Below are 112,276 nucleotides of genomic sequence, written 5' to 3'. Positions count from 1 at the left end.
GCCAGGACGAAACGGCCGTTCCAGCCAAATGCGATGCGCCATGGTGACAACTGCGCATGGCGCGCCAGCAGAAGCGCCGACGGCCCATAGGGCGACAGCAGCATCGCCAGTGAGAAGCCAAACAGCAGCGCGACGGCAGGCTGAATGATTGCGATGCCTTGGCTCGCGAGCTGGGCCAAGAGCGCCGCGCACAGGTTGAGGGAAATGATCGGGGCGACGCCGACTAGAGCCAGCACCATGACCCCGATCGCACCGAGTGCGCCGAGCCCGAACAGGGCCAAGGGTGCTGACCCGATGTGATCGGCCAGGTGATGCACTGGCAACACGGCGGCCACCAGCCCGGCAAGCAGGGCCGAACTGGCGAAGATGAAGGTCTCGTTGCGCATGCCGAGCAGCGTGTCCCGGATTTCGAGTGCCACCGGGCGTGCTGCCGTGCCTTGCCAGAGCAGGATCACCACGACTGCCAGGGGCACCAGCAGCATCGCTGCCTGGGTCGCTGACAACCAGGTCGTGGCGGCCAGCGCCGCGATCGCCAGGATGCCAGCCAGGCTGCCTATGATCAGCCCGCTGAACCTTGCCGGCGCCAGCTGGCCTGCAGGCGCAACCGCCGTCTGCTCGGCGATCTGGCGCAAGCGGCGATTCTCTGCAGGCCAGCCGACCAGCAATAGGCACAAGCCGCCGAGCAGGCCGAACGGCAGCAACATGCTCCAGCTCAGGCCGGGCAATTCACGGGTGAGAATGGCGACTGCGACACTGGTCGGCGCCAGCAGCGGGACCAGGGCGAAACCCCGTAGCGCCGCCACCATCACCCCGCGCTGACCTTCACGACGTTGCGCCTCGGTGTAGCCCCCCTGCCTGAGGTGTGAATCCAGCGAACCGCAGACGAGATTGAGCATGCCGAAGCTCAGGATCGAGCTGATCGCGAAGGTGCTGGCAAGGTATGACGGGTATAGCCAGGCTCGCGGCCCGGACAGCAAGAGCCGGTGCAGCGCCCCGAGCTGATGCAGGCGCCTGACAAGGCAGTGCATCAAGCCAAGTGCGCCGATGAACGCCGCGTAATAGGCCGCGGATGCCAGCATCCGCGCCGCCTGCTCAAGATTCGCGGCCCCACTGGCGAGCCAGTAGCCCAGCAACGCCAGCGTGACCAGACCAAGCCGACGTGGATACGGCATCAATGAGCGCCAATGCCAGAGGAAAAAAACGGCCAGCAACACACCGCTGGCCACGCTCAGCGGTTGCCAGCGGGTTAGCAGACCCAGCAATTCCAGCACGAGGGCCAAGGGCAGCAGTCCGGTCATGTCGGAAGTTCAGGTCCGAGCATGGTGGACTGACAGATGGGCAAGCGCAGCAACTGGGCAGCTTGCAGCGAGGCGGGAAGGTCGATCGGTGCGGGCATCGAGGGACGTCGCGGATGGGTTGCGGATTAGACTGGCAGTCTTTAGTCTCTCGGTCAAATCAAGTGGAACGTTGTTTCGCTAAGCGAAACACAAGGCGGCCGGAGGTGGACATGGATCATTGCATAGGCATCATCGGTGCCGGCGCGATGGGGCGGGGCATCGCGCAGCTGTTCGCGAGCGCCGGCCATCGGGTGTTGCTTCACGACAGCCGCGCCGAGGCGATCGATCAGGCGCTGCAATTCAATCGCGAGCTTCTCGAACGTAGCGTGGCGAAAGGCCGGCTGACCGTCGATGCGTTGAATGCCGCGATGGAGCGCATGCAGCCGGCGTATCGCCTGGCCGACCTCTCCGGCTGCGACGTGTTGATCGAGGCGATCGTCGAGAGGCTCGAGGTCAAGCAGCAGTTGTTCGCCGAGCTGGAAGGCTTGGTGGCACAGGATGCAATTCTCGCGACCAATACCTCGTCGCTCTCGGTGACCCGGATCGCCAGTGCCTGTCAGCACCCGGGGCGCGTCGCCGGGTATCATTTCTTCAATCCGGTACCCCTGATGAAGCTGGTCGAGGTCGTCCGCGGCGAGCGTACCGACGCCGCCGTGATCGATCGCCTGGCGCGATTGGCCGAGCAAGCCGGCCACTTTCCCGCCGTGACGCCAGACACCCCCGGCTTTCTCGTCAACCACGCAGGGCGCGCTTATGGGACCGAGGCCCAGCGTATCCTCGCCGAGGGCATCGCAACGCCCGAGCAGACCGACCGTATCCTGCGCGACGGGCCGGGCTTTCGCATGGGGCCTTTCGAGCTATTCGACCTGACCGGACTGGACATTTCGCACGCGGTGATGGAGTCGGTGCACGACCAGTTCTACCAGGACCCGCGCTATACGCCCTCGTATCTCGCGGCACAGCGCGTCGCCGCCGGGCTGCTCGGGCGAAAGACGGGGCAAGGCTTCTATCGCTACGAGAACGGCCAGCAGATCCGCAGCCCTGAGCCTCAGCATGAACCGGTCGTGCTTGATCGCCCTTTTTGGCTCGACAGCTCCGACCCGGTACTACGCGGTCGAATCGGCGACCTGCTGCGGCAGGCTGGGGTCGCGCTGGAAAACGGCCGCGACCCGTCCAGCGATGCGATTTGCTTGATCACTCCGCTCGGTGAAGACGCGAGCCAGTGCGTGGCCCGGCTCGGTCTGCCGGGCGAGCGAACCTTGGCGCTGGACAGTTTCAGTGACCTGGACAAGCGCCGTGTCCTGATGCGCCAACCAGCACTCGAGCCGCGGTTCGAAGCGCAGGCGCGCCAGGCGCTGGGCGTCGACGGTGTGCCGGTGGAGGTGATCAACGATTCGCCCGGCTTCGTCAGCCAGCGGATCATCGCCAGCATCGTCAACTTGGGTTGCGAGATTGCCCAAAAGGGCATCGCCGACATGCAGACGCTTGATCGCGCCGTGCAGATCGCTTTGGGTTATCCGCTGGGGCCGCTCGGGTTCGCCGAACGCTTCGAGCCGGCGCGCATACTGGCCGTTCTCGAAGGCATGCAGCGCTGCTACGGGTACGAACCGCGCTACCGTCCTAGCCCCTGGCTGCGCCGCCGCGTACAGCTCGGGCTGCCGTTGGATATGCCGGACCGGCCCGGATAGTCGCGCACGGCTAAAGGTCCGCTTCCCGCAGCCGCTAAGCTGGTGAACCTGTCTGGCTGCCCTGCGACCAATGGACGGCTGCTGCCGTCGGGAAGTGGTGCTACAAGACGACCTTCACCGACGACAACAAGAGGCCATCCATGCGCCCTTCCTTTCGCCGTCATCCAGGCGCTTGCCTGTTGCATGCAAGCGCCCTGTTCATGCTCATGCTGGCCCATGCCTGGCTGGAGATGCCCCTCTACTTGACCGCGTGCCTGCTTCTGCTGGCAGCGCTCGTGCCGTGGCTTGGGCCCTGGCGGGCGTTGCCGCAGGCGTCGGCCGAGGCTGGCGCGCCGGAGAGTTTCGCCGACCTGAGCCGTAGCCTGTCGCGCCACACCTGTCACAACGCCCTGTCTGCTGCGCAGGTCTCCTTTAGTGCCGAGCAACTGGCGGCACGGTTGAAGTCACAGTTGACGGCGATCAGTGAGATTGCCGGTGGCGCGCAAGCCATGACCGAGACGGAACAGCACAGCGCAGACCGTGCGCGGCATGCCCTCGACGCCGCCCAGGCCGTGCGTGCCAGCAGCGACACCGGCCGCGCCGAGCTGCTGCGCGCCATCGAGCGGATGCAGCAGCTGAGTGCGCAGACGCAGTCCAGCCGGGCGTTGCTGGATGGGCTGTCGGCCCGCACCGAAGAGATCCGCCAGATCACCGATGTGATCCAGTCCATCGCCAGCCAGACCAACCTGCTCGCCCTCAACGCCGCCATCGAGGCGGCGCGGGCGGGCGAGGCGGGGCGCGGCTTTGCCGTTGTGGCCGATGAGGTCCGCAACCTCGCCGGGCGCACGAGCAGCGCGACGGAAGAAGTAGGGCGGATGGTCAGCGACATTCGCGAGCAGAGCCAGGCGGTGGTCAGCTACATCCATCGCCAGGCAGAGGCGCTCGACGAGGCGGCGCAACAGATTGCAGCCACCGGCAGCCAGCTGACCGGCATCGCCGAACTCGCTGGTGACGTCGAGTCGCAGGTCGCCGATATCACCGCCGGGACCGCCAGCAACCACGAACGGCTGGCGCAGCAGTTCGTGGCGATCGAGCAACTGCGCAGCGACGCATTGGACAGCGAGGCGCAGACTCGCCAACTCGAGCAGGCGGCGGAAACCCTTGTCGGCCAGGCCGAGGCCGTCAGCGAGCAGCTCGCAGAGGTGCAGCTCGACGATTATCACCAGCGTGTCTTCGACCTGGCGCGTGACGGCGCGGCAGCCATCGCGGCGCGCTTCGAGGCGGACCTGGACGCCGGCCGGCTGACCGTCGAGGACCTGTTCGACCGCAACTACCAGGCTCAGCCTGGCACCGACCCGGTGCGCTACCACACCCGCTTCGACCGTTATGCCGATCAGGTGCTGCCGGACATTCAGGAACCGCTGCTCGGGCGAAACGAGGCGCTGGTCTATGCCATCGCCACCACCCCGGACGGCTATGTGCCGACGCACAACCGCGCCTTCAGTCAGCCCCCAACGGGCGATCCGGCGGTCGATCGGGTCCGCAGCCGCAGCAAACGCCTATTCAACGACCGCACCGGCCGGCGCTGCGGCAGCCATGAGCGCAAGGTGCTGCTGCAGACCTACAGCCGCGACACCGGCGAGCTGATGCACGACATCTCTGTGCCCATCATTGTGCGCGGGCGGCATTGGGGCGGGTTGCGCCTGGGCTACCGCCCCGAGCCCTGACATGGCGCAAGCGCCCTGTCATTTGGCCGGGCGCGGCGATGGCCAGCTGGGTGCGGCTGGCTACACTCGATGGCAGGCCAACCGGAGTGCGCCCCCATGAAGACTCTTACCGACCACCTTGCGCAGTACGCCGCCTACCATCGGGATCCGCGCAATCTATTCAGCCATTTCATCGGCATTCCGATGATCGTGCTCGCGGTGGCGATTTTGCTGTCCAGACCTGGCGCCGATCTGCTCGGCTTCTGGTTCAGCCCGGCAGTAATGGTGTCGGGGCTGGCGGTTCTCTTCTATCTGCGGCTGGATCTGCGCTATGCCGTGCTCATGGCGCTCGTGCTGGCGCTGTTTGTCTGGGTGGGTGCCGGGTTGGCGCAGAAGCCGACAGCTGTCTGGTTCGGGGCGGGACTGGGACTGTTCCTGGTCGGCTGGGCGATCCAGTTCGTCGGGCATTACTACGAGGGCCGCAAGCCGGCATTCGTAGACGACCTGACCGGGCTGATCATCGGACCGCTGTTCGTCGCTGCCGAATTAGGATTCATGCTGGGCCTGAGGGAGCCGTTGCGCCACGCCATCGAAGCACGGGTCGGGCCGGCGCGGATGCGCCAGCGCCCGCTTGGACCCGACCCTCAGCGATGATCAACGAGCCAGCGCCATCCACTGTTCACTGAGGCCCCGCGCGTGGCGGTCGACCATGATCGGGGCGAAAGGGCGGCCGGATGCGGTGTTGAAGCTGTTGTTGCCGCTGTTCATGTCTTCCAGGGCGACCTTGAGAAAGCCCCAGCGGGCCTTGAGTTTGGCGACCGCAGGATCGGCTTTTCCGTCGAGCTCGGCCAATTGCGCATCGATGGCCGGCACCAGGCGCCGCTCGTCCTGGCCCAGATAGGTTTCGGGCTGCTCCCGCGCGGTTTCGAACGAGCCGACATAGGCTCGGCTGAGGTATTGCACAGTCAGGTACTCGACCTTGGCCGGCAGCTCAGCATGTGCATCGGCACCTTGTTGGCTGCGCACGGCTGTCAGGAAGTCGCGCAGCGCCTTGCTCATCTGCAGCGTCCAGCCCCAGGGCACGTCATCTTCTTCGCGGCCGAAGCCGGCGCCTTCGCGCAGGATGGCCTGTAGCGCCTGGTGACGTTCGACGAGTTCGCCATTGGCGCCAGGGAAGGCCACGATAGCGGCGGACAAGGCTTGCAGGTCCTGCTCCATGCGCGCCAGGTGCGCCTTCTGGAAACCTTCACCGCGGTATAGCAACAAGCTGCTGGTAGCGCGATTGGCGTGAATCTGCATGCTTTCGAGTGCGGTGAACGATTGGGCCTGTGCCGGGTTGATCAGCGCGGGAATGCAGCCAATCAGCAGCGTCACCATCCATATCCATTTGCGATGATGCATGTCGTGCTCCTTTTTATTCTTATAGAGCCGGTGCCGGTGGCCGGCATCACCGCTCCAGCCTAGTCAGTCGCGGTGGGCGAGCTATCACACCAAAGAATGAAATCAGGCGAAACGGCGGTTCACCGGCCTATCTTGGCCAAAGCGTCACGAAACCAAGGCTGGCGTTGGCGGTCGCTCAGAGCATTCGCTCAAGGCCGATTACCCGGCTGATCCACGCATTGAACCGGCGCCAGGCGCCACCCGGCTCACGGGTCAGCACGTGCTGCCGGCCTTCATCCTCGGCGATCCAGATCAGCTGTCGGTTACCCTCGTCGCCGGCCAGGCGTACCTCGTAGCTGACGGCCGGCGAGGTGCCTTCGAAGGTGAGCCGCTGGACCTCGCGGGCCAATTCCGGGCTGTCGACGAGGATGCCCACCTCGGTGTTCCAGAGAATCGAGCGTGGATCGAAGTTCAGCGAGCCGAGAAAGACCTGCTGCTGATCGAACACAGCGGCCTTGCTGTGCAGGCTCGATTCGGAACTACCGCTCAGGTTGTAGGAGGTTTCCTGGTCCGGCTGTCGGCGCAGTTCGAACAGCCGGACCCCGGCCTCGAGCAACGGTTTGCGGTAGGGCGCGTACCCGCCATGCACGACGGGCACGTCGGTGGCCTCCAGTGAGTTGGTCAGCACGCGGACGGCGACACCCTTTTCCGCGTGCCCAGCGAGATAGGCAACGCCCGTTTCAGTTGGAACGAAATAGGCCGAGATCAGTGTCATCTCGTGCTCGACCGCATCCATGTGCGGCTGCAGGCGGGTGGTCAGTAGGAGCTTTTCATCCGGCACACCCGGGGAGATGACCTTGTCGGGGTGATCCCAGAGGGCCTCGGCAGGCGCCCAGGTCAGATCGTCGAACCAGTCGTCCAGATTCAGGTGCTGCGGTTCAGCCATCAATTGGCGGTAACGCGCCGTGTCGCGTTGGCGCTGGTCGTCGAGATAGGCGGTTAGCCCTCGGCGCACTTCGTCCAGGTCTTGCGCTGTGGGCGGCCGGCTGAGGAAGTGCTGAATCGGCACGCTGAGCCTGTGGTTCCAGTACTCGTCGAAGCTGGTGCCCAGTTGCCGGGCGACCGGGCCGGCGGCCATCAGGTCGATATCGGTGAAGTTGAGCCCTGGCTTGGCATCGAAGTATTCGTCGCCAAGATTGCGCCCGCCGACGATCGCCAGGCTTGTGTCGGCAAGCATCAGCTTGTTGTGCATGCGCCGATGCTGCAGCGAAAGATGCAGCAGGCGACCGAGCGAACGGGTGACGATGTTGCTGCGCCCGACGCGCAATGGATTGAACACCCGGACGTGGATGTTCGGGTGCGCGGCGAGTGTGGCGATCTGGTAGTCGTTACCGTCGCTGGTGGTGTCATCGAGCAGCAGCCTGACCCTGACGCCACGGTCCGCGGCGCGGATCATCTCGTCCACCAGCGCCCGGGTGCTTAGCCCGTCATGGACGATGTAGTACTGCACATCCAAGCTCGTCTGGGCGCGGCGGATCATCTTTATTCGCGCAGCGAAGGCATCGGCGCTCGAGGGCAGCAGCCGAAAGCCCGACTGGCCCTTGGGCTGCTGCGCGGCGAGGTCATCGAGGTGGTCAGCGAGAGTGGAAGCAGTCGCCGGCAGCGCGTAGGACAGCGGTGCCGGTGGGAGCTGCCCGGCGCAGCCCGACAGCAACAGTACTGCGATCAGCAGCAGGCGCATGTGCACGTTGACTCCGTTTCTGCCCAGGTTCCTGGCAATTGGACGTCAACGCAGCGGCGGAATTCAGAACAGGTCCTTGAGCCGATACCAGAGCATGCCCAGCGCCAGCAGCGGTGAGCGCAGCCGTTGGCCACCGGGGAACGTGGGGTGTGGCACCTTGGCGAAGAGGTCGAAACGGCCCTGCGCCTGGCCGCTGATGGCTTCGGCCAGGAGCCGCCCGGCCAGGTGCGTGGCGTTCAGTCCGTGGCCCGAATACGCCTGGCCGTAGTAAACGTTCGGTTGATCGGCGAGGCGCCCGATCTGTGGCAGACGGTTGGCGCCGATGCCGATCATTCCGCCCCATTGGTACTCGATGCGGGTGCCCTGCAGTTGCGGGAAAACACTGAGCATCTTCGGCTGCATGTAGGCGCCGATGTCCTTTGGGTCTCGCCCTGAATAATGGCAGGCGCCGCCGAACAGGAGCCGGCCATCGGCGGACAGGCGGAAGTAGTCCAACGCCACGCGCTGGTCGCAGACCGCGGCGTTGGCGGGCAGCAAGTCGCGTTGCAGCGACTCGGACAGCGGCTCGGTGGCGATGATGTAGCTACCGGCCGGCAGCACCTTGCCCGCCAGCGATGGGTTGAGGTCGCCCAGATAGGCGTTGCATGCCAGCACCAGATGCCGTGCGCGCACGGCCCCGTGGCTTGAGTGCACCCGGACCTCATCTCCGTACTCGATGCGCATTGCCGGTGACTGCTCGAACACTTGCACGCCAAGGGATCGAGCGGCTGCCGCCTCGCCGAGAGCGAGGTTGAGCGGATGCAGATGGCCGGACCCCATGTCCAGCAGGCCGCCGAGGTAACGGTCGGAGCGGATGATCTCGTGTAGGCCAGCGCGGTCGATGCGGCGCAGCGGGTGACGGTAGCCCAGACGCTGCAGATCGGCATGATCTTCGTCGAACGCGACAAGATGGCGGGGCTTGGTTGCGAGGTCGCAGTAGCCCCAGGTCAGGTCGCAGTCGATGCCGTAGCGCTCGATCCGCTCGCGGACGATCTCTACCGCCTCGAAGCCCATGCGCTTGAGTTCGTCGACCCCAGCCTCGCCGATCACCGGGGCGAACTGTTCGACATCATGGCCAACGCCACGGATCAATTGCCCGCCATTGCGCCCGCTGGCGCCCCAGCCGATTCGCCGGGCTTCGAGCAGCGCCACGGTTAATCCGCGTTCGGCCAGTTCGATCGCCGTATTCAAGCCCGTAAAGCCGCCTCCGACGATGCAGACATCGACCTGCAACTCGCCTTCAAGGCGCGGCAGGTCCAGCGAACGATTCGGCGTGGCGGCGTAATAAGAGGGCGCGTGGGCGTCGCGAGCGGTGGCGGATTGCCGGGTCATGAGCGGGCCTTCGGATGCAGTCGATCCCGCAAGAGTAGTGCGAGCAGGCCGGGCGACGCAAAACGGATCCCGCTCAGTCGGGCACGGGAAGCTCGAGTGATTCCTTCACTTCTTCCATGACGATGTAGCTCTTCGATTCGCGCACGTGCGGCAGCTTGAGCAGGATGTCGCCAAGCAGTTTTCGGTACGAGGCCATCTCGGAAATGCGCGCCTTGATCAGGTAGTCGAAGTCTCCGGAAACCAGGTGGCACTCCAGCACATGCGGCAGCTTGAGCACGGCGCGGCGGAATTCTTCGAAGATGTCGCCGGATTTGTAGGCGAGGCTGATCTCCACGAAAACCAATAGGCCTCCTTTCAAATGCTGCGGATTGAGCCGCGCGGTATAGCCCATGATGATGCCCTCGCGCTCCAGCCGCCGGACGCGCTCGGTGCACGGCGTGGTCGACAGGCCAATGCGTTCGCCGAGTTCGGTGAAAGGCATGCGTCCCTCGGCTTGCAGTAGGCGAAGGATCTGCCGGTCTATCTTGTCCAGTTCGCGTCGGCTCTGATGCTTGGTTCTCATAGGCGTATCGACTCCACGAAAGCCGTTTCCAGCGTGAATAATTCGCAAATATAGCGCGCTATATAGCGAAATCCACTGCTGGCCTCTTTCTATACTCCGCTCAACAGTGACTTCAAGAAGCCCGGCAGCGAACGGGTGGGAGGCGGCGATGCGTGTTCTGGTGATGGGAAGCGGTGTGATCGGCACGACGAGTGCCTACTACCTGGCTCGGGCTGGTTTTGACGTTGTGGTGGTGGACCGTCAGCCAGCCGTAGCGATGGAGACCAGCTTCGCCAACGCCGGGCAGGTCTCGCCGGGCTACGCCTCGCCCTGGGCCGCACCGGGCGTGCCGCTCAAAGCCATGAAGTGGTTGATGCAGCGCCACGCGCCGCTGGCCATCAAGCTGACCGGTGACGCGCAACAGTATCTGTGGATGGCGCAGATGCTGCGCAATTGCACGGCGGCGCGTTATGCCGTGAATAAGGAGCGAATGGTGCGCCTGTCCGAATACAGCCGCGATTGCCTTGATGAGCTGCGTGCCGAAACGGGCATCCACTACGAAGGCCGGCAGCGCGGCACCACACAGCTGTTCCGCACCCAGGCGCAACTGGACAGCGCCGCCAAGGACATCGCCGTGCTGGAAGCCTCCGGCGTACCTTATGAATTGCTCGACCGTGCCGGCGTCGCTCGGGCCGAGCCGGCATTGGCGCAGGTCGCCGACAAGCTCAGCGGTGCCTTGCGTCTGCCCAACGACCAGACCGGCGATTGTCAGATGTTCACCACTCGGCTGGCGGATATGGCGCGTGAGCTGGGTGTGGAGTTCCGCTTCAACCAGAACATCCAGCACCTCGAATTCAGCGGTGACCGGCTCGATGGCGTGTGGATCGATGGCAAGCTGGAGCAGGCCGACCGCTACGTGCTGGCGCTGGGCAGCTACAGCTCGTCCATGCTCAAGCCGCTCGGCATCCGCGTCCCGGTGTACCCGCTGAAAGGCTACTCGCTCACCGTGCCGATCACTGATTCGGCGCTGGCTCCGGTGTCCACCGTGCTCGACGAAACCTACAAGGTCGCGATTACTCGCTTCGACGAGCGCATCCGTGTCGGCGGTATGGCTGAGATCGCCGGGCATGACCTGTCGCTTAACCCGCGCCGCCGGGAAACCCTTGAGATGGTCGTTGGCGATCTCTTTCCTCGGGGCGGTGATCCTCGCCAGGCGGAATTCTGGACGGGCCTGCGTCCTGCCACGCCGGACGGCACGCCGATCGTCGGCGCCACTGCCTACCGAAACCTGTTCTTGAACACCGGACACGGTACGCTTGGCTGGACCATGGCCTGCGGTTCGGGCCGCCTGCTCGCCGACCTGCTGGCGAAAAAGCGCACCCAGATCAGCACCGACGGCCTGGATATTTCCCGCTACGGCAAAACCAAGGAGCCCCATAAGCATGCCCATACAGCGCCTGCACACTAACGAACGGATGAGTCAGATCGTCATTCACGGCGACACCGTGTACCTGGCTGGCCAGGTAGGCGAGGACATGAGTGCCGGAATCGAACAGCAGACCCGCGAGACGCTGGTGAACATCGAGCGGCTGCTGGGCGAGGCTGGCACCGACAAGCAGCACATTCTTTCTGTGACTATCTATCTGAAGGACATCGACGCCGACTTCGCCGGCATGAACGCCGTTTGGGACAGCTGGTTGCCGGAGGGCGTCGCGCCGGCGCGGGCGACCGTCGAAGCCAAGCTATGCGAGCCGGAAATCCTCGTCGAGCTTTCAGTCGTCGCCGCACTGCCCACGTAATCCACGCACGCCGGGGCATTTCGTTCCGGCGTGTTGAAAATACTGAACGCCCTCGCCATCATAGCGGCCTCCATCATCCGCTCTTCATCGGGGGCTCCCGTATTGGACGTCGGCGTTCGACTGCAAACCATCCGCAAGCTCAAGGGCCTGTCCCAGCGTGAACTCGCCAAACGTGCAGGCGTTACCAACAGCACGATTTCCATGATTGAAAAGAACAGCGTCAGCCCCTCCATCAGTTCGCTGAAAAAGGTGCTGAGCGGTATCCCCATGTCCCTCGTGGAGTTCTTTTCGCCCGACTTCGATCAGGACAGCGATACCCAGGTCGTCTACAAGGCCGGCGAACTGATCGATATTTCCGACGGGGCGGTCAGCATGAAGCTGGTCGGCAAAGCCCATCCGGGGCGGGCCATTGCGTTTCTCGCCGAGACCTATCCGCCGGGCGCCGACACGGGCACCGACATGCTCTCGCACCAGGGCGAGGAGGCCGGCATGCTCGTCGAAGGGCGCCTGGAACTGACCGTTAGCGGCCAGACCTACGTGCTCGAAAGCGGCGACAGCTATTACTTCGAGAGCAGCAAGCCGCATCGTTTTCGCAATCCGTTCGACGCGCCTGCGCGGCTGATCAGCGCGACCACCCCTGCCAATTTCTAAGCCAGGGCACGGCGCTGCGACAAAGCGTCGCCTTGGCGGACGCCAGGGCATGGGTTGTTTTCGGCGGGGGCGGCTGCCGCTATACTGACCGCCGCTCGCGATACCGTGGCCGCGGGCGTGTCTAGCCACATGAGGGTGTAAGGTGAACCTGATTAAGAAGATCCTGGTAGCACAGACTGCCGTAGTGGCCCTGTGGGCAATGAGCGCTCAGGCTGCGACCAACGAAGACGCCATCGCCGAGCGACTCAAGCCGGTCGGTGAAGTCTGTATCCAAGGTGAAGAGTGTGCAGCCGCAGGCGCCGCGACCGCTTCCGCTGGCGGCGGTGCCCGCAGCGGTGAAGAAGTGGTCGGCAAGTTCTGCAACGCCTGCCACGGCACTGGCCTGCTGGACTCGCCGAAAGTCGGTGACACTGCCGCTTGGCAGGCTCGCGCCGACAAGGAAGGCGGCCTCGACGGCCTGCTAGCCAAAGCCATCTCCGGTATCAACGCCATGCCGCCGAAAGGCACTTGCGGTGACTGCACCGATGACGAGCTGCTTGGCGCCATCAAGCACATGTCTGGCCTGTAATCTGGCTGGGTTGACAGAGCCGCCTTCGGGCGGCTTTGTCGTTTCTGGGGGAGCAAAGCCCGCCGAATCCCGGTCGAAGGTGCATGATCATTGCCGAGGCCCGACCCGGTTGGCCTACGGCACAGCTACGAGGTGCTCATGCCCAGTTCCGCTCCACAGCCCGAGCAGCTGCACTTTTCCAGTGACGGCCGCACGCCCAATAGTCCACATCCCGTGCTCGTCTATCGCCAGTTACCGCTGGCCGACGCCGATTACGCCAGCGCGCTCGAAAACCTGTTCAACAGTCACCTGTGGCCAGCCCAGTGGCGAGCGGGTGTCTATGACTACCACCATTACCACTCGACTGCGCATGAAGTGCTCGGCGTGTCCCGCGGCTCGGCGCGCCTGATGCTTGGCGGTGAGCAAGGTCAGGAGGTAGAAGTGAAGGCGGGTGATGCGCTGGTTCTGCCTGCCGGGACGGGACATTGCCAGCTGAGCGCCAGCGAGGACTTCGAGGTGGTCGGCGGCTATCCGGTGGATCAGCAGTACGACTTGCTGCGGCCCGATGAAGGCAGCCATGCCGAAGCGCGTGCAAGGGTCGAGCGGGTTGGCGTGCCAGTGAGTGACCCGGTCGCCGGTACCCAAGGCGCGCTGGTAAGCCTGTGGCGCCGGGAGTGACCCGGCGTCGCCAGGTTATTCGACGAAAACGACCTTGCCATCGCTGAGCGCGGCGACGCGGGCCAGCGACTCAACGCGAAAGCCGGCTTCTTCAAGCTCACGGCGCCCGGCCTGAAAGGATTTCTCGATGACGATGCCGAGCCCGGCGATGCTCGCGCCCGCCTGCTCGATGATCGAGATCAGCCCCTTGGCTGCCTTGCCATTGGCGAGAAAATCGTCGATGACCAGCACCCGGTCGCTGGGCGACAGGTGGTGAGTGGAGATGGCGATGGTGCTCTCGACCTGCTTGGTAAAGGAATAAACCGAGGCGGTCAGCAAGTGGTCGGTGAGGGTGAGCGACTGGTGCTTGCGGGCGAAAATCACCGGCACGCCCAGCTCTAGCCCGGCCATGATTGCCGGAGCGATGCCCGAGGCTTCGATGGTGACGATCTTGGTGATGCCCTCATCACGGAACCGGCGGGCGAACTCCTGGCCGATCTGCTGCATCAGCACGGGATCGATCTGGTGGTTCAGAAAGGCGTCGACCTTGAGCACGCGGTCGGACAGTACGATGCCTTCATTGCGAATCTTCTGTTTCAGCTGTTCCACAAACGCGCTTCCTCAAGCGTGGGTGGCCCGGATTGCCTGACGAATCGGGGTGCTGAAAACCAGTTGGGCGCTGCGCCAATACGGCGAGCGCCCAGCTCGTTTCTATTCTGCTTCCGCTCGTCACTGCTTACCGCAGCCTGGAAAGCCGCGCATTCTCGCTCAATTCCATGCGCGGGTCCAAGTGGACCGTTCAGTCCGGTGTTTCTATCGACAGGCGGCGAAAGCTCGCCGCTTCGCCGTGGTGTTGGATCACTACGTGCCCTTCCTCAGCCTGGGCAAAGCGTGGATAGCCGCTGAATTTGCTGTTGGCGATGCGCTCGCGCAATGCAGGGTCATCGAGGCGATAGCGCAACACGCAGCGTCCGCCGAGCCAGTGCTCGACTTCGCCGTCACGCACGCTCAATGCGGCTTCGATGAACTGCCCTGCGGTGATCGGCGTCTCCAGCTCAGGCCGTAGCAGCCCGTACAGCGCACCGTTGCGCGTCGTCGGCTCGCGGCCGTCGGGATGGCCTTCGTCATCGAGCAGTTGCATCTCCGGCCCGCTGTGCCAGCTCAGCTTGGCGTCTTCTTCGACGCGACAGAACAACCCGGAATTGCCCGCGACTGGCAAGGCGAATTCCAGGCGCAGCACGAAGTCGCGGTAACGCTCGCGGGATATCAGATCGATCCGCCGCGTGCCGGCGATGGCATGGAGTTCGTCACCTGCCACGCGCCAGCAGTCATGGGGAAAATCGTCGCCGTGCCAGCCGCGCCACTGAGACGCATCGAGTTGCGTAATCATCCCATTCATCCAAACAGTTGCTGTTTACGCCGCAGCCAGCGGTAGCCGTACGGCCCTAGTCGGATCTTCAGCGGCGCGCCTTCAGGTTGGTCGTAATCGCAGTCGGCGAGCACATCGACCATGTCCTGCAGGTCGTCCGCTGTGATTTCAACCGTGGTTTCTTTGTCCGCCAGGTTGACCAGCATAAGCACCGTCGAACCGTTGTCGTGGCGAATGGCAAAGACGGCTGGGTCGTCGACCTCGACGGTAGAACGCTTTCCAATGCCGATCTCGCGCAGCCCGATCCGTGTGCGAATCATGTTGCCGGTGCGCGCCATCAGCGAGTCGCTGCGCAGGGTTTGGGCGAACACATTGATCTTGTCGAAGGCGAAAGGGCCTTCATCGATCAAGGGGGCGGCGAGCTCGCCGGTGGTGCAGGAGAATCCAGCGTTGGGCTCGTTTGACCATTGCATCGGCGTACGCACGGCCTGGCGCTCGGGGCGCTCCATGTCGTCGCCCATGCCGATCTCTTCGCCGTAACGGATGATCGGCGTGCCAGGTAACGAGAAGAGCAGGGCGTGGGTGGCGGCGATCCGGCGCTCATCACCGTCGAGCATGGGCGCGAGCCTTCGGCGGATGCCGCGGTTGTAAGCGCGCATCTTCGGGTCGGGTGCGAAGGTATCCATCACTTCATTGCGCTCGCTCTCGTCCAGCCGGTCGAGGCTCAGTTCGTCATGGTTGCGAATCCATAACGCATATTGCGAATGGCTGGGCGGCAGCGGCTGAGCGTTGAGCGCGCGAGTCAGGGGTTCGGCCTGTTGCCGTGCCAGTGCCAGGAACAGGTGGTTGTTGGTCCAGAAGTCCAGCAGCAGGGTGACGCGGTCGGCCTCGTCGCCGAAGTATTCGACGTACTTCTCCGGATCGGTGTCGATCTCGCCAAGCAGGACCGTTTCCGGCCGGCGCATGGTAACGAAGTCGCGCATGTGCTCAAGCAGCCAGTAGCCTTTCTTCAGGTCGCCGCCCCCGGCCTGGCGAACCATATGCACGGCCGCGTCGATGCGGAATCCCGAGACGCCCAGGCGCAGCCAGAACGACATGATCCGTTCGATCTCGTGAATCACGCGTGGGTTGGTCAGGTTCAGGTCGGGCTCGTGCTTGTAGAACAGGTGGCGGTAGTACTGCCCGGCTTCTTCGTCCCAGGTCCAGACGCTGTCCTCGACCGTCGGGAAGATCGGCTTCATGGCGTCATCTGGCTCGTCGGCCCAGATGTAATAGTCGCGGTAGGGCGAGTTGCGGTCGCGGCGCGCTTCCTGAAACCACTTGTGTTCAATGGATGTGTGCTGCACCAAGAGCTCGACGATGACGTGAAGACCCAGCTCCTCGGCCTTCTCCAGCAGCGCGACCATGTCGGCGAGATCGCCGAAGCGCGGCGCGATCTGCAGGTGATCGGTGACGTCGTAGCCCGCATCGAGAAACGGCGAGTCGTAGCAGGGCATGATCCACACCGCCGTCGCGCCCAGGCCACGGATGTAGTCCAGGCGTTCGGCAATGCCGCGTAGATCGCCGCAGCCGTCGCCATTGCTGTCGCGGAACAGGGCGGGATCGACCTGATAGATCACCGCGTTGCGGTACCAGAGTGGGCGCATGCTCAGTTCTCCGTTGGACGCAGGACGACGGCTTGCCCCGGGTTCAGGGTTCCGCCATAGGGCGCGCCTTCGCCGACCCCGTCGCTGGCGACTTCCACGCGCCAGTTGCCGGTGTGTGGGTAGGCGTGGGGTTGTTCGGCGAAGTTGATGCAGACCAGGCGGCAGTCGTCGCCAAGCCGTCGGCGATAAACCAGCACTTCGGGATGTGAAGGCAGCTCTTCGAAGTCACCGTGATGGAGCGCCGGGCTGGCTTTACGTGCTGCCAGCAGCCGTTGGTAAAGCGCAAACATGGAGTTCGCTGCACCGGTCTGTCGCTCCGCCGCCAGTTCGTCGGCTTCGGGTGGGAAAGGTAGCCAGGGCTCCGCGCCAGTCCATCCGTGAGGGGGCTCGGCTTGCCACGGGATAGGGGCGCGACAACCGTCGCGGCCACCCGGATCGACACGGGTTTCGGCAGTGATCAGCGCATCCTCCAGCCCCAACTCTTCACCCTGATAGATGAACGGTGTGCCGCGCAGCGTCAGCAGCAGCACCGCCGCGGCGCGGGCAGCCTGTTCGGAACCCTTGTACCGACTGCGCTGGCGCACGTTGTCGTGGTTGGACAGCACCCAGGTCGGCCAGGCTCCGGCCGGTTGCAGCCAGTGCTCGACCTCGCGGATGCAGGTGCGAAACAGCACCGGGTCCCAGGGCGCGTCGAGCGGGTTGAAGTTGAAGGCCAGATGCAGCTCGTCGCCGGCGCCGTAGTACTGCAGCACGCGCTCGGTGGAACGGATGTTCACCTCGCCGACCAGCATGCGGTCGCCGGGATAGCTGTCTACCAGGCGGCGCAGACCGCGGAGCACTTCATGACTGTAGGGTTGATCGTTGAAATCCGAGAGCGGTTGACCGGCCTGGCAGCGCGGGTCATCGGCGAAGCTCGGATCCTTACCGGTGCAGTGGATGACGTCGATACGAAAGCCGTCGACGCCGCGGTCGAGCCAGAAGCGCAGTACGTTGTGCATCGCCTCGATCACTTCGGGGTTGCGCCAGTTGAGGTCCGGCTGCTTGGGGAGGAAGAGGTGCAGGTAGTACTGCTGGGTGTGCTCGTCCCAGGTCCAGGCGCTGCCGGCACCCAGCGCGGCACGCCAGTTGTTCGGCTGATCGCGCCAGATATACCAGTCGCGCTTGGGGTTGTCCCGCGAACTGCGCGACTCGACGAACCAGGGGTGCTCGTCTGAGGTGTGATTGGGCACGAAGTCCAGCAGCACGCGAATGTTGCGGGCATGGGCTTCGGCGATCAGCCGATCGATGTCGGCCAGCGAGCCGAACAACGGGTCGATGTCGCAGTAGTCGCTGATGTCGTAGCCGGCATCGGCCATCGGCGAGCGGAAGATCGGCGATAACCACAGGGCATCGACGCCCAGCTGTTGCAGGTAATCGAGATGGCGCAGCACGCCGTTGAGGTCGCCGATGCCGTCGCCGTTGCTGTCGGCGAAGGAACGCGGGTAGATCTGATAGATGGTGGCGCCTTTCCACCAGGGTTGCCGGTTCGAATCGCTCATGCGCCTCCCCTTTCGGTTCGAGGGGCCGCGTTAGACGGCCCGTGAGGTTACGACTGACGAGCGGTGCGCGGGTTTCGCCGATCCGTTGATCTCCGTCGGGCGGTACTGAACGCGACCCCGGATACTCCGCCTAACCTTGCAACAGCCCACAACGTCACCAGGAGACCGCCATGTTGCGTATTGCCATCAATGGTTATGGCCGTATCGGCCGCGCCGTACTGCGTGCACTGTTCGAACGGAACCTCGAAAGCCAGATCCAGATCGTCGCCATCAACGACCTCAGCGAGCGGTCGGCGATGGTTCACCTGACGCGCTTCGACACAACCTTTGGCCGCTTCGGCGAACAGGTCGAATTGGACGGCGAGACGATGCGCATCCGTGAGCAGTCGATTCGCCTGCTTGCCGAGCGCGACGCCACTCAGCTCCCCTGGAAAGCGCTGGGCGTGGACGTGGTGCTGGAGTGCACCGGCAAATTCAAGAAGCGCGACATGATCGAGCAACACCTGCAGGCCGGAGCCGGTCGGGTGTTCGCCTCGCATCCGCTCGATGGTGCGGACCTGACGGTGGTCTATGGCGTCAACCATGAGCTGCTCGGCAGCCAGCGGGTGATCTCCAACGCATCCTGCACCACCAACTGCCTGGCGCCCCTGGCCAAGGTGTTGCACGAGGCGGTAGGGATTCGTCAGGGCCTGCTCAACACGGTGCATTCCTACACCAATGACCAGAGCTTGCTGGACAAGGCGCACAAGGATCTCTACCGCGCCCGCGCCGCCGCGGAATCGATGATTCCCTCGACCACCGGCGCGGCGAAGGCCATCGGTCTGGTGCTGCCGGAGCTGGCTGGCCGCCTGGACGGTTTGGCGGTGCGGGTGCCGACGCCCAATGTGTCGCTGGTGGACCTGACCTTCACTGCCGAGCGTGCACCGGGCAGCGTTGAAGCGATCAACCAGATCCTGCGTGACGGCGCGCAGAAGATGCCGCTCGGGGTGATGGAGTGCAACGACCTGCCGCTGGTGTCCCGCGACTTCTTCGGCCATTCAACCTCGTGCGTGGCGGACCTCAGCCATACCCGCGTCCAGGGTGATCTGGTCAAGGTGCTGGCCTGGTATGACAACGAATGGGCCTTTTCCAACCGCATGCTCGATGTCTTGCTGGCCTGGGGCAACCGCGCGGCACGCGACGGCCAATGAGCGAAGGCCACAGCGTCTGGGCCCAACCGCTGGCCGATTTCCGCACAGCGGCGGCGGCCGACAAACCGACGCCCGGTTGCGGTGCGGCGGCTGCGGTCACGGCCGACATCGGCCTGGCGCTGGTGGTGAAGGGGCTGCGCATCAGCGAGGCCCATGGCTCCGATGCGGCGCGCCGGCAGCTTATGCAACAAGCCGAAGCGCTGCTGGGCCGGCCGGGGACCTTCGCCGATGACGATATGCAGGCGTTCAGCGATTACCTGAGCGCGGCGCGCGATGGCGAGACTGCAGATAAGCGGGCGGCAGCGCGACAGGCCTGTGCCGTCCCGTTGGCGTTGGCGCATTGCTGCCTGGAGGCGCTCGACATCGCCGTCGACGCCTGGCCACGTACTGCCGCGACCGTGCAGAGCGACGTCCAGGCCGGTGCCGTCCTCATCCATGCAGGGCTCAGCGCGGCGCTGATCAACGTCGACGCCGATATGCCGAGCCTCGACAGCGCAGAGGCCCGCGAACAGGCCGGGCAGACTCGCCAGCGCCTGCAAGGCGACGGCGACGCGTTGCTGCGGCGCCTGGTCGATCCCGGCCGATAGCGGTTCGGCAAGCGCTCACGCTCTGTTGGGTTGTACCCATTCGTCACGCCAGCTATTGGCGTCCGTCCTGCTATTCACGAGCAAGCTCGCTCCCGCGAAACCGTTGGGCGACTTGGCTATCGAGCGACTATGCGGGTGACCATGGCCGGATCGATTCGCGAGGGGCCGCTTGCTAGCGAAGCGCTCACGGTCCCAACCATGTCCGCTGCCGGATCAACGAGTCAACCAATAACGAGAAAAAACGTCTCGTTATTGGTTGACGGCTGCGCGGATTGTTTTCTAGTCTCAAGCCCAAGTGAGACACGCTGTCTCACCATAACAATCGAGACCTGAGGTTTTCTCGTGCTTCGTCCGGCACTCGCCGGCGTTGTACGCGCACGCTGCCCACCGGAGAACATCATGAGCCATCGCATCGTCCTGCCGCGCCTGATGGAAGTCGGCGCCGGCGCCAGCCAGCAGATCGTCTCCGTCCTTCAGAATCTCGGCTGCAAACGGCCGCTGATCGTCACCGACCGGATGATGGTCGAGCTGGGCTATGTCGCGCGGATCAGCGAGACGCTGCGCAAGGCCGATATCTCCAGCGACTGCTTCGCTGACACGCTGCCGGAGCCGACCGCCGCCTCGATCCGGGCAGGCGTCGAGATGGTGCGCGCGGGCAGCTACGACTCGATCATCGCCCTCGGCGGCGGCAGCCCGATCGATTCGGCCAAGGCCATCGGCATCCTCGGCAAGTTTGGTGGCGAGATGCGCGACTACCGCTTCCCGCGCGATGTCAGCGAAGCCGGCCTGCCGCTGATCGCCATCCCGACCACGGCCGGGACCGGCTCGGAAGCCACGCGTTTCACCATCATCACCGACGAAACCAGCGACGAGAAAATGCTCTGCGCCGGGCTTGGCTTCATGCCGGTCGCCGCGCTGATCGACTATGAGCTGACCCTGTCACTGCCGCCGCGTGTGACCGCCGACACCGGCATCGATGCGCTGACCCACGCCATCGAGGCCTATGTCAGCCGCAAGGCCAGTCTCTACAGCGATGCGCAGGCGCTGCAGGCCATGCGTTTGCTGGCGCCGAACCTGCGCGCGGCCTACCACGAGCCGGCTAATCGTCAGGCCCGCGAGGCGATGATGCTCGGCGCGACCCTGGCCGGCATTGCCTTCTCCAACGCCTCGGTGGCGCTCGTGCACGGCATGAGCCGGCCTATCGGGGCGTTCTTCCACGTGCCCCACGGGCTGTCCAACGCCATGCTGCTGCCGGCAATCACCGCGTTCTCGATTCCGGCCGCGCCGGAGCGTTATGCCGACTGCGCGCGAGCCATGGGCGTGGCCGCGCAGACCGACAGCGTCGAGGCCGCGAATGAAAAGCTGCTAAACGAGCTGCGTATGATCAACAAGGAATTGCAGGTGCCCAGTCCCGAGCAGTTCGGCATTGCCCGCGAGCGCTTCTTCGAACTGCGCGAAACCATGGCCAAGCAGGCGCTGGCTTCGGGTTCGCCCGGCAACAACCCGCGCGTGCCTACCGAAGCGGAAATCATCGACCTTTACGAAACCGTCTGGAACCAGGAGTGAGCCCATGCAGACCCTCGGCAACCTGATCAACAACGAGGCCGTCGCCGGCCGCTCCGAACGCCACGCGACTGTTTACAACCCGGCCACCGGCGAGCCGCGTCTCTACGTGTCGCTGTCCTCGGCGGATGAAACCCGAGAGGCCATTGCCGCCGCCCAGGCCGCTTTCGACGGCTGGTCGAAGACGCCGCCGCTGGTGCGTGCCCGCGTCATGTTCCGCTTCAAGGCGTTGCTGGAAGCGCGCCGTGACGATGTCGCGCGGCTGATCTCGCTGGAGCACGGCAAGGTGTTTTCCGACGCCCAGGGTGAAGTCACCCGCGGCCTCGAGGTGGTGGAGTTCGCCTGCGGCATTCCGCATCTGCTCAAGGGCGAGTTCTCGCCCAACGTCGGGCGCGACATCGATTCCAACTCGCTGATGCAGCCACTGGGTGTTTGCGTCGGCATCACGCCGTTCAACTTCCCGGCCATGGTGCCGCTGTGGATGCTGCCGGTGGCCATCGCCTGCGGTAATACTTTTGTCCTCAAGCCTTCGGAAAAGGACCCGAGCGCCACCATGCTGCTCGGCGAGTTGCTGGCCGAAGCCGGGCTGCCGGCCGGCGTGCTGAACATCGTCAACGGCGACAAGGAAGCGGTGGACGTACTGTTGACCGACGAGCGTGTGCAGTCGGTGAGTTTCGTCGGCTCGACGCCGATTGCCGAGTACATCTACAGCACCGCATCGGCGCACGGTAAGCGCTGCCAGGCCTTGGGCGGCGCGAAGAACCACATGGTGATCATGCCCGACGCCGATCCGCAGCAGGTGGTCAGCTCGCTGATGGGCGCCGCCTACGGTTCGGCCGGTGAGCGTTGCATGGCCATCTCGGTGGCGGTCTGTGTCGGTGACGAGGTAGCCGACAATCTGGTCGAGATGCTCAAGGGCGAGATCGCGCAGATGCGCACCGGCCCGGGTACCGGCATCGAGCCTGAGCCGCACATGGGGCCGCTGGTCACCCGCGAGCACCAGCAGAAGGTGTCCGGCTACATCGATCTCGGTGTGGAGGAGGGCGCGACCCTGGTGTGCGATGGGCGTGGGTTGAAAGTTGAGGGTTATGAGAACGGCTTCTACGTAGGCCCGACCCTGTTTGACCGAGTCACCCCGCAGATGCGCATTTACAAGGAGGAAATTTTTGGGCCGGTACTGGCGGTCATGCGGGTGCAAACCTTCGACGAAGCGCTGAAGCTGGTCAACGACCACGAGTTCGGTAACGGCACCTCGATATTCACCCGTGACGGTGACACTGCGCGGCAATACGAGGAAGAGGTCAAGGTCGGTATGGTCGGGGTCAACGTGCCGATTCCGGTGCCGATGGCTTTCTACTGCTTTGGCGGATGGAAGCGCTCGATCTTCGGCCCGCTGAACATGCACGGTCCGGACGGCGTACGCTTCTTCACCCGCATGAAGACCGTGACCCGTCGCTGGCCGACCGGTATCCGTGCCGGCGCGGACTTCTCGATGCCGACGATGAAGTAAAAAAGCAGTATTCACGGGCTTTTCGTAGGAGCCAGCTTGCTGGCGATCGGGGTTGCGTCGATCGCCAGCAAGCTGGCTCCTACAAGAGCAGATTGCGTGTCTATCAAATCGGCGCTGGCATGCATGAGGTGCGGTGCCGGCGCCGATCACGGCTAGACACTTCTTTCATCAAAACGACAGGGCAGGTGATGCGCAGTCCCCCTCGTGAAAAAGGCTCCTCCATCACCCGTGTGCTGGAAATCATCGAAGCCGTGGCCGGCGCCGCGGAGCCGCTGACGCCCAGCGCGTTGGCGGAAAAACTGGATATTCCGAAGGCCAGCGCCCACCGCCTGGTGCAGACGCTGGAAAAGGAAGGCTTCCTGCAGTTCGGCCTGCGCGGCGGCCTGTTGCCGGGTGATCGGCTGCATACCACGGCGGTGAACATCCTCGGCAGCGGTCGGCACAAGGCCTTGCGTCAGGCGATCCTGCGGCAGCTGTCAGACGAGATTGGCGAAACCTGTGGGCTGTCCGTGCCCGATGGCCTGGATATGCTCTATTTCGATCGGGTGCAGACCAATTGGCCGCTGCAGATCAACCTGCCCATCGGCAGCCATACGCCGCTCTGGTGCACCGCCAGCGGCAAGCTCTACCTCGCGTCGTTGCCGGACGACCAGCTCGAACGCATCCTACCGCGCCTGCCGATTCGCCAGCTGGCGCGCAACACCCTCACCGACCTCAGCGCCTTGCGCGACGACTTGGTGCGGGTTCGTGAGGAGGATCTGGCGACCGATTCGGAGGAATTCATCGACGGCATGGTCGCCTGCGCCGTGCCGGTGCGCGATGGCCGCGGCGAGCTGAGCGCCTGCCTGTTTACCCATGCGCCGGTGATTCGTTGCTCGATGGAGTCGCTATTGGCGTTCGTGCCACGCCTGCGCACGGCAGCAAAGGAGCTGGAGGCGATTGTCGCCGGTTGATAGCCAACGAGGCACGCCGGACTACTAGACCGCCCCGGCCTGTAGGAGCCAGCTTACTGGCGATCAGCGGTCCCTGCACGCCATGATCGCGAGCAAGCTCGCTCCTACTTAAGCGGTGCGGTTTTAGCGCCCGGTCGGCATGGGCCATGCCAATCGTAGGAGCCAGCTTGCTCGCGACCCTGATGTCGGGCAGCTCGGAAGTCGCCTAGATCGCGAGCGAGCTCACTCCGACAGGCGCGCGTTGTATCCGGCGATGTGTCTACTGAACCGCGTGAAACTCCGCAAGCACGTAGGGTGGATGACGCTCTTCTCATCCACCGTATCCCATGTTGGTTGGCTGCCCGCCCGGTAGATCGTCCGCCTGGTGGATCGCGCGACCCGGTGATCGTCACCCGGTGGATTGGTAAAGCGCGATCCACCCTACGGCCGCGAGGGCGGCGCTACTTCTTCAACATCGCCCGCATCGCTGCCAGCGCATCATTGCCGCGCGCGGCTTTTACTTCGACCGGTGCATCTTCCTGGCCTTCCCAGACCAGATCCTCGGGCGGCAGCTCGTCGAGGAAACGGCTCGGCGTGCAGTCGATCACCTCGCCGTACTGCTTGCGCTTGGCGGCGAAGGTCAGCGCCAGGTTGCGTTTGGCGCGGGTGATGCCGACGTAGGCCAGGCGCCGCTCTTCCTCGATGGTGTCGGCCTCGATGCTGGAACGGTGCGGCAGGATCTCCTCCTCGAAGCCGATGATGTACACCGAGGGGAATTCCAGGCCCTTGGAGGCGTGCATGGTCATCATCTGCACGCCGTCGGCGCCTTCTTCCTCTTCCTGCTGGCGCTCGAGCATGTCGCGCAGCACCAGCTTGCCGATGGCGTCTTCGATGGTCATGTCGCCGTCTTCGTCTTTCTCCAGCGTATTTTTCAACGCATCGACGAGGAACCAGACGTTGCCCATACGTGCGTCGGCCACTTTGTCGCTGGAGGCGTTTTGCCTGAGCCAGTTCTCGTAGTCGATATCCATCACCATGCTGCGGATGGCCGTGATGGGCTCATTGACCACGCACTGCTCGCGGACGTTGTCCATCCAGCGCTTGAAGCGGGCCAGGCGCTCGCTGTAGCGGCTGTCCAGATGAGCGCCAAGGCCGATCTCGTCGGCGGCGGCATACATCGAAATGCCGCGCTCGCTGGCGTAGTTGCCGAGCTTTTCCAGGGTGGTGGAGCCAATCTCGCGGCGTGGCACGTTGATTACCCGCAGAAAGGCGTTGTCGTCGTCCGGGTTGACCAAGAGGCGGAAGTAGCTCATCAGGTCCTTCACCTCCTGGCGGGCGAAGAAGCTGGTGCCGCCGGACAGGCGATAGGGAATCTGGTGGTGCTGCAGCTTCAGCTCCATCAGCTTGGCCTGGTAGTTGCCGCGGTAGAGGATGGCGAAATCGCTGTAGGGGCGCTGGGTGCGCAGGTGCTCGGTGAGGATCTCCAGTGCCACGCGCTCGCACTCGGCGTCTTCGTTGCGCGTTCGGATCACGCGGATCTCGTCGCCATGACCCATCTCCGACCACAGCTGCTTCTCGAACACATGCGGGTTGTTGGCGATGAGGATGTTGGCGCATTTCAGGATGCGGCTGGTGGAGCGGTAATTCTGCTCCAGCATCACCACCTTCAGGGACGGGTAGTCCTCTTTCAGCAGCATCAGGTTTTCTGGACGCGCGCCACGCCAGGCGTAGATCGACTGGTCATCGTCGCCAACCACGGTGAACTGATTGCGCATGCCCACCAGCAATTTGACCAACAGGTACTGACTGGCGTTGGTGTCCTGATACTCGTCCACCAGCAGGTAGCGAATGCGGTTCTGCCACTTTTCCAGGATGTCGGCGTGCTCCTGGAAGAGCTTGACCGGCAGCAGGATCAGGTCGTTGAAGTCCACCGCGTTGTACGCCTTGAGCGTGCGCTGGTAGTGCAGGTAGACGATGGCAGCGGTCTGCTCCTTGGGGTTGCGCGCGTTGGCCAGGGCCTCGTCGGGCAGGATCAGGTCGTTCTTCCAGCTGTCGATGTAGCTTTTGATCTCATCGGCGCCGTCGTCGCCGGCATATTCCTTCTGCATGATGTCGGTGAGCAGCGCCTTGATGTCGCCGTCATCGAAGATCGAGAAGCCGGGCTTGTAGCCCAGACGCGCATATTCCTTGCGGATGATGTTCATGCCCAGGTTATGGAAGGTGGACACGGTCAGACCGCGCGCCTCGGCGCCCTTGAGCAGGGTACCGACGCGCTCCTTCATTTCGCGCGCGGCCTTGTTGGTGAAGGTCATGGCGACGATGTGGCGGGCCTGGATACCGCACTGCTGCACCAGGAAGGCGATCTTGCGGGTGATCACGCTGGTCTTGCCGGAGCCGGCGCCGGCGAGCACCAGCAGTGGGCCGCCGACGTAGTTCACGGCTTCCTGCTGCCGAGGGTTGAGTCGGGACATTCTCGATTGGTCTGGTCGTGTTAAGGCGGGGGCGAGAGTTTAGCAGGGCCGGCGGCACGATTTGCCGGCTGCTGGCGGGGGTGATGACCGGTCGTCGCCCACGGGGCTGGGTTCCGGGTCGCAATGCTCTAGTCTATGCGCCGCGGCGCCCGCAACAGGCTGCACGGCCTGCGCCCCGCTTCACACAGGGAGGGTGTAATTCCAGGCGCTTGCACGCCTGACTGCTCCGTACGAACCGGGGAAGAATCGTGACATCGTCCGCTCAACCTTTGCGTCTGGTCCTGCTCGCCGATGACCCTGCGTGGCACGAGTGCTTGGTGGCGGCCCTGGGTGTGCTGCCCAGCCCGCACCAGCTCGTCGAGGCGCCTGACTGGGCGACCGCCACCGCCTGCCTGGCCGAAGCTGGCCCCAGCCTACTGCTCACCACCGCGGCGCACCGCCCTGCATCGGGTCGTTTTCCATGGCCGACGGTCCTGTTGCTCGAAACAGAACCGGTTGAAGCGCCCGAAGGCGTCATCGACTGGCTGACCGGGCCGCGGCTGGACCCGGAGCTGTTGCGCCGCTGCCTGCGCTATGCCCGTGAGCGCTGCAATCTGCAAGGCGTTGTTCAGCGTCTGGCCAGGCAGGACCCGCTGACCGGCATCATCAATCGCCAGGGTTTTCAGGCGCTGCTCGCCGCCCGGCTGGTTGAGGGTCGAGGTGAGGGTCTGGTATTGGGCGTGCTCGATTTGGACAACTTTCGCCGGGTCAACGACGCGCTCGGCCACCAGGCGGGCGACCGTTTGATCGTGCAAGTGGTGGCGCGCTTAAAGGCCGAACTCGAGGTGGGTGATCGCCTGGCTCGGCTGGGTGGCGACGAGTTCGGCCTGTTGCTCGAGGCCGACCGCATGGAGCCAGTGGAGAAACTGGCCGACCGCTTGATGGGCGCGCTGGCAGAGCCCTACTGGCTCGATGGCGAAAGCCTGATGCTCGGGTGCAGCCTGGGCCTGGCCCGTGCGACCCCGGGCGCGGACGCCGATCAGCTGTTCTGGCTGGCGCAGATCGCCATGCGCCAGGCCAAGGCCAGCCAGGGCTGCACCTGGCATCGCTATAACGAACGGGTCAACCGCAGTGCCAGCAGCCTGGCCGGCCTTGAAGGTGAGCTGCGGCGTGCCCTGCGCCGCGACGACCTGGAGCTGCATTATCAGCCGAGGCTGTGCATCGAGACCGGCCGCATCGTCGGTATGGAAGCCCTGGTGCGTTGGCCGCACGCCGAGCGTGGCCTGCTGGCTCCAGACGAGTTCATACCCATGGCCGAGGAGAGCGGGCTGATCGTGCCGCTGGGCTACTGGGTCATCGCCCGGGCCTTGCGCGACATGCAAAGCCTGCGTGACAGCGGTGCGGGCGAGTTGCACATGGCGGTCAATCTGTCGTTCCGGCAGTTTCAGGATAGCCAGTTGCTGGCCACCCTCGAGCGGCTGATCGCCGAGCGCGGCGTCGATCCGCACTGGCTGGAGTTCGAGCTCACCGAGACGGCTGTGATGCGCCGCAGCGATCAGGTGCGCGGCACCATGAACGCGCTGGCTGAGCTGGGGGTGCGCTTCTCGCTGGACGATTTCGGCACGGGCTTTTCCTCCTTCGTGCACCTGAGCCGGCTGCCGATCAGCTTGCTGAAGATCGACAAGAGCTTCGTCGAACAGATGGCTTCGCGCCCGCAGAACGGCCGACTGGTCCGGGCGATGATCGGTCTGGCCCACGAGCTGGGTCTGGAGGTCGTGGCCGAGGGGGTCGAAGGCGCAGCGCAGTTAGGACAACTGCGCCGCTTCGGTGCAGACCAGGTGCAGGGCTACCTGATCAGCAAGCCGCTGCCCCTGGCCGAGCTAAGGCCCTTTCTCAACCGGGGCCGCGCGGTCGAAATGCAGAGTTGAAACAAAGCGCCGGGCTTGGAGCCCGGCGCGGTGTGGATCAGCGAACCATGTGCAGGAAGTGCATGTGTTTCTCGTACTGGTCGAGAATGTCGCCAATCACGCCTTCCCGGCTCCAGCCCATCACATCGTAGTTCTGCCCGCCTTCCTTGAGGTGCACTTCGGCACGGAAGTAGTTGCGCTCGTCGTCGTCACCTTCCTCGGTGGCAACGAAGCTCGGCATCGGGTAGCCACGTGGGCGAATCAGGTAGATGAAGTCCGGCGCACCTTCGTAGGTGATTTCCAGGCCGGTCCGTTTGTCGTCCCCGCTGGTCAGTTCGACGTGGTAGCCCTGCTTGCGCAGCTCCTCGGCTACAGCGGCGCACGCGGGCGCAGCGGTCTCGCTGATGAATCGCTCCACGTCACGACGGCGGGGATACCGAGTCAGGTTCTGCACACGGCGACGCCAGCCGCCTTCGGACACGGGCGCGGTCGGGGTCGTGTTGATCGCCTGGTAGCGCAGCCCCTGTTTTGTCGCATCGACACGAAGCGCCTTGAGCAGGCCCCACATCGAGCAGAGCAGCGCGAGGGTGAAGGGCAGGGCGCTGGCGATGGTTGCCGTCTGCAGTGCGGTCAAGCCATCGGCAAGCAGCAGTGCGATCGCCACGATGCCCATGGAGGCTGTCCAGAAAATACGTTGCCATACCGGCGTCTGGCCTTCACCACCCGAGGCGAGCATGTCTACGACCAGCGCGCCGGAGTCTGCCGATGTCACGAAGAACACCACCACCATCAGCATCGCGATGGTCGAGAGCACCGCCGCGAAGGGGAAGTTTTCGAGGAAGGCAAACAGGGCAAGCGAGCTGTCACGCTCGATCGCTTCGCCCAGGCTCGTGACGTGGTCCCAGAGAATCATGTGGATCGCGGTGTCACCGAACACGGTCATCCACAACAGGGTGAAGCCGGTCGGTACCAGCAGCACGCCGGTGACGAAGTCACGGATGGTGCGGCCGCGCGAGATGCGCGCGATGAACAGGCCGACGAAGGGCGACCAGGCCAGCCACCAGCCCCAGTAGAACAGCGTCCATCCGCCGATCCAGTCGTTCGGCTCGTAGGCGTAGAGGTTGAAGGTCTTGTTGACGATGTCGGACAGATAGCTGCCGGTGTTCTGCACGAAAGTCTGCAGGATAAATACGGTCGGGCCTGCAATCAGCACAACGACTACAAGCAGCACGGCAAGCGTCAGGTTGAGCTCCGACAGGCGCCGGACGCCCTTGTCCAGACCCGTGACCACTGAGACCGTCGCCAGCAGCGTGGTGACTGCGATCAGGATGATCTGAACAGGCACCGAGATCGGCACCCCGTATAGATGATTAAGGCCGGAATTGATCTGGGTGACGCCCAGCCCCAGCGAGGTGGCGACGCCCAGCACGGTGCCGATGATCGCGAAGATGTCCACGGCGTGGCCGATCGGGCCATAGATTCGCTCGCCGATGAGTGGATAGAGCGCCGAGCGCAGTGTGAGCGGCAAGCCGTGGCGGTAGCTGAAGTAAGCCAGGATCATCGCGACGATCGCGTAGATCGCCCAGGCATGCAGACCCCAGTGGAAGAAGGTGATCTTCATGGCCTCGTACGCGGCCTCACTGGTCCCTCCTTCACCGACCGGGGGCGAGAGGAAGTGCATCACCGGTTCGGCTACGCCGAAAAACATCAGGCCGATGCCCATGCCGGCGGAGAACAGCATGGAGAACCAGGTCAGGTTGCTGTAGTCCGGCTCGCTGTGATCAGGGCCGAGCTTGATGTCGCCGTAGCGGCTCAGGGCGAGCAGCACGACCATCAACAGGATGATGGCGACAGCGATGATGTAGAGCCAGCTGACATTGGCGATGATCCAGGCCTGGACGTCACCGAATACAGCCTGCGCGTTTTCCGAGAAGGCGACGCTGTAGATAACCAGCGCGATGATAAGGACGGCAGAGCCGATGAAAACGGGTGGGTTGAGGGTGGAAGAAGACTTGTTGGCCTCCATGCTGCGCTCCTTGATTTTTCGATTTGGGGAGTGGCCGCCTGTGGCGAAGAGGGCGCAATCTAACATATTGGTCAGCTTCTGACCGGCTTCGAGGCCATCGCCATTGCGTCGGTAACAATGGATCGGACCTCGGACGAGCAGGAATTACGCCGTTGCGCTTGCCGCCGCGCCACGCGTTGCAGGACTTCAGCCGGCGCGTTATCAGCTGGCCTGGCTGGCGGGCCGGTATTGCAGCGCCTCGGCGAGGTGGGCGCGACCGATCGACTCGGCGCGCTCGAGATCCGCCAGCGTACGAGCGACTTTGAGAATGCGGTGTGCCGCGCGCAGCGATAGCCCGAGTCGCTCACAGGCGCGCTCCAACCACTGCTGGTCCTCCGGTTGCAGATGGCAGTGCTGGCGCAGGCCGGATAGATCGAGAAATGCGTTGGCGCACCCCTGGCGAGCGAGTTGTCGGCGCCGCGCCTCGGCTACGAGGGCAGCCATCTCGGCGGTCGTTTCGGTGCTCGCCATTGGCGCATTGAGTGCAGTCGCCTCCCGCGCCACGGTCAGGTGCAGGTCGATGCGGTCAAGCAGCGGGCCGGAGAGCTTGCCGCGGTAGCGCTGGACCTGATCGGGCGAGCAACGGCAGCGGCCGCTGGGGTCGCCCAGATAGCCACAGGGGCAAGGGTTCATCGCGGCCACCAATTGGAAACGAGCAGGAAATCGCACCTTGTCACGTGCCCGTGCGATGACGATACACCCCGATTCCAGTGGCTCCCGTAGTACCTCTAACACCTTGCGATCGAATTCCGGCAGTTCATCGAGAAAGAGCACGCCTTGGTGCGCCAGTGTGATTTCGCCGGGTCGCGGCCGGCTGCCGCCACCGACCAACGCCGGCCCGGATGCACTGTGATGGGGCTGTCGAAAAGGGCGCTGCGGCCAATGTTCGAGGGGCGACTGGCTGGCCACAGAGTGAATGGCGGCGACTTCGAGTGCTTCCTGTTCCTCCAGCGGTGGCAGCAGCCCTGGCAGGCGGCTGGCTAGCAGTGTCTTGCCGGTGCCGGGTGGGCCGGAAAACAGCAGGTTGTGCGCGCCGGCCGCGGCGACCAGCAAGCCGCGCTTGGCTGCTTGCTGACCTTGCACGTCGGCCAGATCCGGGTACGGCAGGACCTGGCGCAGAAGCCCTTGTGCCTGGAAAGGTTGCAGTGGTGTCACGCCGTTGAAATGCGCGGCGACTTCCAGCAGATGGTCTGCGGCGTAAACCACCAATCCCGAGGCTAGGCTGGCTTCTTCTGCGTTTGCGCGGGGCACCAGCAGGGCGCGGCCAGCCTTGCGTGCCGCCAGCGCGGCGGGCAATACGCCCTGAACCGGCCGCAACGCGCCGGAAAGCGCCAGTTCACCGAGACATTCGAGGCTGTCGAGGCGCTCGCTCGGCACCTGAGCGCTGGCGGCAAGAATGCCGAGGGCGATCGCCAGGTCGAAGCGCCCTCCATCCTTAGGCAAATCTGCGGGGGCGAGGTTGAGGGTGATGCGGCGGGCCGGGAAATCGAAGCCGGACGTGAGGATGGCGCTGCGCACGCGATCCTTGCTTTCCTTGACCGCAGTTTCGGGCAGGCCGACAAGGGCCAGTGAAGGCAGGCCGTTGGCCAGGTGCGCCTCGACCGTGACGGCCGGCGCTTCCACGCCGAGCTGGGCCCGGCTGTGGACGATTGCGAGAGACATCGATCACTCCTTTGATCGGTGCCGCTGGATCACTCTCCGGCGGCGGGCTTCAGCTTCTCTTCCAGTTCAATGACCTTGGCCTCCAGCGCCTCGAGGCGGGCACGTGTGCGGGCCAGGACGACCATCTGGCTGTCAAACTCGTCGCGGCTGACCACATCCAGCTTGCTCAACGCGCCCTGCACGATGCCCTTGAACTGGGCTTCGATTTCGCTGCGCGAGAGGGGCGTTTCGCCGTTGAACAAGCGCGAGGCCTGGGAGCCGATGGCGTCGAGGAAAGCTTTGGGCGGGAACATAGCATCACCTGTTTTTGAGCGGCGTGCAGTGTAGCACGCTCGTCCAAGCCGCCCCGGGCAGCCCCTGTGCCCATTTCTGTGCACTGTGCCTTGGTACGCCGCACCATTTTGGTTCGCCGCTTCGCTCGTTTAGGCCCGTGCTGGCCGCGCGGACCGCAGCAGAGCGCGAGTTTCGATTGGTTGGCACTGTTTCTGCTTTGTTCAGCGTGACGCATGCACCGACAGGTAACGGTGCACAGGCGATTCGGGACGTTTCGTCGGATTGGTTGATGGTGTCGGAGGGTCGCGCGGCGATGCCGGCGCGTTACAAGAGCCAGACACTGAGCTTAGACTTGAGCCGGGTTCGTACTTCTGGGGCAAGTCCACCTAAACGGGAGAAGTTTTCATGAAACTAGTCACTGCCATCATCAAGCCGTTCAAGCTGGACGACGTGCGCGAGTCACTGTCCGAAATTGGCGTCCAAGGCATCACAGTCACCGAGGTCAAGGGCTTTGGCCGGCAGAAAGGCCATACCGAGCTCTACCGCGGCGCCGAATACGTGGTCGATTTCCTGCCGAAGGTGAAAATCGACGTGGCCATTGCTGACGACCAGCTCGATCGCGTGATCGAGGCCATCACCAAGGCGGCCAATACCGGAAAGATCGGCGACGGCAAGATTTTCGTGGTGAACCTGGAGCAGGCCATCCGCATCCGCACCGGCGAAACCGACACCGACGCAATCTGACGAGCCGCGCGTAGCGCATGCATGAGCGGGCGGCAACGCCCGACACATCCGCCACGCCGCAGCCGTACTTGCGATTGCCTGCCAGCGCAGGCCTACGAACCCCCACGCCCCAGGAGTAAAACCATGACTCTGCGAAAATTCGCAGGGCTAGGAGCCCTTTTGTCTCTGATAAGCCCCGGCATCGCCATGGCACAGGAGGCAACGCTCGATTCCGGCGATACGGCATGGATGCTGACAGCCACCGCATTGGTGCTGTTCATGACCATTCCAGGCCTGGCCCTGTTCTACGGCGGCATGGTCCGCTCCAAGAACATCCTCTCGGTCATGATGCAGTGCTTTGCCATTACCGGCCTGATGAGCATCCTCTGGATGGTCTACGGCTACAGCCTGGCGTTCGACACGACTGGCATGGAAGCAGGCGTCACCAATCTCAATTCCTTCGTCGGCGGCCTCGGGCGTGCATTCCTCGCCGGCCTGACACCCGACAGCCTTACCGGCACCGTGCCGGAAAGCGTCTTCATTACCTTCCAGATGACCTTCGCCATCATCACGCCGGCGCTGATCGTCGGTGCCTTCGCCGAGCGCATGAAGTTCTCCGCGATGCTGGTGTTCATGGGCGTCTGGTTCACCCTGGTGTACGCACCGATTGCCCACATGGTCTGGGGCGGCGACGGCGGCCTGATGTGGGACTGGGGCGTGCTCGACTTCGCCGGTGGCACCGTGGTGCACATCAACGCCGGTATTGCCGGCCTGGTCGCGTGCATCGTGCTTGGCAAGCGCAAGGGCTTCCCGACCACCCCCATGGCCCCGCACAACCTCGGCCTGACGCTGGTCGGCGCGGCGATGCTGTGGATCGGCTGGTTCGGGTTCAACGCCGGTTCCTCGCTGGCCGCCAACGGCACTGCTGGCATGGCCATGCTGGTCACCCAGATCGCGACTGCTGCCGCAGCGCTGAGCTGGATGTTTGCCGAGTGGATGACGCACGGCAAACCCAGCGCGCTGGGTATCGCCTCCGGCGTTGTTGCCGGCCTGGTAGCGATCACCCCGGCAGCCGGCACGGTCGGTCCGATGGGTGCGCTGGTCATCGGCTTGGCATCGGGCGTCATCTGTTTCTTCTGTGCCACCAGTCTCAAGCGCAAGCTCGGTTACGACGACTCGCTGGACGCCTTCGGCGTACATGGCGTTGGCGGCATCGTCGGCGCGCTTCTGACCGGTGTCTTCGCAGCCCCTGCGCTGGGCGGTTTCGGTGAGGTGGAAAACATCGCACTGCAGCTGTGGATCCAGTTCAAGGGCGTGCTCTTCACCGTCGTCTACACCGCCATCGTCACCTTCGTAATCCTGAAAGTGATCGACGTGGTGATGGGACTGCGGGTCAGCGAAGAAGAAGAAACGATCGGCCTCGACCTCAGCCTGCACAACGAACGCGGCTACAACCTGTAAGCACACGGAGTGCGCCCGGAGCCAACCCGGGCGCCTTACCCGAATAGCGCCCTGGCGCTCGGCAAAAGGTGAACAAAAATGGATAGCACAGCACTGATACCCGTCCAGTACGGACTCGATACCTTCTACTTCCTCATCTGCGGCGCGCTAGTCATGTGGATGGCGGCGGGATTCTCGATGCTTGAGGCCGGCCTGGTCCGTGCCAAGAACACCGCCGAGATCCTGACCAAGAACATCGTCCTCTATGCACTGGCCTCGATCATGTATCTGCTGATCGGCTACTACATCATGTACTCGAGCCCCGAAGGCGGCATCCTGCCGAGCCTGGGATTCCTGATCGGCGATGAGAACGCGGTCGACGTCGTCGCCGCCGGTGGCGAGGACGCGCCGTATTATTCCGCGCGTGCCGATTTCTTCTTCCAAATCGTGTTTGCCGCGACCTGCATGTCGGTGGTCTCCGGTGCGGTCGCCGAGCGCATGAAGCTCTGGGCCTTCATTGCCTTCGCGGTGGTGATGACCGGCTTCATCTACCCGGTTCAGGGTTTCTGGAAGTGGGGCGGCGGTTTCCTCGACGCGGCTGGCTTCCTCGACTACGCAGGCTCGGGTCTGGTGCACATGGCCGGTGCCTCGGCTGCACTGGCTGGCGTTCTGCTGCTGGGCCCGCGCAAGGGCAAGTACGGCCCTAACGGCCAGATCAACGCGATCCCGGGTGCCAACCTGCCGCTGGCGACCCTCGGCACCTTCATTCTGTGGATGGGCTGGTTCGGCTTCAACGGCGGCTCGCAGCTGAAGATGAGCACCATCGAAGATGCCAACGCTGTCGCCCAGGTATTCACCAATACCAACATGGCGGCTGCAGGCGGGCTGGTCGCGGCGTTGATCACCGCACGCCTGCTGTTCGGCAAGTCCGACCTGACCATGATCCTCAACGGGGCACTGGCGGGCTTGGTGGCCATCACGGCCGAACCGCTGACCCCAAGTGCGCTGCAGGCGGTGCTGATTGGTGGAGTGGGTGGCGTGCTGGTGGTGTTCAGCATCCTTGGCCTGGACAAGCTCAAGCTCGATGACCCGGTGGGTGCGATTTCCGTGCACGGTGTAGTCGGTGCATGGGGTCTGCTGGCCGTTCCTCTGACCAATGCAGACGCCTCCTTCGGTGCGCAGCTGCTGGGCCTGGTCTCGATCTTCGCCTGGGTATTCATTGCCAGCCTGGTGGTTTGGGCGATCCTCAAGGCGGTCATCGGCCTGCGCGTTAGCGAAGAGGAAGAGTACGAAGGCGTCGACGTCGTGGAGTGCGGCCTTGAAGCCTATCCGGAGTTCACCAACAAGCGTTGATCATCCCCTGCTCCAAGAAGGGCGCCCTCGGGCGCCCTTTGTTTTTTCTGGAGCCGCGCTAGAATGCGCTCCGTGCGGCTGACGAGGGGCTCTCGACGATGTGGCGACAGACGATCATCACGCTGCGGCCGAGACCGCGCGGCTTCCACCTGATCACCGATGAGTTGCTCGAGCATCTGCCGGAACTGCGCGAATGCACGGCTGGTCTGTTACACCTGTGGCTGCGCCATACCTCGGCCTCGCTGACCATCAACGAGAATGCCGATGGTGCGGTACGGCGCGATTTCGAGCGGTTCTTCAATCGCCTGGTGCCGCAGGGCCAGCCCGGCTACGAACATGATTACGAGGGGCCGGACGACCTGCCGGCGCATTTCAAATCCAGCCTGCTGGGCTGTGAGGTCAGCCTGCCGGTACAGGATGGCCGATTGGCGTTGGGGACTTGGCAAGGCGTCTATCTCGGGGAACACCGCGATAAGGGCGGGGCCAGGCAGGTGCTCGCGACGTTGCATGGGATGGCAAGTTGAATTTTTTTTGGCGATGGCGAACAAAGTTCATCGCTGGGCTATAACTTCCGCTTTGGCAGGGGACGAGGTTGAACATGAGTGACGAAGAACTAGAACAAGACGATCTGGACGTTAACGACGACGAGGATGAAGGCGAGGAGCTGGCTGCGGCCGATTCCGACGACAGCGATGACATGTCGGATGATGAAGGCACCGACAGCGAGCGCGCCACGCCGACCAACAAGAAAGCCAAGGCCAAGGCGGTCGTGGTCGATGAACTGCCCAGCCTGGAAGCCAAGCAGCGCGAGCGCGAAGAGTTGGCTCGCGCGATGGAAGAGTTCCTGGCGCGTGGAGGCCAGGTGCAGGAGGTCGAACCCAACGTGGTAGCCGATCCGCCTAAAAAACCCGACAGCAAGTATGGCAGCCGGCCCATCTGATCCGGCGTCGCTCTGCCTCGAGAAAAACCCGCCTATTGGCGGGTTTTTTCGTTTCTGCGACGTTCGCCGTCAGCGCCAGCCGTGTAGCAACGCCGGCAATTCGGCCAAGCTGCCGATCTCGGCATCAGGCCGGCCCTCATGTGCCCAGGCCTTGCCGCCCGGGTTGAACCAGATCGCCCGCAGCCCGGCCCGCTGCGCCCCGCCGATGTCGTCGCTTGGGTGGTCGCCGACATGCACGGCGTGCGCGGCTTCGACGCCGCCGCGCTTGAGCGCTTCGCGGAAGGGGTGGGGGTCCGGCTTGCCTATACCGAGCTCCTCCGCGCACAGGCTGAAACGGAAGTAATCCGCCAGCCCGAGCCGGCTGACGTCGGCGTTGCCGTTGGTCAGCACGCCGAGGGCATAGTGATTGGCGAGCCGTTCCAGCGTTGGGTGCACGTCGGGAAAGAGTTCGATCGCGTGGCGCGCCTCGAGAAAGATTTCGAAGGCCCTGTGGGCCATCTCGCGGGCCTCGGCCTCGGTATAACCGGCGTCATTCAAGGCATGGAACAGGACGCGGCGGCGCAGTTCACTGATGCGGTGCTTGAGGCTGGGGTCGGCCTCGACCAGGCGGCTGCGAATCGCGGCCAGGGCCTCGACCGGAACGTCGCCCAGGCGCGGCGCATGTTCGCCCAGCCAGTCGCGCAGTTGGATTTCCGCGCTCTGGATGACGGGGGCCACGTCCCACAGGGTATCGTCCAGGTCGAAGGTGATCAGCCGAATGGTCATGGTTCCTGCTCGCTGTTCTGTTTGCGCTTGGCTCGCGGATGCGCCTGGTCGTAGACCTTGGCCAAGTGCTGGAAGTCCAGGTGCGTATAGATTTGCGTGGTGCCGATGTCGGCATGCCCGAGTAGCTCTTGCACTGCACGCAAGTCCTGTGACGATTCGAGCATATGGCTGGCGAAGCTGTGCCGCAGCATGTGCGGATGAAGGTGCTGGCCGAGCTCCCGAACGCCCGCCTCGCGGACCCTGACCTGCACGGCGCGCGCGCCGAGCCGGCGGCCTTTCTGGCTGACGAACACCGCCGAATCGGGCGGATTGCTCAGCGCCCGCAGCGGCAGCCAGGCCTGCAGTGCTTCGAGTGCCTTGCGCCCAACCGGGAGGATGCGCTGCTTGTTGCCCTTGCCGTGGACATGCACCAGCCCGGATCCGAGGTCGAGCTGTTCGAGATTCAGGCTCACCAGCTCGGCCAGGCGCAGGCCGGATGAATAGAAGAGCTCGAGCATCGCCTGGTCGCGGTGGCCGATGAAATCGTCCTCGACGCCGCCGTCGAGCAATTGCATGGCGCGGTCGGTGTCGAGCAGGCGGGGCAGGCGTTTCTCGCCCTTCGGTGCGGAGATACCTGCTGCCGGATCGTGGGCGCAGCGTCCTTCCTTGGCCAGGTAGCGATAGAGCCCACGCAGCGACGACAGCAGGCGCGCCAGGCTGCGGCTGGACTGCCCGCGCCGATGCTGATCGGCAATCAATTGACGAACATGGGCAGGCTTGAATTCGGCCCAGTCGCGCAACTGCTGCTTATCGGCAAAGGCGACGGCCTTGAGCAGATCGCGCTGGTAGCCATCCAGCGTGTGCGGCGACATCTGCCGTTCGCTGCGCAGGTATTGGAAATAGGCATCCAGATCGGTCTGCATCACAACGCTCTTCTAGCCGGTACGCGCCTTTGGACAGCCCCGGATGCTGTTTCCGGCAATCAGCGTACCGAGCGCAACGGGGTGGAGTAGCTCGGCAGAACCCGCGTCAGCACCTCGGCGATGTAGCCCAGGAAGAGCGTGCCCAGCGAGCTTTTGTAGTGTTGTGGGTCCTCGCTGCCGATGGCGAGGATGCCCTGCTGCTGGTTCAACGCGACCACGGCGGCCGAGCCGATGCTGCGGCTTTCCTGCTCGCCGAACAGAAAGGCCAGCTCGTGCGGACGCAACACGCCGCAGACCGTCTTGCCGCTGCCCAGCAATCCGCCAATGGCCTGCTGCGCTTCGTTCGCGGTAACGCTGCGGCCGACCGGCAAGGGCGTCTCGCTGAACAGGATCAGGCTGACATAGGGCACTTGGAATTCGTGGCGCAGGCTTTCGTCCATCGCGCCGATCACTTCCTCGAGGCTGTTGGCATCGAGCAGGTCGAGCACCAGCCGGCGCGTCTTGTCGAACAGCCTGTCGTTGTCGCGCGCGACGTCCATCAGTTGCGACAGGCGATGGCGCATCTCGATGTTGCGCTCGCGCAGCAGCTTGACCTGCCGCTCGACCAGCGATACGGCCGTACCGGGCTGATGGGGGATGCGCAGCTCGGGAATGAGTTCATCGTGGTCGACAAAGAATTCCGGATGCGCACGCAGGTAGGCCGCGACGGCTTCGGCGTCCGGCAGCTGCGGCTTTTCCTGGTTTTGCTCGGTCATAGGCGAACCTGTCCTTCGAATACGCGAACGGCGGGGCCGGTCATCATAACGGGCTGTCCAGTGCCTGCCCATTCAATGGACAGACGGCCGCCGGGCAGGTCGATCTGCACCGGCGAATCCATCCAGCCATGGCGAATCGCGGCAACCGCCGCAGCGCAAGCACCGGTCCCGCAGGCCTGCGTTTCGCCCGCACCGCGCTCCCAGACGCGCAGCTTCGCATGCTGGCGATCGACAACCTGGAGGAAACCCGCGTTGACCCGTTGCGGAAACCGCGGGTGATGCTCGATCTGAGGCCCGAGCTGGTGAACCGGGGCGGTGTCGACATCCTCCACCCGTAGGACCGAATGCGGATTGCCCATGGACACTGCGGCGATCCGCAGCTGTTGGCCGTTAACGTCCAGCGGGTAGCTCAGGGCTTCTTCGTCGGCCTGGAACGGTATCTGATCCGGGATCAGACGCGGCGGCCCCATGTCGACGGTGATCTGCCCATCGGGGCGCACGATCAGCTCGATGATGCCGCCCTTGGTTTCTACCCGGATCTGCCGCTTCATGGTCAGCCGCTTGTCCAGCACGAAACGCGCGAAGCAGCGGGCGCCGTTACCGCATTGCTCCACTTCCGACCCGTCGGAGTTGAAAATGCGGTAGCGAAAGTCCACGTCGGGATTGTGCGGTGGCTCGACCAGCAGGAGCTGGTCGAAGCCCACGCCGGTGTGGCGATCGCCCCATTGCCGGGCGTGCTTGGGCTGGATGTGCGCATGCTGGCTGATCAGGTCGATGACCATGAAATCATTGCCCAGGCCATGCATCTTGGTAAAACGCAAAAGCATCGTCGTGGCCTCAGGCTGGCAGCAGGCTTTCGCCAGCGTATAGCTCCTGCACGCTTTCGCGGCGGCGCACTTCGTAGGCGTTGTCCCCGTCCACCAGCACTTCGGCTGCACGGCCGCGCGTGTTGTAGTTAGAACTCATCACGAAACCATAGGCGCCCGCCGAGCGCACCGCCAGCAGGTCACCCTCGGCCAGGGCGAGCGGGCGCTCCTTGGCGAGGAAGTCCCCGGTTTCGCAGATCGGCCCGACAATGTCGTAGTGGCGCGGTTCGCTGTCGCGTGGCTGCACCGGTACCACGTCCATCCACGCTTGGTAGAGCGCCGGGCGAATCAGGTCGTTCATCGCCGCATCGACGATGGCGAAGTCCTTGTGCTCGGTGTGCTTGAGGTATTCGACACGAGTCAGCAGCACGCCGGCGTTGGCGACGATCGATCGGCCTGGTTCGAAAACGAGCGCGAGGTCGCGGCCGTCGATGCGCTTGCGCACCGCCTGGATGTAGTCCCCAGCGAGCGGCGGCTGCTCTTCGCGATAGCGCACGCCTAAACCACCGCCCAGATCGAGGTGGCGGATACGGATACCGCGCACCGCGAGTCGGTCGATCAAGCCCAGCAGGCGATCGAGCGCGTCGAGAAACGGCGGCAGGCTGGTGAGCTGCGAGCCGATGTGGCAGTCCACGCCGATGACTTCGAGGTTGTCTAGCTCGTGTGCACGGGCATAGACATCCTCAGCGTCGGCAATGGCGATGCCGAACTTGTTTTCCTTGAGCCCGGTGGAAATGTACGGGTGGGTGCCGGCATCGACATCCGGGTTCACGCGCAGCGATACCGGTGCCATGACGCCCAGCTCGGCGGCCACCTGCTGCAGGCGTTCCAGTTCGTCGGTGGACTCGACGTTGAAGCAGTGCACACCGACCTGGAGTGCGCGGCGCATGTCGTCACGGCTCTTGCCGACGCCGGAGAAGACGATGTGCTCGGGTTGACCGCCGGCCGCGAGGACCCGCTCCAGTTCGCCGATCGAGACGATGTCGAAGCCTGCACCGAGCCGCGCGAGCACGTTCAGAACGCCTAGGTTCGAGTTCGCCTTCACGGCGAAGCAGACCAGGTGCGGCATGCCTTGCAGGGCATCGGCATAGGCGCGGTACTGGGCCTCGATGTGGGCGCGCGAGTACACGTAGGTGGGGGTGCCGAAGCGTTGCGCGAGAGCGGGCAGCGCCACGCCCTCCGCGAAGAGTTGACCGTCGCGGTACGAGAAGGCCTCCATGGAATGCCTCCTTTACAGTTCGAATCGGTCTTTGGAACGTTCTTTGGACGTTGCCTCGTCATCCGGTAGGTAGAGCGGGCCTTTCTGGCCGCAACCGCTCAGGGCGGAGGCAAGTATCGCGAGCGCGACAAGTGGAAGCAGCAGACGCTTCATTGGGGGGCAATCCTAGAAAAATCGATGGGCCGGAGTATACCCAGCACCCGTCGGATTGCCTATGTGGCCTCGTGCTTCGGCCGGCGTTCGGGCGGCGCCGGTCTGGCGACTCGCTAGAGGTTGCGCCGGGCTGCTAAGCTCGCCGCCATTATCGGCCGGCCCGGTTGCCTGCCGCTCTATCGACAAGAAGGAATTCCACTGATGAGTCTTAGCGAAGCGCGCTTTCACGATCTGGTCGACGCCGTGCAGGAAGCCGTCGAGGACGTTTTCGACGACAGCGGCCTGGACGTCGATCTGGAAAACTCCGGCGGCGTGCTGACGGTTCGCTTCGAGAACGGCAGCCAGCTAATCTTCAGCCGTCAGCCGGCATTGCGTCAGCTCTGGCTGGCGGCGCGCTCGGGTGGCTTCCACTTCGATTACGACGAAGAAAACGCGGCGTGGATATGCGATGCGAACGACGAACGGCTCGGCGAGTTGCTCACCCGGGCCACGCAGGAGCAGGGCGGCGAAGCGCTGGAATTCGAAGACCTCTAACCTGCTACTGGCTGCCCGGCGGGCACGCCCCCGGCGCTTGCTTCCTCGGTGACCTGTGTTAGGGTCGCAGGACGAACCCCGCCTTGCATGGTGGGGTTTTGCTTTTCTGCCATTCCAATTTTCGAGGAGCTTGCCCGTACTCATGACCAGTGCACCGTCGATCATCATCACCCAATCCGACCTCCAGCGGATCGAGCGGCTGCTCGATGGCCTACCGGATTACGGCCCGGCCGCCGAGGCCCTCGAGGAGGAGCTGTCCCGTGCTCAGGTCGTCGAGCGCGCCGAGTTGCCGGCCGGCGTGGTGTCGATGAATTCGCGCGTGCATTGCCGCGAAGAGGGAAGCGGCAAGGATTACCACCTGACGCTCGTCTACCCCGAGGAGGCCGGCAAGGACGGGACCGTGTCGGTTCTAGCGCCGGTGGGCAGCGCGTTGCTCGGGCTGAGTGTGGGTCAGCACATCGATTGGCCGACGCCGGGCGGCAAGGTGCTCAAACTGACCCTGTTGGCCGTCGAATACCAGCCCGAAGCCGCGGGCGAGGCGCACCGGAAGTAGCGCGCGGCGAGCGGTTCAGTCTGCGTGCAGTGCCTGGTTGATCGCCGTCTCCAGATGCGTTTTGTAGCGCAGGTACTGGACGGTCTGCGCCCGTGCGCCGCCATGTAGCCCAGAGAGATCCAGATCCGTGAGGTAGCAGGGATAACGCTCGCCGGCCCGGCGCTGGGTCAGAATGTAGTGCGCCACGGCGGCGTAGAGCTCAGGCCCGTATTCGAGGCTGGAGAATTCCCGATGATTGCAGTACAGCGTGACCTGCGAGCGGCCCCGCTCACCGGGTTCGACGATCGCTTGAATGTCGTAGAACGGGTTGCTGGCCTCGCGTGGTGCGGGCCGGCGCTCCAGTGCGGGCGCACCGTCCTGGGCCGCTGACTGCAGGCGATAGATCAGAATGTCCATCGCGGCCAAACGGCTCTCTTCGAACGGCAGCTGCGTGGTGCGCCGATAGCTCACCGATTGCAGGAAGCGCAGCAGCGGTGCCAACAGACTCTGCTCGTCACGAAACCCGTACTGCTGACGCCAGAGTGAGTTGAATTCGTCGAGCACCGTAACCTCGGCCAGCCCGTTCTGCACACGGTAGAACACCTGCAGGCAGTCGGGGCGTGCCTGGGTCAGCACCAGCGCCAAGTCGGTTCCAACGAGGGTGTGCCGTTCCAGGCGCAGCGGTCGATGCTGGTGATGGGTTTCGCCGAGGTGTTCGAGCAGCGCGGGCATATCGTGCAGGGCCGTATGGCGGATGTTCCCCGCGGCGAGATCTAGCACATGGAAGTGCTGGCGAACCTGGAGCAGGTAACGGCTCTCACCCGGCTCGTCGAGCGCTGCCTGGGCATCAAGGAATACCGTTTCCACCCGTCGCGCCAGCTGCACGCCAGCGTTGCGGAAACAGCGCACCTGCAGGCTCGGACGCTCGCCATGGGGGGGGAGCGCCTGCAAGTAATCGCGCAGGCATTCGGCCAGCGGCGCAGGGTTTTCGTAACGGGTGGCGATCAGCTCGCCCCAGCTATTGAGCGTCAATTGATCGATGCTCAGGATCAGATGCTCGCGCCCCGTGCCGAGCCCCAACGAGTCGGATAGCTCATCGAACGAAAACGGTTGCGCCGGGCTGAGCGGGTCGACGCCAACGTTGATCAATAGCAGTGCCCGAACCGGTGCCGCAGGGTTCAGCAGGGCTTCGTCAGGGACCGCCTGTGGCGGCATCGGCAATGCCTGCCTCAGTTCGGTCAGGAGGGCGAACAGCTCGCCTTCGGTCAGGCCGCTGTCGCCCGGGTGCAGGGCGACATGCGTCGCGCCGTCGATCACGCCGTTGCGGTGACACCAGGCCAGTAGCGGGATCAGCTCGCGCGAGCGTTTGAGCGGGGAGAAGTTGCTGAGCTGTTGCGCGTTGAGATTGCCCTCGTAGAGCGCCCAGGAAACGTCGTCAGCGGCGTCGTAGCCCTGCACCAGGGTCAGGCTGTGTTCGGCCAGATCCGGCGCGATGCCGAGGTTGATCGCCTCGATCTTCCCGCCCTTGCGCTCGATCGCCGCATGGAGGCGCCGACCGAGCACACCGAAGTCACGGCCATTGATACTGCAGGTGATCTGCTGCCGACGAGCGAATTCGCTGAGGAACCGGTAGCCGAATGTGAGTTCGTTGACCAGGGCGCGACGCTCCTCGATGACGCGGCGTACCTTCCACTGGCTGCGACTGTCGAGCTGGGCAAATTGCCGCTCGTCCCACTTCCAGTCGGCGGTCAGGCGTTCCAGCAGGCGGCGCTTCCAGCTCTTGCTTCGGCCGGTTGGCGGCCGGCTGAGCGGTTTGTTGACCTTGAGGTAGAGGCAGCGACGCAGCAGGGCCAGCCGTTCATGGTCGGCGCGGTTGAACAAGTACTGCTCGATCCGCCGGTAAGCGACGATGTACGGGTCCAGCTCGTCGAGGTCCAAGTGGTTGGCGTAAACGGCGCGCTTGAAATCCAGGCTCAGACAGCGCGAGTTCGGGTAATCGCTGGCATAGGCCTCGACCAGCAGCAGTTTGAACAGCGACTTGTACGGCGCCTCGATACCTTTGTAGAGCTGCCAGAGACCGGCCCCGAGGTATTCGCCGGTGGGAATGCTGCCGAGGTTGCCGAGGTCCAGCACCTCCTCGCTGCGCACGAAGCGTTTGCTGAGCAAGGTGTTGGCGTAGGCGTCGTAACGATGTTCCTCGTAGTCCGGCACTAGCCACCACAGCGGGGTGCGGCCGCCCAGCCAGATTGCGGTCCGATAGAACTCGTCGAGCAGCAGGTAGTGCTGGGTGGTGCCGCAATCGTCGCTGGTCAGCTTGGCGTCACGTGCGCCTTGTGTGAAACGCTCTGGCTCGACGAGAAAGAAGTGCGCCTCGCAACCCTGGGTTGCCGCCCAAGCCTCCAGCAGCGCGCATTTTCGGGCCAGTTCGTCGAGTTGCGGCTCTGGCAGCCCCGGCGCATGACAGACCCAGACGTCCAGGTCGCTGTGCTCGTCCTGCGCGACGGTGCCCAGGCTGCCCATGAGAAACAACCCGTGGATCGGTTGCGCCGGCTTGCCGCGTACCGGTCGGTAGGCAAACGAGCGGCTGAGGCGCTGGGCTTCGGCGAGCGTATCGCTATCGGGCTCATAGCCGGAGACGCCCGCCGGCGTGGTGGCCGAAACGTACCCGGGCAGGATGGGGTGGTTGACATGGAACAGCAGCGGCAACAGCCGCACCACGGCCTGTTGGCGTGGCGACATGATCTGCCGCGCGCGCTCCAGGCGCCCCGCGTTGACCGCAAGGAAGCGTGCCCGCAGCACGGCGAGTTCCTTGCGGTCGATTCCCTCTTCGAGAACGGGGCGAATTTCCGGTTGCAGGCTCATGCGAAATCGTGGGGCACGGGTCGGGTTGTCCGATGAGTGATGGGGCAAGTGCGCAGAAAATAACACGCCGCCCGGCCAGGCGGAAAAGCGAAGCTGCAGCGGGCTGGCGAGCCGACAGCGCCGCTGTGCGCGTTCAGGCGGTCGCGGTGCCCGACAGAATGGTCAAGAGCACCTGCGCATGCTCAGCCGCGTCACGGCCGAGGCCGGTTAGGTAGCCGCCGTCGGGCTGGGTCGTCAGACCTTTGGCATGCAGGCGCTGAGTGGCGGCCACGGCTTCAGGGCTCGCATCGTGATGCACCTTGAGGCCTTCGAGCGAGTTGTCGAGGTTGAACAGTCGAAGGATTTCCAGCTCGGCTACCACTTCAGGTGTATACGCCATGTTCGTTCCTCGTTGGCTGGGCCTGGGCCCGGTCCGCCAAGTGTAGCCGCTCGGCGGCAGGCTGCCGCCCCGAAGGCTATTCGGGCAGCTCTGGCAGGTCGCGAAGCAGCCGCTCGTAACGTTCGGCATCGAAGCCTCGGTCGTCGGCGAGCATTTGCCGGATTTCGTCGGCCAGGACCAGAGCCATCAGCTTGATCGACTCCTCGCGCTCGTAGCCCACCAGGGTCAGCTTGTTCAGCGTCGCTTGCGTAACAGCCGGTTCGCCGGCCTCGAGCTGGTTCTCGATGGCCTCGATCAGGGTGTGTGCGGCGAACGTTTCGTCATCATCCGAATCGGTATGCGTCATGCTGCGTCCTCGTTTGCGGGAGCGGTATTGGACCTGACCGGCGAAGCCGGTACAAGGCATGGCTTGAACGCTTCGCTTGAGCCGGTTTCTATTCTGGCATGGACCATCTTGAGGTACGGCCGCGCTAATGATCACGCTCTACAGTCTTGCAAATGGTGCCCTGGTGAGGCGAGTCGCCGACGATCTACAGGCACAGGCGCTTCCCGATAAGGTGCTGTGGGTTGATTTGCAATCGCCCGACCAGCAGGAAGAGCGCTTCGTCGAGCGCGCGCTGGGGCTGGACATCCCCACGAGAGAAGAGTTGGCGGAAATCGAGGATTCCTCGCGCTTCTACGACGAAGACGGGGCGATCTTCATGACGACCACCGTGGTGATGGGGATTGCCGATCGCCGCCCGGAAAACGCCCAGGTTACCTTCGTGCTGACGCGCCGCTGCCTGGTCACGGTGCGCTATGCCGAACTCAGCGCGTTTCGCCAGTTCGAGACGAAAATTGCCCGGCAACCATCAGCCCTAACGTCCAGCCACGCCGTTTTCCTCGGGCTGGCCGACGCCGTGGTCGATCGCATCGCCGATGTTCTGGAAAGCGTCCAGGTGCAGTTGCAAGCGCTGTCGCGGCGGGTATTCGACGAGCGCAAGGAGCAGCGCACCGACTTGCAGCAGGTCATCCAGCAGCTTGGCCAGCACCGCTCGCTGCTCTCCCAGCTCGGCGAGAGTCTGTTCAGTTCGAGCCGGCTGATCGCTTTCTACCGTCTGCATGCGGACGATTCGAAGCAGGGCGTGACAAAAGGGGCGTTGAAGGCGCTCGAACGCGACGTGCGGTCGCTCGGCGAGCACCAGGCGCGGTTGCTCGGGGACATTGCGTTTCTACTCGACGCCACGCTCGGGCTGATCAACATCGAACAGAACGCGATCATCAAGGTGTTTTCCATCGCCGCGGTGCTGTTCTTGCCGCCGACGCTGGTCGGCACCGTCTACGGTATGAACTTCGAGCACATGCCTGAGCTGGGCTGGCTGCTCGGATACCCGATGGCGCTGTGCATGATGGTCGTCTCGGCGATCATCCCCTACGCCTGGTTCAAGTTTCGCGACTGGCTCTGATCAGTCGACGCCGACCACGTAAAGCACTACGCAGAACGCGCCGAGCAACGCCCAGACACTACCAAAGATGACCGGCGTGCGCAGCGAGAAGAGCAGCGTGCGCTTATACCGCTCACCGCCTGCAGGATTGTCGCCCTCACCGAACAGCGCGGATTGCCGGTTGCCGAGCAGCCCGGCGCTGCCTTCGGTCTGCAGCAGTTCGGCCTGCTTGCGGTGCCAGCGTTCGATTACGTCATAACTGGCTCGGATGCCGGGCACGGCGTGCATTGAGGTGACCAGCCCGAGCACGGCGAGCAGGCTCGGTACGACCAGGCGAAACAGGCTGCCCCATTCCGGGTTGGTGTTGGCCATGGATGACGCGAAGGCAATCATCAAGAAGGACTGCGACGACAGATAGCTGCTGGTGCGGCTGGCCAGCAGCGTCGATTCGAAATGGATTTCCGAGCGATAGAAGTTCAGCCGCTCCTTGGCGGACTCGAAGACTTCCGCGCCTTGGGTGTCCTGGTTGAGCAGCAGAGTTTTGAGGTCGGCCATCCGGGCGTAGCCTTTTCGGCGAATACCTGTGTTGGGTATCGCCCAATGGCCAGGAGTTCCCTGCTGCGGGTCAGGGCTGCTCAGCCAACGCTTGCAGGGCAGCGCCCGTGACGCGGTAGGTGGTCCACTCGTCCTGTGGCAGCGCCCCCAGCGAACGGTAGAACTGAATGGCCGGCTCGTTCCAGTCCAATACCGCCCACTCGAAGCGACCGCAGCCACGATCGACCGCGACACGCGCCAGGTGTTTGAGCAGTGCCTTGCCCGCTCCGGTTCCGCGCGCGTCGGGCGTCACGTAGAGGTCCTCAAGGTAAAGCCCGTTGCGGCCGAGCCAGGTCGAGTAGTTGAAAAAATACACTGCGTAACCAATCGGCATGCCGTCCCGCTCGCAGATCAGCGCGCGGGCGGTCGCATCCTCGGCGAACAGGCTGGCCTCGATGCCGGCAGCGTCGGTTTTGACTTCATGCTCGGCGCGCTCGTAGATCGCCAGCTCAGTGATAAAGCGCAGAATCAGCGCGGCGTCGGCGCGGGTGGCGGGGCGGATGTTCAAGGGCATGGAATAGTCTCGTGCAGTAGTCAGCTATGGGTGACGGTCAGCCATAACAGCGGCAAACCTACCAGGCATAAGAAACCAAATGCCGCGACCCAGGAACTGCGCGAGCTCATCGGGTCAGTTACGCGCAGCGGCAGCTTCGGGTAGCGGCCCAGCGTCAGTATGCGCAAGGTCAGCCAGCCACCGCCGTAGAAGAGATAGGCCAGGACGACTTCGGCGATCGTCCCGGCGAGAAACCCCAGGCCGCGAAGCAGCAGTTCAGGCATGGGGGCTCTTTTCTATCGGGGCGCTTAACGATTAGCCAGCAGTTCGCGGCCACGCTGAACGGCCGCACGTACCTGCGTAGGAGCGGTGCCACCAATGTGGTTTCGGGCGTTCACCGAGCCTTCCAGCGTCAGTACCGCAAATACGTCATCGCTGATCTGGTCGCTGAACTGGCGCAGTTCGTCGAGGCTCATCTCGGCCAGGTCCTTGCCGGTCTGCACGCCGTACTTCACCGCGTGGCCGACGATCTCGTGGCAGTCGCGGAACGGCAGCCCCTTGCGCACCAGGTAGTCGGCCAGATCCGTCGCCGTGGAGAAGCCGCGCAGCGCCGCTTCGCGCATGATCTCGCGCTTGGGCTTGATCGCCGGGACCATGTCGGCGAAGGCGCGCAGCGAGTCACGCAGGGTGTCGGCGGCGTCGAACAGCGGTTCCTTGTCTTCCTGGTTGTCCTTGTTGTAGGCCAGCGGCTGGCCTTTCATCAGCACCAGCAGGCCTGCCAGCGCGCCGAACACGCGGCCGGTCTTGCCGCGCACCAGTTCCGGCACGTCCGGGTTCTTCTTCTGCGGCATGATCGAGGAGCCGGTGCAGAAGCGGTCCGGCAGATCGATGAACTGGAACTGCGCGCTGGTCCAGAGCACCAGCTCTTCGGAGAAGCGCGACAGGTGCATCATCGCCACCGAGGCGGCGGCGCAGAATTCGATAGCAAAATCGCGATCCGAAACGCCGTCCAGCGAGTTGCCGGAGATCGCTTCGAAACCCAACAGTTCGCAGGTGATTTCCCGCTGAATCGGGTAAGTCGTGCCGGCCAGCGCGGCCGAGCCGAGCGGCATGCGGTTGGTGCGCTTGCGGCAGTCGACCAGCCGCTCGTAATCGCGCGAAAGCATCTCGAACCAGGCCAGGAGGTGATGACCGAAGGTCACGGGCTGGGCCGTTTGCAGGTGGGTGAAGCCGGGCATGATGGTGTCGGCTTCGGCCTCGGCGAGACCCAGCAGGCCCTGCTGCAGGCGAGTGATCTCGCCGAGGATGGTGTCGATTTCGTCGCGCAGCCACAGGCGGATGTCGGTGGCGACCTGGTCGTTGCGCGAGCGGCCGGTGTGCAACTTCTTGCCGGTCACGCCGATGCGGTCGGTCAGACGCGCCTCGATGTTCATGTGCACGTCTTCCAGGTCGATGCGCCAGTCGAAGGTGCCGGCCTCGATTTCGCTCTGGATGTCCTTCAGGTTGGCGATGATCTGGTCGCGCTCATCGGCGCTCAGCACGCCGGCCTTTTCCAGCATGGTGGCGTGGGCAATCGAGCCCATGATGTCGTGGCGGTAGAGGCGCTTGTCGAACTCGACGGAGGCGGTGAATCGGGCGACGAAGGCGTCGACGGGCTCGCTGAAACGGCCGCCCCAGGACTGGTTGGTCTTGTCGGTGCTCATGAATGCGCTCGCAGAAATCGGTGAACGAAAAGAAGGGCCGGATGATAACAGGGTCGGCCCCTGCTCAGCGTCCACCGAAACGAGCCGGCGTGGTCGGCCGGCTGCTGGTCCTTGCCGTATCAGCGCTCCTGGATCGGAGGTTGGTCAGGCCTGGAATTGTCCGAGGCTGGCTTCGAGGCGCAGTGCCAGGCCGCCCAGTTCGCGGCCGCTGGTTGCAGTCGCCGCAACGGCTTCGGCCGAGCGTTCGGCCTCGGTCATGATCACCTGCATGCGTTCGCGCACGTCGGTTGCGCTGCCGGCCTGGCGTTCGGCGCCCTCGGTGGCCTTTTGCACGGCGTCATGCACCTCGGCCACGGCCAGTTGCAGGGCCTGCTGCAGCGAGCGGCTGGCCGCGAGTGAAGTCAGCCCGCTGTCGGCCTGCTTGCCGGTGGCGGCGATGGCGGTGACCGCTTCGCGTGCGCCACGTTGCAGGCTTTCGATATGGCTGCGGATGTCGCCGGTCGATTGCTGAGTCTTGCTGGCGAGCGCCCGCACTTCGTCGGCAACGACAGCGAAGCCGCGCCCGCTCTCGCCGGCTCGGGCCGCTTCGATGGCGGCGTTCAGCGCCAGCAGGTTGGTCTGTTCGGCGATGCCCTGGATGACGGTCAGCACCACTTCGATCTGTTCACTCTGACTGGCCAGTTGTTCGATGACCGCGGCGCTGCTCTGTACGCCCTCGCCGAGCGCCTCGATAGTTTTGCCGACCTGGCTGGATATCGCCTCGTTGTCCAGTGCCGACTTGCGAATCGAGGCGACCTGCTTCAGTGCTTCTTGCATCGCCCGGCTTTCCTGCTCGGCGCGCTGGGTCATGTCGGCCAGCGCCTGCAGGCTGCCGGCGACTTCGTCGCGCTGACGTTCGGCCGCCGAGGCGGCGGCGCTGCTGCGGTTGCCCAGCGCATCGATCTCGGCGCCGGTCTGCACCGCAATGGCGCGTGCTTCCTGAACGATAGGCTGCAATTTGGCAAGGAAGCGGTTGGCCGCTTCGGCCATGTCGCCCACTTCGTCTTTGCTCTGAATCTTCACCCGCTGGGTGAGGTCGCCATGGCCGGCCGACAGGCCGCGCAGCGCATCGATCAGCAGCCCGAGGCGGCGAAGCACCTGGCGGCCGAGCACCAGCGTCAAGGCGACCAGCAGCAGCGCGCCGGTTATAGCCAGCCCGATGCTGATCTGCCACAGCAGCGTCGTTGCCGAATGCTGGACGGCTTTCTGACTGTTGGCGTCGATGTTTTGCGCCACGTCCGCAGCGGCCGCCAGTCGCGCGGCAAGCACCTTGGTGCTGTCGGATGCGGTTGTTGCCAAGCCGCTTTCGACCAGATCCGAAGTGCCGGCGATCAGGGTTTGAAAGCGACTGTTGAACGCGGAGAGTTCAGTGTCCACGGCAGCGGTGGACAGGCCAAGAATGACTTGGCCGATCTCGGCGCCCTTGGGGTTGATTGGGGTCTTGGCCAGATACAGCGAGGGATCCTGTTCTGCCGCCGACAGGACTTTGTCGAACGCGGTCCGGCCCTCGCCCTTGTCCAGCAGTGTCTTGACGCGCGGGTCCTTGCGGTTGAGATGGCGGGTGAGCTGATTGCCATCTGCGTCGAAGTAGACAACGAACACCACGGCGGGATTCTGATGGGCCATCCTGACGAATTCGGTGAGTGCCGGAATGTCTTTGTCCCAAATCGCCGCAGGCGCGACGCCGGCCAGCAGAACGGCCAAGTCGTCACCCGACTGCTTGAGGTGCCGTTCGAGGACTTCCTGCAGTTGATGCTGCTCTTCGGTGAGCCGTTGTTTGAGGCCCTCGGTCAGATCGGCCTGCATGCGCGTCGACAGGCCGGACAGCCCGCTGCGGACCTCGCCGTCGGCCGTCTTGAGCTCGCCCAGCAGGCGCTCGGCGTCACTGCTCAGGCTTTGCTGAATCTGCAGTTTGAGCGATTCGATGGTTCCGCGCGTCAGCACGAGGGCGACCGCCACCTGCACGGCGACCGCCAGGCACAGGGTGATAAACACCGGACGCAGCAAACGGCTACGCAATGAGGAAAACAGCAGCACGGCTCATCTCCTGCCGCAACGGCGGCCAATGTAGGTCAGTGGGCTACGCAATCTCCAGGCCACTCAGCAATATCGGCACCGCCCGGCTTGCCTTGAAGTTTTTTCGGTGGGTTAGGTACGTACCGCCACGATTGCCGATACAGCCATGCTGGTGTTTCCCCGGGCCAAGGGTGCCCGTGATCCGGTCCTGGGCAGATGGCCAACGCAGGAGGTTGTTGACGAACCGGTTCTCGGCGCGGCTACGAGGCGGGTGATTTTCTTCTGCCTGGTGCGCACAATCGGCTCGCGTCCCGCTATTCGATGGTCGGCTGCCGTATAAATCGCGCAGGTCTCGATGCACGCTGTTCTGTCTGATAACTCCCTTTTGCGCGCCTGTCGCGCGGATGCCTCGCCATGAAGTCAAGAAGGCCCGACCGTTATGTGCCTGCTGGCCACGTTGACGAATTCTTTGTCCCTGAACTGTGCGAGCCAGAGGCCCTGCTGGGGCTTGTCCTGCTGGCCGAGCTGCTTGTGCTGGTTCTGGTCCTCGCCGAGCCGATGCAGCCGGGCTTTAACTGGATGCGCTTGGCCCTGGCGTCGCTGTTCGTGCAGTGGGTGATGCTGCTTTCCGCGGGGCTGACCTGTCAGTTGCGGCCGCTGCTGGCACGCTTACCCGCCTGGCTTGCCGGGCTCGCCTGCAGCGCGATAGTGGTGGGCCTGACGCTGGCCTGCACCGCGGTGGCTGATATCTACCAGCTCGGCGGGCCTCTGACCCGCGCCGGTGAGGTCAACCTGTACCTGCGACATGCGCTGATCAGCCTAATCATGTCGGGTCTGTTGCTGCGCTATTTCTACCTGCAGAGCCAGTGGCGGCGGCAGGAACAGGCCGAGCTCAAGGCGCGGATCGAGTCATTGCAGGCGCGCATCCGGCCGCATTTTCTGTTCAACAGCCTGAACAGCATCGCCAGCCTGGTCGCGACCGACCCGGGTAAGGCCGAGCAGGCGGTACTGGACCTCTCCGATCTGTTTCGAGCCAGCCTGGCACGCCCCGGGACGCTGGTGCCCTGGGCTGAGGAAGTCGAGCTTTCCAGGCGTTACCTGGCGATCGAACAGTACCGCCTGGGTGACCGCCTGCGCATGGATTGGCAGATCGATGGGGTCCCAGGCGACCTGCCGATCCCGCAACTAACCTTGCAACCGCTGCTGGAAAATGCCTTGATCCATGGCATCCAGCCGCGGATCGAAGGCGGGCTGGTCTGCGTGAAGGCCGATTACACCGACGGCGTGCTCAATCTGGAAGTCAGTAACCCATTCGACGAAGCCGCTCAAGCCCAGCCGTCACGGGGGACTCGCCAGGCATTGCACAACATCGACGCACGATTGACGGCACTTTTCGGCCCTGCAGCGAGTCTCAGCGTGGAGCGGCGTAATGCCCGTCACTACACCTGTCTACGCTATCCGTGTGCGACACAACAGCAGGAAGCCAGAACTATATGAATGTGCTGATTGTCGATGACGAACCTCTAGCCCGCGAGCGCCTCAGCCGACTGGTAGGTGACCTTGACGGCTATCGTGTCCTGGAACCTTCCGCCTCCAACGGTGAGGAGGCGCTCTCCCGCATCGAGGAGCTGCGTCCTGACGTTGTGTTGCTGGACATCCGTATGCCGGGCCTCGACGGCCTTCAGGTCGCTGCCAAACTCTGCGAGCGCGATGCCCCACCCGCGGTGATCTTTTGCACCGCCCACGATGAATTCGCTTTAGAAGCGTTTCAGGTCAGCGCCGTGGGCTATCTGGTCAAGCCGGTGCGGCCTGAGCACCTGGCCGAGGCGCTGAAGAAGGCCGAGCGGCCGAACCGCGTGCAGCTCGCGGCACTGACCCGTCCCGCCGCGGTATCGGGCGTCGGGCCGCGCAGCCATATCAGCGCCCGCACACGTAAGGGGATCGAACTGATCCCGCTGCCACAGGTGATCTATTTCATCGCGGATCACAAATACGTGACCCTGCGCCACGAGGGCGGCGAAGTCCTGCTGGACGAACCGCTGAAGGCCCTGGAAGACGAGTTTGGAGAGCGCTTCGTGCGCATCCACCGCAACGCGTTGGTCTATCGCGACCGCATCGAGCGCCTGCAACGCACACCGCTCGGGCATTTCCAGCTCTTCCTCAAAGGTTTGGAAGGCGAGCCCCTGACAGTGAGCCGCCGGCATGTCGCGGGTGTGCGCAAGCTGATGCAGGGCCTGTAACGCCGGCGACGGTGCTGGACGCTGGACTGCTGGACGAGTCATAGGGATGCGAGTCGCTGAGATGGCAGCGAATTGGCGTGAGGGGTGCCAGGGTTTGGGGCCGTCTCTCCAGCCTCCAGCCAGCCGCTTTCCTTGACCCCCGCCAACCCAGTCGGGCGGCCTTGCCTGTTATCATCGCCGGCAGTTCATCTGCTTGGAATCACCCATGTCTCGCGAAATTCGCATCGCCACACGCAAGAGTGCCCTGGCCCTGTGGCAGGCCGAATACGTCAAGGCTCGCCTCGAAGCGGCACATCCTGAGGTCCGCGTAAGCCTGGTGCCCATGGTCAGCCGTGGCGATAAGCTGCTCGATGCGCCCCTTGCGAAAATAGGTGGCAAGGGCTTGTTCGTTAAGGAACTGGAAACCGCTTTGCTGGAAAACGAGGCCGATATTGCGGTGCACTCCATGAAGGATGTGCCCATGGAGTTCCCAGAAGGCCTCGGCCTGTATTGCATTTGCGAACGCGAAGACCCTCGTGATGCCTTCGTTTCCAACCATTACGAAACCCTCGATGCGCTGCCTGAGGGGGCGGTAGTTGGCACGTCCAGTCTGCGCCGCCAGGCCCAGCTATTGGCGCGCCGCCCTGACCTCAAGATCCAATTCCTGCGCGGCAACGTGAATACCCGGTTGGCCAAACTCGACGCCGGTGAGTACGACGCTATCATCCTCGCCGCCGCCGGGCTCATCCGTCTGGGGTTCGGCGATCGTATACGCACCCGAATCACGGTCGAAGACAGCCTGCCTGCCGGCGGGCAGGGCGCCGTGGGCATCGAGTGCCGTACGGGCGACGTCGAGTTGCATCATCTGCTGCAATGCATGAACGATGCGGCCACCGCCGTGCGCGTCAGCGCTGAGCGCGCCCTGAATCGTCACCTCAACGGTGGTTGCCAAGTGCCGATCGCCTGCTACGCGATGCTCGAGAGCGACCAGATATGGTTGCGTGGCCTGGTCGGGCAGCCTGATGGTTCGCAGTTGTTGCGTGCGGAAGGCCGCGCACCGATCGGCGACGCTGAAGCACTTGGTGTGCGAATCGCCGAAGCGCTGCTCGCCCAAGGTGCCGGCAAGATCCTCGCGGACATCTACGGCGAGGCCGGCAAGGCGTGACGGGATGGCGGCTGCTGCTGACCCGTCCCGCCGACGAGTGCACCGCGCTGGCGGCGCGGCTGGCGCAAGTGGGTATCCACACCAGCAGCCTCCCCCTGCTAGCTATCGAGCCGCTACCGGAGACACCAGAACAGCGCGCGACGATGCTCGAGCTCGACCGCTACCAGGCGGTCATCGTGGTCAGCAAACCGGCAGCACGCCTGGGGCTCGAGCGCCTGGATCGTTACTGGCCGCACAAGCCGTTCGGTCAGGCATGGTTCAGCGTCGGCGCGGCGACCGGGGGATTGCTCGAAGACTATGGCCTGGACGTCTCCTGGCCGGCCGTTGGCGATGACAGCGAGGCACTGCTGGCACTTCCCCGCCTGGCCGAAGCGCTCGCGGTGCCGCAACCCAGGGCGTTGCTGCTGCGTGGTGAGGGGGGGCGAGAGCTGATCGTCGATACCCTGAATGCGCGGGGCGTGCAGGTCGACAGCCTCGAACTCTATCGTCGCTACCTGCCGCAGTACCCGGCGGGCGCGCTGCTACAGGCCGTGCGATCGGAACGGCTGAATGCGTTGATGGTCAGCAGTGGGCAGGGCCTTGAGTCGTTGCACCAATTGGCCGGTGACGACTGGGCTGAGCTGCGTGAACTAACCTTATTCATACCGAGCCCCCGAGTCGCGGCACTGGCAACGCAACTGGGTGCAAAACGAATCGTGGACTGCCGAGGCGCTGGAGCTTCGGCGTTGCTGGCGGCGTTACGGGAAACCCCGAGCCCGCATTCCTGATGCAAAGGATGGAAACGTGAGCGAAACAGATCCCGACAAGTCACCGCAGCAACCCAAGGGAAGCGATCCCGGCGCCCCACACGAACCGGTGAAGACAGAACCACTCAAGGATCCGAATCTGTCTGCGAAGACACCGCCGCCCAAGTCACCGCCACCTAAGACGCCCCCACCCAAAACGCCCACTACGTCGGGTTCTAGTGGTGGCAAAGCCCTGGCCGGCGTTGCATTGTTGGTCGGGTTGGCGGGCTTGGCCGCCGGGGGTTACGGCATTTGGCAGACGCAGCAGCTTGCCGATCGTGAGCAGGCGCAACGCGATGCCGTCGAGGCGACTCGTACCCAAGCGCGCGAGGCGAACGATCGCAACCAGCAACTGGCGAGCCGGATGGGTCGTCTGGAGCAGCTTCCTTCGGCTGAGCAACTGGAGGAGCGGCGCCGCCTGCTGGCCCAGGTCCAAAGTGACCAGCAACGGCTCGCCGGCCGTGTGGAACAGGTCCTGGGCGCCAGCCGCGAACAGTGGCGCCTGGCCGAAGCGGAGCACCTGCTGCGCATGGCCATGCTGCGACTGTCGGCGATGCAAGACGTCAACAGCGCGGCGTCGCTGGTCGAGGAAGCCGACGTGATCCTGCGCAATCAGGACGATCCCGGCGCCTACGGTGCCCGGCAGAAGCTGCTTGAAGGGCTCGAGGCCTTGCGCAGCTTGCCTGAGATCGACCGCACCGGGCTGTTCCTGCAACTCGGTGCATTGCGCGGGCGAGCCAGCCAGCTGAGCGGGCTGGCACCCGAGTTCGAGGTCGGCGAGGGGGCGGTCGAGAGCAGTGACACCACCTGGCGCCGCTGGGTCGACGAGCTGACGCGCTACGTGCGCGTCGATTTCAATGCCGGCAACGACGTCCGCCCGCTGCTGGCAGGTCAAAGCCTGGCCCAGGTCAGGCTCGCGCTCTCGCTGGCCATCGAGCAGGCGCAGTGGGCAGTGCTCAACAGCAACACCGAGGTCTATCGGCAGTCGCTCGAACAGGCGGCCCGCTTGATCGAGGATCATTTCAGCGAAGCGAATGGCCAGAGCCGTGGTCTGCGTGATCGTCTGCAGAAACTGGCTGACCGGCAGGTCGAGGTAAGTCTCCCTGATCTGTCACCGGCGCTCGATGCGCTGCAAACCTACGTGCAGAAGCGCGAGTCGGCCGAGCGTGCCGGCGACCCGGAAGCAGAAAGTGCCTCCCGCAACGACGCCGAAGGCGGGGACGCAGCTCCGGCCGACCAAGAGGCGGCTCCGGTCGCGCCTGAAGAAGAGGGAGGCGTGCGCACATGAAGCGACTGGCCGTCTTCCTGATTCTTTTACTGATTGCCATCGGCTTTCTGGGGTGGGCCGTGTCGCAGGATGCCGGCTACGTTCTGATCAGTTACGACCGGTTTCGGTACGAGTCCAGCTTCTGGGTGTTCGTTGGCCTGCTTGCCGGGCTCTGGTTGCTGGCGATCGTCGTGCATGGCGTCCTGGGCTTACTGCATGCCTCCGGCGCGTTGGTCAATCCCTGGTCACGGCGCCACCGTGCGCGGCGCGTCGCCAAGGCCTCACGCAGCGGCCTGCGGGAACTGGCGGAAGGGCAGTGGGGCCCGGCCCTCGGGCATTTGCGGACCGCAGCCGAGCATGACCGCCAACCGCTCGTGCATTATCTGGGCGCGGCCCGTGCCGCCAGCGAATTGGGCGAGTACGAGCAGAGCGACGAGCTGCTGCGCAAGGCGCGCGAGCGTGAGCCTGAAGCCGGGCTGGCCGTCGGCCTGACCCAGGCGCAGCTGCAGATCGCACGCGGCCAGTACGCCGAAGCGCGCGCGTCGCTCGATGCGCTGCACGGTGAACATCCGCGACATCCGCAGGTTCTCTCGTTGTTGCAGCAGCTCTATGTCCAGTTGCAGGACTGGCCTGCGCTGTGCCGCCTGCTGCCTGAGTTGCGCAAGCATCGTGTATTGCCGCCGGCCCGTCTGAATGAACTTGAAGTGCTGGCCTGGACGGCAGCGCTGGAGCAGGCCGGCTCCGGTCAGCCAGTCGCAGGCGATGAAGCTCGCCAGGCACTGGATCAGCGTTGGCAAACCGTGCCGGGTTCGTTGCGCAACGAGCCTGCACTGGTGCGCGCCTATGCCGACGGGCTTACCCGGCTAGGCGGCCAGGATAAGGCTGAAGAGTTGCTGCATACGGCGATCAAACGCCAATTCGATGATCGGCTCGTAGAACGCTACGGTCGGGTTCAGGGGCGCGATCCTTCGCGTCAGCTGGCCAATGCGGAAGGCTGGTTGAAGGCGCATCCGGACAATGCCGAACTGCTACTCGCGCTGGGGCGGCTCAGTCTTCGCAACGCACTCTGGGGCAAGGCGCGTGACTACCTCGAAGCCAGCCTGGCGATCGAGCACCGTGCCGACACCTGTGCCGAGCTGGCTCGCCTGTTGGCTCAGCTAGGTGATAACGAGCGCAGTAACCGTTTGTTCCAGGAGGGTCTGGTTCTGCTCGATCAGGAAGGCGCCGCCCCGCTGCCTGTCGTCATCCGCTAGCCGTATCCCCTGCTGCCGCGTGACGTCTGTCCCGCGGCTTCGCGCGGCTGTCTGCAAGCGGCTTGCAGGTCAGGTCGCGCCGCACTACCGTAGCGAGCTTTTCCTCCCCGCGGAGTCATCATGAACCTGGCAAGCCCGCGTTCGCTGTTTTTACTCGCTTTTATCGGTTGCGTCTTGATGATGGCCGCTGCGCTCTATTTAGAGCACGTGGTTGGCCTCGTGCCGTGCCCGTTGTGCATCGTGCAGCGCATTTGCGTGATCGGCTTCGGGCTGGTCTGCCTGGTGGCTGCCCTGCACGGCCCAGCCAAAACGGGCCGCCGTGTCTATTCGGTGCTGGCAATGCTCTTCGCCCTGGCTGGCGGAGCGACCGCGATTCGCCAGATCTGGCTGCAGAACATGCCGGCCGATGAGCTGCCGGCGTGCCTGCCCAGCCTTGAATACATGATGGATGCGCTGCCCTTCCAGGACATTGTCCGCTTAGTCCTGCATGGCACGGCCGAATGCGCCGAGGTCAGCTGGACGCTGCTGGGAATGAGCATTCCCGAATGGACGCTGCTGGGTTTCATCGCCATGGTCGGCTTCAGCTTCTGGCAGCTTCTCAGGCGCGGCTGAGGCATTTTGTCGGGGCCGGCGAATCATCTTCGGGCGAGACGGTCAATGCTCTGATCGAAGCGATTTGGCTCGGCTGCGCTGCGTGAGGTTTTTGCCCGGTGCTGCTTGATGCTTCGGTCCGTGCAGCTTAGTCTGCGGGGGCAGCGCCGGCTTGGAAGGCGTGAGAGGTAGCGAGCATTGGCAGGTCAGGCGAATCCAGATGTGATCGACCCTGATTTGGCACGCCAGCGCGCAGCGCTTCTCCGATACCCGTTCCGCCCGGCTGGCTGCCACTCACCCAAGGCCGATACCCCAAGACAACAAATCGTCTCGGAAGGCGCAACAAGCATCATCGATTAGGGAAGTGAGGTCATCATGCTCGAGAGCTGTCGGAACGCCCAGGAACGCTGGGGAGGTGTACATCTGCTGATCGATCGCTGGCTGCAGGAACGTCATGAGCTGATCAGTGCATTCGATGGGCTGCATGCAGATGAGGGGGCGGATAGCCGCTCGGCGCTACAGAAATTCTGCGAGATCCTGCTCGATTATGTTTCGGCAGGGCACTTCGAAATCTACGAGCAGCTGCTTAACGAGGCCGAGGCGTTCGGGGACAAGCGTGGTCTTGACCTGGCACGGCAAATCTATCCGCGTATCGAAGCCATCACCGAGGTGGCAGTAGCCTTTAACGATCGCTGCGACAAGGGCGAATGCCTGGAAAGCGCAGGTTTCCCGGACGAATTGCAGCGTTTGGGCCAGTTGTTGCACGAGCGTTTCGAGTTGGAAGACTGCCTGATCGAGGTGCTGCATACCGCGCACAAGCAGGTCGCGATGCCGGCTTGATAGGCGGGCTGCCGGGTCTGTAGCACGCGGTGGCATGCCGCTGCGGTGACCCGGTTGGCGGAACTCTGTAGCCCGACTAGTATGGCTACTCCATTTCCGCCAGGAGGCGTGTTCATGCCAGCGAAGAAACAGTCGGTCGACACCCCGCTTCATTTGCTCCAGCAGCTGTCACGCAGCCTGGTGGAACATTTGCAAAAAGCCTGTGGCTCGGCGCAGAGGGAGGCGGAGGTGCTGCTTGCCAAGCTCGAAAAGCAGCGTGGCAAGACCCAGGAAAAACTGGTCAAGGCCCGAGCCAAGCTCGACGATGCTGGCAGTGCGGGTAAGGCGAAGGCGCAGACCCGCGCGCGCAGCCGAATTTCCGAACTCGATGACATGCTGGCGCTGTTGCAGTCGCGCCAGAGTGAAACCCTCAATTACCTGGCAGAACTCAAGCGTGACGCCGAGCAAGCCCTGAAGCTCGCCGAGGGCGTGACGCAGGTTCAGCAAGCCGCGGCCAAGGCCCTGGAGGCACGCAAGTCTGGCGCGCCGGCAAACACGTCGAAGCAGAAGGCGCCCGCCTCGCGTCGTGCGACGCCCAAGGCGGCGACTGTCGCCAGTTCGGATAAAGTGACCGCCACCAAGCGACCCGCCACCTCCGGTGGATCGGCGCGGCCCTCGACGAAAGCCACGAGGCCGACGGCGAGCGGCGCTAACGCAAGCGCCCCTGTGGCCCGCAAAGCGGCAGCGAAACCAGCTGCTCGGCCAGCGACGAAGCCGGCCGGTAAGCCTGCATCCGCCCGATCCAAACCCGCATCAGCTGAACCTGCAACCGCCGCGTCTTCAGTCGAGAAAGCCCCTGCGGCTCAGCCGCCAGCAGGCAAGCCGGCAACGGCGCGCAAGCCTGCGGCTAAAAAGCCCCGTAGTAGTAAGCCTTCGGCGAAAGCCTCGCCAAACACTCAAACGTCAGCGGGCTGATCCCCCAGCGCGCCTCGGAGGGTCGTGAGTGGGCCGAACGTATCGTCTCGTCCCAGGCGCGCGCCGATCCGCTCGATCCAGTCCGCCTCACCAGTTGCAGGTGGCCAGTCTTCAACGGCCGCCTGCAGTCGATGCAGCTGTACCTGCTCGGCGTCCAGCTCGATCCGTTTAAGGCGCTCGCGTAATGCGTGCAGCGCAGGGTCGTTTTGCGCGCCTGCCCGCCAGGCAATTCGAAGCGCACGCATAGGTGCCACGACTTGCTCGCGCCAGTTGTTGCTGATCCGCTCCAAATCGTCCAGGCGCGCGTCGCTGAATGCCGTGTTGCGCTGCTGCAGCCATGCGCCTGCGAGCAATAGGCAGACGTCACCACCGGCATCTTGCCAGCCAAGGCAGGCCGTCTCGACGCCGGGTTTGGCGTAAAGCTCGAGCGCAAAATTCCAGAGCGTGTCGTCGGTTTTCATCGGCAGGATTTTTTCGTTGTCGGTCGGATGGTGTTCAAGGCGACCTGATAAACTCCGCCGCCATTATGATCCGACTCCAAGACCTGACTCTACAGCGCGGGCCCCAGCGTTTGCTGGAGGGCGCCGAGCTGACACTGCACCCTGGCCAAAAGGTCGGGCTGGTCGGCGCCAATGGTGCCGGAAAATCCACGCTGTTCGCGCTCCTGCGCGGCGAGCTGAGCGCCGACGGCGGCGACTGCCAGTTGCCACCAGACTGGCGCATCGCCCACATGCGTCAGGAGGTCGATGTGCTCGATCGGCTGGCCGTGGACTACGTGCTCGATGGCGACGTCCAGCTTCGTCGTGTCCAGGCCGAGCTGGCAGCAGCCGAGCAAGCGCAGGATGGGACTGCCTTGGCGCGTCTGCATACCGAGCTGGATAACGCGGACGGGTACAGCGCAGACGCGCGGGCGCGCAAGCTGCTCGCCGGGCTCGGCTTCGCCAGCGAGCAGATGGAGCGCCCGGTAGACAGCTTCTCGGGTGGCTGGCGGATGCGCCTGAACCTCGCGCAAGCGCTGATGTGCCCATCCGACCTGCTGCTGTTGGACGAACCGACGAACCACCTGGACCTTGATGCCATCCTCTGGCTCGAAGCGTGGCTGAAAAGCTATGCCGGCACCCTCATGCTGATTTCCCACGACCGGGATTTTCTCGACGAGGTGGTTGGCCACATCGTGCATGTCGAGCAGCGCAAGTTGACGCTCTACCGCGGTGGCTACTCCGCGTTCGAACGGGCCCGTGCCGAGCGGCTGGCCCAGCAGCAACAGGCGTTCGAAAAGCAGCAGGCGCAGCGTGCGCACATGGAAGACTTCATCCGCCGGTTCAAGGCCAAGGCGAGCAAGGCGCGCCAAGCCCAGAGCCGCATCAAGGCGCTGGAGAAGCTTGAGCAACTGGCGCCGGCACACATCGACTCGCCATTCGATTTCGCATTCCGCGAGGCCGACAAAGTGTCCAGCCCGCTACTCGACCTCGGCGAGGGGCGCCTCGGCTACGGTGAAAAACTCATTCTGGACAAGGTGAAGCTGCAGCTCGCGCCTGGCGCGCGGATCGGCCTGCTCGGCCCCAACGGCGCGGGCAAGTCGACGCTGATCAAGACCCTCGCCGGAGGCTTGCAACCGCTGGGCGGGCGGCTGCAGAGGGGTGAGAATCTCGTCGTTGGCTATTTCGCACAGCACCAGCTGGATGCTCTGGACGCGAAAGCCAGTCCGCTGCTGCACCTCCAGCGCATCGCGCCGGGCGAGCGGGAGCAAATTCTGCGTGACTTTCTCGGCGGCTTCGATTTCCGCGGAGACCGCTGCGATGAGCCGGTGCTCAATTTCTCCGGCGGCGAAAAGGCGCGACTGGCCCTGGCGTTGATCGCCTGGGGCAAGCCCAACCTGCTGCTGCTCGACGAGCCGACCAACCACCTCGACTTGGAGATGCGCTTGGCTTTGACGCTGGCTCTTCAGGATTTCGAAGGCGCCGTGGTGGTGGTTTCGCACGATCGCCATCTGCTCAAGAGCACCACGGACGAATTTCTGCTCGTCGCTGATGGGCGGGTCGTAATGTTCGAGGGCGATCTGGACGATTACGCACGCTGGCTTGCGGATTACCGCGTGCGGCAGCAGCCCGGCAGCGCAACGGAGCCGAGCGCCGACAAAACCGATAAACGGGCTCAGCGCCAAGCTGCCGCGGCCCTGCGCCAACAGCTAGCGCCGCTCAGGCGCAAAGCCGAAGCCTTTGAAAAGGACTTGGCTGGCGTGCAGGAGAAACTGGCCGTGGTCGAGACTCGTCTGGGCGATGCGACGGTTTACGAGGCGGCTCAGAAAGACGAACTGCGTGACCTGCTGGCCAGGCAGGCATCGCTCAAGTCCCGCGAAGCATCGCTCGAGGAATCGTGGCTGGAGGCCCTCGAAGCGTTGGAGTCATTGCAGAGTGCGCTGGAGGCCAGCGCATGAGCGAGCAATTTCTTTACTTGTCGCGAGAGTGGGGCGATCAGTGGCTGCTCGGGCTGCAAATCCTGCTCATCCTGATCGTCGCTTATGTTCTGCAGCGCCTGCTGGTGCGCGGCCTCACTCGGCTGAGCACACGTTATCCATTGCCACCCGAGCTGCTACTGCCGCTGCGCGGCGGCGTGCGCTGGTTCATCATCGGCGGTGCGCTGATTATGGTGCTCGAGCGATTCGGCGTGTCCGCCACGGTGTTGTGGACGGCCTTCTCCGGCTTTGTCGCGGTCGCCGCGGTCGCTTTTTTTGCCATCTGGAGCGTGCTGTCTAACCTGTTGTGTGCCGTGCTGATCCTCACGGTCGGCCCGTTCCGTCTCGGTGACCTGGTCGAACTGGTCGAGAGTGCCGACAAACCGATCGTCAAGGGGCGCGTCGTCGACATCAACCTTCTCTACACCACGCTCGAAGAGGTGGTCGAGGAAGGAACCGGCCCGGTCGTGCAAGTGCCCAACAGCTTGTTCTTCCAGAAGGTGGTGCGCCGCTGGCGCGGTACCGATTTGAAGCCCTTCAACCACACCACTCACGAGTAGCATTCATGGAATGGCTCAGCAGCCCTGAAATCTGGGTCGCGTTTCTGACGCTGACCGCCTTGGAAATCGTCCTCGGCATCGACAACATCATCTTCATCTCGATCCTGGTCGGGCGGCTGCCGAAAGAGCAGCAGCCACGCGCGCGGTTCTTCGGCTTGGCATTGGCCATGGGTACGCGGATCCTGCTGCTACTCTCCATCGCCTGGGTCATGCGCCTGACCGACGAACTGTTCCGGGTGTTCGATCATGGTGTGTCCGGGCGGGACCTGATTCTGTTCTTCGGCGGGCTTTTCCTGCTGTTCAAGAGCACCATGGAAATCTGGCACAGCGTCGAAGGCGAAGAAGAGGGCGGCGAGGGGGCCAGCGGGGTGGCGCGCGCGAGCTTCATCGGCATCATCCTGCAGATCGCGGTGATCGACATCGTGTTCTCGCTGGATTCGGTGATCACGGCGGTGGGCTTGGTCGACAACGTGCAGGTCATGGTTGCGGCCATCGTCATCGCGGTGGGCGTGATGATGCTCGCCGCGGGCACCATCAGCGACTTCATCGAGCGGCACCCGACGCTGAAGATCCTGGCGCTGTCTTTCCTTATCGTCGTTGGTACGCTGCTCGTGGCTGAAGCCTTCGGCGCGCATGTGCCCAAGGGTTACGTGTACTTCGCCATGGCCTTCTCGCTTGCGGTCGAGGCGCTCAATATCCGTATGCGCAAAGCCATGAACCGCAAGCTCAAGGAACCGGTCAAGCTCAACAAGGACTTGCCGAACTAGCCAGCAGGGTCGTGCCTTGCCGGCGTGGCCCGAATGCTCGAGGACCTGCAACATGACGCTCGATACCTGGCTTGGTTTTTTCGTCGCCTGCTGGATCATCAGCCTGTCACCGGGTGCGGGCGCTATCGCCTCCATGTCCTGTGGCTTGCAATATGGTTTCTGGCGTGGCTATTGGAATGCGCTGGGCTTGCAGATAGCGCTGGCGCTGCAGATCGCTGTCGTTGCGGCCGGCCTGGGTGCCGTGCTGGCGACGTCGTCGTTGGCCTTCAGCCTGATCAAATGGTTCGGCGTCGCCTACCTGCTGTGGTTGGCGCTGAGACAATGGCAGGCGCTGCCATCGGCGCTCGAATCGCCTGACGCTCCACGTCCGGTGGGGCGCCCGCTGACGCTGGTATTTCGCGGGTTCCTGATCAACGCCAGCAACCCCAAGGCGATCGTGTTCATCCTCGCGGTCCTGCCGCAGTTCCTCGATCCCCGGGGACCATTGGTTGTTCAGTACCTGCAAATGGGCGCGACCATGGTCGCGGTGGATCTGATCGTCATGGCCGGCTACACCGGGCTCGCGGCCAAGGTGTTGCGCCTGCTGCGCACACCGCGCCAACAACGCCTGGTCAATCGCAGCTTCGCTACCCTATTCGCCGGCGCGGCGGCGCTTCTGGCCACGGTACAGCGGGCGTCGACATGAGCGAGCCGATGCGGGTTTGGATTGACGCCGATGCCTGCCCCAAGGCTGCCAAGGAGCAGGTCGTCAAGTTCGCGCTCAAGCGCCAGTTCGAGGTAGTGCTCGTTGCCGGGCAAAGTCAGATCAAACCTGCGTTCGCCTGCGTCCGGCTGGTCGTCGTGCCAAGCGGGCCCGATGCCGCGGACGATTATCTCGTTGAGCATGCGCAGCCGGGCGAGCTGGTCGTCTGCAGCGACGTGCCGCTGGCAGACCGATTGGTCAAAAAGGGTGTGACGGCGCTTGATCCGCGTGGGCGGGAGTTTGACGAGCGCAACATGGGCGAGCGTCTGGCCGTGCGCAATCTTTTCACCGACCTGCGCGAGCAGGGGCAGGTCGGCGGTGGTCAGTCCCCCTACAGTGACCGGGACCGCCAGGCCTTCGCCAATGCCCTGGACCGCATCCTGATCCAGCTGCGCAAGGCCCGTTCGGCCTGAACGCTGCGCTCAGCCGCAGAGGTAGGTGCCGGTGCCCACTGCGATGAGTACGCCATGCTCGTTGACCAGCTCCGAGCGCACCACCGCGACCTTGTTGCCAGACCGAAGCAACGTGGCATTGGCGCTAAAGCGTTCGCCCCGGCCCGGCCGCAAATAGTCCACGCGCAGATCGATAGTGCCGAGGCGTGACAGGCGCAACGCACGCTCTTCACGGCTCAGGTGCTGATGCTTCTCGAAGGCGCCGATCATTGCCATCGCACCGCCGACCACGTCCAGCAGCGAGGCAATTACGCCGCCGTGCAGGATGCCGTGGAAGAAATTGCCGATCAGCTCGTGCTTCATTGGCAAGTGCATCACCACCCGCTCGCGGGTCACCTCATCAAGCTCGATGCCTAGGTATTCATTGAAGGGAATGCGTTCGAACAGCTGGCGGACTGCCTGGTGCTGCGCGTCCTGCGATTCGGCGTCTGAAGAGGTCATGGGCGCGCTCCTTGATAGGTCAGGCAAAGCTGACGCATCGCCGTGTCGATGACCAGTGGCGCGGCGTGAGCGCCGGAGGGATTGTCCGTATACCCCTGGCCGGGGAGGCGCCATGCGCCTGCCCAACCATGGTTGGCCGAGACTATTTGGTGTGGGTCAGGTCGAGCACGCGGTCGACCAGCTTGTAGATGCCCGATGCCGCTTCGCTGATCGACTGCGCGAGCATGTAGGCCGGCGTGGTGACCAGCTTGCGCTGGGTATCCTCGACGATTTCGGTGACCTCGCAAGCCGTGTGTTCGACGCCCATCTCCCGAGCGGCCTGGGCGGCCGGGTCGTCGTCATTGCCTAGCGTGCAGACCACGCCGGCACCAAAGATCTGAGCGGCCATGGTCGGCGCTATGCACATCATGCCGACGGGTTTGCCTGCTTTGGCGAACGCCTGAGCCAAGGCAAGCACATCGGGTTGCACCTGGCAGGCCGCGCCCTTGCTGGCAAAATCAGACAGGTTCTTCGCCGCACCGAAACCACCGGGGATGATGAGCGCGTCGAATTCGGCGACGTCGGCCTCGCGGAGGTCCTTTATCTGGCCGCGAGCGAGGCGCGCGGCTTCGGTCAGCACATTGCGGCTTTCGCTCGTCTCTTCACCGGTTCGATGGTCGATAACGTGCAGTTGCGGTATATCCGGCGCAAAGCACTGGACCGTCGCACCCCGCTGGTCCAGGCGCAGCAGCGTGATGACGCTTTCGTAGATTTCCGAGCCATCGTAGACACCACAGCCGGAAAGTATGACGGCGACTTTTCTGTTCATAGCGACTCCTGGGTCTTTTTTGCGGCCCGCCATTGGGCGAATGGGCAGATGCTAATGCCTTGTAGACCGCGAGTTAAGCGGCGTCTTCGTCTGTTTGATATCCCCGGCGTGACGGTGGTTCAGTGCGCGGCAGCGGGGTGACGCGTTATCGGCGGGCTTGATCAAAGCACTGGCAGCCCCGGCAGCAGGTGGCGACAATGCACCCAACCGGATTGGGCTGGCTGTCGCCGATTGTCATCTTTCGGTCATATAGTCGGCTTATAAACGTCATATTCGCCCGTGCTACGGGCCTGGAGTGCTTCGTGAGTTTCGTTCCCGCCAATCGTCTGTTCCCCGCTACCCGCTTGCGCCGCAACCGTCGGGACGAATTTTCCCGCCGGCTGGTTCGCGAGCATGCCCTGAGCGTGGACGACCTCATTCTTCCGGTATTCGTGCTGGACGGAGAGAATCGGCGCGAGCAGGTCCCTTCGATGCCAGGCGTGGAGCGGTTGTCGATCGATCTATTGGTCGAGGAGGCCGCAGAACTGGTCGCACTGGGTATTCCGGCGCTGGCTTTGTTTCCCGTCACGCCGCTGGAACGCAAGTCGTTGGATGCGGCTGAGGCGTGGAATCCTGAAGGCATCGCCCAGCGTGCGACGCGTGCATTGCGCGAGCGATTCCCGGACCTGGGGATCATCACCGACGTGGCGCTCGACCCCTTCACCACGCATGGCCAGGACGGCATTCTCGACGATCAGGGTTATGTACAGAACGACGTGACGGTCGATGCGCTGGTGCGTCAGGCGCTGTCGCACGCCGAGGCCGGGGCGCAGGTCGTCGCGCCGTCCGACATGATGGATGGCCGCATCCAGGCAATTCGCGAGGCGTTGGAGGTTGCTGGGCACCATAACGTGCGAATCATGGCGTACTCCGCCAAATACGCCAGCGCCTATTACGGTCCGTTCCGCGACGCCGTGGGCTCGGCGGCGAACCTGGGCAAAGGCAGCAAGAATACCTACCAGATGGACCCGGCCAACGGCGATGAGGCCTTGCATGAGGTGGGGGCGGACCTCGCCGAGGGCGCCGATATGGTGATGGTCAAGCCGGGCATGCCGTATCTGGACATCGTCTGGCGGGTGAAGGAGACCTTCCGTGTGCCTACGTTCGCGTATCAAGTCAGCGGCGAATATGCCATGCACATGGCCGCGATCCAGAACGGCTGGTTGAGCGAGGCTGTCATTCTCGAGTCGCTGACAGCCTTCAAGCGTGCTGGCGCCGATGGCATCCTCACGTACTTTGCCAAGCAGGCAGCACAACAATTGAAACACGGGGGCTAATCCCGTTTTGAACAGGGCGCCCAAGCCCCGACGAGGCAGAGCGATGACGAACCAGGGATTGAGCGAAAGCGATGTTCAACAGGCTGAGGGCGAAGCACAACCGCTCGATGCAATGAGTTCGCCTGTCGAGGGCGAGGTGGTCGACGAGGCGCCAGCGACAGCGCCGTTGCCAGCGCCGCCGGTGCCGAACCTGGACGACAACAGTCTCTACATCCATCGCGAACTGTCGCAGCTGCAGTTCAATATCCGGGTGCTGGAGCAGGCGCTGGACGAGTCCTATCCACTGCTGGAGCGGCTCAAGTTCCTGTTGATCTTCTCCAGTAACCTTGACGAATTCTTTGAGATTCGCGTGGCAGGCCTGAAGAAGCAGGTGACATTCGCCCGCGAGCAGGCCGGCGCGGATGGCCTGCAGCCGCATCAGGCGCTGGCGCGCATCTCCGAACTCGTGCACGAGCAGGTTGGTCGCCAGTACTCGATACTCAATGAGATCCTGCTGCCGCAACTGGCCAACCACCAGATCCGCTTTATCCGTCGGCGTCACTGGACAACCAAGCTCAAGAGCTGGGTGCGCCGTTACTTCCGCGACGAGATCGCGCCGATCATCACTCCGATCGGCCTGGATCCGACCCATCCGTTCCCGCTGTTGGTCAACAAGAGCCTGAACTTCATCGTCGAACTCGAAGGTATCGATGCCTTCGGACGCGATTCCGGCCTTGCGATCATTCCCGCACCTCGTCTGCTTCCGCGCGTAATTCGAGTGCCTGAGGAGGTTGGCGGGCCGGGTGCTAATTATGTGTTCCTGTCATCGATGATCCATGCGCATGCGGATGACCTGTTCCATGGCATGAAGGTCAAGGGTTGCTATCAGTTCCGCCTGACCCGCAACGCCGACCTTTCGGTCGATACCGAAGATGTCGAGGACTTGGCGCGGGCCCTGCGCGGCGAGCTTTTCTCGCGCCGCTACGGCGATGCGGTGCGCCTGGAGGTGGTCGATACCTGCCCGTCGCACCTGTCGGATTTCCTCCTGAAGCAATTCAGCCTGAGCGAGAGCGAGCTGTACCGTGTCAACGGGCCGGTTAACTTGACGCGCCTGTTCAGCATCACAGGCCTGGATAGTCATCCGGAGTTGCAGTACACGCCGTTTACACCCGCCATCCCCAAGCTGCTGCAGAACAGCCAGAACATTTTCAATGTGGTCGGCAAGCAGGACGTGCTGCTGCTCCACCCTTATGAATCCTTCACGCCTGTGGTGGATCTGTTGCGCGAGGCGGCCAAGGACCCCTGCGTGTTGGCCGTCAAGCAGACGCTGTATCGCTCGGGCGCTAACTCGGAGATCGTCGATGCGTTGGTCGAGGCGGCGCGCAATGGCAAGGAGGTGACTGCAGTCATCGAACTGCGCGCGCGGTTCGACGAAGAATCCAACCTTCAACTGGCGAGCCGTCTGCAACAGGCCGGTGCGGTGGTGATCTACGGGGTCGTCGGGTACAAGACGCACGCCAAGATGATGCTCATCCTGCGCCGCGAAAATGGCGAGCTGCGGCGCTATGCGCACCTCGGGACTGGCAATTACCACGCCGGTAACGCGCGCCTGTACACCGACTACAGCTTGCTCACCTCAGACGATGCGCTCTGTGAGGATGTCTCCAAGCTGTTCAGCCAGCTGATCGGCATGGGCAAGACCATGCGCATGAAGAAATTGCTGCACGCACCCTTCACCTTGAAGAAGGCATTGCTCGACCTCATCGCGCAGGAAACCCAGCACGCCGCGGAAGGCCGCGCCGCGCACATCATCCTCAAGGTGAACTCGTTGACCGATGCGAAGATGATCCGTGCGTTGTACAAGGCCAGCCAGACGGGGGTGCGTATCGATTTGATCGTGCGTGGAATGTGCTGCCTGCGGCCGGGCATCGTTGGGGTCTCGCACAACATTCAGGTGCGCTCGATCATCGGCCGCTTCCTTGAACACAGTCGCGTGTTCTATTTCCTCAACAACGGCGACGAGAAGCTTTACCTGTCGAGTGCCGACTGGATGGAGCGCAACCTCGATCGGCGTGTCGAAACCTGCTTCCCGGTCGAGGGCAAGAAGCTCGTCACACGGGTGAAAAAGGAGCTGGAAGGTTTCCTGACGGACAACACCCAGAGCTGGACCTTACAGCCCGACGGCAACTATCTACGCAACAGCCCAAGCGGCAACCAGAATCCGCGCAACATACAGAATGCCTTGCTGGAACGCCTCGGTAGTCCCTTGACACGCTGACCTCAAATGCCTGGCCGCGCCGAGGCGCGGCGTCAGGCTAAGAGGTCAATGGACGCTGAGGTCGAATTCGATTCGCTTCAGCCACTCTGCTTCCAGGTCGAAATCCGCCTGCGTCAGCGGGTTCTGCGCGAGCCAACCTTCAGGGAAGGCCACGTCCAGGCTGTTATCGCCAGCGCTGAGGCGGAATTCGGGTGCCTGCTGGGGGCCGCGGATGTGATGGAACAGGATGGCGAACCTCAGCAATACGCAAAGGCGGGTGAGCTTGACGCCGTCTTCGCTCATCTCTTCGAACTTCTGCTTGGGAATGTTTCGCCGGTGCCCCCGGACCAGTAGCGCGAGCATCTGCTGGTCCTGGCGCGAAAAGCCTGGCAGATCGGAGTGCTCTATCAGGTAGGCGCCGTGCTTGTGGTAGTGATAGTGGGCGATGTCCAGGCCCACCTCGTGCACACGGGCCGCCCAGCCAAGCAACTCGCGGTGCCAGTCCTGATCCAGGCCCCAGTCGCCTGCGACCTGATCGAAGGCTTCCAGCGCCTTGCTTTCGACGCGTGCCGCCTGTTCGGTGTCGACGTGATACCGCTCCATGAGAAAATTCAAGGTGCGGTCGCGGATGTCCTCGTGATGGTGGCGTCCGATCAGGTCATACAGCACGCCTTCGCGCAGGGCGCCTTCGGAGTGCGCCATGCTGTCGAGTTCCAGTGCGTCGAAGATCGCTTCGAGGATCGCGAGGCCAGCGGGGAAGATGCCCCGGCGATCCGGCTTGATGCCTTCGAGGTCGAGCTTCTCCACGTCGCCCAGTTTGAACAGCTTGCGCTTGAGCCAGCCGATTCCCTCGGCGGTGACTTCGCCGTTGCTCAGGCCGGCGCCCTTGATTGCCAGGCCCACCGCACGGATGGTGCCGGACGCACCAACGGCGTCCTGCCAGCCGAGCCGCCTCAGGCCGTGCTCGATGCTCATCAGCTCCAAGCGTGCAGCAGTGTAGGCCTGGGCATAGCGCGCCGGCGTGATCTTGCCGTCCCGAAAGAAGCGTTGGGTGAAGCTGACACAGCCCATCTGCAGGCTCTCGCGCAGCAACGAATCGAAGCCCTCGCCCACAATGAATTCACTGCTGCCACCGCCAATGTCGACGACCAAGCGCTTGCCAGGCGTCGCCGGGAAGGTGTGCGACACGCCGAGGTAGATCAGGCGCGCCTCTTCACGGCCGGAAATCACTTCCACCTGATGCTTGATGATGGCCTCAGCCTGCCGGATGAACTGAGCCCGGTTGCGGGCCTCACGAAGCGCGTTGGTGCCGACTACGCGCACCGCGCCCTGCGGCAGATGGTTGACCAGTTGGGCGAACCGGCGCAGACAGTCGAGCCCGCGCTGCATGGCCGCATCATCGAGTTGGCGGGTTTCGTCGATGCCGGCCGCCAGCTGCACCTTTTCACCAAGCCGCTCGATGATACGCATCTCGCCGTTACTGGTGCGAGCCAGCACCATATGGAAACTGTTGGAGCCGAGATCGAGCGCGGCGATCATGGGAAAGGCTTCGGCAGCTTGTGGGACCATGGGGCAATCTCTGTGCAAAACCACGACATCCTGACATGATCGGCGGCATCCGCCAACGCGCCGCCGCCTAGCTGCGTCGTTCTGCCATCGGGTTTCGTGCCCGCTCGGCCCTTATGCCCGAGCGACAGGCTGCGGCTTTCGATCCTTTCGAAGCCGGGCTATGATGGCGTCACTTTCGGTTTTGACCCTGGAGAACCTCCATGAGCGAATACATCAACAACGTCAGCGACAGCAGCTTCGAGCAAGATGTGCTCCAGGCCGATGGTCCTGTTCTGGTCGACTACTGGGCCGAATGGTGTGGCCCGTGCAAGATGATCGCTCCGGTGCTCGACGAGATCGCCAAGGATTACGAAGGCCGTCTCAAGGTCTGCAAGCTGAACATCGACGAGAATCAGGAAACCCCGCCGAAGTATGGCGTCCGTGGAATCCCGACGCTGATGCTGTTCAAGAACGGCAACGTCGAGGCGACCAAGGTCGGAGCATTGTCGAAGTCGCAACTCGCTGCGTTCCTCGACAGCAACATCTGATTGCCCCTGTTGCGATGAAAGCCCCCGCTAAATGCGGGGGCTTTTTTTTGCCGGCAGGGTGGACGCTTCGTCTGCACGGTGCTAAATTCGGCCTCGCGACGCTTCTTCCGTCGCCCTCTGCATGCCGTCGCCGACGCACTTCCGCCTCATAAAAGCACAACGACCCCGTTCGTCTCTTGCTGCGCGGCCTCTCAAGCTAATCGCTTTCTTCATCCTCCCTGATCTCTTTCTATGAATCTGACCGAACTTAAGCAAAAGCCCATCACCGAACTGCTGGAAATGGCCGAACAGATGGGCATCGAAAACATGGCCCGTTCGCGCAAGCAGGACGTGATTTTCTCCCTGCTGAAAAAGCACGCGAAAAGCGGCGAGGAAATTTCCGGTGATGGCGTGCTGGAGATTCTGCAAGATGGCTTCGGCTTCCTGCGCTCCGCGGATTCGTCCTATCTCGCCGGCCCTGACGACATCTATGTCTCGCCGAGCCAGATCCGCCGCTTCAATTTGCGTACCGGTGACACCATCGTCGGCAAGATTCGCCCGCCGAAAGAAGGTGAGCGCTACTTTGCACTGCTGAAGGTCGACACCATCAATTTCGACCGGCCGGAAAACGCCAAGAGCAAGATTCTCTTCGAGAACCTGACGCCGCTGTTTCCCAATCAGCGTCTGACGATGGAAGCTGGCAACGGCTCCACCGAAGACCTGACCGGTCGCGTGATCGACCTCTGCGCCCCGATCGGCAAAGGCCAGCGCGGCCTCATCGTCGCACCGCCGAAAGCGGGCAAGACGATCATGCTGCAGAACATCGCCAGCAACATCACGCGTAACAATCCCGAGTGCCACCTGATCGTCCTGTTGATCGACGAGCGTCCGGAAGAAGTGACCGAAATGCAGCGCACCGTGCGCGGCGAAGTGGTCGCCTCCACCTTCGACGAGCCGCCGACCCGCCATGTGCAGGTCGCCGAAATGGTCATCGAGAAGGCCAAGCGGCTGGTCGAGCACAAGAAGGACGTAGTCATCCTGCTCGATTCGATCACCCGACTGGCGCGTGCCTACAACACTGTGATCCCAAGTTCGGGCAAGGTGCTGACCGGTGGTGTCGACGCTCACGCCCTGGAAAAACCCAAGCGTTTCTTCGGTGCTGCGCGCAACATCGAGGAAGGCGGCAGCCTGACCATTCTCGCTACCGCCCTGGTGGAAACCGGGTCGAAGATGGACGAGGTGATCTACGAGGAATTCAAGGGCACCGGCAACCTGGAGCTGCAATTGGATCGCCGCATCGCCGAGAAGCGGGTGTTCCCGGCCATCAACATCAACCGTTCGGGCACCCGGCGTGAAGAGTTGCTGACCAGCGAGGAAGAGCTTCAGCGCATCTGGATCCTGCGCAAGCTGCTGCATCCGATGGATGAAAGTGCGGCCATCGAGTTCCTCCTCGACAAGCTCAAGGACACCAAGACCAACGACGAATTCTTCATGTCCATGAAGCGCAAGTAAGCGACTCGTCGTTGCCCACAAGGCCGGGGTAACCCGGCCTTCGTCTATCTGCAGGTTTTGGAAAACCCTACGCGGGCGCTAAACTTTGCGGCCCGACCCTGCCGGCCCATGAGGCTCAAGCATGCAGTACCGCGATCTGCGCGACTTTATCAGCGGCCTGGAAAAACGAGGTGAGCTCAAGCGCATCTCGACTGCCGTCTCCCCCGTACTGGAAATGACCGAAATTTGCGACCGGACCCTGCGCAAGCAAGGGCCGGCGTTGCTTTTCGAGAACCCGACCGGCTTCGACATGCCGGTACTCGGCAATCTGTTCGGCACGCCCGGTCGCGTTGCGCTCGGGATGGGTGCCGACGACGTATCCGAGTTGCGTGAGATCGGCAAACTCTTGGCCTTTCTAAAGGAGCCGGAGCCGCCAAAGGGGCTGAAGGACGCGTGGAACAAGCTGCCGATTTACAAGAAAGTCATCAGCATGGCGCCGAAGGTGCTCAAGGATGCGCCATGCCAAGAGTTGGTAATTGAGGGCGACGACGTCGATCTGACGACATTGCCCGTGCAGACTTGCTGGCCGGGCGACGCCGGGCCGCTGATCACCTGGGGGCTCACGATCACAAAGGGACCGAATAAGGAGCGCCAGAACCTCGGGATCTACCGTCAGCAGGTAATCGGGCGCAACAAGGTGATCATGCGTTGGCTCAGTCATCGCGGGGGCGCGTTGGATTTTCGCGAATGGTGCGAGAAGCACCCTGGGCAGCCCTATCCAGTGGCCGTCGCGCTCGGCGCCGACCCAGCGACCATCCTGGGCGCTGTGACGCCGGTTCCCGATTCGCTGTCCGAATATGCCTTTGCCGGCTTGCTGCGCGGCAGTCGCACGGAGCTGGTGAAGTGCCGGGGCAGCGATCTGCAAGTGCCCGCTGGTGCTGAAATCGTGCTCGAGGGCCATATCCAGCCTGGCGAAATGGCCGATGAAGGGCCGTACGGCGACCACACCGGCTACTACAACGAGGTGGACCGCTTCCCGGTGTTCACCGTCGACCGCATCACGCGGCGCCGCGATGCGATCTATCACAGCACCTACACCGGACGACCGCCGGATGAGCCGGCCATCCTTGGCGTTGCGCTCAATGAAGTCTTCGTGCCGATCCTGCAAAAGCAGTTCCCGGAGATCACCGACTTCTATCTGCCGCCGGAGGGATGCTCCTACCGCATGGCGGTCGTCACCATGAAGAAGCAGTACCCCGGGCATGCCAAGCGAGTGATGCTCGGCGTCTGGTCGTTTCTTCGCCAGTTCATGTACACCAAGTTCGTTATCGTGACGGACGACGATATCAATGCGCGCGACTGGAATGATGTTATCTGGGCCATCACTACACGCATGGATCCCAAGCGCGACACGGTCATGATCGACAACACGCCCATCGACTACCTCGACTTCGCCTCACCGATTTCCGGGCTGGGCTCGAAGATGGGGCTCGATGCCACGAACAAATGGCCCGGCGAAACCAGCCGTGAATGGGGTCGCGCCATCGTCCAGGATGAGTCGGTCAAGCGGCGCGTCGACGAACTCTGGGCCGAGTTGGGCATCGACTAGTGGTTGGCCACTCATTCATTCAGGGCTTCGTTCGATGAAAGTGACCTTGCAACCCTCCGGCGCTGTGCTTGAGGTCGAGCGCGGCGAGTTGATCCTCGACGCGGCGCGCCGGCTCGGCTACGACTGCCCGCAGGCGTGCCGGAACGGCAATTGCCAGATTTGCGCTGCGCTGTTGGTCAATGGTCGGGTCCGCCAGCGTGGCGAAAGCCACGACAAGGGCGAAGTGTTCGCCTGCCTTGCCGAACCCGAAGACGATTGCGTACTGCTTTGGGATGGCGTGCTCGCGCCCGGTGAATTGCCGGTGCGTACGCTTAGCTGTCAGCTGGTCGCCTGCGAAGACGTTGGTGGCGATGTGTATCGCGTGCAGTTGCGGGCGCCGGCAGGCAAGTTGCCGCGCTATCACGCAGGGCAGTACTTGCTGCTGCGGCGTGAGGAGGGTGAATACAGTGCCTTCTCGCTGGCCTCTGCGCCGGCGAGCGGTCGGGAGTTGGAATTGCATATCCTGGCGCGCGAGGCCTCCACAGACCAGTTGCTCGGCCACCTTCGCCAAGCTGGAATGGCGACGGTTCAGCTGCCCTTTGGCGACACTCACCTCGCAGAGTTGCCGGACGGCCCGCTGGTACTCATTGCCGCCGGGACCGGCATGGCCCAGATGCATAGCCTGATCGAGCACTGCCGAGCGGAGGGCTTCGCGCATCCGGTCCACCTTTACTGGGGCGTCCGCCGGCCCGAGGATTTCTATCGCCTACCGCACTGGGGCGACTGGCTACGCATGCCTAACCTGTTCCTCCATCGAATCGTCAGTGACCCCTGTGAATGGGAAGGGCGCCGCGGCATGTTGCACGAGGCGGTGCGTGAAGACTTCGACGATCTCGGTCCGCTGCATGTCTACGCCAGCGGGTCACCCGCGATGATCTACGGCACGCTGGATGCATTGGTCGAGGCGGGCATGGACGCCTCGCAGATGCGCGCCGACGTGTTTGCTTACGCGCCACGGGAAGGCTAAGGCAAGGCGATTCGGGCTCGGAGCTTGACGTTCCGAGCCCGGCGGCAGGTTAGCGGACCTGGCGTTGTTGCAGCAGCAAATTACTGTAGCCGCTCGCCGACAGGGTCTTTTGGGCGGCGCCGAGTTGGTCGCGGTCCCGATAAGGGCCGACCAGGACGCGATACCAGACCTCGTCCCGCACTGTGACGTTTTCGATCCGGACATCCTGGCCCAGCAGGATCACCTGCGCCCGTACCCGTTCGGCTTCGGCCTTCTGACGGAACGAGCCGGCCTGAAGGAAGAACTGCGTCGTCGGTGCCTTGGCCACGGTAGGCGGTGGCGGTGGGGTCTGGCCGTTGAGCGCCGCTTCGGCGCGTGCCGCATCGATCTTTGCCGCTTCCTCGGGCGTTACCGCGGCAGGCGGCGTCGGCGGGGTCTGCGCCGGTTCTTCTGGTGGCAGAATCACTTCCGATTCAGGCAGGAGCGTATAGAAGTCGTACTTCGGCTTGACCGACTCGCCGCTCGCCGCTGTCGGGCGCTTGGGCTGTTCCTTTGGCTTGGCCGTTTCCTTGGCGCGCTTGACCTCATCGCGCCCTGGCTCGAGGTTCATCAAAAACATGATGAAGCCACCGATGACCAGCCCGCAGACCAGCCATACCCAGCCCGGTACGGGTTTTTTCGAAGGCGCCTGGTAGCGGCTTGCCCCGCGTTTCGGTGCGGGTTTCTTCTTGGCTGCCACTTACATCCGCTCCAGGGTTTCCAGGCCCAGCAGTTCCAGGCCCTGCTTGAGTGTCTTGCCGGTCAGGGCGGCCAGGCGCAAGCGGCTGTGCTTCACCTCGTCGCTCTCGGCAGTAAGGATTGGGCAATGTTCGTAAAAGCTCGAGAACAGCCCGGCGAGATCGTACAGGTAGCTGCACAGCAGGTGTGGGACACCTTTCTCGCCGACGCTGTTGAGCACCTCGGAAAGCTGCGCGAGCTTGGCGCCCAGGGCCTGCTCCGCCTCGGCCTCCAGTTGGATGACGCCGGTCAGCCCGTCCATGCCGGTCCCTAGCTTGCGGAACACACTGGCGACTCGGGTGTAGGCGTAAAGCAGATAGGGTGCGGTATTGCCTTCGAAGCTGAGCATCTGCTCGAAGTTGAAGCTGTAGTCACTGGTCCGGTGCTTGGACAGGTCCGCGTACTTCACTGCGCCGATGCCCACGGCGCGCGCAATTTGGCGTAGTTCGGCTTCGTCCAGGTCCGGGTTCTTGCCCTTGACCAGGTCGTAGGCGCGCGATTCAGCCTCGTCCAGTAAATCGACCAGCTTCACGGTGCCGCCATCGCGCGTTTTGAAGGGGCGGCCGTCGGCGCCGTTCATGGTGCCGAAGCCCATGTGTTCGAGTTGCATGCCGGGGTGAACGAAACCGGCGCGGCGGGCGACCTCGAAGGCCATCTGAAAATGTAACGCCTGGCGCTGATCGACGAAGTACAGCGCCCGGTCAGCCTTGAGTTGCTGGCTGCGGTAGCGCATGGAGGCAAGATCCGTCGTGGCGTACAGGTAGCCCCCGCCGGCCTTCTGCACGATCACCGGTAGCGGATTGCCCTCGGCATTCTTGAACTCGTCGAGAAACACGCATTGAGCGCCGTCGCTTTCGCTGATCATGCCGTTATCTTTCAGCGACTGGACCACGGTACCGAGTTCGGCGTTATAGGCGCTTTCGCCCTTTACGTCTTCCGGGGTCAGGCGCACGTTCAGTCGGTCATAGACCTTCTGGCAATGCGACAGTGAAATTTCATTGAAACGAGTCCACAGGCGTAGACAGTCCGGATCGCCCGCCTGCAGCTTGACCACCAGCTCGCGGGCCCGGTCAGCAAACTCGGGGGACTCGTCGAACCGCTGCTTGGCCGCGCGGTAGAACTGCTCGAGATCGGACAGCTCACTCTCGGCCGCAGCGGGTTTTTCTTCGAGGTAAGCCAGCAGCATGCCGAATTGCGTGCCCCAGTCGCCGACATGGTTTTGCCGGATCACGTCGTCGCCGAGAAACTCAAGCACGCGGGCGACCGCATCGCCAATGATGGTCGAGCGCAGGTGGCCAACGTGCATTTCCTTCGCCAGGTTCGGGGAAGACAGGTCGATCACGACTCGCTGGCGAGGGCCGGCCTTGCTCACGCACAGCGTCGCACTCTGCAGCGCTGCATCGAGGCGCTCGGCCAGTGCCGAACTGTTCTGGAAGAAGTTGAGGAAGCCGGGGCCGGCGATTTCCACCTTGCTGATTGCAGGGTCGCTCGGCAGTGCGTCGATGAGCTGTTGGGCGAGGTCCCGCGGCTTCATGCCGGCGGGCTTGGCCAGCATCATGGCAATGTTGCTGGCGAAATCACCGTGGGTCTTGTCGCGGGTGTTCTCCACCTGGATCGTCGGGCTAAGCCCTTCCGGCACCACGCCGTCTTGGGTCAGGCGGGTCAGGGCTTGCTGGATCAGGTGGCGAATGCTGTCTTTCATCGTCTGCTCGGTCGGCGCGGAGGCTTTGGTCGAAAACTGCGCATTATCAGTGGGGCGGGGCGCAACCTTCAAGGCTTAACGCGGTTGCCCGGCGCATGGAGACGATCAGAACAGGTCGATAGGGTCGACGTCCAATGACCAGCGTACCGTGCGGCTGCCTGGCAGCTGTTCGAGCAGCGGCATCCAGGCCGCCATCAAACGATGTAATGGCGCACGTGCATTGCCCTGTAGCAGCAGTTGCGCACGGAAACGCCCGGCGCGACGTTCCATGGGCGCTGGTACAGGGCCAAGCAGTTCGATGCCGTCCAGGCTAAGGTCTGCGATCAGGGTTTCGGCGTGTCCGCAGGCCTGGTCGAGAAAGTCCTCGGCCTGACCGGGGCGGTGCGCTTCGGCACGCAGCAGCGCCAGGTGGGTGAACGGCGGCAGGCCTGCGGCGCGGCGTTCGCTCAAGGCTTGCGCTGCGAAGGCGAAATACCCGTCCTCGGTCAACTGGACCAGCAAGGGATGGTCGGCCAAGTGTGTCTGAATGATCACCTTGCCCGGTTCGCCCGCCCGCCCGGCGCGCCCGGCGACCTGGACGATGAGCTGGGCCATGCGCTCACTGGCGCGGAAATCGGCGGAGAACAGGCCACCATCGGCATCAAGGATGGCCACGAGCGTGACGCGGGGAAAATGGTGGCCTTTAGCAAGCATCTGGGTGCCGACCAGAATGCAAGGCTCGCCTCGGTTGATGCGCGTCAGCAAGCCCTCCATCGAGCCCTTGCGAGAGGTGCTGTCGCGGTCGATGCGTAGCACGGGGACGTCCGGGAACAGCGTGGTGAGCCGCTCTTCTGCTCGCTCGGTTCCGGCGCCGACGGGCCTCAAGTCCACCCGGTTGCACTCCGGGCAGTTACGCGGCGGACGCTCAGCGTGGCCGCAATGATGACAGCGCAGTTCGTTGTGGCGTTGATGCAGCGTCATCCGTGCATCGCAGCGGGGGCACTGGCTCAGCCAACCGCAGTCGTGGCAAATCAATGACGGCGCAAAGCCGCGGCGGTTGAGGAAGACCAGTACCTGCTGGCCGGCCGCCAGCGTCTGGGCCATCGCCTGTTGCAGAGGGCCGGAGAGTCCGGCGTCAAGCGGACGGCTCTTTACGTCCAGCCGTAGGAAGCGAGGAGGCTGCGCGTCTCCGGCTCGGCGCGTCAGCTTGAGCAGGGCGTACCGCCCGGCATGGGCGTTGTGCAGGCTTTCCAGGGACGGCGTGGCTGATCCGAGCACAATTGGCACGTTCTCCTGGCGCGCGCGGACTACCGCGAGATCGCGCGCGTGGTATCGCAGCCCTTCCTGTTGCTTGTAGGAGGCATCGTGCTCTTCGTCGAGAATGATCAGGCCGGGGCTTTTCAACGGCGTGAAGAGCGCCGAGCGGGTGCCGATGATGATATCGGCTTCGCCGTCGCGCGCGGCCAGCCAGGCGTCGAGGCGTTCCCGGTCGTTGACGTTGGAGTGCAGCAGGGCGATGCGCGCGTTGAAACGCTTTTCGAAGCGGGCCAGCGTCTGTGGGCCCAGATTGATCTCTGGAATCAGTACCAGCGCCTGCTTGCCGCTCGTGATGACCTGATGGATCAGCTGCAGGTAAACCTCGGTCTTGCCACTGCCGGTTACGCCAGCCAGCAGGAAGGCATGGAAACCGGCCATGCCGGCGCGGATGGCATGGAAGGCCGCCTGCTGCTCGGTGTTGAGCGGCAGCTCTGCCTGCAGCAGCCAGCTGCCGTGGTGCTGCTGGCGCGGCTGCCGGCGACGGGTCTCGACGCGAACCAGCCCCTTCTGCATGAGCGGCTCCAGGCTTTCTCGGCTCAACTGCAGCTGGTTGAGCAGTGAGTGCGCAACGCCGTGAGGATGTTGCAGTATGGTCGTGAGCGCCTGGCGCTGACGCGGTGCTCGGCTTAGCCGCGGATCCTCCGCGCGTGCACCTTGCGTCGCGTGCCAGAAGCGCTCCTGCCTCGCCTCGGCAGGCTCACCTTGACGCAGGAGCACCGGCAGCGCCCAGCTCAGGATGTCGCCCAGGCTGTGCTGGTAATACTGCGCGGTCCACCTACAGAGCTTGAACAGTGCGGACGGCAAGGCGGGGCGTACATCGAGCAGTTCCAGCGCCGGCTTCAGCTTGGCCTCCGGCACTTCGCTTTCGGAGGCCACCTCGATGAGCACGCCGACCACGTCGCGTCGTCCGAACGGCACGCGCAGCCGTACGCCGGGCTTGAGCGCGGCCTCGGAGGCGCCGGAGGGTGGCAAATAGTCGAACAGGCGGCGCAAGGGAGATGGTAGCGCCAGGCGCAGGATCGATCGCGACACGGGAGGGTCCTTGATTGGTGCACCGATGGTAAACGATCCTGAGCCCCGCGGTTGCTCCCATCCCGGCGCAGAGACGACGCCCGTCGCCTGTATCCAGGTGCGGCTTGCAACATGGACCTGCTCTGGTATTATTCGCGCCCTTCCGTGCGGTGCTCGACATAGGGTCGGGTGGCGGCACACTCGTTCAGAGGATTTATCCATGAAAGCCGATATCCATCCCAACTACGTTGAAATCGAAGCCACTTGCAGCTGCGGTAACGTGATCAAGACGCGCTCGACCCTGGCCAAGGATCTGAGCATCGACGTCTGCTCCGAGTGCCATCCGTTCTACACCGGTAAGCAGAAAGTGCTGGATACCGGCGGCCGTATCGACCGCTTCAAGCAGCGTTTCGGTGTGTTCGGCGCCAAGTAAGGCGTTGAAACCGCAGCCGATGAGGCTTGCGACAGCATTGAAGAAGGCGTCCCACGTGGGCGCCTTTTTCGTTTCTGTTCTACTCGCTCTTCCTGCGCTGGCGCTCTGCCCAGTGCAGGGCGGCCTCGAATCTGTCGCCGTGGCTAAGGTCATCGATGGCGACACCTTGCGTTTGGTCGACGGGCGTAGCGTGCGCCTGATCGGTTTGAACAGCCCCGAGCTAGGCCGCCGCGGGCAGCGCAGCGAGCCCTGGGCCAGTGCTGCCAAGCAGCGCCTCGAGCAGCTTGTTGCCGCCAGTGATCGGCGCCTTGGTCTGCGTCCTGGCCAGCAAATCAGAGATCACTACGGCCGGTATCTGGCGCATGCCTACGACCGGCACGGGAACAATCTGGAAGCGCTGATGCTTGAGCAGGGATTGGGCTATTTCGTCGCGATCGCGCCAAACGTAGCGCTCGCTGGATGCCATCGTGAAGCGGAGCGTTCCGCACGGCGTCATCGTCGCGGTGTGTGGCAAGGCGACCCTGTCGTTGCGGTGAATGAGTTGCGCAAAGCTGGGTTCGCGGTCGTCCGGGGTCGCGTGCAGCGTGTGGTGCGCAATCGCGGCGGTGTATGGCTCGAGTTCGATGGGCTGGCGGTGCAGGTTGCGCATCGCGACGCTCGAGGCTTTGGAGATTTCGATACACAGCTTGGGCGTGTAGTTGAGATCAGGGGCTGGGTAATCGATCGAAAGGGCCACCAAGGCGCGCGGGGTCAGGCCCGTTGGAAACTAGGAATCAGTCATCCGTTCATGGTCGAGGCGTTACGCTGACGCGCGTTTGTTTTGGGTGCGCCTAAGCTGAAAGTCGTATTCCCAAGCCTTGACAGTCACGTTTTTCCTTCGCTTGTGAGGGCGCGCATTCTTCGCGTATGCTCGACCGCCTGTCTGTCCCAGTGAAAATAAAGCGGAAATGCCTCATGACTGACCTGAAAACTGCCGCTCTCGACTATCACGCCCAGCCCCGCCCGGGAAAGCTGAGTGTCGAGTTGACCAAGCCTACGTCCACCGCTCGTGACCTCTCGCTCGCCTACAGCCCTGGCGTGGCGGCACCGGTCCGCGAAATCGCCCGGGACCCGGAGCTGGCCTATCGGTACACCGGCAAAGGAAATCTGGTTGCGGTCATATCTGACGGCACGGCCATTCTGGGCCTTGGCGACTTGGGTCCGCTGGCCTCCAAGCCGGTAATGGAAGGCAAGGGTGTGCTCTTCAAACGCTTTGCCGGCGTTGACGTGTTCGATATCGAAGTAGACGCCGAGAGCCCTCAGGCCTTCATCGATACCGTCAAGCGTATCTCGATTACTTTTGGTGGGATCAACCTCGAGGACATCAAGGCGCCGGAATGCTTTGAGATCGAACGCGCACTTATCGAGCAATGCGACATTCCAGTGTTCCACGACGACCAGCACGGCACCGCTATCGTAACGGCGGCCGGCATGCTCAACGCTCTGGAAATCGCTGGCAAGACTCTTGAGCAGGCGAAGATCGTTTGCCTGGGCGCTGGTGCTGCGGCCACCTCATGCATGAAATTGCTGGTGAGCATGGGTGCGAAGGTCGAGAACATTTTCATGATCGACCGCAAGGGTGTGATCCACTCCGGGCGCGATGACCTCAACCAGTACAAAGCGGTATTTGCTCACGAAACCGACAAGCGCACCCTGGATGATGCGCTTGATGGTGCGGATGTTTTCGTCGGCTTGTCCGGTGCCAACCTGCTCAGTGCTGAAGGCCTGAGCCGCATGGCGGCCAATCCGGTGGTGTTCGCCTGCTCCAATCCGGACCCGGAGATCAGCCCTGAGCTCGCTCATGCCACACGTTCCGACGTTATCATGGCTACAGGCCGCTCTGACTACCCAAATCAGGTCAACAACGTGCTTGGCTTCCCATTCATCTTCCGTGGTTCCCTCGATGTGCGGGCCAAGCGGATCAATGAAGAAATGAAGATCGCAGCAGCACTGGCGCTGCGTGACCTGGCGAAGCTGCCGGTGCCGAAGGAGGTTTCTAACGCCTACGGTGTCGACCACCTTGAGTTCGGTCGCGAATACATCATTCCCAAGCCCATGGATCCCCGCCTGATCACGCTGGTGTCGGATGCCGTGGCCAAGGCTGCGATCGAAAGTGGTGTTGCGACCCTGCCTTATCCGTCGAACTACCCGCTCAAGTCTGTCGACGACGTCTTCGCTCGTTGATCGAGGGCCTGCGCCGGCTTAAGGGCGTCGCGAAAAAAGAAACCCGCCAACGGCGGGTTTCTTTTGCCAACGACAACGGTGCGTGACCACGCAAGGTTGCCGCCCGACGCGAGGCGGCAAAAGTGGGTCAGAACAGATCCATTGGGGCGACTTCCGATTCCGGGAGGGGACTTCCCGGCGCGGTGATGCCAGGTTCCAGTTCGCCCATCTCCGGCGGGGTATCTTCGCTGCGAAAAACCTCGAAATAGGCGTTTGGCGTACCTGGCGGCGCAGCGCGTCCGCTCTCCGGGTCAATCCGTAGCGTGAGAATGCCGCTGGGCTCGGGCGGGGCGTGCTCGGGCATGTCGTGCAGCACATCGCTCATATAGCGCATCCAAATAGGCAGAGCGACAGTGCCACCGTATTCGTTGCGCCCCAGGCTCTGTGGCTGATCGAAGCCGGCCCAGACCGTTGTGACGACGTCAGCGTTGTAGCCTGAGAACCAGCTATCTTTGGATTCGTTGGTGGTGCCGGTCTTGCCGGCAATGTCTGCTCGGCCCATTTCCAGCGCACGGCGACCTGTTCCGCGCTTGATCACGTCTTGCAGCATGCTGGTCATGATGTAGGCCGTTCGCTCATCAATGATCTGCTCGGCTTGACGTGGAGCTTCTGCGGTATCCGATAGGCTCAGCGAAGTGTCCTGCTGCCCGAACGTCGAGACTTCTGCGTCGCCAAGCACCTGGTCTGACCTTGAGTCGGGTACCCGAGGTGGATTCGCGCGGTAGATGGTTTCGCCGTTGCGGTCGTCGATGCGTTCTATAAGGTACGGCTCGATCTTATATCCGCCATTGGCGAAGGCCGTCCAGCCGGTGGCGATTTCCATGGGGGTTAGGGTGGCCGTTCCCAGCGCCAGCGATAGATTGGGTGGAAGGTCCTCGGGGTGAAAACCGAAACGCTGGATGTAGTCGATGGTGTACGGGATGCCCAAAGTTTGCAGCAGTCGGATCGACACCAGGTTTCGCGATTTGTACAGCGCCTCCCTTAAGCGGATCGGGCCCAGAAAAGTGTTGTTGTCGTTTTTCGGCCGCCACACCCGGTCCATGCTGTCCTCGAATACGATCGGCGAGTCGTTCACGAGCGTGGCAGGGGTGTAGCCGGCATCGAGCGCGGCGCTATAAATGAAAGGTTTGAAGCTCGAACCGGGCTGCCGCTTGGCCTGGATTGCGCGATTGTAGTTGCTTTGTCCGAAGGAAAAGCCGCCGGTCAGGGCCTCGATCGAGCCATCCCGGGGGTCCAGTGAGACCAGTGCGGCCTGGGCTTGGGGAATCTGGCTGAACGATGCTATGTCGTCCTCGACTCGGATGCGGACCACGTCGCCGACCTTCACCACGTCGGCGGGGCGCTGTGGCGTGGGGCCAAGGCTGTTGGTTCCTAGATGCGGTCGCGCCCATTTCATGGTGTCCCAAGACACGGGCCATCTCGTGCCGTCGCGCAGTGCGACAGTGATCTGGTCGGCTTCAAGCTGGGTGACGACTGCAGGTAGCAGGCCCGACTGGCTGCGAAACTTGGCGAGGCCCTCCGCCCAATCGTCAGGATGTTCAAGGTGCGCTTCAGGGCCGCGATAGCCATGGCGGCGGTCGTACTCCATGAGACCTTCTGTCAGCGCCTCGTTCGCGGCGATCTGGCGGTCACTGCTAGCGGTCGTATGCACGCGAAAGCCGTCGGTATAAGCGGCACTGCCGTAGCGGCCTACCATTTCGGCGCGTGCCATTTCCGCTATATAAGGCGCCTCCAGTTCGGGAGACGCTCCGTGATAGCTCGCATTCACCGGTTCGGCAAGCGCCTCTTCGTAGCGCGTCTGGTCGATCGAGCCAAGCCGGTACATACGGCCAAGAATCCAGTCGCGACGCTCTTTGCTGCGCGCGGGATTGGCCAACGGATTGAACGCCGATGGGGCTTTAGGCAGGCCGGCGATCATTGCCATCTGGGCCAGGCTCAAGTCTCCGATCGGTTTGCCGTAATAGACTTGTGAGGCCGCCTCAATCCCATACGCGCGATTGCCAAGGTAGATCTTGTTCACGTAGAGCTCGAGGATCTCGTTTTTGCTGAGTTCGCGCTCGATTTGGAGGGCTAGAAGAATCTCGTTGATCTTCCGGGAAAAGCTGCGTTCGCTGGTTAGGAAGTAATTCTTGGCAACCTGCATGGTGATGGTGCTGCCGCCGGTCTGAATCTGCCCGCTCTTCAATAATTGCGTGGCAGCGCGCATCAGACTGGATACTTCGACGCCATAATGATTTGCAAAGTTGTCGTCTTCAGCAGCCAGTAGCGCGGCGATGAAATCTTTCGGTATGGCATCGAATTCGATGGGGGACCGACGCATTTCGCCGTACTCGGCGATCAGCTTGTCGTCGCTGCTGTAAACGCGTAGCGGAATTTGCAGCTGGATGCTGCGAAGGGATTCAACCGATGGCAGGTTGGGGCTTAGGTAAAGAAAAGCGCCACTGAGACTGAGCAAGAGTCCGCAGAAAACAGCCATGCACGACCAAAGGAAAAACTTCAGAAAACGCATCGGGGTTCGTTGAATCCAGGTGGGAAATGGAGCGGTAACCGCAGACAGTGCGGAAAGGAAAAACCGTTCACATTATAAGCGGATTTTCTATGGTTGAGCCATTTGCGCTTCTGTCAAGGCTGTTATCTAATGTGGCTATACATAATTAATCCGTAAGTAGCGGATAAGATAGGAAATCGGCCGTGCTAGGGCTCTTCACGAAGAAAGCGAACACGCTGCTTGGGATCGACATCAGTTCGACGTCCGTCAAGCTCATCGAATTAAGCCGCTCGGGCACCCGCTATCGGGTTGAGTCCTACGCTGTCGAGCCGCTTCCGCCAAATGCAGTCGTCGAGAAGAATATTGCCGAACTCGATGGCGTTGGGAATGCACTGGCCCGGCTCCTGGCCAAGGCACGGACGGGTGTTAAGTCCGCTGCCGTTGCAGTGTCTGGCTCCGCGGTTATCACGAAAAGTATCGAAATGGATGGTGGGCTCAACGACGATGAGTTGGAAAACCAGCTCAAGATCGAGGCCGACCAGTACATTCCTTATCCGCTTGAGGAAGTGGCGATTGATTTCGAGGTCCAGGGGCCTGCTGCGCGCGCGCCCGGTCGAGTCGAGGTGCTACTTGCCGCTTGCCGGAAGGAAAACGTCGAGATTCGCGAAGCGGCACTCGCCCTGGCCGGGCTTACGGCTAAGGTTGTGGACGTCGAAGCCTATGCGCTTGAGCGTTCTTATGGGCTGCTCGCCTCTCAGCTAGGTGCTGATCATCAGGAGTTGACCGTGGCGCTGGTCGACATCGGCGCCACGATGACCACGCTCAGCGTGCTGCACAACGGTCGCACTATCTATACGCGTGAACAACTCTTCGGCGGGCGACAGCTGACGGAGGAGATTCAGCGCCGCTACGGGCTCTCCATGGAGGAGGCTGGACTTGCTAAAAAGCAGGGTGGTCTCCCAGATGACTACGACAGCGAAGTGTTGCAGCCGTTCAAGGAGGCGGTCGTACAGCAAGTATCACGCTCCCTTCAATTCTTCTTCGCAGCGGGGCAGTTCCATGATGTGGATTACATCCTGCTCGCCGGGGGCACCGCTTCGCTGCCAGACTTGGATCGGCTCATTCAGCAGAAAATCGGAACTCAGACTTTAGTAGCCAACCCGTTTGCCGATATGGCTTTGAGCAACAAGGTGAATGCCGGAGCACTGGCCAGTGACGCGCCGTCCCTGATGATCGCCTGCGGATTGGCGTTGAGGAGTTTCGACTAATGGCTCAGATCAACCTACTGCCTTGGCGGGAACAGCTTCGCGAGGAGCGCAAGCAGCGGTTTCTCGTATCGCTTGGCGGCGTAGCGCTGGTGGCGGCTGGCATGCTGTTCCTGGCGGACCAGTACTTCACTGGTGCGATCGAGCACCAGAATGCACGCAATGCCTTCATTCAAAAAGAAATCGCTGTACTTGACTCGCGTATCGCCGAGATCAAGGAGCTCAAGCAGCGGCGGCAACAATTGCTTGAGCGGATGAAGATCATTCAGGACCTGCAGGGCAATCGGCCGATCATTGGTCGCGTCTTCGACCAGCTGGTGCGCACCTTGCCTGACGGAGTCTACTTCACCGGCCTGAAGATGACTGGCAAGAACATCGCCATCGTCGGTGCGGCCGAGTCCAACAATCGTGTGTCGAATCTGATGCGCAACCTGGATGGTTCCGACTGGTTGGAGGCGCCCAACCTGAACGAAGTAAAAGCCGTGACGGCAGGCGCGGTCGAGCAGGAAAACGTCTTCCAGCTGACCGTGCAACAGACGCAGCCCGTAGTAGTGGCAGAGGGGGCCAAGCCATGAGCCTGTCGAGTTCGCTGGAGAGCCTTCGCAGCGTCGATCTCTCCGATCTGGATATGAACAACCTGGGCTCTTGGCCGGGTCCGGTAAAGGTCATTACCGCCCTGTTGCTGATGGTGCTGGTGTTGGGAGGGGGATACTACCTCCACCTCAGCGATTTGCAGGTCAACCTTGATCAGCGAAAGGTAGAAGAAGAGCGGTTGAAGCAGTCCTTTGCGACCAAGGCATTCGAAGCGGCCAACCTGGATGCCTACAAGACCCAGATGGTCGAAATGGAAGCATCGTTTGGTGCCCTGCTGCGTCAGTTGCCGAGTGATACCGAGGTGCCTGGCCTGCTGGAAGACATCACTCGTACCGGGCTGGGTAGCGGTTTGGAGTTTGAAGAAATCAAGTTGCAGCCCGAAGTTGTGCAGCAGTTTTATATCGAGCTTCCGATACAGATTAAAGTGGTCGGCAGCTACCACGACCTCGCCACCTTCGTCAGTGGCGTATCCAGCCTGCCACGGATCGTGACCCTGCACGACTTCGAGATCAAGCCGGAGAGCAAAGAGTCGTCGTCGAAGTTGCGCATGGACATCCTTGCCAAGACTTATCGTTATAACGACAAGGGACTTCAGAAATGAACGGGGTTCGCTCTATTGCGCTGGGCCTGACGCTGGCTTTGCTTGGCGGTTGCGGTATCGGCAACGACTTTGCGGACCTTCAGGCCTATATGGATGACGTGCGCGCCAAGCCGAAGGGTGTTATCGAGCCGCTGCCGGCGTTTCTTCCTTATGAAGCGTTTACCTATAGCGCGGCGAACCTGCGACATCCTTTCCAGCCGCCCATAAAGGTCGACCTGGCACAGCAGCAGAAAGGTACTCGGGATATTCATCCGGATGAAAGTCGGATCAAGCAGTTCCTCGAAGAGTTCAATATCGAGACCTTCACCATGGTCGGCACGCTGGTCAATGGTGCAGGTACGTACGCCTTGATAAAAGGCGGTGACGGGGTACACCGAGTCAAGGTCGGCGATTATCTGGGGCGCAACCACGGACGGATCATCGAGATTGGCGAAGCCGAGGTGGATGTGGTCGAAATCGTTCCTGATGGAGACGGTGGGTGGCTCGAGCGCCCGCGCAGCCTGACCTTGAAAGAGCGGTCCTGAGCTCGGGGCAAACTATGGAAAACCTACAGCGATCTGTACAACGGAAGCCTTTTATGAATACCACTCTGTCTCGACTCGGCTTGTCATTGCTGGCGGCGTTCATATCGCCCGCCTTGCTGGCCGCCAATCTGAACGCGCTGGATGTTGCCTCATTGCCGGGTGACCGTGTCGAGCTGAAGCTTGCCTTCGACGAACCGGTGACTACTCCGCGCGGCTATACGCTGGATCAGCCGGCGCGTATCGCCCTCGACCTGCCTGGTGTATCGAGCAAGCTGGGCAGCAAGAACCGCGAGCTTGGCGTTGGTAATGCCCGCAGCGTAACCGTTGTCGAGGCCCAGGGTCGGACCCGTCTGATCGTCAATCTCACTTCGTTGGTTCCTTATTCGACCCGGGTCGACGGAAACAATCTGTTCGTCGTGCTTGGTGAGTCGGCTGCAGCCGCGCCCAGTGCCGCGCCTGTAGCTGCGCCTGTTGCTCAAACTGCTCCGGCCGTTTACGCACCTGCCAGCAAGTCGATCAGCAATGTCGACTTCCGGCGCGGGGACGACGGTGCCGGTAACGTGGTGATTACCCTCTCGGACCCGTCGGTGAGTCCGAGTATCGAGGAGCGTGGCGGCAAGATCCGTGTTTCCTTTCCGAAGACCGAACTACCCGAGGCGCTTCGCGTTCGGCTTGACGTTCAGGACTTCGCGACCCCGGTCAAGTTCGTCGATTCGGCCAGTAATGGTGATTCAGCCAGCATTGCGATCGAGCCTACCGGCCGCTATGACTATCTCGCTTACCAGACGGATGACAAGCTGACAATTAGCGTCAAGCCTCTATCCGAGGCCGACGAGGAAAAGCGCAAGGCTGAGCGTTTCGCCTATACCGGCGAGAAGCTGTCGCTTAATTTCCAAGACATTGATGTCCGTTCCGTACTCCAGTTGATTGCGGATTTCACCGATCTCAACCTCGTCGCCAGTGACACTGTCCAGGGCAACATCACCCTTCGGTTGCAGAATGTGCCATGGGACCAAGCGCTGGATCTCGTGCTCAAAACCAAAGGGCTAGACAAACGCCAGGTTGGTAACGTGCTTCTGGTTGCCCCGGCCGACGAGATTGCGGCGCGCGAGCGCCAAGAGCTGGAGTCGCAGCGTCAGATCGCGGAGTTGGCCCCGCTACGCCGTGAGGTGGTGCAGGTCAATTACGCCAAAGCAGCAGACATCGCCCAATTGTTCCAGTCGGTGACCGATAAAGAGGGCGTCTCTGAAGATCGCGGTTCGATCGCAGTGGATGACCGCACAAATAACATCATCGCTTATCAAACCCAGGAACGTCTGGACGAGCTGCGCCGAATCGTCGCACAGCTTGATATTCCGGTCCGGCAGGTGATGATCGAAGCACGTATCGTCGAAGCGAACGTTGATTATGACAAGGCGCTGGGAGTGCGCTGGGGTGGAACCCAGCTTTTCGCTAACGGCCGTGGCGCGGTATACGGAAGCGACGATTCGGGCGACGAGGCTGGTGATTCCGGTGAAGACAGTAACGGTAACTATCCTTTCGTCGATCTAGGCGTTGCCAACCGCACTGCCGGCATCGGTATCGGCTACATCACCGACAACCTGATCTTGGATCTTGAGCTTTCCGCCATGGAGAAATCCGGCAACGGTGAGGTTGTCTCTCAGCCCAAGGTCATGACTGCTGACAAGGAAACGGCCAAGATCCTGAAAGGATCCGAGATTCCGTACCAGGAGGCCAGTTCGAGCGGTGCGACATCGACGACGTTCGTAGAGGCTGCGCTGTCCTTGGAGGTGACACCCCAGATCACGCCGGACAACCGGATCATCATGGAAGTGAAGGTCAATAAGGATGAGCCTGACTTCGCTAATGCCGTCAACGGTACGCCATCGATCAACAAGAACGAGGTAAATGCGAAGATCCTTGTGAACGATGGCGAAACGGTAGTGATTGGTGGGGTGTTCTCGAATACCCAGAGCAAGTCGGTCGACAAGGTTCCTTTCCTTGGCGATGTACCTTACGTTGGCCGGTTGTTCCGTCGCGACGTGGTCTCGGATGCAAAATCGGAGCTGCTGATTTTCCTGACTCCGCGTATCCTGAACGCCCAAGCCATCGCAGTGAATCGCTAGTATTGCACCGAAATATTGTTCTCGTAGGTCCGATGGGTGCTGGTAAAAGCACCATCGGACGCCTGCTCGCCAAGGAACTGCGTCTGCCGTTTCGTGATTCCGACAAGGAAATCGAACAGCGGACCGGCGCGACCATTCCTCTGATATTCGACGTCGAGGGTGAGCAGGGGTTTCGAGAGCGTGAGCACGCTGCCATTGTCGATATCTGTCGGATGCAGGGTGTTGTGCTGGCGACCGGAGGAGGCGCGGTGCTCCGGCCGGATAACCGACAGGCGCTTCGCGACGGTGGACGGGTTATATACCTCTGTACTTCGGTGGAGCAGCAATTGGCCAGGACGGCACGTGACCGTAATCGGCCGCTACTTCAGTCCTCAAATCCGCGAGAAGTGCTGTTAGGGCTCATGGCAGTCAGGGACCCGCTGTACCGGGAAATCGCTGACCTGATCATTCAAACCGACGAGCGCCCACCCCGGCTCGTTGTCAGTGAAATCCTCCAGCAATTGGAGCACTTCGCGCCTCGTGAAAGCCTGGGGCATTCTGCGCTATCCTAGGTGCCTTTCTTATGTGGGGCCCTCATGCAGACTCTTCATGTCGATCTCGGCGAGCGTAGCTACCCGATCTATATTGGTGAGCAGCTCATCGAACGGGGTGAGTTGTTATCTCGTCACATCCGCGGCAAGCAAGTCGCCATTGTTACCAACGACACCGTTGCACCGCTTTACCTGGATCGGCTGAGGCGCAGCCTTGACGGCTTCTCCGTAACGTCTGTAGTGCTGCCGGATGGCGAAGCTCATAAGAACTGGCAAACCCTGCAGGCTGTTTTCGATGCATTGCTGCAAGCGCGCCACGATCGTAAGGCTACTGTCGTAGCATTGGGCGGTGGGGTTATCGGCGACATGGCCGGTTTCGCCGCGGCGTGCTACCAGCGAGGTGTCGATTTCATCCAGATACCCACCACGCTGTTGTCGCAGGTTGACTCGTCCGTTGGCGGTAAGACAGGGATCAATCATCTGCTCGGAAAGAACATGATCGGGGCGTTCTATCAGCCTCAGGCCGTGCTCATCGATACCTCCACATTGCAGACGCTGCCGCCCCGCGAACTTTCTGCGGGTCTGGCAGAGGTCATTAAGTACGGCCTTATCTGCGACGAACCGTTCCTTTCCTGGCTGGAAGACAATGTCGATTCGCTGCGTGCGCTGGACCAGTGCGCATTGACCGAAGCCATTCGGCGGTCCTGCGCGTCGAAGGCAAGGGTTGTCGGTGCGGATGAACGCGAGTCGGGTGTTCGCGCCACCTTGAACCTGGGGCATACATTCGGACATGCCATCGAAACGCATCAAGGTTACGGCGTCTGGCTGCACGGGGAGGCGGTATCGGCGGGAACCGTTATGGCGCTTGAAATGTCGCACCGACTCGGGTGGATCAGCCGTGCCGATCGTGATCGCGGCATTGCTTTGTTGCGGCGGGCTGGGCTGCCAGTCGTGCCGCCCATAGACATGAGCGCCGATGATTTCATGCGCTACATGGCCGTCGACAAGAAGGTCCTCGATGGGCAGATGCGGCTGGTATTGCTGAAGTCGCTGGGACAGGCCGTGGTAACGAGTGAATTTTCCGGTGATGTGTTGGAATCCACGCTGCGTGCCGATTACGACGCCATTACGCAACAGAACGCCTAAGAGATATCGATGACCACTTTGTCTGCCGACGATTCGTACCTGAACCACTACGGTTTCAGCCATGACCCCTTCGCAGCGCGCGTGCCCGGCTTCAAGTTTTTTCCGGCCCAGCGCAAGCCGGTGCTCGGGCAGTTACATCACCTGGCGCGCTACAGCCAGTTGCTGTTGGTGGTGACGGGGCCCGAAGGTAGCGGCAAGACCCTCGTGCGCCAGGCGTTGGTTGCCAGCAGCAACAAGCAGTCCGTTCAGAGTGTCGTGATTACTCCGCAGGAGACATTCGACGCCAATCATGTCTTGCAGCAGGTCGCTCAGGCGCTTGGAAGTGCTCGTGCGGATTTCGATGCGATCATGCAGCAAATCATCCAGCTGGGCCTGACCGGCCAGGAAGTTTATCTGCTGGTCGATGATGCCGAGCGGCTCACGGGAGCGGCAGTGGAGACGCTGCTGCGGCTAGCCGTGGGTAGTCCTGAAGGCAGGCCGCACGTGTTTCTCTTCGGTCAGCAATCGCTGGTGGGGCGGCTCGAGGCGCTGGTTGAGGGTGAGGAAAGGTTTCATGTCATCGCGCTGCAACCTTATGAGGCTGAAGAAACGCGCGAATACCTCGCTGTACGTCTTGAGGGTGCAGGAAGCGGCCTCGATTGCTTGAGCGAAGAGCAGCTTGCTCGAATTCATGAAGCTTCCGGTGGTTGGCCGGGTGCCATTAACGAAGCGGCGCGAGACGAGCTGCTCGACGCCATGCAGCATTCGAAGGCAAAGGGCTCCTCCGGATTCCGTCTTCCGCTGCCAATGAAGCACCTGCTGGCTCTGGCAGCGGTGCTGTTGGTCGTTGCGGTTGCCTTTCTCATGCGCGGTGGAGAAGAAACGCCCGCGCAACCATCAGTGACCTCGTTACCGCTGGGTTCAGGTTCGGCTGCGGCGCCGGTCGATGAGGTCGCCCCGGCTCCGCAGGGGGAACAGCCCGTGATGCGTGAGCCTTTGGCAGCCGCTGGCGCGCCTGAGCTGGAAGACGAGGGGGCGACGAACGGGGCTGCTCCTGCGATCCCTGAGGTGGAGCCGCCAGTAGCGGATCCCACCCCTGTCGTTTCCGAGGCGGCTCCGGCTCCGCAGGAGTCTGCACCTGCACCTGCTCCTGTACCCGAGTCACAGGCGCCGGCGCGACAAGATGTCACGGAGAGGTCGGCAGCGGTCGGCGCGGGCTGGTACGCGAGTCAGCCAGTGGGGAACTATTTGGTGCAAGTGCTGGGTACCCGCAACGAGGACAATGCGAAGGCACTCGTGCAACAGCACGGTGACGGTTACCGCTATTTCGTCAAGCAGCACCAGGGCAAGCCTTTGTACGTCGTCACGTACGGTAGCTTCAGTGGTCGTAACGCGGCCGTCCGGGCTATTCAGGCACTGCCGGCTTCGCTGAAGGCTGGTAAGCCCTGGGCTCGCACTATCGGAAGTGTCCAAAAAGAAATCAGCGGCAGTCGCTGATTCGCGGCCGATTGGTTGCGCGCGCGCCGTGACGGCGCGCGCAAAAATGATTTGTGCCCTTCTCATTCGCTTTGTAAACTGCTCCCCCTTTTGCCCGCGTGAAAGACAGGGCTTTGCTCCGTCAATCCGGTAAGAGGTTGATTTATATCGTAATTAGCTGTTGGAGCGCCTATGAGAGCAGGTCTGTTTCGTCCTGAAGAGTTCAAGGATAACTGCGGCTTCGGTCTGATCGCCCACATGCAGGGCGAGGCAAGCCATCACCTGCTTCAGACCGCCATCCAATCCCTTACCTGCATGACGCATCGCGGCGGCATCAACGCCGACGGCAAGACCGGCGATGGTTGTGGGCTTCTCATGCAAAAGCCGGACACGTTTCTGCGCGCCATGGCTAAGCAGCACTTCAACGCCGACCTGCCCGACTTGTACGCCGTCGGTATGGTCTTCCTCAGCCAGGATCCTGTTAAGGCCACCGCGGCGCGTGACCGCATCAATGAGCAAGTCGCCGCGCAAGGCTTGACCTTGGTTGGCTGGCGTGAAGTGCCGGTCGACACCAGTGTTCTGGGCCGTCTCGCGCTGGAGCGCCTGCCGCGCATCGAGCAGGTGTTCGTATCAGCCGAGGGCCTTTCGGAGCGGGACTTCGGTATCAAGCTGTTCTTCGCCCGTCGCCGCGCCGAAGTGGCACTGGCTGACGACAAGGAATTTTACGTCTGCAGCCTCTCCGACAAGGACATCATCTACAAGGGTCTGATGATGCCGGCGGACTTGGCGCAGTTCTATCCAGATCTTGGCGATGAGCGTCTGGCGACGGCCATCTGCGTCTTTCACCAGCGTTTCTCCACCAACACCATGCCGCAATGGCCGCTGGCCCAGCCGTTCCGCTTCCTCGCGCACAACGGCGAGATCAATACCATCACCGGTAACCGCAACTGGGCGCAGGCACGTCGCCTGAAGTTCGCAAACGAACTGCTGCCCGACCTGGAGAGCCTCGACCCACTGGTAAACCGTACCGGTTCTGACTCTTCGAGCATGGACAACATGCTTGAACTGTTGGTCACAGGTGGCATGGATCTGTTCCGTGGCCTGCGCATGATCATTCCGCCGGCCTGGCAGAACGTCGAGACCATGGACCCGGATCTACGCGCGTTCTACGAATTCAACTCCATGCATATGGAACCCTGGGATGGTCCCGCTGGTGTCGTTCTGACCGACGGCCGTCATGCCATCTGCCTGCTCGACCGCAACGGGCTGCGCCCGGCACGCTGGGTAACGACCACCAACGGCTACATCACGCTCGCTTCCGAAGTGGGCGTGTGGGACTACAAGGCCGAGGACGTGGTCGCCAAGGGCCGAGTCGGGCCTGGTCAGATTCTTGCCGTGGACACCCAGACCGGACAGGTACTGCATACCGAGGACATCGACAACCGCCTCAAATCGCAGCATCCGTACAAGAAATGGCTGCGGCAGAATGCGCTGCGCATCCAGGCGACGCTGGAAGACAACGACCACGGCTCTGCCTTCTACGAGCCCGATCAGCTTAAGCAGTACATGAAGATGTTCCAGGTCACCTTCGAGGAGCGTGACCAGGTGCTGCGCCCGCTCGGCGAGCAGGGCCAGGAAGCGGTGGGCTCCATGGGTGACGACACACCTATGGCCGTGCTGTCGCGTCGTGTGCGGTCGCCCTACGACTATTTCCGCCAGCAGTTCGCGCAGGTGACTAACCCGCCGATCGACCCGCTGCGCGAATCCATCGTCATGTCGCTCGAAACCTGCCTCGGCGCCGAGCGTAACGTCTTCGAGGAAACGGCCGACCACGCCAACCGCGCGATTCTGACCAGCCCGGTCATTTCGCCGGCGAAGTGGAGAACTATCCAGACGCTGGACCGTCCAGGCTTCGAGCGGCAATTCATTGACCTGAACTACGACGAGTCCATCGGGCTCGAGGCAGCGGTGCGCAATATCGCCGACCAGGCCGAGGAAGCCGTGAGGGGCGGTAAGGTCATGCTGATCCTCAGCGACCGCAACATCATGCCCGGCAAGCTGCCGGTTCATGCTTCGCTGGCAGTCGGTGCGGTTCACCACCGCCTGATCGAGACGGGCTTGCGCTGCGACTGCAACATTCTGGTCGAGACTGCCACCGCGCGCGACCCACATCATTTCGCCGTGCTGATCGGCTTCGGCGCCACAGCGGTTTACCCGTTCCTGGCGTTCGAGGTACTGGGTGATCTGATCCGTACCGGTGAAGTGCTGGGCGACCTATATGAAGTGTTCAAGCATTACCGCAAGGGCATTTCCAAGGGCCTGCTGAAGATCATCTCGAAGATGGGCATCTCGACCATCACGTCCTATCGTGGGGCGCAGCTGTTTGAAGCTGTTGGCCTGGCGGACGAAGTGGTAGACGTCAGCTTCCGTGGCGTGGCCAGCCGCATCAAGGGCGCGCGCTTCGCCGATTTGGAAGCCGAGCAGAAGGCACTGGCGGCTGAAGCCTGGAACACCCGCAAGGCGATCCAGCAGGGTGGCCTGCTGAAGTTCGTGTATGGCGGCGAATACCACGCTTATAACCCGGACGTCGTAGCGGCACTGCAATTGGCGGTGCAGCAAGGCGACTATGGCCGCTTCAAGGAATACACCGCGCTGGTCGACCAGCGGCCTGCTTCGATGCTGCGTGACCTGCTCAAACTGAAGGTGTCGGACCAGCCGCTGGCCCTCGAAGAGATCGAGCCGCTCGAGCAGATCCTCAAGCGTTTCGATTCGGCTGGTATCTCCCTCGGTGCGCTGTCGCCAGAGGCGCACGAAGCGATCGCCGCAGCGATGAACCGCATCGGCGCGCGTTCCAATTCCGGGGAAGGTGGCGAGGATCCATCGCGCTACCGCACCGAGCGAAGCTCGAAGATCAAGCAGGTCGCGACCGGCCGGTTCGGCGTCACGCCCGAGTATTTGGTCAATGCTGAGGTGCTGCAGATCAAGGTTGCGCAGGGCGCCAAGCCGGGCGAAGGTGGCCAGCTGCCGGGCGGCAAGGTCAATGGCCTGATCGCCAAGCTGCGCTACGCCGTACCCGGTGTCACCCTGATCTCGCCGCCGCCGCACCATGACATCTACTCGATCGAAGATCTTGCGCAGCTGATCTTCGATCTCAAGCAGGTCAATCCAGGCGCGCTGGTGTCGGTCAAGCTCGTTGCCGAGCCGGGCGTTGGTACTATCGCCGCGGGTGTGGCCAAGGCCTACGCAGACCTCATCACCATCTCCGGCTACGACGGCGGTACCGGCGCATCGCCGCTTACATCGATCCGCTACGCCGGCTCGCCCTGGGAACTGGGCCTCGCTGAAACGCACCAGACCCTGCGTGGCAACGACCTGCGCGGCAAGGTGCGGGTGCAGACCGATGGCGGGCTCAAGACTGGTCTCGACGTCGTCAAGGCGGCGATTCTCGGCGCTGAAAGCTTCGGCTTCGGCACTGCGCCGATGATCGCGCTGGGCTGCAAGTACCTGCGCATCTGCCACCTGAACAACTGCGCCACTGGCGTGGCCACGCAGAATGACCAGTTGCGCAAGGACCACTTCATCGGCACCGTCGACATGGTTGTGAATTTCTTCACCTTCGTCGCGGAGGAAACCCGCGAGTGGCTCGCCAAGCTGGGTGTACGCAGCCTGCAAGACCTGATCGGTCGTACCGACCTATTGGAAGTTCTGCCCGGCGAGACCGCCAAGCAGAATCACCTGGACCTGACACCCCTGCTAGGCAGCGACCATGTGCCGGCCGACAAGCCGCAGTTCTGCGAAGTCGACCGTAACCCGCCGTTTGACCAGGGGTTGCTGGCCGAGGAGATGGTGAAGCTGGCACGCGAGGCAATCGAGACCAAGCGCGGCGGTGAGTTCGAACTCGATATTTGCAATTGCGACCGCTCGATTGGTGCGCGTGTGTCCGGCGAGATCGCCCGTGCCCATGGCAACCAGGGCATGAAGGATGCGCCGGTTACCTTCCGCTTCAAGGGTACGGCGGGCCAGAGCTTCGGCGTATGGAACGCTGGCGGCCTGCACCTGTACCTCGAAGGCGACGCCAACGACTACGTCGGCAAGGGCATGACAGGCGGCAAGCTGGTCATTACTCAACCGAAGGTCAGCGGCTTCAAATCGAACGAGTCGGCCATCATCGGTAACACCTGCCTCTATGGCGCGACTGGTGGCAAGCTGCTCGCCGCCGGCACTGCGGGCGAGCGCTTCGCGGTGCGTAACTCCGGCGCGCATGCGGTAGTTGAAGGTACCGGTGACCATTGCTGCGAATACATGACTGGCGGTTTCGTCTGCGTATTGGGCAGAACGGGCGTCAACTTCGGCTCCGGCATGACCGGCGGTTTCGCCTATGTGCTGGATGTCGACAACAGCTTCGTTGACAGAGTGAATAACGAGCTCGTCAATCTGCAGCGTATTACCGGTGAGGCGATGGAGGCCCATCGCAGCCACCTGCAGTACGTGCTGCGCGAATATGTTGCCGAGACCGGTAGCGAATGGGGCGCCGAACTGCTGGAAAACCTGGACGACTACCTGCGGCGCTTCTGGCTGGTCAAGCCGAAAGCCGCGAACCTGGCGTCGCTGCTGTCCAGCACCCGTGCGAACCCCCAATAAGAAGCAGATTCAAGCGGCTAGCCCCAGATACCTGTCCGGGGCCCGCCCCGCTCCCGTGATTGTCACGCAGCCTGCGGCCAACGCTTGTGGCTGCTGCTAAGAGGTTTTGAAATGACTGAACGTCTGAACAACGACTTCCAGTTCATCGAGGTCGGGCGCAAGGATCCGAAGAAAAAGCTGCTGCGTCAGCGCAAGAAGGAATTCGTCGAGATCTACGAACCCTTCAAGCCGCAGCAGGCCTGTGAACAGGCCCATCGCTGCCTGGGTTGCGGTAACCCCTATTGCGAATGGAAGTGCCCGGTTCACAACTACATTCCCAACTGGTTGAAGCTCGTCTCGGAAGGCAACATCCTGGCCGCGGCAGAGCTTGCGCACCAGACCAATACCCTGCCGGAAGTCTGCGGCCGGGTCTGTCCGCAGGATCGCCTGTGCGAAGGTGCCTGTACGCTGAACGATGGCTTTGGTGCAGTCACCATCGGGTCGGTCGAAAAGTACATTGCCGACACTGCCTTTGCCATGGGCTGGCGGCCGGACATGTCTAAGGTCAAGCCCACCGGCAAGAAGGTCGCCATCATTGGCGCCGGCCCGGCTGGGCTCGGTTGTGCCGACATCTTGGTGCGTAGCGGCGTGACCCCGGTGGTGTTCGACAAAAACCCGGAAATCGGCGGCCTGCTGACCTTCGGTATCCCGGAGTTCAAGCTCGAGAAGACTGTGCTCAGCCGCCGCCGTGAAATCTTCACCGGCATGGGCATCGAGTTCCGGCTGAACACCGAAGTGGGCAAGGACGTGACCATCGACCAGCTGCTCACCGACTACGACGCGATCTTCATGGGCATGGGCACCTACACGTACATGAAGGGCGGCTTTCCGGGCGAGGACCTTCCGGGTGTATACGATGCGCTGGACTTCCTCATCGCCAACGTCAATCGCAACCTGGGCTTCGAGAAGTCGCCCGAAGACTTCGTCGATATGAAGGGCAAGAAGGTCGTGGTGCTTGGCGGTGGCGACACCGCGATGGATTGCAACCGCACTTCGATCCGCCAGGGCGCCAAGAGCGTGACCTGCGCCTACCGTCGCGACGCGGCGAACATGCCGGGATCGCGCCGTGAGGTGAAGAACGCGAAGGAGGAGGGCGTCAAGTTCCTCTTCAACCGTCAGCCAATCGCCATCGTGGGTGAGGGTAAAGTCGAGGGCGTGAAAGTCGTCGAAACTCGTCTGGGTGAGCCGGATGCCCGTGGCCGCCGCAGCCCTGAGCCAATCCCGGGTTCGGAGGAAGTGCTGCCGGCCGACGCGGTAGTCATCGCCTTTGGTTTCCGCCCGAGCCCTGCCGATTGGTTCGAAGGTCAGGGCATCAAAACCGACAATCAGGGGCGCGTTGTGGCACCGGAGCTGGGCGAGTTCAGGCATCAGACCAGCAATCCGAAAATATTCGCCGGGGGCGACATGGTCCGCGGTTCGGATTTGGTGGTGACGGCGATCTTCGAAGGCCGCCAGGCCGCCGAGGGCATCCTCGACTACCTGGGCGTGTGAACGTCAGGCCTGCCGGCGCAGCTCTAAAGGCTGCATCGGTTGGGCCTGATCTGAATCAAGCCCATAGACAAAAGGCACGGCGCTCGCCGTGCCTTTTGTTATCTGCTTTGCGACAATGCCGTCACTTTTCAGCTGGAACCCCGACATGACCGCCCTGAAGAACGATCGCTTCCTCCGCGCCCTGCTCAAGCAACCTGTCGATGTGACGCCGGTGTGGATGATGCGCCAGGCCGGCCGCTACCTGCCCGAGTACCGCGCCAGCCGCGCCAAGGCCGGCGACTTCATGAGCCTGTGCATGAACCCTGAGCTGGCTTGCGAAGTCACTCTGCAGCCGCTCGATCGTTACCCGCTCGACGCTGCCATCCTGTTTTCCGACATTCTCACCGTGCCGGACGCTATGGGCCTGGGTCTGTACTTCGAAACCGGCGAAGGCCCACGCTTCAAGAAGGTCGTCAGCAGCATGGCTGACATCGAGGCGCTGCCGATCCCCGATCCCGAGCACGACCTGGGCTATGTGATGAACGCGGTGCGCACCATTCGCCGTGAACTCAACGGTCGCGTGCCGCTGATCGGCTTTTCCGGCAGCCCCTGGACCTTGGCGACGTACATGGTCGAAGGCGGCTCGTCGAAGGATTTTCGTAAGTCCAAGGCGATGCTCTACGAAAATCCTGAAGCCATGCATGCGCTGCTGGAGAAACTGGCGAAGTCGGTCACCTCCTACCTCAATGGCCAGATCCGCGCTGGCGCACAGGCCGTGCAGATATTCGACTCCTGGGGTGGGAGTCTGTCGGCAGCGGCCTATCAGGAGTTTTCGCTGGCCTACATGCAGAAGATCGTGGACGGTCTGATCCGCGAACACGACGGCCGCCGTGTACCGGTGATCCTTTTCACCAAGGGAGGAGGGCTATGGCTGGAGTCGATGGCTGATACCGGCGCCGAGGCGCTGGGCCTGGACTGGACGTGCGACATCGGTCAGGCGCGGGCTCGTGTCGGTGACAAGGTTGCGCTGCAGGGCAACATGGACCCGAGCGTACTGTTCGCCAAGCCGGACGCCATTCGCGCCGAGGTCGCCCGAATTCTGGCCGCCTACGGACAAGGGACTGGCCACGTCTTCAACCTCGGCCATGGCATCACGCCTGAAGTCGATCCGGCGCATGCCGGCGCGTTCATCGAGTCGGTTCACGAGCTATCGGCGCGGTTTCACGGTTGAACTGCTTGAGAAAAAAGAGCCGCTTCTCGCGGCTCTTTTCATTCATGGCTGCTGATAATGGCCCGGCGTGGTGCCTGGCTCGTGTTCATGCACGAGTTTGGTCACGCGGATATCGGTAATGCCTATTACCTCGGCCTGCTCGAGCACCTTGCCTTCGTCTGCACCGGCCTCGGGCATCACCAGGCTGTTTTCCGCGTCGCCGTTGTGCAACTCGATGAGATGCCGTGCGGCGCTTGCTTGCGACATGCGGTCCTCGTCCGACTCGATGATCTGAACGCGCGGATCGTTGTTGAAGATGTAGTTGACTTCGAATTTGTGCGATGACTTTCCGAACATGAACGGCTCCTGGTAGCGACACGTGTCTGTCCAGTTGACTCGCGGGTCCAGTTGTCGTTCGGTGGGGCGAATGGCTGGCGACAGCCGGTGGGAGTCGGCGCCCGCCGAAGGGGCGCCGAGGGGCTTATTTGACCTTGGCCAGATTGGCCTTCAGGGCGACACCCGCCATGATCGCGCCGGCGTGGCACTCATACTTCTCGCTGTCTTTGTACTCGACGTGCTTGTAGTTGCTGGCGATGTCGACCACCGCATTGGCACCCGCCGCCTTGGCCGCCTTTTCCATGCCGATCAGCGCGGATTGCAGGGCCCAGCTGCATGCAGCTTCGTCTGACTTGTTGAAGGCGTTGGTCTTCTTGCTCGTGGTAACGCCGCTGCGAACTATCTCCGCGCCACTCGGCCGCTTGGCCAGGTAGAACTTCACACTGCCGTCGAGCTTGCCGGAGGCGGTCGCCTCGGCCACGACCTGGTCGAAGGGCAGGTAATGGGTGGTGTCCCGCGCCTGGCTGATTCCGGGCAGAGCACAAAGCATGAGTGCCGCGCCGATCCATCCGTTCTTCTTCATTGCATTCTCCTTGCGGTGTTTTGGGGAAGCTCAAGCCCAGCGGCGGAAAATCAAAGAGGTATTGATGCCGCCGAAAGCGAAATTGTTGTTCATTACGTATTCGTGCTGCATGGCCCGCGGCGCGCCGACGAGGTAGTCCAGCTCGCCACAGCGGGGGTCGATGGCGTCCAGGTTCAGCGTATGGATGTAGCGATCGCTGTTCATCATTTCGATGCTGAACCAGGACTCGAGCGCGCCGCAGGCGCCGAGCGTATGGCCAAGGAAGCTTTTTTGCGAGCTGATCGGCATGCGCGAGCCGAACAGCGACTGGGTCGCCAGGCTCTCGGCGATGTCGCCCTGCTCGGTGGCGGTGCCGTGGCCGTTGACGTAGCCGATCGCATCCGCCGCCAGACCGGCATCTTCGAGGGCGAGTTCCATGGCGCGGCGCATGGTGGCCTGTTCCGGCTTGGTGGCATGCTGGCCGTCGGCGTTGCTGCCGAAGCCGACCAGCTCTGCATGGATAGTGGCGCCCCGCGCCAGGGCGTGCTCCAGCTCCTCGAGCACCAGCATGCCGGCGCCTTCACCGATCACCAAACCGTCGCGTGCAGCGTCGTAGGGACGTGGCGAGGTGTGCGGTGCATCATTCTTCAGGCTGGTCGCATAGAGTGCATCGAAGACCATCGCCTCGGTAGCGCAGAGCTCTTCGGCGCCGCCGGCGAGCATCATTGGCAGCCGACCGAACTTGATCGCCTCATAGGCGTAGCCGATACCCTGGCTGCCGCTGGTGCAGGCGCTGGACGTCGGGATTACCCGACCAGTCAGGCCAAAAAAGATGCTGATATTGGCCGCGGTGGTGTGCGGCATCATGCGGATGTAGGAGTTGGCGTTGAGCCCGTCGGCAACCGAGTTCAGCAGCATGTTGCCGAATGCCTTGATCTCTTCGGTGCTGCCGGTGGACGACCCGCAGGCCACGCCCATGCGGCCGTCACGAATCGAGGCGTCTTCGAGCAATCCCGCATGCGCCAGCGCCTGTTCGGCGGCTCGTACCGACAGCCGTGACACCCGCCCCATGCTGCGCAGTTGTTTACGCGTCCAGTGTCTGGGCACGGCAAAGTCGTCCACCGGACCGGCCAGGCGGGTGTTGAGTTCAGTGAAACGGTCCCACTCGTCCATCCGCCGGATGCCGCTGCGGTTGGCGCTGAAGTTGGCTTCGATGCTGGCCCAGTCGCTGCCCAACGACGTGATACCGGCCATGCCGGTGACGACTACGCGCTTCATCAGCAGAGCCCGCCGTTGACCGCCAGCACCTGACGGGTGATATAGGCGGCTTCGGCAGACATGAGGAAGGCGACAGCCCCGGCTACCTCATCTGGCGTGCCCATTCGTTGCGCTGGGACCATCTTGAGCATCTCCTCGATGGGCAGGTTCTCGTCGAGCATGTCGGTGTCGATCAGCCCAGGCGCGACGCAGTTGACCGTGATGCGACGCTTGCCCAGTTCCACCGCCAAGGCCTTTGCGGCGCCGATCACGCCTGCCTTCGACGCACTGTAGTTCACCTGACCGCGGTTGCCGATCAGCCCTGAAACGGAGGTGATGCAGACAATGCGCCCGGGCTGGCGTCGGCGGATCATCGGCATGGTCAGTGGGTGCAGGACGTTGTAGAAGCCGTCCAGGTTGGTGCGCATGACCAGATCCCAGTCATCGTCGCCCAATGCCGGGAAGGCCCCGTCGCGGGTCAGGCCGGCATTGCAGACCGCGCCGTAGTAGGCACCATGCGCCTCGATGTCCGCTTCCAACGCTTCGCGGCAGGCTTGCCGATCAGCCACGTCGAACTGCAGTACGCGCGCCTGCTGGCCGAGCGACTGGATCTGTGCCTGGACCGCTTCGGCCTCGTCGCGTCGCGCGCGGCAATGCAGAACGATGTCGTGGCCGTTGCGGGCCAGGCGCAGGGCAATGGCCCGGCCAATGCCGCGGCTCGACCCGGTGACGAGGATGGTTTCACTCATGGTGCTGGCTCTTGCAGATAGCTCGCCACTTCTGGCGGCCGATAAACGTTCAGACGCGCCTCGGCGTGCAGGCCGGGGCCGTCCAGATGGCATTCGAAGACGCCCATGCCGTTGTCGTCCTGCAGCGATCGCAAGACGCGAACCTGCAGGTCGCAGCCGGCCGGGAACCGGTCCACATCGCACCGGTACTGGCGTGTGCCGAGCAGGAAGCCCAGTTCAACCGGCAGGCCGGCGAGGCGCGCCTGGCAACCGGCGAACGCCGCGACGGCCTGGGCCATGATCTCGACGCCGACCCAGGCGGGCAGGCTGCCGTCGGCGAGGTTGAGCAGGCCGCCGGGGCGGACGTGAAGGTGGGCCTCCAGGCTTTCGGCATCGAAGCGCGATACGGCATCGAGCAGAATCATGTCGCCGGCGTGGGGGATCAGCGAGGCGACGGGCCAGTCGATCATGACGTCTCTCCCAGGATCAGGCTGATGTTGTTACCGCCAAACGCAAAGGAGTTGCTCATCATGCGCAGCGGGCCTCCGACAGGAAGGGTGGTGCCGACCGAGGCAAGCTGCAGCACAGGCAGTTCAGGGTCCGTATGGCCGTCCCAGCGGTGCGGCGGAACCAGGCGAGCGGGATTGTAGGCCGACATTGCCAGCCAGCAGAACGCGGCTTCGAGCGCGCCGGCAGCGCCCAGGGTGTGCCCCGTCATCGGTTTGCTCGACGAGCACATCAAACTGTCCCCGAACAATGCCGCGACGGCGTGGCTTTCCATGGCGTCGTTATGGGTGGTAGCCGTGCCGTGCAGGTTCAGGTAGTGGATCTGCCCCGGCTCTGTCTTGGCCTGGTCCAGTGCCTGGCGCATCGCCTCGATGGCGCCGCGGCCCGTTGGGTCGGGTGCGGAAATGTGGTGAGCGTCGGAGCTGGCGCCGGCGCCGAGCAGCGCGAGCGGCGCACGCTCACGGGTCATCAGGAACAGCGCCGCCGCTTCGCCAATGTTGATGCCGTCACGGTTGACCGAGAACGGGTTGCAGCACTGGGTGCTGGTGGCTTCAAGGGCGCTGAAGCCTTGCAGCGTGAGATCGCAGAGCGTGTCGACGCCGCCGCAAAGCACGGCGTCGCACACCCCCGCCGCTAGCAGCCGGCTCGCACTCAGCAGCGCCCTGGCGCCGGACGTGCAGGCGGTGGATATGGCGTAGCATGGGCCGCCAAGGTGCAGCCGATCGCTGAGAAAGCTCGCCGGCGCGGCCAGCGCCTGGTGATCATAGTGATAATCGGCGGGCAGCTCGCCGTGGCGCGTCCGATCGGCCAGGCCTTCGGTCGCTTCCTGAATGCCGCTGGTGCTGGTGCCGATGACGACGCCGATACGCGCGCGGCCGAAGCGAGTGATGGCCGCCTGGATGTCTGCGTCGATCTCCTCCGATGCGGCCAGCAGCAATTGGTTGTTGCGCGTCCGGTATCGGAGCGGCTCGCCGGTCAAGTCCGGCAGCGCAGCGGTCACGGCGCCGACCGGCAGGCTGCGGCCGGTCACTTGCCGCCGCTGCATGCCGGACTGATCCCCGGCCAGCAATCGCCGGGCAACTTCAGCCTTGCCGCGGCCCAGCGCGCAGACCACGCCGAGGGCGTGCAGGTAGGCGGTCATGGCGCGGCAGCTCCGGTGTTTTCAATGGGGGCGACACCATAGGTGAGCGACGGCCCGACGTCGAGATCGAAATGCCCATCGTCGTGGTAGCGGACCTGCCAGGCCGACGAAGCGTCGATGCGCAGGATGCGTCTGTTGGGTTCGACGCTCCAGTCCCGCCCGGGATATAGGTCGGGTAGCCGGGGTTCCGGCGCGAGCGCGAATAGCAGCGCGGTGAAGAGTTCGCGCGCCGCGGCGTTCGGCGGCAGCAGACCATCCGCCTGCCAGGCACCGTCACGCAGGACCTGGCGCGCCAGGGGCACGCCGAGTGGGTCGAGCAACGACCAGCGGAGCCCCGGGTATTCCTTCTGAATAACCAGCAGCCAGTCACGCACCTCGGCGCCTTCGCGCCGCTGCACATGGAGCTGCAGCGGCAGCGCCAGATCCGGCGTATGCGCGGGTAGCACCGGGCCGCGGGCACAGGCGGCCAGCAGGAGCAGCGGCAGCCAGCACAGCAGGCGGATCATGGGGTGCCGCTCAGGCCGGGGCGCTGGCACACAGCTCGGCCAGCACGCGGAGGCGGCGTTTGGGTTCGGCGACATAGGGGTTCTTCAAGTCCCAGGCGTAGCCGGCGAGGATCGAACTGATCATCCGGCGGATCTCCGGTTGTGCGTGCGGGTAGTAGATGACGTCCTGGAAGCTGCCATCGTACCAACCCTCCACATAGGCCCGGAAAGTATCCACCCCGCGCTTGAGCGGGGCGGCGAACTCGGCTTCCCAGTCGACCGTTTCGCCCGACAGCTGCCTGTGCAGCACGGCGGCGGCCATGCTGGCCGAGCGCATCGCGATGGTCACGCCGGATGAGAACACCGGGTCGAGGAATTCTGCCGCATTGCCCAGCAGGGCGAAGCCCGGGCCGTGCAGCGACTTGACGTTGGCTGAGTAGCCGCCGATCAGCCGCGCCGGCGTGTCCCACACAGCATTGGCAAGGATGCGCCGCAGGTTAGGGGCTTCGTTAACGAAGGCCTTGAGGCAGGCGTCCAGGTCGTCCGGGCGATCCTGGTAGCGCTCGGCGCTGGCGACCACACCCAGCGAACAGCGGCCGTTGCTGAACGGGATCGTCCAATACCAGACGTCGCGCAAGTCGGGGTGCGTCGTGATGAGGATTTTTTCGCGGTCGAAGGCCGGGTCGTCGATGCGATCCTCGATATGGGTGAAAACCGCACGGCGCACCGGGAAACTGGACGGCGCCTCGAGGTCGAGTAGCCGCGGCAGCACGCGGCCGTAACCACTGGCATCGAGGACGAACTCGGCCTCGAGGGTGTAATCGCTGCCATCCTGGCGGCGGGCCCGCAGGTGTGGGCGCTGCCGGTCGAAGTCGACCGCGACGATTTCCTCCTCGTAACGGATCTCGACCCCCTGCAGCGCGGCCTGGTCGGCCAGCAGCTTGTCGAAGTCGGCGCGCTGGACTTGGTAGGTGCTGCCGAACCCCTCGGTGAATTTGTCGCGAAAGTCGAACTCGGTGTAGCGCGTATCGCAGGCGAAGGCGGCGCCGTGCTTGGTCTGGAAGCCCGCGGCCTGGACGGCTTCCAGCATGCCGGCCTCGTCAACGAAGTCCAGGCAGTGCGACAGCAGGCTTTCGCCGATGGAGAACCGTGGGAAGCGCTGGCGCTCCAGGATCAGCACATCGTGGCCCTTGCGCTTGAGCAGGGCGGCCGCGATGGCGCCCGAAGGGCCGGCGCCGATGACGACGACGCTACGTTGTTCGAATGCCTTGGTCATTTTTCGACTCGACAATAAGGGTGTGGGGTGCCTGGCATTGCAGCCGGGCGGCTTCCTTGCCTGTCAGCGACAGGGTGGCAAGACGATTGCGTGCCGCTGCAGGCAGCGGCACCGAAAGGGCACGGGCAGTCATGACGGCACCGTGCTGCGCAGCGCCGCCCAGGGCGCGAGCAGGAAGGCAAACAGCAGACCCAGGCTCACCGCCAGGCCGAAATTGCTGACCGCTGGTGTACTGGACAGCCCGAGCAGGCCGAAGCTGAGCCAGGTGGTGATCGCGGCGAGCAGCGTGCCGACCAGGCTGACGGCCGGCCCGCCGACCTGTTCACGCATGAGAATGGCGTAATCGACGCCGATGGCCGTGACGAGCAGTAGGCCGAACAGACCGAACAGGGTCAGCGGCTGGCCCAGCCAGCCGAGGCTCGCCAGGCTGCCAAGCGCGGCGAGTAGGGGGACGGACAAGCAGCGTAGCGCCCCGCGCCAACCGAAGGGCAGGCACAGCATCAGGAATATCAGTGCCGCTGCCGCAAGCTTGAGCAGTGCCGCTTCCCGCTGGGTAGCGGCAAACAGCTGGTTGAGTTCGGCGGGGCGGTCGACCAGGCGAACGCCGGCGATGCCCTTGTCGATACCGACCAACGCCGACGTGTCGCGCAGGCCTTGCAGGCTGATCAGCCCGGCGACAGAACCGTTGGCCTGGCGACCCAGCCAGAGGCTACGCCATGGCTCGGCGAGCGGACCGGACAGTACGGTGTCCAGCGATACCGGCGCCATGGCCTGCAGCCGCGCCAACTCTGCCTGCAGCTGTGCCTCGCTGACGCCCAGCGCCAGGAGCGGCGCGCTGGCCTCGAGCAGCTGGGGCAAGGCGATGCTGAGGCTGGCCTGCGCGACCTCTGGGGCGGCGAGCTGGCTGAGTGCCAGGTACCGCTGTAGCTGCCCGGCGGCGACCAGGTTGTCGAGCTCATCGGCAAGAGCCTGCTGGCGTTGCAACAGCTCATCAGCGGTCTCGGCGCGGATCAGGAAATACTGGCTGGTGGGCTGAAAGCCTGTGATATCGCCGATCCGCTCGGCCTGCTCCTGCAACCCCGCGTCGCGGCTGATCCACTGGCGCAGGTCATCCCGGAAGTCGACCTGCCATACGCCGCCGACGCAGAACAAGACGAAGGCGGCAAGCAGCCAGGGGGTTCCGATCCGCTGTAGTAGCGTCGCCCTGGCCTGCAGCCAGACGCCCGCCCAGCGCAGCGGCGCCGGCCATGGGTGCAGTGGCGTGTCGATCAGCGCGGGCAGCAGGCACAGGGCGCAGGCGAACGCGCCGACCAGCCCCGCGGCAGAGAACACGGCGACTTGCGTGAGCGCCGGAAACGGCGTGAAGGCCAACGCCAGATAGCCGATGACATTGGTGCCCAGCGCCAGGGCCAGGCCGGGCAGCGTCAGGCGTAGCGCACGATTGCTGCGCCAGGGTTGCAGCGTCCAGCTCTTGGACAGGTAGTGCAGCGGGAAATCGATACTGACGCCGACGAGGCTGGCACCCAGCACCAGCGTGAGCACATGGATTTGGCCGAACACGCCGATACAGGCGGCCGCGCCGGTCAGGGCCCCGACCACCACAGGCAGTGCGACCAATAACACCCGGGGGGTGCGAAACAGCAGATGCAGCAGCGCCAGGGTCGCGAATAACGAGACACTGCCGATCAGGCTGGCTTCCTCTCGGGCTTGGCGCTGGCCATGAGCGGCATGCAGCAGCCCTCCGGCGGCGAGCAGCTCGCCGCCTTCAGTGCTTATTCGCTGGCGCGCGCGGTCGATCAGATCGGCAACCTGAAGCGGCACGTCATCGTCGAACGCGTCCCCCTGTATCTGCGCGTGTATCACCTGCCAGCGCTGGCCATTCCTGACGGCTACAAGCGTGCCGTCAGCGCGCGCCTGCACATTGCCCGGCTGCGGTAGCTGACGTTGCGCCAGATCGGCGATGCCGAACCAGTCCTGTTCGATAGGCACCAGGCTTGCCCCTTCGAAAGGGGCATAGAGCCGCTGCAGCCGGTGCTCGATAAACTCGTCGGGCTGGCTGATCAAGGTCTGGCGGGCCTGGTCCCCCAATAGGGCGAGGCGTTGGTCGGCGAGCTGGCGGCGCAGCGCGGGCACATCCGCCTCCAGCGAATCGCGAACCGTTGCGAAAAGCCCGCTCGCCTGGAGCTCGCCTGCCAGCGTGTGCGCCAGACGCTGGGCGACTGGATCGTCGGCATGGTGCACCAGCAGCATCAGGTCGCGGTTGAGCGGCTCCTGCATGCGGTGTTCGGCCAATTGTTCGAGCGCATCCGGTGCGCCACTGGGCAAGAGTTGCAGCAGGTTGGCGGTGACCGGCGGACCGTTGCGCCATTGCCAGGCGCTGAGGCCGACCAGCGCGAGCATCGCCAGGAGAAACAGCGGCAGCAGCCAGGCGGGCGGCTTGAGCGCTTCGTCAGTAGGTGAGGTCATGGTGCTCGTCGGCGCTCAGCTGGTCGTCGATCTGGCTGTTTTCCAGCATCAACAGTGTTCGGTCGCCCTGGCTTTCGAACAACTCGATCCGCTGCGGGGTTGCACCGCCGCTAATCAGAATGCGAGAAAAAATCTGCCGGAGCAGGGCCGAGCGCGGTGTCAGTTCGAGCTGCCAGCGTTGCGCGGTGCCGCTCAGGTCGAGCGCGAAATCACGTGCCAGGGCGGACGAATCGCCGCGCAACACGGCCAGGAAAAGGCGGTTGTGCTGCGCGGCAGCGCGTTGCTGGTCGGTCATGTGCCAGCCATCGGCACTTCGCCGCGCGACGCCGGAATCAGTGATGCGGTAGTCCTGCTCGATGGGCTGGCGCAGCAGCCAGAGCAAGCCGTACTCGCGGGCCAGGACATAGACGCCCTTGCTGACCAGCGGCTGGGGCAGGGCGCGCAGGTGCTTTTCCTGAACGAACGTGCCGCGGATGACCGCCGGCTCGCTCAGCTGCGCCTCGAGCTGCCGCAGGTCGAAGGCCCGCGCGCCGGTCGCCACGGTGAGCAGCATCAGGGCCAGCCAGGCTTGCCAGACAGTGCGGGTCAACACAGCGCACGCTCGACCGCGTCAATGAACACCCGTGGCGAGGCGAACAGCATCTCGCGGGTGGCGATTTCGACCGCGACCTGGACGCTGGTACCGCGAGTCATGCGCTCCCCCGTTTCGGCATCGCTGATGAGGTAGTTGACCTTCAGGCGGTGCTCCCACTCCACCAGATCGGCGCGTACCCGGATGCGCTGGTTGAAGCGGGCGCCGCGCACGTACCGCAGCTGGATGTCGATGATGGGCCAGGCGTAGCCGGCGTCGCGCATCTGCACGTAGTTGTGCCCGATGCGGTCGAGCAGGGCGCAGCGCGCCATTTCGAAATACTTCACGTAGTGGCCGTGCCAGACGACGTCCATCGAGTCGACGTCGAAAAAGGGCACCAGGATTTCCACCTCGGCCTGCAAAACACCTTCCTTACGCATAGAGCCTCCAGTGGCGTGCGCGGATGCGCGCCAGGCACAGCCGCAACTCGCTTTCCAGCGCACGGTCTTCGATCAGCGGCGGGAAATCTTCACTCAGTGCCCCATGCATCTGTGCGAGCGCGGTGGGCAGGGCGCGCGCGCCGTC

Annotated in this window: 102 protein-coding genes and 2 pseudogenes (2 of these 104 running past the window's edge); 56 read left to right on the top strand and 48 right to left on the bottom strand. The window is 63.2% G+C overall.

The features are described 5' to 3' along the window. Positions 1 to 1,298: the 5' portion of a hypothetical protein gene (locus M1D78_RS18840; RefSeq protein ID WP_437421487.1), read on the bottom strand. It extends 40 nt beyond the left edge of the window; the window shows 1,298 of its 1,338 coding nt (coding positions 1–1,298); its start codon is at positions 1,296 to 1,298; its stop codon lies off the left edge, out of view. A gap of 209 nt (positions 1,299 to 1,507) precedes the next feature. Between M1D78_RS18840 and M1D78_RS18835 the strand changes: the two genes are divergently transcribed. From M1D78_RS18835 to M1D78_RS18825, 3 genes are all read left to right on the top strand, one after another. Next, complete coding sequence (locus M1D78_RS18835; RefSeq protein WP_437421486.1) at positions 1,508 to 3,025, top strand: 3-hydroxyacyl-CoA dehydrogenase; 1,518 nt, start codon at positions 1,508 to 1,510, stop codon at positions 3,023 to 3,025. Positions 3,026 to 3,165: 140 nt separating this feature from the next. Next, a complete protein-coding gene (locus M1D78_RS18830; RefSeq protein ID WP_437421485.1) occupies positions 3,166 to 4,731 on the top strand; it encodes a methyl-accepting chemotaxis protein in 1,566 nt (521 codons plus the stop codon). Between the two features lie 96 nt (positions 4,732 to 4,827). Further along, positions 4,828 to 5,364, top strand: a complete 537-nt coding sequence (locus tag M1D78_RS18825; protein WP_437421484.1) for an Mpo1 family 2-hydroxy fatty acid dioxygenase — start codon at positions 4,828 to 4,830, stop codon at positions 5,362 to 5,364. Here the strand turns inward: M1D78_RS18825 and M1D78_RS18820 are convergent, their stop codons facing one another. The 4 genes from M1D78_RS18820 to M1D78_RS18805 all read right to left on the bottom strand — a co-directional run bounded on the left by M1D78_RS18820 (position 5,365) and on the right by M1D78_RS18805 (position 9,764). After that, positions 5,365 to 6,111, bottom strand: coding sequence for a hypothetical protein (locus M1D78_RS18820; RefSeq protein ID WP_437421483.1), 747 nt, complete (start codon positions 6,109 to 6,111; stop codon positions 5,365 to 5,367). Positions 6,112 to 6,286: 175 nt separating this feature from the next. Further along, positions 6,287 to 7,831, bottom strand: a complete 1,545-nt coding sequence (locus M1D78_RS18815; protein ID WP_437421482.1) for a phospholipase D family protein — start codon at positions 7,829 to 7,831, stop codon at positions 6,287 to 6,289. A gap of 63 nt (positions 7,832 to 7,894) precedes the next feature. Next, entirely contained in the window at positions 7,895 to 9,202 is a 1,308-nt protein-coding gene (locus M1D78_RS18810) for an NAD(P)/FAD-dependent oxidoreductase (protein WP_437421481.1), read from the bottom strand. A gap of 73 nt (positions 9,203 to 9,275) precedes the next feature. Continuing rightward, positions 9,276 to 9,764 carry an Lrp/AsnC ligand binding domain-containing protein gene (locus tag M1D78_RS18805; protein ID WP_243606810.1) on the bottom strand — a complete coding sequence of 163 codons (489 nt, stop codon included), beginning with the start codon at positions 9,762 to 9,764 and terminating at the stop codon, positions 9,276 to 9,278. A gap of 148 nt (positions 9,765 to 9,912) precedes the next feature. Here M1D78_RS18805 and dadA point away from each other — a divergent pair, with 148 nt between their 5' ends. The 5 genes from dadA to M1D78_RS18780 all read left to right on the top strand — a co-directional run bounded on the left by dadA (position 9,913) and on the right by M1D78_RS18780 (position 13,418). Continuing rightward, complete coding sequence (gene dadA / locus M1D78_RS18800) at positions 9,913 to 11,211, top strand: D-amino acid dehydrogenase (RefSeq protein ID WP_437421480.1); 1,299 nt, start codon at positions 9,913 to 9,915, stop codon at positions 11,209 to 11,211. Beyond that, a complete protein-coding gene (locus tag M1D78_RS18795) occupies positions 11,186 to 11,542 on the top strand; it encodes a RidA family protein (RefSeq protein ID WP_437421479.1) in 357 nt (118 codons plus the stop codon). Before dadA ends, M1D78_RS18795 begins: the two co-directional genes overlap by 26 nt. A gap of 102 nt (positions 11,543 to 11,644) precedes the next feature. After that, positions 11,645 to 12,193: a cupin domain-containing protein gene (locus tag M1D78_RS18790; RefSeq protein WP_457933158.1), complete on the top strand. Its 549-nt coding sequence runs from the start codon at positions 11,645 to 11,647 to the stop codon at positions 12,191 to 12,193. A gap of 142 nt (positions 12,194 to 12,335) precedes the next feature. Beyond that, the gene (locus M1D78_RS18785; protein ID WP_437421477.1) at positions 12,336 to 12,761 is read left to right on the top strand and encodes a c-type cytochrome; all 426 of its coding nucleotides are present in this window, start codon (positions 12,336 to 12,338) and stop codon (positions 12,759 to 12,761) included. Positions 12,762 to 12,899: 138 nt separating this feature from the next. Continuing rightward, entirely contained in the window at positions 12,900 to 13,418 is a 519-nt protein-coding gene (locus tag M1D78_RS18780) for a cupin domain-containing protein (protein WP_437421476.1), read from the top strand. A gap of 15 nt (positions 13,419 to 13,433) precedes the next feature. Here the strand turns inward: M1D78_RS18780 and xpt are convergent, their stop codons facing one another. From xpt to M1D78_RS18760, 4 genes are all read right to left on the bottom strand, one after another. Next, positions 13,434 to 14,006 carry a xanthine phosphoribosyltransferase gene (gene xpt, locus M1D78_RS18775; protein WP_437421475.1) on the bottom strand — a complete coding sequence of 191 codons (573 nt, stop codon included), beginning with the start codon at positions 14,004 to 14,006 and terminating at the stop codon, positions 13,434 to 13,436. 190 nt (positions 14,007 to 14,196) lie between these two features. After that, complete coding sequence (locus tag M1D78_RS18770) at positions 14,197 to 14,787, bottom strand: 3-keto-disaccharide hydrolase (RefSeq protein ID WP_437421474.1); 591 nt, start codon at positions 14,785 to 14,787, stop codon at positions 14,197 to 14,199. Positions 14,788 to 14,792: 5 nt separating this feature from the next. Continuing rightward, positions 14,793 to 16,412 carry an alpha-amylase family protein gene (locus M1D78_RS18765; RefSeq protein WP_437421473.1) on the bottom strand — a complete coding sequence of 540 codons (1,620 nt, stop codon included), beginning with the start codon at positions 16,410 to 16,412 and terminating at the stop codon, positions 14,793 to 14,795. Positions 16,413 to 16,414: 2 nt separating this feature from the next. After that, entirely contained in the window at positions 16,415 to 17,950 is a 1,536-nt protein-coding gene (locus M1D78_RS18760) for an alpha-amylase family glycosyl hydrolase (RefSeq protein WP_437421472.1), read from the bottom strand. 170 nt (positions 17,951 to 18,120) lie between these two features. Here M1D78_RS18760 and gap point away from each other — a divergent pair, with 170 nt between their 5' ends. The 5 genes from gap to M1D78_RS18735 all read left to right on the top strand — a co-directional run bounded on the left by gap (position 18,121) and on the right by M1D78_RS18735 (position 23,753). Beyond that, on the top strand, positions 18,121 to 19,140 hold the full coding sequence (gene gap, locus M1D78_RS18755) for a type I glyceraldehyde-3-phosphate dehydrogenase (protein WP_437421471.1): 1,020 nt from the start codon (positions 18,121 to 18,123) through the stop codon (positions 19,138 to 19,140). Further along, entirely contained in the window at positions 19,137 to 19,727 is a 591-nt protein-coding gene (locus M1D78_RS18750; protein ID WP_437421470.1) for a cyclodeaminase/cyclohydrolase family protein, read from the top strand. Before gap ends, M1D78_RS18750 begins: the two co-directional genes overlap by 4 nt. Positions 19,728 to 20,126: 399 nt before the next feature. Further along, entirely contained in the window at positions 20,127 to 21,293 is a 1,167-nt protein-coding gene (locus tag M1D78_RS18745; protein ID WP_437421469.1) for an iron-containing alcohol dehydrogenase, read from the top strand. Between the two features lie 4 nt (positions 21,294 to 21,297). Then, positions 21,298 to 22,800: a CoA-acylating methylmalonate-semialdehyde dehydrogenase gene (locus tag M1D78_RS18740; protein ID WP_437421468.1), complete on the top strand. Its 1,503-nt coding sequence runs from the start codon at positions 21,298 to 21,300 to the stop codon at positions 22,798 to 22,800. Between the two features lie 188 nt (positions 22,801 to 22,988). Beyond that, the gene (locus M1D78_RS18735) at positions 22,989 to 23,753 is read left to right on the top strand and encodes an IclR family transcriptional regulator (RefSeq protein WP_437421467.1); all 765 of its coding nucleotides are present in this window, start codon (positions 22,989 to 22,991) and stop codon (positions 23,751 to 23,753) included. Between the two features lie 440 nt (positions 23,754 to 24,193). Here the strand turns inward: M1D78_RS18735 and rep are convergent, their stop codons facing one another. Then, positions 24,194 to 26,203 (bottom strand): DNA helicase Rep, encoded by a 2,010-nt coding sequence (gene rep / locus M1D78_RS18730; protein WP_437421466.1) that lies wholly within the window; start codon positions 26,201 to 26,203, stop codon positions 24,194 to 24,196. A gap of 269 nt (positions 26,204 to 26,472) precedes the next feature. Between rep and M1D78_RS18725 the strand changes: the two genes are divergently transcribed. Then, complete coding sequence (locus M1D78_RS18725; protein ID WP_437421974.1) at positions 26,473 to 28,110, top strand: putative bifunctional diguanylate cyclase/phosphodiesterase; 1,638 nt, start codon at positions 26,473 to 26,475, stop codon at positions 28,108 to 28,110. A gap of 37 nt (positions 28,111 to 28,147) precedes the next feature. On the opposite strand, the gene M1D78_RS18720 is transcribed toward M1D78_RS18725, so the two are convergent. The 3 genes from M1D78_RS18720 to M1D78_RS18710 form a co-directional block, all read right to left on the bottom strand. Continuing rightward, the gene (locus tag M1D78_RS18720; RefSeq protein ID WP_437421465.1) at positions 28,148 to 30,115 is read right to left on the bottom strand and encodes a BCCT family transporter; all 1,968 of its coding nucleotides are present in this window, start codon (positions 30,113 to 30,115) and stop codon (positions 28,148 to 28,150) included. Between the two features lie 201 nt (positions 30,116 to 30,316). Further along, the gene (locus M1D78_RS18715; protein ID WP_437421464.1) at positions 30,317 to 31,816 is read right to left on the bottom strand and encodes a YifB family Mg chelatase-like AAA ATPase; all 1,500 of its coding nucleotides are present in this window, start codon (positions 31,814 to 31,816) and stop codon (positions 30,317 to 30,319) included. A 29-nt stretch (positions 31,817 to 31,845) separates the two neighbouring features. Further along, complete coding sequence (locus M1D78_RS18710) at positions 31,846 to 32,109, bottom strand: accessory factor UbiK family protein (RefSeq protein WP_437421463.1); 264 nt, start codon at positions 32,107 to 32,109, stop codon at positions 31,846 to 31,848. A 385-nt stretch (positions 32,110 to 32,494) separates the two neighbouring features. Here M1D78_RS18710 and glnK point away from each other — a divergent pair, with 385 nt between their 5' ends. From glnK to sutA, 5 genes are all read left to right on the top strand, one after another. Then, the gene (gene glnK, locus M1D78_RS18705) at positions 32,495 to 32,833 is read left to right on the top strand and encodes a P-II family nitrogen regulator (RefSeq protein ID WP_003096476.1); all 339 of its coding nucleotides are present in this window, start codon (positions 32,495 to 32,497) and stop codon (positions 32,831 to 32,833) included. 123 nt (positions 32,834 to 32,956) lie between these two features. Further along, positions 32,957 to 34,273: an ammonium transporter gene (locus M1D78_RS18700; RefSeq protein ID WP_437421462.1), complete on the top strand. Its 1,317-nt coding sequence runs from the start codon at positions 32,957 to 32,959 to the stop codon at positions 34,271 to 34,273. A 78-nt stretch (positions 34,274 to 34,351) separates the two neighbouring features. Then, entirely contained in the window at positions 34,352 to 35,605 is a 1,254-nt protein-coding gene (locus tag M1D78_RS18695; protein WP_437421461.1) for an ammonium transporter, read from the top strand. Between the two features lie 98 nt (positions 35,606 to 35,703). Further along, entirely contained in the window at positions 35,704 to 36,129 is a 426-nt protein-coding gene (locus tag M1D78_RS18690; protein WP_437421460.1) for a secondary thiamine-phosphate synthase enzyme YjbQ, read from the top strand. Between the two features lie 74 nt (positions 36,130 to 36,203). Further along, positions 36,204 to 36,545, top strand: coding sequence for a transcriptional regulator SutA (sutA, locus tag M1D78_RS18685; protein WP_437421459.1), 342 nt, complete (start codon positions 36,204 to 36,206; stop codon positions 36,543 to 36,545). 69 nt (positions 36,546 to 36,614) lie between these two features. Here the strand turns inward: sutA and M1D78_RS18680 are convergent, their stop codons facing one another. Genes M1D78_RS18680 through lptM form a run of 6 tightly spaced genes read right to left on the bottom strand, consistent with a single transcriptional unit; the run spans position 36,615 to position 41,205 of the window. Then, positions 36,615 to 37,310, bottom strand: a complete 696-nt coding sequence (locus tag M1D78_RS18680) for an HAD family hydrolase (protein ID WP_437421458.1) — start codon at positions 37,308 to 37,310, stop codon at positions 36,615 to 36,617. Continuing rightward, the gene (gene xerC / locus M1D78_RS18675; RefSeq protein ID WP_437421457.1) at positions 37,307 to 38,212 is read right to left on the bottom strand and encodes a tyrosine recombinase XerC; all 906 of its coding nucleotides are present in this window, start codon (positions 38,210 to 38,212) and stop codon (positions 37,307 to 37,309) included. Before xerC ends, M1D78_RS18680 begins: the two co-directional genes overlap by 4 nt. Positions 38,213 to 38,271: 59 nt before the next feature. Further along, positions 38,272 to 38,967, bottom strand: a complete 696-nt coding sequence (locus tag M1D78_RS18670; protein WP_437421456.1) for a DUF484 family protein — start codon at positions 38,965 to 38,967, stop codon at positions 38,272 to 38,274. Then, on the bottom strand, positions 38,964 to 39,794 hold the full coding sequence (gene dapF / locus M1D78_RS18665; protein ID WP_437421455.1) for a diaminopimelate epimerase: 831 nt from the start codon (positions 39,792 to 39,794) through the stop codon (positions 38,964 to 38,966). Before dapF ends, M1D78_RS18670 begins: the two co-directional genes overlap by 4 nt. A 10-nt stretch (positions 39,795 to 39,804) precedes the next feature. Further along, complete coding sequence (gene lysA / locus M1D78_RS18660) at positions 39,805 to 41,052, bottom strand: diaminopimelate decarboxylase (RefSeq protein WP_437421454.1); 1,248 nt, start codon at positions 41,050 to 41,052, stop codon at positions 39,805 to 39,807. A gap of 12 nt (positions 41,053 to 41,064) precedes the next feature. Beyond that, the gene (lptM, locus tag M1D78_RS18655) at positions 41,065 to 41,205 is read right to left on the bottom strand and encodes an LPS translocon maturation chaperone LptM (protein WP_437421453.1); all 141 of its coding nucleotides are present in this window, start codon (positions 41,203 to 41,205) and stop codon (positions 41,065 to 41,067) included. Positions 41,206 to 41,406: 201 nt separating this feature from the next. On the opposite strand from lptM, the gene cyaY reads away from it, so the two are divergent. Together cyaY and rnk are read left to right on the top strand one after the other, a co-directional pair. Beyond that, complete coding sequence (cyaY, locus tag M1D78_RS18650) at positions 41,407 to 41,739, top strand: iron donor protein CyaY (protein ID WP_437421452.1); 333 nt, start codon at positions 41,407 to 41,409, stop codon at positions 41,737 to 41,739. A 142-nt stretch (positions 41,740 to 41,881) separates the two neighbouring features. Continuing rightward, complete coding sequence (gene rnk / locus M1D78_RS18645) at positions 41,882 to 42,292, top strand: nucleoside diphosphate kinase regulator (protein WP_437421451.1); 411 nt, start codon at positions 41,882 to 41,884, stop codon at positions 42,290 to 42,292. Positions 42,293 to 42,307: 15 nt separating this feature from the next. Here rnk and M1D78_RS18640 read toward each other — a convergent pair whose 3' ends face one another. The 3 genes and pseudogenes from M1D78_RS18640 to M1D78_RS18630 all read right to left on the bottom strand — a co-directional run. Next, entirely contained in the window at positions 42,308 to 45,133 is a 2,826-nt protein-coding gene (locus M1D78_RS18640; protein ID WP_437421450.1) for a class I adenylate cyclase, read from the bottom strand. Positions 45,134 to 45,266: 133 nt separating this feature from the next. Continuing rightward, on the bottom strand, positions 45,267 to 45,512 hold the full coding sequence (locus M1D78_RS18635; RefSeq protein ID WP_437421449.1) for a TIGR02647 family protein: 246 nt from the start codon (positions 45,510 to 45,512) through the stop codon (positions 45,267 to 45,269). Positions 45,513 to 45,588: 76 nt separating this feature from the next. Beyond that, positions 45,589 to 45,855, bottom strand: a pseudogene (locus tag M1D78_RS18630) (hypothetical protein); the annotation flags it as partial. A 130-nt stretch (positions 45,856 to 45,985) separates the two neighbouring features. Here M1D78_RS18630 and M1D78_RS18625 point away from each other — a divergent pair. Continuing rightward, positions 45,986 to 46,957, top strand: a complete 972-nt coding sequence (locus M1D78_RS18625; protein ID WP_437421448.1) for a magnesium transporter CorA family protein — start codon at positions 45,986 to 45,988, stop codon at positions 46,955 to 46,957. Here M1D78_RS18625 and M1D78_RS18620 read toward each other — a convergent pair whose 3' ends face one another. The 6 genes and pseudogenes from M1D78_RS18620 to M1D78_RS18595 form a co-directional block, all read right to left on the bottom strand. Next, the gene (locus M1D78_RS18620; protein ID WP_437421447.1) at positions 46,958 to 47,491 is read right to left on the bottom strand and encodes a hypothetical protein; all 534 of its coding nucleotides are present in this window, start codon (positions 47,489 to 47,491) and stop codon (positions 46,958 to 46,960) included. It abuts the gene before it with no gap. 70 nt (positions 47,492 to 47,561) lie between these two features. Then, complete coding sequence (locus tag M1D78_RS18615) at positions 47,562 to 48,044, bottom strand: GNAT family N-acetyltransferase (protein ID WP_437421446.1); 483 nt, start codon at positions 48,042 to 48,044, stop codon at positions 47,562 to 47,564. A 20-nt stretch (positions 48,045 to 48,064) separates the two neighbouring features. After that, a complete protein-coding gene (locus M1D78_RS18610; RefSeq protein WP_437421445.1) occupies positions 48,065 to 48,307 on the bottom strand; it encodes a hypothetical protein in 243 nt (80 codons plus the stop codon). Positions 48,308 to 48,331: 24 nt separating this feature from the next. Further along, positions 48,332 to 49,726, bottom strand: a complete 1,395-nt coding sequence (argH, locus tag M1D78_RS18605) for an argininosuccinate lyase (RefSeq protein WP_437421444.1) — start codon at positions 49,724 to 49,726, stop codon at positions 48,332 to 48,334. A 144-nt stretch (positions 49,727 to 49,870) separates the two neighbouring features. Continuing rightward, positions 49,871 to 50,755 (bottom strand): methyl-accepting chemotaxis protein, encoded by an 885-nt coding sequence (locus M1D78_RS18600; protein WP_457933601.1) that lies wholly within the window; start codon positions 50,753 to 50,755, stop codon positions 49,871 to 49,873. Then, positions 50,729 to 51,391 (bottom strand): annotated as a pseudogene (locus tag M1D78_RS18595) (HAMP domain-containing protein); the annotation flags it as partial. The pseudogene M1D78_RS18595 and the gene M1D78_RS18600, both read right to left, overlap by 27 nt. A gap of 804 nt (positions 51,392 to 52,195) precedes the next feature. Here M1D78_RS18595 and M1D78_RS18590 point away from each other — a divergent pair. The 9 genes from M1D78_RS18590 to M1D78_RS18550 all read left to right on the top strand — a co-directional run bounded on the left by M1D78_RS18590 (position 52,196) and on the right by M1D78_RS18550 (position 60,855). Continuing rightward, a complete protein-coding gene (locus M1D78_RS18590) occupies positions 52,196 to 53,278 on the top strand; it encodes a sensor histidine kinase (protein ID WP_437421442.1) in 1,083 nt (360 codons plus the stop codon). Further along, positions 53,275 to 54,021 carry a LytR/AlgR family response regulator transcription factor gene (locus tag M1D78_RS18585; protein ID WP_437421441.1) on the top strand — a complete coding sequence of 249 codons (747 nt, stop codon included), beginning with the start codon at positions 53,275 to 53,277 and terminating at the stop codon, positions 54,019 to 54,021. The genes M1D78_RS18590 and M1D78_RS18585 overlap by 4 nt, the downstream gene beginning before the upstream one ends. A 205-nt stretch (positions 54,022 to 54,226) precedes the next feature. Then, the gene (hemC, locus tag M1D78_RS18580) at positions 54,227 to 55,165 is read left to right on the top strand and encodes a hydroxymethylbilane synthase (RefSeq protein WP_437421440.1); all 939 of its coding nucleotides are present in this window, start codon (positions 54,227 to 54,229) and stop codon (positions 55,163 to 55,165) included. Further along, on the top strand, positions 55,162 to 55,932 hold the full coding sequence (locus M1D78_RS18575) for a uroporphyrinogen-III synthase (protein WP_437421439.1): 771 nt from the start codon (positions 55,162 to 55,164) through the stop codon (positions 55,930 to 55,932). The genes hemC and M1D78_RS18575 overlap by 4 nt, the downstream gene beginning before the upstream one ends. 16 nt (positions 55,933 to 55,948) lie before the next feature. After that, entirely contained in the window at positions 55,949 to 57,238 is a 1,290-nt protein-coding gene (locus M1D78_RS18570) for a uroporphyrinogen-III C-methyltransferase (protein ID WP_437421438.1), read from the top strand. Continuing rightward, complete coding sequence (locus M1D78_RS18565) at positions 57,235 to 58,470, top strand: heme biosynthesis HemY N-terminal domain-containing protein (protein ID WP_437421437.1); 1,236 nt, start codon at positions 57,235 to 57,237, stop codon at positions 58,468 to 58,470. The genes M1D78_RS18570 and M1D78_RS18565 overlap by 4 nt, the downstream gene beginning before the upstream one ends. A gap of 120 nt (positions 58,471 to 58,590) precedes the next feature. Further along, positions 58,591 to 59,082 carry a disulfide bond formation protein B gene (locus tag M1D78_RS18560; protein WP_437421436.1) on the top strand — a complete coding sequence of 164 codons (492 nt, stop codon included), beginning with the start codon at positions 58,591 to 58,593 and terminating at the stop codon, positions 59,080 to 59,082. A gap of 354 nt (positions 59,083 to 59,436) precedes the next feature. Then, complete coding sequence (gene rsd, locus M1D78_RS18555; RefSeq protein WP_437421435.1) at positions 59,437 to 59,901, top strand: sigma D regulator; 465 nt, start codon at positions 59,437 to 59,439, stop codon at positions 59,899 to 59,901. 81 nt (positions 59,902 to 59,982) lie between these two features. After that, the gene (locus tag M1D78_RS18550; RefSeq protein WP_437421973.1) at positions 59,983 to 60,855 is read left to right on the top strand and encodes an AlgP family protein; all 873 of its coding nucleotides are present in this window, start codon (positions 59,983 to 59,985) and stop codon (positions 60,853 to 60,855) included. Here M1D78_RS18550 and M1D78_RS18545 read toward each other — a convergent pair. Beyond that, positions 60,837 to 61,316 (bottom strand): TIGR02444 family protein, encoded by a 480-nt coding sequence (locus M1D78_RS18545; protein WP_437421434.1) that lies wholly within the window; start codon positions 61,314 to 61,316, stop codon positions 60,837 to 60,839. The genes M1D78_RS18550 and M1D78_RS18545 overlap by 19 nt on opposite strands. Before the next feature lie 65 nt (positions 61,317 to 61,381). Between M1D78_RS18545 and M1D78_RS18540 the strand changes: the two genes are divergently transcribed. Genes M1D78_RS18540 through M1D78_RS18520 form a run of 5 tightly spaced genes read left to right on the top strand, consistent with a single transcriptional unit; the run spans position 61,382 to position 65,792 of the window. Continuing rightward, positions 61,382 to 63,292: an ATP-binding cassette domain-containing protein gene (locus M1D78_RS18540; protein ID WP_437421433.1), complete on the top strand. Its 1,911-nt coding sequence runs from the start codon at positions 61,382 to 61,384 to the stop codon at positions 63,290 to 63,292. Further along, positions 63,289 to 63,870 carry a mechanosensitive ion channel domain-containing protein gene (locus M1D78_RS18535; RefSeq protein WP_437421432.1) on the top strand — a complete coding sequence of 194 codons (582 nt, stop codon included), beginning with the start codon at positions 63,289 to 63,291 and terminating at the stop codon, positions 63,868 to 63,870. The genes M1D78_RS18540 and M1D78_RS18535 overlap by 4 nt, the downstream gene beginning before the upstream one ends. 5 nt (positions 63,871 to 63,875) lie before the next feature. Next, on the top strand, positions 63,876 to 64,637 hold the full coding sequence (locus M1D78_RS18530) for a TerC family protein (RefSeq protein ID WP_437421431.1): 762 nt from the start codon (positions 63,876 to 63,878) through the stop codon (positions 64,635 to 64,637). 52 nt (positions 64,638 to 64,689) lie between these two features. After that, positions 64,690 to 65,322 (top strand): LysE family transporter, encoded by a 633-nt coding sequence (locus M1D78_RS18525; protein ID WP_437421430.1) that lies wholly within the window; start codon positions 64,690 to 64,692, stop codon positions 65,320 to 65,322. A gap of 8 nt (positions 65,323 to 65,330) precedes the next feature. Continuing rightward, a complete protein-coding gene (locus tag M1D78_RS18520; protein ID WP_437421429.1) occupies positions 65,331 to 65,792 on the top strand; it encodes a YaiI/YqxD family protein in 462 nt (153 codons plus the stop codon). A gap of 9 nt (positions 65,793 to 65,801) precedes the next feature. Here M1D78_RS18520 and M1D78_RS18515 read toward each other — a convergent pair whose 3' ends face one another. Together M1D78_RS18515 and elbB are read right to left on the bottom strand one after the other, a co-directional pair. Then, entirely contained in the window at positions 65,802 to 66,272 is a 471-nt protein-coding gene (locus tag M1D78_RS18515; protein WP_437421428.1) for a thioesterase family protein, read from the bottom strand. A gap of 142 nt (positions 66,273 to 66,414) precedes the next feature. Beyond that, positions 66,415 to 67,080 carry an isoprenoid biosynthesis glyoxalase ElbB gene (elbB, locus tag M1D78_RS18510; RefSeq protein WP_437421427.1) on the bottom strand — a complete coding sequence of 222 codons (666 nt, stop codon included), beginning with the start codon at positions 67,078 to 67,080 and terminating at the stop codon, positions 66,415 to 66,417. Between the two features lie 302 nt (positions 67,081 to 67,382). On the opposite strand from elbB, the gene hemB reads away from it, so the two are divergent. Together hemB and ppk1 are read left to right on the top strand one after the other, a co-directional pair. Beyond that, positions 67,383 to 68,396 (top strand): porphobilinogen synthase, encoded by a 1,014-nt coding sequence (hemB, locus tag M1D78_RS18505; protein WP_437421426.1) that lies wholly within the window; start codon positions 67,383 to 67,385, stop codon positions 68,394 to 68,396. Positions 68,397 to 68,439: 43 nt separating this feature from the next. Continuing rightward, positions 68,440 to 70,653, top strand: a complete 2,214-nt coding sequence (ppk1, locus tag M1D78_RS18500) for a polyphosphate kinase 1 (RefSeq protein WP_437421425.1) — start codon at positions 68,440 to 68,442, stop codon at positions 70,651 to 70,653. 45 nt (positions 70,654 to 70,698) lie between these two features. Here ppk1 and ppx read toward each other — a convergent pair whose 3' ends face one another. Then, positions 70,699 to 72,201: an exopolyphosphatase gene (gene ppx, locus M1D78_RS18495; RefSeq protein WP_437421424.1), complete on the bottom strand. Its 1,503-nt coding sequence runs from the start codon at positions 72,199 to 72,201 to the stop codon at positions 70,699 to 70,701. A 200-nt stretch (positions 72,202 to 72,401) separates the two neighbouring features. On the opposite strand from ppx, the gene trxA reads away from it, so the two are divergent. From trxA to M1D78_RS18475, 4 genes are all read left to right on the top strand, one after another. Continuing rightward, the gene (gene trxA / locus M1D78_RS18490; protein WP_003283463.1) at positions 72,402 to 72,728 is read left to right on the top strand and encodes a thioredoxin TrxA; all 327 of its coding nucleotides are present in this window, start codon (positions 72,402 to 72,404) and stop codon (positions 72,726 to 72,728) included. Positions 72,729 to 72,959: 231 nt separating this feature from the next. Beyond that, on the top strand, positions 72,960 to 74,219 hold the full coding sequence (gene rho, locus M1D78_RS18485; protein ID WP_437421423.1) for a transcription termination factor Rho: 1,260 nt from the start codon (positions 72,960 to 72,962) through the stop codon (positions 74,217 to 74,219). 121 nt (positions 74,220 to 74,340) lie between these two features. Next, positions 74,341 to 75,807, top strand: a complete 1,467-nt coding sequence (gene ubiD, locus M1D78_RS18480; protein ID WP_437421422.1) for a 4-hydroxy-3-polyprenylbenzoate decarboxylase — start codon at positions 74,341 to 74,343, stop codon at positions 75,805 to 75,807. Between the two features lie 34 nt (positions 75,808 to 75,841). Then, a complete protein-coding gene (locus tag M1D78_RS18475; RefSeq protein WP_437421421.1) occupies positions 75,842 to 76,813 on the top strand; it encodes a CDP-6-deoxy-delta-3,4-glucoseen reductase in 972 nt (323 codons plus the stop codon). A gap of 49 nt (positions 76,814 to 76,862) precedes the next feature. On the opposite strand, the gene M1D78_RS18470 is transcribed toward M1D78_RS18475, so the two are convergent. From M1D78_RS18470 to M1D78_RS18460, 3 genes are all read right to left on the bottom strand, one after another. Continuing rightward, the gene (locus M1D78_RS18470; RefSeq protein ID WP_437421420.1) at positions 76,863 to 77,531 is read right to left on the bottom strand and encodes an SPOR domain-containing protein; all 669 of its coding nucleotides are present in this window, start codon (positions 77,529 to 77,531) and stop codon (positions 76,863 to 76,865) included. Continuing rightward, positions 77,532 to 79,271, bottom strand: coding sequence for an arginine--tRNA ligase (gene argS / locus M1D78_RS18465; protein ID WP_437421419.1), 1,740 nt, complete (start codon positions 79,269 to 79,271; stop codon positions 77,532 to 77,534). A 105-nt stretch (positions 79,272 to 79,376) separates the two neighbouring features. Next, entirely contained in the window at positions 79,377 to 81,599 is a 2,223-nt protein-coding gene (locus tag M1D78_RS18460) for a primosomal protein N' (RefSeq protein WP_437421418.1), read from the bottom strand. A 199-nt stretch (positions 81,600 to 81,798) separates the two neighbouring features. Between M1D78_RS18460 and rpmE the strand changes: the two genes are divergently transcribed. From rpmE to M1D78_RS18445, 3 genes are all read left to right on the top strand, one after another. Beyond that, positions 81,799 to 82,011, top strand: a complete 213-nt coding sequence (gene rpmE, locus M1D78_RS18455) for a 50S ribosomal protein L31 (protein WP_037025455.1) — start codon at positions 81,799 to 81,801, stop codon at positions 82,009 to 82,011. A 19-nt stretch (positions 82,012 to 82,030) separates the two neighbouring features. After that, entirely contained in the window at positions 82,031 to 82,819 is a 789-nt protein-coding gene (locus M1D78_RS18450; RefSeq protein ID WP_437421417.1) for a thermonuclease family protein, read from the top strand. Positions 82,820 to 82,965: 146 nt separating this feature from the next. After that, the gene (locus M1D78_RS18445; protein ID WP_437421416.1) at positions 82,966 to 84,234 is read left to right on the top strand and encodes a malic enzyme-like NAD(P)-binding protein; all 1,269 of its coding nucleotides are present in this window, start codon (positions 82,966 to 82,968) and stop codon (positions 84,232 to 84,234) included. A gap of 127 nt (positions 84,235 to 84,361) precedes the next feature. Here the strand turns inward: M1D78_RS18445 and M1D78_RS18440 are convergent, their stop codons facing one another. After that, entirely contained in the window at positions 84,362 to 86,782 is a 2,421-nt protein-coding gene (locus M1D78_RS18440) for a penicillin-binding protein 1A (RefSeq protein WP_437421415.1), read from the bottom strand. 182 nt (positions 86,783 to 86,964) lie between these two features. On the opposite strand from M1D78_RS18440, the gene M1D78_RS18435 reads away from it, so the two are divergent. The 11 genes from M1D78_RS18435 (at position 86,965) to hemE (ending at position 102,383) form a co-directional block, all read left to right on the top strand. Then, the gene (locus M1D78_RS18435) at positions 86,965 to 88,029 is read left to right on the top strand and encodes a pilus assembly protein PilM (RefSeq protein ID WP_437421414.1); all 1,065 of its coding nucleotides are present in this window, start codon (positions 86,965 to 86,967) and stop codon (positions 88,027 to 88,029) included. Then, positions 88,029 to 88,601 (top strand): PilN domain-containing protein, encoded by a 573-nt coding sequence (locus tag M1D78_RS18430; RefSeq protein ID WP_437421413.1) that lies wholly within the window; start codon positions 88,029 to 88,031, stop codon positions 88,599 to 88,601. The genes M1D78_RS18435 and M1D78_RS18430 overlap by 1 nt, the downstream gene beginning before the upstream one ends. After that, positions 88,598 to 89,221: a type 4a pilus biogenesis protein PilO gene (pilO, locus tag M1D78_RS18425; protein ID WP_437421412.1), complete on the top strand. Its 624-nt coding sequence runs from the start codon at positions 88,598 to 88,600 to the stop codon at positions 89,219 to 89,221. The genes M1D78_RS18430 and pilO overlap by 4 nt, the downstream gene beginning before the upstream one ends. Next, the gene (pilP, locus tag M1D78_RS18420; protein WP_437421411.1) at positions 89,218 to 89,745 is read left to right on the top strand and encodes a type 4a pilus biogenesis lipoprotein PilP; all 528 of its coding nucleotides are present in this window, start codon (positions 89,218 to 89,220) and stop codon (positions 89,743 to 89,745) included. Before pilO ends, pilP begins: the two co-directional genes overlap by 4 nt. A gap of 53 nt (positions 89,746 to 89,798) precedes the next feature. Then, the gene (gene pilQ / locus M1D78_RS18415; RefSeq protein WP_437421410.1) at positions 89,799 to 91,871 is read left to right on the top strand and encodes a type IV pilus secretin PilQ; all 2,073 of its coding nucleotides are present in this window, start codon (positions 89,799 to 89,801) and stop codon (positions 91,869 to 91,871) included. A gap of 32 nt (positions 91,872 to 91,903) precedes the next feature. Further along, entirely contained in the window at positions 91,904 to 92,422 is a 519-nt protein-coding gene (aroK, locus tag M1D78_RS18410) for a shikimate kinase AroK (protein ID WP_457933134.1), read from the top strand. A gap of 24 nt (positions 92,423 to 92,446) precedes the next feature. Further along, positions 92,447 to 93,547, top strand: coding sequence for a 3-dehydroquinate synthase (gene aroB / locus M1D78_RS18405; RefSeq protein ID WP_437421408.1), 1,101 nt, complete (start codon positions 92,447 to 92,449; stop codon positions 93,545 to 93,547). 9 nt (positions 93,548 to 93,556) lie between these two features. Continuing rightward, complete coding sequence (locus M1D78_RS18400) at positions 93,557 to 95,023, top strand: SPOR domain-containing protein (protein WP_437421407.1); 1,467 nt, start codon at positions 93,557 to 93,559, stop codon at positions 95,021 to 95,023. A gap of 171 nt (positions 95,024 to 95,194) precedes the next feature. Beyond that, the gene (gene gltB / locus M1D78_RS18395) at positions 95,195 to 99,643 is read left to right on the top strand and encodes a glutamate synthase large subunit (protein WP_437421406.1); all 4,449 of its coding nucleotides are present in this window, start codon (positions 95,195 to 95,197) and stop codon (positions 99,641 to 99,643) included. 111 nt (positions 99,644 to 99,754) lie between these two features. Further along, positions 99,755 to 101,173: an FAD-dependent oxidoreductase gene (locus M1D78_RS18390; protein WP_437421405.1), complete on the top strand. Its 1,419-nt coding sequence runs from the start codon at positions 99,755 to 99,757 to the stop codon at positions 101,171 to 101,173. Between the two features lie 145 nt (positions 101,174 to 101,318). Next, entirely contained in the window at positions 101,319 to 102,383 is a 1,065-nt protein-coding gene (hemE, locus tag M1D78_RS18385; RefSeq protein ID WP_437421404.1) for a uroporphyrinogen decarboxylase, read from the top strand. Positions 102,384 to 102,425: 42 nt separating this feature from the next. Here the strand turns inward: hemE and M1D78_RS18380 are convergent, their stop codons facing one another. The 12 genes from M1D78_RS18380 to M1D78_RS18325 all read right to left on the bottom strand — a co-directional run. Then, positions 102,426 to 102,719, bottom strand: coding sequence for a hypothetical protein (locus M1D78_RS18380; RefSeq protein ID WP_437421403.1), 294 nt, complete (start codon positions 102,717 to 102,719; stop codon positions 102,426 to 102,428). A 124-nt stretch (positions 102,720 to 102,843) separates the two neighbouring features. Further along, positions 102,844 to 103,281: an excinuclease gene (locus tag M1D78_RS18375; protein WP_437421402.1), complete on the bottom strand. Its 438-nt coding sequence runs from the start codon at positions 103,279 to 103,281 to the stop codon at positions 102,844 to 102,846. Between the two features lie 30 nt (positions 103,282 to 103,311). Continuing rightward, positions 103,312 to 104,538 carry a beta-ketoacyl-ACP synthase gene (locus tag M1D78_RS18370; RefSeq protein WP_437421401.1) on the bottom strand — a complete coding sequence of 409 codons (1,227 nt, stop codon included), beginning with the start codon at positions 104,536 to 104,538 and terminating at the stop codon, positions 103,312 to 103,314. Further along, a complete protein-coding gene (gene fabG / locus M1D78_RS18365; protein WP_437421400.1) occupies positions 104,538 to 105,266 on the bottom strand; it encodes a 3-oxoacyl-ACP reductase FabG in 729 nt (242 codons plus the stop codon). Before fabG ends, M1D78_RS18370 begins: the two co-directional genes overlap by 1 nt. Beyond that, positions 105,263 to 105,715: an ApeP family dehydratase gene (locus M1D78_RS18360; RefSeq protein WP_437421399.1), complete on the bottom strand. Its 453-nt coding sequence runs from the start codon at positions 105,713 to 105,715 to the stop codon at positions 105,263 to 105,265. Before M1D78_RS18360 ends, fabG begins: the two co-directional genes overlap by 4 nt. Continuing rightward, positions 105,712 to 106,893 (bottom strand): beta-ketoacyl-[acyl-carrier-protein] synthase family protein, encoded by a 1,182-nt coding sequence (locus tag M1D78_RS18355; RefSeq protein ID WP_437421398.1) that lies wholly within the window; start codon positions 106,891 to 106,893, stop codon positions 105,712 to 105,714. The genes M1D78_RS18360 and M1D78_RS18355 overlap by 4 nt, the downstream gene beginning before the upstream one ends. Further along, entirely contained in the window at positions 106,890 to 107,399 is a 510-nt protein-coding gene (locus M1D78_RS18350; protein WP_437421397.1) for a hypothetical protein, read from the bottom strand. Before M1D78_RS18350 ends, M1D78_RS18355 begins: the two co-directional genes overlap by 4 nt. 10 nt (positions 107,400 to 107,409) lie before the next feature. Then, a complete protein-coding gene (locus tag M1D78_RS18345) occupies positions 107,410 to 108,654 on the bottom strand; it encodes an NAD(P)/FAD-dependent oxidoreductase (protein WP_437421396.1) in 1,245 nt (414 codons plus the stop codon). Positions 108,655 to 108,783: 129 nt separating this feature from the next. Continuing rightward, positions 108,784 to 111,120 (bottom strand): MMPL family transporter, encoded by a 2,337-nt coding sequence (locus tag M1D78_RS18340; RefSeq protein WP_437421395.1) that lies wholly within the window; start codon positions 111,118 to 111,120, stop codon positions 108,784 to 108,786. Further along, entirely contained in the window at positions 111,104 to 111,673 is a 570-nt protein-coding gene (locus tag M1D78_RS18335; RefSeq protein WP_437421972.1) for an outer membrane lipoprotein carrier protein LolA, read from the bottom strand. The genes M1D78_RS18340 and M1D78_RS18335 overlap by 17 nt, the downstream gene beginning before the upstream one ends. Before the next feature lie 32 nt (positions 111,674 to 111,705). After that, a complete protein-coding gene (locus M1D78_RS18330; RefSeq protein WP_437421394.1) occupies positions 111,706 to 112,131 on the bottom strand; it encodes an acyl-CoA thioesterase in 426 nt (141 codons plus the stop codon). Further along, positions 112,124 to 112,276 carry the 3' portion of an HAL/PAL/TAL family ammonia-lyase gene (locus M1D78_RS18325; protein ID WP_437421393.1) on the bottom strand. 1,392 nt of this gene lie beyond the right edge of the window, so 153 of the gene's 1,545 nt are visible here — the last part of the coding sequence; its start codon lies off the right edge, out of view — the gene reads right to left on this strand; its stop codon occupies positions 112,124 to 112,126. Before M1D78_RS18325 ends, M1D78_RS18330 begins: the two co-directional genes overlap by 8 nt.

This window comes from Pseudomonas sp. SA195 (genome assembly GCF_054131565.1).
This window is presented reverse-complemented; position numbering and strand designations above follow the sequence as displayed.

What these genes read in the sequence shown, in the direction of transcription:
- M1D78_RS18835 (WP_437421486.1), top strand. Translation starts at nt 1,508, where the DNA reads ATGGATCATTGCATAGGCATCATCGGTGCCGGCGCGATGGGGCGGGGC.
- M1D78_RS18830 (WP_437421485.1), top strand. Translation starts at nt 3,166, where the DNA reads ATGCGCCCTTCCTTTCGCCGTCATCCAGGCGCTTGCCTGTTGCATGCA.
- M1D78_RS18825 (WP_437421484.1), top strand. Translation starts at nt 4,828, where the DNA reads ATGAAGACTCTTACCGACCACCTTGCGCAGTACGCCGCCTACCATCGG.
- M1D78_RS18820 (WP_437421483.1), bottom strand. Translation starts at nt 6,111, where the DNA reads ATGCATCATCGCAAATGGATATGGATGGTGACGCTGCTGATTGGCTGC.
- M1D78_RS18815 (WP_437421482.1), bottom strand. Translation starts at nt 7,831, where the DNA reads ATGCGCCTGCTGCTGATCGCAGTACTGTTGCTGTCGGGCTGCGCCGGG.
- M1D78_RS18810 (WP_437421481.1), bottom strand. Translation starts at nt 9,202, where the DNA reads ATGACCCGGCAATCCGCCACCGCTCGCGACGCCCACGCGCCCTCTTAT.
- M1D78_RS18805 (WP_243606810.1), bottom strand. Translation starts at nt 9,764, where the DNA reads ATGAGAACCAAGCATCAGAGCCGACGCGAACTGGACAAGATAGACCGG.
- dadA (WP_437421480.1), top strand. Translation starts at nt 9,913, where the DNA reads ATGCGTGTTCTGGTGATGGGAAGCGGTGTGATCGGCACGACGAGTGCC.
- M1D78_RS18795 (WP_437421479.1), top strand. Translation starts at nt 11,186, where the DNA reads ATGCCCATACAGCGCCTGCACACTAACGAACGGATGAGTCAGATCGTC.
- M1D78_RS18780 (WP_437421476.1), top strand. Translation starts at nt 12,900, where the DNA reads ATGCCCAGTTCCGCTCCACAGCCCGAGCAGCTGCACTTTTCCAGTGAC.
- M1D78_RS18770 (WP_437421474.1), bottom strand. Translation starts at nt 14,787, where the DNA reads ATGATTACGCAACTCGATGCGTCTCAGTGGCGCGGCTGGCACGGCGAC.
- M1D78_RS18765 (WP_437421473.1), bottom strand. Translation starts at nt 16,412, where the DNA reads ATGCGCCCACTCTGGTACCGCAACGCGGTGATCTATCAGGTCGATCCC.
- M1D78_RS18760 (WP_437421472.1), bottom strand. Translation starts at nt 17,950, where the DNA reads ATGAGCGATTCGAACCGGCAACCCTGGTGGAAAGGCGCCACCATCTAT.
- gap (WP_437421471.1), top strand. Translation starts at nt 18,121, where the DNA reads ATGTTGCGTATTGCCATCAATGGTTATGGCCGTATCGGCCGCGCCGTA.
- M1D78_RS18750 (WP_437421470.1), top strand. Translation starts at nt 19,137, where the DNA reads ATGAGCGAAGGCCACAGCGTCTGGGCCCAACCGCTGGCCGATTTCCGC.
- M1D78_RS18745 (WP_437421469.1), top strand. Translation starts at nt 20,127, where the DNA reads ATGAGCCATCGCATCGTCCTGCCGCGCCTGATGGAAGTCGGCGCCGGC.
- M1D78_RS18740 (WP_437421468.1), top strand. Translation starts at nt 21,298, where the DNA reads ATGCAGACCCTCGGCAACCTGATCAACAACGAGGCCGTCGCCGGCCGC.
- M1D78_RS18735 (WP_437421467.1), top strand. Translation starts at nt 22,989, where the DNA reads ATGCGCAGTCCCCCTCGTGAAAAAGGCTCCTCCATCACCCGTGTGCTG.
- rep (WP_437421466.1), bottom strand. Translation starts at nt 26,203, where the DNA reads ATGTCCCGACTCAACCCTCGGCAGCAGGAAGCCGTGAACTACGTCGGC.
- M1D78_RS18720 (WP_437421465.1), bottom strand. Translation starts at nt 30,115, where the DNA reads ATGGAGGCCAACAAGTCTTCTTCCACCCTCAACCCACCCGTTTTCATC.
- M1D78_RS18715 (WP_437421464.1), bottom strand. Translation starts at nt 31,816, where the DNA reads ATGTCTCTCGCAATCGTCCACAGCCGGGCCCAGCTCGGCGTGGAAGCG.
- M1D78_RS18710 (WP_437421463.1), bottom strand. Translation starts at nt 32,109, where the DNA reads ATGTTCCCGCCCAAAGCTTTCCTCGACGCCATCGGCTCCCAGGCCTCG.
- glnK (WP_003096476.1), top strand. Translation starts at nt 32,495, where the DNA reads ATGAAACTAGTCACTGCCATCATCAAGCCGTTCAAGCTGGACGACGTG.
- M1D78_RS18700 (WP_437421462.1), top strand. Translation starts at nt 32,957, where the DNA reads ATGACTCTGCGAAAATTCGCAGGGCTAGGAGCCCTTTTGTCTCTGATA.
- M1D78_RS18695 (WP_437421461.1), top strand. Translation starts at nt 34,352, where the DNA reads ATGGATAGCACAGCACTGATACCCGTCCAGTACGGACTCGATACCTTC.
- M1D78_RS18690 (WP_437421460.1), top strand. Translation starts at nt 35,704, where the DNA reads ATGTGGCGACAGACGATCATCACGCTGCGGCCGAGACCGCGCGGCTTC.
- sutA (WP_437421459.1), top strand. Translation starts at nt 36,204, where the DNA reads ATGAGTGACGAAGAACTAGAACAAGACGATCTGGACGTTAACGACGAC.
- M1D78_RS18680 (WP_437421458.1), bottom strand. Translation starts at nt 37,310, where the DNA reads ATGACCATTCGGCTGATCACCTTCGACCTGGACGATACCCTGTGGGAC.
- xerC (WP_437421457.1), bottom strand. Translation starts at nt 38,212, where the DNA reads ATGCAGACCGATCTGGATGCCTATTTCCAATACCTGCGCAGCGAACGG.
- M1D78_RS18670 (WP_437421456.1), bottom strand. Translation starts at nt 38,967, where the DNA reads ATGACCGAGCAAAACCAGGAAAAGCCGCAGCTGCCGGACGCCGAAGCC.
- dapF (WP_437421455.1), bottom strand. Translation starts at nt 39,794, where the DNA reads ATGCTTTTGCGTTTTACCAAGATGCATGGCCTGGGCAATGATTTCATG.
- lysA (WP_437421454.1), bottom strand. Translation starts at nt 41,052, where the DNA reads ATGGAGGCCTTCTCGTACCGCGACGGTCAACTCTTCGCGGAGGGCGTG.
- lptM (WP_437421453.1), bottom strand. Translation starts at nt 41,205, where the DNA reads ATGAAGCGTCTGCTGCTTCCACTTGTCGCGCTCGCGATACTTGCCTCC.
- cyaY (WP_437421452.1), top strand. Translation starts at nt 41,407, where the DNA reads ATGAGTCTTAGCGAAGCGCGCTTTCACGATCTGGTCGACGCCGTGCAG.
- rnk (WP_437421451.1), top strand. Translation starts at nt 41,882, where the DNA reads ATGACCAGTGCACCGTCGATCATCATCACCCAATCCGACCTCCAGCGG.
- M1D78_RS18640 (WP_437421450.1), bottom strand. Translation starts at nt 45,133, where the DNA reads ATGAGCCTGCAACCGGAAATTCGCCCCGTTCTCGAAGAGGGAATCGAC.
- M1D78_RS18635 (WP_437421449.1), bottom strand. Translation starts at nt 45,512, where the DNA reads ATGGCGTATACACCTGAAGTGGTAGCCGAGCTGGAAATCCTTCGACTG.
- M1D78_RS18625 (WP_437421448.1), top strand. Translation starts at nt 45,986, where the DNA reads ATGATCACGCTCTACAGTCTTGCAAATGGTGCCCTGGTGAGGCGAGTC.
- M1D78_RS18620 (WP_437421447.1), bottom strand. Translation starts at nt 47,491, where the DNA reads ATGGCCGACCTCAAAACTCTGCTGCTCAACCAGGACACCCAAGGCGCG.
- M1D78_RS18615 (WP_437421446.1), bottom strand. Translation starts at nt 48,044, where the DNA reads ATGCCCTTGAACATCCGCCCCGCCACCCGCGCCGACGCCGCGCTGATT.
- M1D78_RS18610 (WP_437421445.1), bottom strand. Translation starts at nt 48,307, where the DNA reads ATGCCTGAACTGCTGCTTCGCGGCCTGGGGTTTCTCGCCGGGACGATC.
- argH (WP_437421444.1), bottom strand. Translation starts at nt 49,726, where the DNA reads ATGAGCACCGACAAGACCAACCAGTCCTGGGGCGGCCGTTTCAGCGAG.
- M1D78_RS18600 (WP_457933601.1), bottom strand. Translation starts at nt 50,755, where the DNA reads ATGGCCGAAGCGGCCAACCGCTTCCTTGCCAAATTGCAGCCTATCGTT.
- M1D78_RS18590 (WP_437421442.1), top strand. Translation starts at nt 52,196, where the DNA reads ATGAAGTCAAGAAGGCCCGACCGTTATGTGCCTGCTGGCCACGTTGAC.
- M1D78_RS18585 (WP_437421441.1), top strand. Translation starts at nt 53,275, where the DNA reads ATGAATGTGCTGATTGTCGATGACGAACCTCTAGCCCGCGAGCGCCTC.
- hemC (WP_437421440.1), top strand. Translation starts at nt 54,227, where the DNA reads ATGTCTCGCGAAATTCGCATCGCCACACGCAAGAGTGCCCTGGCCCTG.
- M1D78_RS18565 (WP_437421437.1), top strand. Translation starts at nt 57,235, where the DNA reads ATGAAGCGACTGGCCGTCTTCCTGATTCTTTTACTGATTGCCATCGGC.
- M1D78_RS18560 (WP_437421436.1), top strand. Translation starts at nt 58,591, where the DNA reads ATGAACCTGGCAAGCCCGCGTTCGCTGTTTTTACTCGCTTTTATCGGT.
- rsd (WP_437421435.1), top strand. Translation starts at nt 59,437, where the DNA reads ATGCTCGAGAGCTGTCGGAACGCCCAGGAACGCTGGGGAGGTGTACAT.
- M1D78_RS18550 (WP_437421973.1), top strand. Translation starts at nt 59,983, where the DNA reads ATGGCTACTCCATTTCCGCCAGGAGGCGTGTTCATGCCAGCGAAGAAA.
- M1D78_RS18545 (WP_437421434.1), bottom strand. Translation starts at nt 61,316, where the DNA reads ATGAAAACCGACGACACGCTCTGGAATTTTGCGCTCGAGCTTTACGCC.
- M1D78_RS18540 (WP_437421433.1), top strand. Translation starts at nt 61,382, where the DNA reads ATGATCCGACTCCAAGACCTGACTCTACAGCGCGGGCCCCAGCGTTTG.
- M1D78_RS18535 (WP_437421432.1), top strand. Translation starts at nt 63,289, where the DNA reads ATGAGCGAGCAATTTCTTTACTTGTCGCGAGAGTGGGGCGATCAGTGG.
- M1D78_RS18530 (WP_437421431.1), top strand. Translation starts at nt 63,876, where the DNA reads ATGGAATGGCTCAGCAGCCCTGAAATCTGGGTCGCGTTTCTGACGCTG.
- M1D78_RS18525 (WP_437421430.1), top strand. Translation starts at nt 64,690, where the DNA reads ATGACGCTCGATACCTGGCTTGGTTTTTTCGTCGCCTGCTGGATCATC.
- M1D78_RS18520 (WP_437421429.1), top strand. Translation starts at nt 65,331, where the DNA reads ATGCGGGTTTGGATTGACGCCGATGCCTGCCCCAAGGCTGCCAAGGAG.
- M1D78_RS18515 (WP_437421428.1), bottom strand. Translation starts at nt 66,272, where the DNA reads ATGACCTCTTCAGACGCCGAATCGCAGGACGCGCAGCACCAGGCAGTC.
- elbB (WP_437421427.1), bottom strand. Translation starts at nt 67,080, where the DNA reads ATGAACAGAAAAGTCGCCGTCATACTTTCCGGCTGTGGTGTCTACGAT.
- ppk1 (WP_437421425.1), top strand. Translation starts at nt 68,440, where the DNA reads ATGACGAACCAGGGATTGAGCGAAAGCGATGTTCAACAGGCTGAGGGC.
- ppx (WP_437421424.1), bottom strand. Translation starts at nt 72,201, where the DNA reads ATGGTCCCACAAGCTGCCGAAGCCTTTCCCATGATCGCCGCGCTCGAT.
- trxA (WP_003283463.1), top strand. Translation starts at nt 72,402, where the DNA reads ATGAGCGAATACATCAACAACGTCAGCGACAGCAGCTTCGAGCAAGAT.
- rho (WP_437421423.1), top strand. Translation starts at nt 72,960, where the DNA reads ATGAATCTGACCGAACTTAAGCAAAAGCCCATCACCGAACTGCTGGAA.
- ubiD (WP_437421422.1), top strand. Translation starts at nt 74,341, where the DNA reads ATGCAGTACCGCGATCTGCGCGACTTTATCAGCGGCCTGGAAAAACGA.
- M1D78_RS18475 (WP_437421421.1), top strand. Translation starts at nt 75,842, where the DNA reads ATGAAAGTGACCTTGCAACCCTCCGGCGCTGTGCTTGAGGTCGAGCGC.
- argS (WP_437421419.1), bottom strand. Translation starts at nt 79,271, where the DNA reads ATGAAAGACAGCATTCGCCACCTGATCCAGCAAGCCCTGACCCGCCTG.
- rpmE (WP_037025455.1), top strand. Translation starts at nt 81,799, where the DNA reads ATGAAAGCCGATATCCATCCCAACTACGTTGAAATCGAAGCCACTTGC.
- M1D78_RS18450 (WP_437421417.1), top strand. Translation starts at nt 82,031, where the DNA reads ATGAGGCTTGCGACAGCATTGAAGAAGGCGTCCCACGTGGGCGCCTTT.
- M1D78_RS18445 (WP_437421416.1), top strand. Translation starts at nt 82,966, where the DNA reads ATGACTGACCTGAAAACTGCCGCTCTCGACTATCACGCCCAGCCCCGC.
- M1D78_RS18440 (WP_437421415.1), bottom strand. Translation starts at nt 86,782, where the DNA reads ATGCGTTTTCTGAAGTTTTTCCTTTGGTCGTGCATGGCTGTTTTCTGC.
- M1D78_RS18430 (WP_437421413.1), top strand. Translation starts at nt 88,029, where the DNA reads ATGGCTCAGATCAACCTACTGCCTTGGCGGGAACAGCTTCGCGAGGAG.
- pilO (WP_437421412.1), top strand. Translation starts at nt 88,598, where the DNA reads ATGAGCCTGTCGAGTTCGCTGGAGAGCCTTCGCAGCGTCGATCTCTCC.
- pilP (WP_437421411.1), top strand. Translation starts at nt 89,218, where the DNA reads ATGAACGGGGTTCGCTCTATTGCGCTGGGCCTGACGCTGGCTTTGCTT.
- pilQ (WP_437421410.1), top strand. Translation starts at nt 89,799, where the DNA reads ATGAATACCACTCTGTCTCGACTCGGCTTGTCATTGCTGGCGGCGTTC.
- aroK (WP_457933134.1), top strand. Translation starts at nt 91,904, where the DNA reads ATGGGTGCTGGTAAAAGCACCATCGGACGCCTGCTCGCCAAGGAACTG.
- aroB (WP_437421408.1), top strand. Translation starts at nt 92,447, where the DNA reads ATGCAGACTCTTCATGTCGATCTCGGCGAGCGTAGCTACCCGATCTAT.
- M1D78_RS18400 (WP_437421407.1), top strand. Translation starts at nt 93,557, where the DNA reads ATGACCACTTTGTCTGCCGACGATTCGTACCTGAACCACTACGGTTTC.
- gltB (WP_437421406.1), top strand. Translation starts at nt 95,195, where the DNA reads ATGAGAGCAGGTCTGTTTCGTCCTGAAGAGTTCAAGGATAACTGCGGC.
- M1D78_RS18390 (WP_437421405.1), top strand. Translation starts at nt 99,755, where the DNA reads ATGACTGAACGTCTGAACAACGACTTCCAGTTCATCGAGGTCGGGCGC.
- hemE (WP_437421404.1), top strand. Translation starts at nt 101,319, where the DNA reads ATGACCGCCCTGAAGAACGATCGCTTCCTCCGCGCCCTGCTCAAGCAA.
- M1D78_RS18380 (WP_437421403.1), bottom strand. Translation starts at nt 102,719, where the DNA reads ATGTTCGGAAAGTCATCGCACAAATTCGAAGTCAACTACATCTTCAAC.
- M1D78_RS18375 (WP_437421402.1), bottom strand. Translation starts at nt 103,281, where the DNA reads ATGAAGAAGAACGGATGGATCGGCGCGGCACTCATGCTTTGTGCTCTG.
- M1D78_RS18370 (WP_437421401.1), bottom strand. Translation starts at nt 104,538, where the DNA reads ATGAAGCGCGTAGTCGTCACCGGCATGGCCGGTATCACGTCGTTGGGC.
- fabG (WP_437421400.1), bottom strand. Translation starts at nt 105,266, where the DNA reads ATGAGTGAAACCATCCTCGTCACCGGGTCGAGCCGCGGCATTGGCCGG.
- M1D78_RS18360 (WP_437421399.1), bottom strand. Translation starts at nt 105,715, where the DNA reads ATGATCGACTGGCCCGTCGCCTCGCTGATCCCCCACGCCGGCGACATG.
- M1D78_RS18355 (WP_437421398.1), bottom strand. Translation starts at nt 106,893, where the DNA reads ATGACCGCCTACCTGCACGCCCTCGGCGTGGTCTGCGCGCTGGGCCGC.
- M1D78_RS18350 (WP_437421397.1), bottom strand. Translation starts at nt 107,399, where the DNA reads ATGATCCGCCTGCTGTGCTGGCTGCCGCTGCTCCTGCTGGCCGCCTGT.
- M1D78_RS18345 (WP_437421396.1), bottom strand. Translation starts at nt 108,654, where the DNA reads ATGACCAAGGCATTCGAACAACGTAGCGTCGTCGTCATCGGCGCCGGC.
- M1D78_RS18340 (WP_437421395.1), bottom strand. Translation starts at nt 111,120, where the DNA reads ATGACCTCACCTACTGACGAAGCGCTCAAGCCGCCCGCCTGGCTGCTG.
- M1D78_RS18335 (WP_437421972.1), bottom strand. Translation starts at nt 111,673, where the DNA reads ATGCTGCTCACCGTGGCGACCGGCGCGCGGGCCTTCGACCTGCGGCAG.
- M1D78_RS18330 (WP_437421394.1), bottom strand. Translation starts at nt 112,131, where the DNA reads ATGCGTAAGGAAGGTGTTTTGCAGGCCGAGGTGGAAATCCTGGTGCCC.